The organism is Geothrix rubra, assembly GCF_030268065.1.
Taxonomy (GTDB): domain Bacteria; phylum Acidobacteriota; class Holophagae; order Holophagales; family Holophagaceae; genus Geothrix; species Geothrix rubra.
On record NZ_BSDD01000002.1, the window covers coordinates 54,991 to 166,629 of the forward strand.

Annotated in this window: 100 protein-coding genes, 1 tRNA gene and 1 riboswitch (2 of these 102 cut by a window edge); of the genes, 47 read left to right on the forward strand and 54 right to left on the reverse strand. The window is 70.4% G+C overall.

The features are described 5' to 3' along the window. The 4 genes from QSJ33_RS05035 to QSJ33_RS05050 all read left to right on the forward strand — a co-directional run. Positions 1-1,047, forward strand: partial view of an ABC transporter permease gene (locus QSJ33_RS05035; protein ID WP_285723468.1) — the 3' portion only. It extends 198 nt beyond the left edge of the window; only the last 1,047 of its 1,245 coding nucleotides appear in the window; its start codon lies off the left edge, out of view; the stop codon is at positions 1,045-1,047. 94 nt (positions 1,048-1,141) lie between these two features. Further along, positions 1,142-1,708 (forward strand): phosphatidylglycerophosphatase A family protein, encoded by a 567-nt coding sequence (locus tag QSJ33_RS05040; protein ID WP_285723469.1) that lies wholly within the window; start codon positions 1,142-1,144, stop codon positions 1,706-1,708. Between the two features lie 57 nt (positions 1,709-1,765). Continuing rightward, positions 1,766-2,218 carry a hypothetical protein gene (locus QSJ33_RS05045; RefSeq protein WP_285723470.1) on the forward strand — a complete coding sequence of 151 codons (453 nt, stop codon included), beginning with the start codon at positions 1,766-1,768 and terminating at the stop codon, positions 2,216-2,218. A 47-nt stretch (positions 2,219-2,265) separates the two neighbouring features. Then, positions 2,266-2,877: a hypothetical protein gene (locus tag QSJ33_RS05050; protein WP_285723471.1), complete on the forward strand. Its 612-nt coding sequence runs from the start codon at positions 2,266-2,268 to the stop codon at positions 2,875-2,877. Between the two features lie 67 nt (positions 2,878-2,944). Here the strand turns inward: QSJ33_RS05050 and QSJ33_RS05055 are convergent, their stop codons facing one another. Further along, complete coding sequence (locus QSJ33_RS05055; protein ID WP_285723472.1) at positions 2,945-4,690, reverse strand: DNA repair helicase XPB; 1,746 nt, start codon at positions 4,688-4,690, stop codon at positions 2,945-2,947. A gap of 193 nt (positions 4,691-4,883) precedes the next feature. On the opposite strand from QSJ33_RS05055, the gene QSJ33_RS05060 reads away from it, so the two are divergent. From QSJ33_RS05060 to QSJ33_RS05075, 4 genes are all read left to right on the forward strand, one after another. Then, on the forward strand, positions 4,884-8,042 hold the full coding sequence (locus QSJ33_RS05060; protein WP_285723473.1) for a dockerin type I domain-containing protein: 3,159 nt from the start codon (positions 4,884-4,886) through the stop codon (positions 8,040-8,042). A gap of 11 nt (positions 8,043-8,053) precedes the next feature. Then, on the forward strand, positions 8,054-8,653 hold the full coding sequence (locus QSJ33_RS05065; RefSeq protein ID WP_285723474.1) for a hypothetical protein: 600 nt from the start codon (positions 8,054-8,056) through the stop codon (positions 8,651-8,653). Positions 8,654-8,774: 121 nt separating this feature from the next. Continuing rightward, a complete protein-coding gene (locus QSJ33_RS05070; RefSeq protein WP_285723475.1) occupies positions 8,775-11,993 on the forward strand; it encodes an IPT/TIG domain-containing protein in 3,219 nt (1,072 codons plus the stop codon). Positions 11,994-12,097: 104 nt separating this feature from the next. Further along, complete coding sequence (locus tag QSJ33_RS05075) at positions 12,098-14,008, forward strand: helicase-associated domain-containing protein (protein WP_285723476.1); 1,911 nt, start codon at positions 12,098-12,100, stop codon at positions 14,006-14,008. Between the two features lie 190 nt (positions 14,009-14,198). Here the strand turns inward: QSJ33_RS05075 and QSJ33_RS05080 are convergent, their stop codons facing one another. Genes QSJ33_RS05080 through QSJ33_RS05090 form a run of 3 tightly spaced genes read right to left on the reverse strand, consistent with a single transcriptional unit; the run spans position 14,199 to position 15,550 of the window. Beyond that, positions 14,199-14,486, reverse strand: coding sequence for a hypothetical protein (locus QSJ33_RS05080; RefSeq protein ID WP_285723477.1), 288 nt, complete (start codon positions 14,484-14,486; stop codon positions 14,199-14,201). 40 nt (positions 14,487-14,526) lie between these two features. Further along, positions 14,527-15,048, reverse strand: a complete 522-nt coding sequence (locus QSJ33_RS05085) for a hypothetical protein (RefSeq protein WP_285723478.1) — start codon at positions 15,046-15,048, stop codon at positions 14,527-14,529. Further along, positions 15,035-15,550: an RNA polymerase sigma factor gene (locus QSJ33_RS05090; RefSeq protein WP_285723479.1), complete on the reverse strand. Its 516-nt coding sequence runs from the start codon at positions 15,548-15,550 to the stop codon at positions 15,035-15,037. The genes QSJ33_RS05085 and QSJ33_RS05090 overlap by 14 nt, the downstream gene beginning before the upstream one ends. A 63-nt stretch (positions 15,551-15,613) precedes the next feature. Here QSJ33_RS05090 and QSJ33_RS05095 point away from each other — a divergent pair, with 63 nt between their 5' ends. Both QSJ33_RS05095 and QSJ33_RS05100 read left to right on the forward strand, forming a co-directional pair. After that, a complete protein-coding gene (locus tag QSJ33_RS05095; RefSeq protein WP_285723480.1) occupies positions 15,614-16,426 on the forward strand; it encodes a uracil-DNA glycosylase in 813 nt (270 codons plus the stop codon). A gap of 63 nt (positions 16,427-16,489) precedes the next feature. Then, positions 16,490-17,857, forward strand: coding sequence for a tetratricopeptide repeat protein (locus QSJ33_RS05100; RefSeq protein WP_285723481.1), 1,368 nt, complete (start codon positions 16,490-16,492; stop codon positions 17,855-17,857). Positions 17,858-18,015: 158 nt separating this feature from the next. Here the strand turns inward: QSJ33_RS05100 and QSJ33_RS05105 are convergent, their stop codons facing one another. The 6 genes from QSJ33_RS05105 to QSJ33_RS05130 all read right to left on the reverse strand — a co-directional run bounded on the left by QSJ33_RS05105 (position 18,016) and on the right by QSJ33_RS05130 (position 22,806). Next, positions 18,016-18,501, reverse strand: a complete 486-nt coding sequence (locus QSJ33_RS05105; RefSeq protein ID WP_285723482.1) for a hypothetical protein — start codon at positions 18,499-18,501, stop codon at positions 18,016-18,018. A 178-nt stretch (positions 18,502-18,679) separates the two neighbouring features. Next, on the reverse strand, positions 18,680-19,663 hold the full coding sequence (locus QSJ33_RS05110) for a 3'-5' exoribonuclease YhaM family protein (protein ID WP_285723483.1): 984 nt from the start codon (positions 19,661-19,663) through the stop codon (positions 18,680-18,682). An 80-nt stretch (positions 19,664-19,743) separates the two neighbouring features. Further along, positions 19,744-20,073 carry an RNA-binding S4 domain-containing protein gene (locus QSJ33_RS05115; RefSeq protein WP_285723484.1) on the reverse strand — a complete coding sequence of 110 codons (330 nt, stop codon included), beginning with the start codon at positions 20,071-20,073 and terminating at the stop codon, positions 19,744-19,746. Then, complete coding sequence (locus tag QSJ33_RS05120; protein ID WP_285723485.1) at positions 20,070-21,056, reverse strand: peptidylprolyl isomerase; 987 nt, start codon at positions 21,054-21,056, stop codon at positions 20,070-20,072. Before QSJ33_RS05120 ends, QSJ33_RS05115 begins: the two co-directional genes overlap by 4 nt. Beyond that, on the reverse strand, positions 21,053-22,096 hold the full coding sequence (locus QSJ33_RS05125; RefSeq protein WP_285723486.1) for a peptidylprolyl isomerase: 1,044 nt from the start codon (positions 22,094-22,096) through the stop codon (positions 21,053-21,055). Before QSJ33_RS05125 ends, QSJ33_RS05120 begins: the two co-directional genes overlap by 4 nt. 26 nt (positions 22,097-22,122) lie before the next feature. Beyond that, positions 22,123-22,806, reverse strand: coding sequence for a Bax inhibitor-1/YccA family protein (locus QSJ33_RS05130; protein ID WP_285723487.1), 684 nt, complete (start codon positions 22,804-22,806; stop codon positions 22,123-22,125). Positions 22,807-22,919: 113 nt separating this feature from the next. Here QSJ33_RS05130 and QSJ33_RS05135 point away from each other — a divergent pair, with 113 nt between their 5' ends. Further along, the gene (locus QSJ33_RS05135; RefSeq protein ID WP_285723488.1) at positions 22,920-24,074 is read left to right on the forward strand and encodes an aminotransferase class I/II-fold pyridoxal phosphate-dependent enzyme; all 1,155 of its coding nucleotides are present in this window, start codon (positions 22,920-22,922) and stop codon (positions 24,072-24,074) included. Here the strand turns inward: QSJ33_RS05135 and QSJ33_RS05140 are convergent. Together QSJ33_RS05140 and QSJ33_RS05145 are read right to left on the reverse strand one after the other, a co-directional pair. Next, complete coding sequence (locus QSJ33_RS05140; RefSeq protein WP_285723489.1) at positions 24,066-26,672, reverse strand: CHASE domain-containing protein; 2,607 nt, start codon at positions 26,670-26,672, stop codon at positions 24,066-24,068. The two genes, QSJ33_RS05135 and QSJ33_RS05140, sit on opposite strands and share 9 nt — an antisense overlap. Before the next feature lie 119 nt (positions 26,673-26,791). After that, positions 26,792-27,973: an ATP-grasp domain-containing protein gene (locus QSJ33_RS05145; RefSeq protein ID WP_285723490.1), complete on the reverse strand. Its 1,182-nt coding sequence runs from the start codon at positions 27,971-27,973 to the stop codon at positions 26,792-26,794. Between the two features lie 142 nt (positions 27,974-28,115). Here QSJ33_RS05145 and QSJ33_RS05150 point away from each other — a divergent pair, with 142 nt between their 5' ends. Then, on the forward strand, positions 28,116-28,748 hold the full coding sequence (locus QSJ33_RS05150) for a tetratricopeptide repeat protein (RefSeq protein ID WP_285723491.1): 633 nt from the start codon (positions 28,116-28,118) through the stop codon (positions 28,746-28,748). Between the two features lie 28 nt (positions 28,749-28,776). Next, positions 28,777-29,469: a dethiobiotin synthase gene (gene bioD / locus QSJ33_RS05155; protein ID WP_285723492.1), complete on the forward strand. Its 693-nt coding sequence runs from the start codon at positions 28,777-28,779 to the stop codon at positions 29,467-29,469. 45 nt (positions 29,470-29,514) lie between these two features. Here bioD and QSJ33_RS05160 read toward each other — a convergent pair whose 3' ends face one another. Continuing rightward, positions 29,515-31,200, reverse strand: coding sequence for a hypothetical protein (locus tag QSJ33_RS05160; protein WP_285723493.1), 1,686 nt, complete (start codon positions 31,198-31,200; stop codon positions 29,515-29,517). A gap of 630 nt (positions 31,201-31,830) precedes the next feature. Between QSJ33_RS05160 and QSJ33_RS05165 the strand changes: the two genes are divergently transcribed. From QSJ33_RS05165 to QSJ33_RS05190, 6 genes are all read left to right on the forward strand, one after another. Beyond that, positions 31,831-33,693, forward strand: coding sequence for a hypothetical protein (locus QSJ33_RS05165; RefSeq protein WP_285723494.1), 1,863 nt, complete (start codon positions 31,831-31,833; stop codon positions 33,691-33,693). A 24-nt stretch (positions 33,694-33,717) separates the two neighbouring features. Beyond that, complete coding sequence (locus QSJ33_RS05170) at positions 33,718-35,139, forward strand: aspartate aminotransferase family protein (protein ID WP_285723495.1); 1,422 nt, start codon at positions 33,718-33,720, stop codon at positions 35,137-35,139. Beyond that, positions 35,139-37,043, forward strand: coding sequence for a TonB-dependent receptor (locus tag QSJ33_RS05175; protein ID WP_285723496.1), 1,905 nt, complete (start codon positions 35,139-35,141; stop codon positions 37,041-37,043). Before QSJ33_RS05170 ends, QSJ33_RS05175 begins: the two co-directional genes overlap by 1 nt. Before the next feature lie 35 nt (positions 37,044-37,078). Then, positions 37,079-38,098 carry a fumarylacetoacetate hydrolase family protein gene (locus tag QSJ33_RS05180; protein WP_285723497.1) on the forward strand — a complete coding sequence of 340 codons (1,020 nt, stop codon included), beginning with the start codon at positions 37,079-37,081 and terminating at the stop codon, positions 38,096-38,098. A gap of 111 nt (positions 38,099-38,209) precedes the next feature. After that, positions 38,210-39,070, forward strand: a complete 861-nt coding sequence (locus tag QSJ33_RS05185; RefSeq protein ID WP_285723498.1) for a flavin reductase family protein — start codon at positions 38,210-38,212, stop codon at positions 39,068-39,070. A 77-nt stretch (positions 39,071-39,147) separates the two neighbouring features. Then, the gene (locus tag QSJ33_RS05190) at positions 39,148-42,465 is read left to right on the forward strand and encodes a PAS domain S-box protein (protein ID WP_285723499.1); all 3,318 of its coding nucleotides are present in this window, start codon (positions 39,148-39,150) and stop codon (positions 42,463-42,465) included. A gap of 51 nt (positions 42,466-42,516) precedes the next feature. Here the strand turns inward: QSJ33_RS05190 and QSJ33_RS05195 are convergent, their stop codons facing one another. Next, positions 42,517-43,410: a mechanosensitive ion channel family protein gene (locus tag QSJ33_RS05195; protein WP_285723500.1), complete on the reverse strand. Its 894-nt coding sequence runs from the start codon at positions 43,408-43,410 to the stop codon at positions 42,517-42,519. A 12-nt stretch (positions 43,411-43,422) separates the two neighbouring features. Then, positions 43,423-44,565, reverse strand: coding sequence for a homogentisate 1,2-dioxygenase (locus QSJ33_RS05200; protein WP_285723501.1), 1,143 nt, complete (start codon positions 44,563-44,565; stop codon positions 43,423-43,425). A gap of 151 nt (positions 44,566-44,716) precedes the next feature. Here QSJ33_RS05200 and QSJ33_RS05205 point away from each other — a divergent pair, with 151 nt between their 5' ends. Next, entirely contained in the window at positions 44,717-46,210 is a 1,494-nt protein-coding gene (locus tag QSJ33_RS05205) for a hypothetical protein (RefSeq protein ID WP_285723502.1), read from the forward strand. A gap of 1 nt (position 46,211) precedes the next feature. Here the strand turns inward: QSJ33_RS05205 and QSJ33_RS05210 are convergent, their stop codons facing one another. From QSJ33_RS05210 to QSJ33_RS05230, 5 genes are all read right to left on the reverse strand, one after another. Next, positions 46,212-47,579 (reverse strand): MFS transporter, encoded by a 1,368-nt coding sequence (locus QSJ33_RS05210; protein WP_285723503.1) that lies wholly within the window; start codon positions 47,577-47,579, stop codon positions 46,212-46,214. Positions 47,580-47,616: 37 nt separating this feature from the next. Further along, on the reverse strand, positions 47,617-48,003 hold the full coding sequence (locus QSJ33_RS05215) for a DUF488 domain-containing protein (RefSeq protein WP_285723504.1): 387 nt from the start codon (positions 48,001-48,003) through the stop codon (positions 47,617-47,619). A gap of 75 nt (positions 48,004-48,078) precedes the next feature. Beyond that, positions 48,079-49,704 (reverse strand): L-glutamate gamma-semialdehyde dehydrogenase, encoded by a 1,626-nt coding sequence (gene pruA, locus QSJ33_RS05220; RefSeq protein ID WP_285723505.1) that lies wholly within the window; start codon positions 49,702-49,704, stop codon positions 48,079-48,081. Positions 49,705-49,802: 98 nt separating this feature from the next. After that, positions 49,803-51,317 (reverse strand): L-piperidine-6-carboxylate dehydrogenase, encoded by a 1,515-nt coding sequence (amaB, locus tag QSJ33_RS05225; RefSeq protein WP_285723506.1) that lies wholly within the window; start codon positions 51,315-51,317, stop codon positions 49,803-49,805. An 81-nt stretch (positions 51,318-51,398) separates the two neighbouring features. Then, positions 51,399-53,162: a sensor histidine kinase gene (locus tag QSJ33_RS05230; protein ID WP_285723507.1), complete on the reverse strand. Its 1,764-nt coding sequence runs from the start codon at positions 53,160-53,162 to the stop codon at positions 51,399-51,401. A gap of 134 nt (positions 53,163-53,296) precedes the next feature. Here QSJ33_RS05230 and QSJ33_RS05235 point away from each other — a divergent pair, with 134 nt between their 5' ends. Beyond that, positions 53,297-54,208: a LysR family transcriptional regulator gene (locus tag QSJ33_RS05235; protein WP_285723508.1), complete on the forward strand. Its 912-nt coding sequence runs from the start codon at positions 53,297-53,299 to the stop codon at positions 54,206-54,208. Here QSJ33_RS05235 and QSJ33_RS05240 read toward each other — a convergent pair whose 3' ends face one another. From QSJ33_RS05240 to rplI, 5 genes are all read right to left on the reverse strand, one after another. Then, positions 54,209-54,394: a hypothetical protein gene (locus tag QSJ33_RS05240; RefSeq protein ID WP_285723509.1), complete on the reverse strand. Its 186-nt coding sequence runs from the start codon at positions 54,392-54,394 to the stop codon at positions 54,209-54,211. It lies immediately after the preceding gene. A 10-nt stretch (positions 54,395-54,404) separates the two neighbouring features. Further along, entirely contained in the window at positions 54,405-55,865 is a 1,461-nt protein-coding gene (locus QSJ33_RS05245) for an NAD(P)/FAD-dependent oxidoreductase (protein WP_285723510.1), read from the reverse strand. A gap of 99 nt (positions 55,866-55,964) precedes the next feature. Then, positions 55,965-57,203 carry a thioredoxin domain-containing protein gene (locus QSJ33_RS05250; RefSeq protein ID WP_285723511.1) on the reverse strand — a complete coding sequence of 413 codons (1,239 nt, stop codon included), beginning with the start codon at positions 57,201-57,203 and terminating at the stop codon, positions 55,965-55,967. Positions 57,204-57,730: 527 nt separating this feature from the next. Beyond that, on the reverse strand, positions 57,731-58,030 hold the full coding sequence (locus QSJ33_RS05255; protein WP_285723512.1) for an HU family DNA-binding protein: 300 nt from the start codon (positions 58,028-58,030) through the stop codon (positions 57,731-57,733). Between the two features lie 109 nt (positions 58,031-58,139). After that, on the reverse strand, positions 58,140-58,592 hold the full coding sequence (rplI, locus tag QSJ33_RS05260) for a 50S ribosomal protein L9 (protein WP_285723513.1): 453 nt from the start codon (positions 58,590-58,592) through the stop codon (positions 58,140-58,142). 197 nt (positions 58,593-58,789) lie between these two features. Between rplI and QSJ33_RS05265 the strand changes: the two genes are divergently transcribed. Continuing rightward, complete coding sequence (locus tag QSJ33_RS05265; protein ID WP_285723514.1) at positions 58,790-59,170, forward strand: PilZ domain-containing protein; 381 nt, start codon at positions 58,790-58,792, stop codon at positions 59,168-59,170. A 3-nt stretch (positions 59,171-59,173) separates the two neighbouring features. Here the strand turns inward: QSJ33_RS05265 and QSJ33_RS05270 are convergent, their stop codons facing one another. From QSJ33_RS05270 to QSJ33_RS05280, 3 genes are all read right to left on the reverse strand, one after another. Beyond that, positions 59,174-60,301, reverse strand: coding sequence for a DegT/DnrJ/EryC1/StrS family aminotransferase (locus tag QSJ33_RS05270; protein ID WP_285723515.1), 1,128 nt, complete (start codon positions 60,299-60,301; stop codon positions 59,174-59,176). A gap of 160 nt (positions 60,302-60,461) precedes the next feature. Next, positions 60,462-61,976, reverse strand: a complete 1,515-nt coding sequence (lysS, locus tag QSJ33_RS05275; protein ID WP_285723516.1) for a lysine--tRNA ligase — start codon at positions 61,974-61,976, stop codon at positions 60,462-60,464. A 48-nt stretch (positions 61,977-62,024) separates the two neighbouring features. After that, positions 62,025-63,038, reverse strand: a complete 1,014-nt coding sequence (locus QSJ33_RS05280; protein WP_285723517.1) for a DUF3187 family protein — start codon at positions 63,036-63,038, stop codon at positions 62,025-62,027. Positions 63,039-63,221: 183 nt separating this feature from the next. Between QSJ33_RS05280 and QSJ33_RS05285 the strand changes: the two genes are divergently transcribed. Next, positions 63,222-64,532, forward strand: a complete 1,311-nt coding sequence (locus tag QSJ33_RS05285) for a citrate (Si)-synthase (RefSeq protein WP_285723518.1) — start codon at positions 63,222-63,224, stop codon at positions 64,530-64,532. 75 nt (positions 64,533-64,607) lie between these two features. On the opposite strand, the gene QSJ33_RS05290 is transcribed toward QSJ33_RS05285, so the two are convergent. The 5 genes from QSJ33_RS05290 to QSJ33_RS05310 form a co-directional block, all read right to left on the reverse strand. Continuing rightward, the gene (locus QSJ33_RS05290) at positions 64,608-65,168 is read right to left on the reverse strand and encodes a hypothetical protein (RefSeq protein ID WP_285723519.1); all 561 of its coding nucleotides are present in this window, start codon (positions 65,166-65,168) and stop codon (positions 64,608-64,610) included. 78 nt (positions 65,169-65,246) lie between these two features. Further along, positions 65,247-66,857 carry a CTP synthase gene (locus QSJ33_RS05295; RefSeq protein ID WP_285723520.1) on the reverse strand — a complete coding sequence of 537 codons (1,611 nt, stop codon included), beginning with the start codon at positions 66,855-66,857 and terminating at the stop codon, positions 65,247-65,249. A 54-nt stretch (positions 66,858-66,911) separates the two neighbouring features. Continuing rightward, positions 66,912-67,391, reverse strand: a complete 480-nt coding sequence (locus QSJ33_RS05300; RefSeq protein WP_285723521.1) for a GxxExxY protein — start codon at positions 67,389-67,391, stop codon at positions 66,912-66,914. After that, the gene (argS, locus tag QSJ33_RS05305) at positions 67,388-69,187 is read right to left on the reverse strand and encodes an arginine--tRNA ligase (RefSeq protein WP_285723522.1); all 1,800 of its coding nucleotides are present in this window, start codon (positions 69,185-69,187) and stop codon (positions 67,388-67,390) included. Before argS ends, QSJ33_RS05300 begins: the two co-directional genes overlap by 4 nt. A gap of 48 nt (positions 69,188-69,235) precedes the next feature. Next, the gene (locus tag QSJ33_RS05310) at positions 69,236-70,051 is read right to left on the reverse strand and encodes a transketolase (RefSeq protein WP_476620509.1); all 816 of its coding nucleotides are present in this window, start codon (positions 70,049-70,051) and stop codon (positions 69,236-69,238) included. Between the two features lie 192 nt (positions 70,052-70,243). Here QSJ33_RS05310 and rpsT point away from each other — a divergent pair, with 192 nt between their 5' ends. Then, a complete protein-coding gene (gene rpsT, locus QSJ33_RS05315) occupies positions 70,244-70,507 on the forward strand; it encodes a 30S ribosomal protein S20 (protein WP_285723524.1) in 264 nt (87 codons plus the stop codon). A gap of 297 nt (positions 70,508-70,804) precedes the next feature. On the opposite strand, the gene gluQRS is transcribed toward rpsT, so the two are convergent. After that, positions 70,805-71,707: a tRNA glutamyl-Q(34) synthetase GluQRS gene (gluQRS, locus tag QSJ33_RS05320; protein WP_285723525.1), complete on the reverse strand. Its 903-nt coding sequence runs from the start codon at positions 71,705-71,707 to the stop codon at positions 70,805-70,807. Between the two features lie 17 nt (positions 71,708-71,724). Here gluQRS and QSJ33_RS05325 point away from each other — a divergent pair, with 17 nt between their 5' ends. Continuing rightward, positions 71,725-72,468 (forward strand): class I SAM-dependent methyltransferase, encoded by a 744-nt coding sequence (locus tag QSJ33_RS05325; RefSeq protein ID WP_285723526.1) that lies wholly within the window; start codon positions 71,725-71,727, stop codon positions 72,466-72,468. 7 nt (positions 72,469-72,475) lie between these two features. On the opposite strand, the gene QSJ33_RS05330 is transcribed toward QSJ33_RS05325, so the two are convergent. Both QSJ33_RS05330 and QSJ33_RS05335 read right to left on the reverse strand, forming a co-directional pair. Continuing rightward, positions 72,476-72,718: a hypothetical protein gene (locus tag QSJ33_RS05330; RefSeq protein WP_285723527.1), complete on the reverse strand. Its 243-nt coding sequence runs from the start codon at positions 72,716-72,718 to the stop codon at positions 72,476-72,478. Positions 72,719-72,723: 5 nt separating this feature from the next. Beyond that, a complete protein-coding gene (locus QSJ33_RS05335; RefSeq protein WP_285723528.1) occupies positions 72,724-73,935 on the reverse strand; it encodes a homospermidine biosynthesis protein in 1,212 nt (403 codons plus the stop codon). Positions 73,936-74,058: 123 nt separating this feature from the next. Here QSJ33_RS05335 and motA point away from each other — a divergent pair, with 123 nt between their 5' ends. Together motA and QSJ33_RS05345 are read left to right on the forward strand one after the other, a co-directional pair. Then, positions 74,059-74,925 carry a flagellar motor stator protein MotA gene (motA, locus tag QSJ33_RS05340; RefSeq protein WP_285723529.1) on the forward strand — a complete coding sequence of 289 codons (867 nt, stop codon included), beginning with the start codon at positions 74,059-74,061 and terminating at the stop codon, positions 74,923-74,925. A gap of 207 nt (positions 74,926-75,132) precedes the next feature. Further along, positions 75,133-76,020: a flagellar motor protein MotB gene (locus QSJ33_RS05345; protein ID WP_285723530.1), complete on the forward strand. Its 888-nt coding sequence runs from the start codon at positions 75,133-75,135 to the stop codon at positions 76,018-76,020. Positions 76,021-76,204: 184 nt separating this feature from the next. Here the strand turns inward: QSJ33_RS05345 and QSJ33_RS05350 are convergent, their stop codons facing one another. From QSJ33_RS05350 to QSJ33_RS05360, 3 genes are all read right to left on the reverse strand, one after another. After that, the gene (locus QSJ33_RS05350; RefSeq protein ID WP_285723531.1) at positions 76,205-76,903 is read right to left on the reverse strand and encodes an outer membrane lipoprotein-sorting protein; all 699 of its coding nucleotides are present in this window, start codon (positions 76,901-76,903) and stop codon (positions 76,205-76,207) included. Next, the gene (locus tag QSJ33_RS05355) at positions 76,903-77,262 is read right to left on the reverse strand and encodes a phosphomannose isomerase type II C-terminal cupin domain (protein ID WP_285723532.1); all 360 of its coding nucleotides are present in this window, start codon (positions 77,260-77,262) and stop codon (positions 76,903-76,905) included. The genes QSJ33_RS05350 and QSJ33_RS05355 overlap by 1 nt, the downstream gene beginning before the upstream one ends. A gap of 223 nt (positions 77,263-77,485) precedes the next feature. Further along, positions 77,486-78,556 carry a mannose-1-phosphate guanylyltransferase gene (locus tag QSJ33_RS05360; protein ID WP_285723533.1) on the reverse strand — a complete coding sequence of 357 codons (1,071 nt, stop codon included), beginning with the start codon at positions 78,554-78,556 and terminating at the stop codon, positions 77,486-77,488. A gap of 420 nt (positions 78,557-78,976) precedes the next feature. Here QSJ33_RS05360 and QSJ33_RS05365 point away from each other — a divergent pair, with 420 nt between their 5' ends. Together QSJ33_RS05365 and QSJ33_RS05370 are read left to right on the forward strand one after the other, a co-directional pair. After that, on the forward strand, positions 78,977-81,325 hold the full coding sequence (locus QSJ33_RS05365; RefSeq protein ID WP_285724318.1) for a PAS domain-containing protein: 2,349 nt from the start codon (positions 78,977-78,979) through the stop codon (positions 81,323-81,325). Between the two features lie 7 nt (positions 81,326-81,332). Continuing rightward, entirely contained in the window at positions 81,333-81,722 is a 390-nt protein-coding gene (locus tag QSJ33_RS05370; RefSeq protein WP_285723534.1) for a response regulator, read from the forward strand. Between the two features lie 5 nt (positions 81,723-81,727). Here the strand turns inward: QSJ33_RS05370 and pfkA are convergent, their stop codons facing one another. Genes pfkA through QSJ33_RS05385 form a run of 3 tightly spaced genes read right to left on the reverse strand, consistent with a single transcriptional unit; the run spans position 81,728 to position 83,539 of the window. Further along, positions 81,728-82,696 (reverse strand): 6-phosphofructokinase, encoded by a 969-nt coding sequence (gene pfkA / locus QSJ33_RS05375; protein WP_285723535.1) that lies wholly within the window; start codon positions 82,694-82,696, stop codon positions 81,728-81,730. Further along, positions 82,693-82,992: a hypothetical protein gene (locus QSJ33_RS05380; protein WP_285723536.1), complete on the reverse strand. Its 300-nt coding sequence runs from the start codon at positions 82,990-82,992 to the stop codon at positions 82,693-82,695. Before QSJ33_RS05380 ends, pfkA begins: the two co-directional genes overlap by 4 nt. A gap of 25 nt (positions 82,993-83,017) precedes the next feature. After that, positions 83,018-83,539 carry a hypothetical protein gene (locus QSJ33_RS05385; protein ID WP_285723537.1) on the reverse strand — a complete coding sequence of 174 codons (522 nt, stop codon included), beginning with the start codon at positions 83,537-83,539 and terminating at the stop codon, positions 83,018-83,020. Between the two features lie 136 nt (positions 83,540-83,675). Between QSJ33_RS05385 and thiC the strand changes: the two genes are divergently transcribed. From thiC to QSJ33_RS05405, 4 genes are all read left to right on the forward strand, one after another. After that, positions 83,676-85,505, forward strand: a complete 1,830-nt coding sequence (thiC, locus tag QSJ33_RS05390; RefSeq protein WP_420801380.1) for a phosphomethylpyrimidine synthase ThiC — start codon at positions 83,676-83,678, stop codon at positions 85,503-85,505. A 329-nt stretch (positions 85,506-85,834) separates the two neighbouring features. After that, positions 85,835-86,272 (forward strand): putative metalloprotease CJM1_0395 family protein, encoded by a 438-nt coding sequence (locus QSJ33_RS05395; protein ID WP_285723539.1) that lies wholly within the window; start codon positions 85,835-85,837, stop codon positions 86,270-86,272. Positions 86,273-86,350: 78 nt separating this feature from the next. Beyond that, positions 86,351-86,932 (forward strand): DJ-1/PfpI family protein, encoded by a 582-nt coding sequence (locus tag QSJ33_RS05400; protein WP_285723540.1) that lies wholly within the window; start codon positions 86,351-86,353, stop codon positions 86,930-86,932. 407 nt (positions 86,933-87,339) lie between these two features. Beyond that, positions 87,340-87,519 (forward strand): CsbD family protein, encoded by a 180-nt coding sequence (locus QSJ33_RS05405; protein WP_285723541.1) that lies wholly within the window; start codon positions 87,340-87,342, stop codon positions 87,517-87,519. Between the two features lie 653 nt (positions 87,520-88,172). On the opposite strand, the gene QSJ33_RS05410 is transcribed toward QSJ33_RS05405, so the two are convergent. The 6 genes from QSJ33_RS05410 to QSJ33_RS05435 form a co-directional block, all read right to left on the reverse strand. Continuing rightward, a tRNA-Asn gene (locus tag QSJ33_RS05410) sits at positions 88,173-88,248 on the reverse strand. Between the two features lie 58 nt (positions 88,249-88,306). After that, on the reverse strand, positions 88,307-88,891 hold the full coding sequence (locus QSJ33_RS05415; RefSeq protein WP_285723542.1) for a GTP-binding protein: 585 nt from the start codon (positions 88,889-88,891) through the stop codon (positions 88,307-88,309). A 12-nt stretch (positions 88,892-88,903) separates the two neighbouring features. Further along, positions 88,904-89,401 carry a roadblock/LC7 domain-containing protein gene (locus QSJ33_RS05420; protein ID WP_285723543.1) on the reverse strand — a complete coding sequence of 166 codons (498 nt, stop codon included), beginning with the start codon at positions 89,399-89,401 and terminating at the stop codon, positions 88,904-88,906. 47 nt (positions 89,402-89,448) lie between these two features. Beyond that, complete coding sequence (gene deoC, locus QSJ33_RS05425; protein ID WP_420801381.1) at positions 89,449-90,282, reverse strand: deoxyribose-phosphate aldolase; 834 nt, start codon at positions 90,280-90,282, stop codon at positions 89,449-89,451. A 95-nt stretch (positions 90,283-90,377) separates the two neighbouring features. Then, complete coding sequence (locus QSJ33_RS05430; RefSeq protein WP_285723545.1) at positions 90,378-91,055, reverse strand: hypothetical protein; 678 nt, start codon at positions 91,053-91,055, stop codon at positions 90,378-90,380. A gap of 159 nt (positions 91,056-91,214) precedes the next feature. Beyond that, positions 91,215-92,588, reverse strand: coding sequence for a sigma-54-dependent transcriptional regulator (locus tag QSJ33_RS05435; protein WP_285723546.1), 1,374 nt, complete (start codon positions 92,586-92,588; stop codon positions 91,215-91,217). A 91-nt stretch (positions 92,589-92,679) separates the two neighbouring features. On the opposite strand from QSJ33_RS05435, the gene QSJ33_RS05440 reads away from it, so the two are divergent. The 5 genes from QSJ33_RS05440 to QSJ33_RS05460 all read left to right on the forward strand — a co-directional run bounded on the left by QSJ33_RS05440 (position 92,680) and on the right by QSJ33_RS05460 (position 97,504). Beyond that, the gene (locus QSJ33_RS05440) at positions 92,680-93,414 is read left to right on the forward strand and encodes a DUF4412 domain-containing protein (protein ID WP_285723547.1); all 735 of its coding nucleotides are present in this window, start codon (positions 92,680-92,682) and stop codon (positions 93,412-93,414) included. Positions 93,415-93,461: 47 nt separating this feature from the next. Then, positions 93,462-93,710, forward strand: a complete 249-nt coding sequence (xseB, locus tag QSJ33_RS05445) for an exodeoxyribonuclease VII small subunit (protein ID WP_285723548.1) — start codon at positions 93,462-93,464, stop codon at positions 93,708-93,710. Further along, positions 93,707-94,597, forward strand: a complete 891-nt coding sequence (locus QSJ33_RS05450) for a polyprenyl synthetase family protein (RefSeq protein ID WP_285723549.1) — start codon at positions 93,707-93,709, stop codon at positions 94,595-94,597. Before xseB ends, QSJ33_RS05450 begins: the two co-directional genes overlap by 4 nt. 8 nt (positions 94,598-94,605) lie before the next feature. Beyond that, positions 94,606-96,534, forward strand: a complete 1,929-nt coding sequence (gene dxs / locus QSJ33_RS05455; RefSeq protein WP_285723550.1) for a 1-deoxy-D-xylulose-5-phosphate synthase — start codon at positions 94,606-94,608, stop codon at positions 96,532-96,534. Positions 96,535-96,631: 97 nt separating this feature from the next. Further along, a complete protein-coding gene (locus QSJ33_RS05460) occupies positions 96,632-97,504 on the forward strand; it encodes a hypothetical protein (protein WP_285723551.1) in 873 nt (290 codons plus the stop codon). A gap of 6 nt (positions 97,505-97,510) precedes the next feature. Here QSJ33_RS05460 and QSJ33_RS05465 read toward each other — a convergent pair whose 3' ends face one another. Next, on the reverse strand, positions 97,511-99,118 hold the full coding sequence (locus tag QSJ33_RS05465) for a bifunctional metallophosphatase/5'-nucleotidase (RefSeq protein WP_285723552.1): 1,608 nt from the start codon (positions 99,116-99,118) through the stop codon (positions 97,511-97,513). A 99-nt stretch (positions 99,119-99,217) separates the two neighbouring features. Between QSJ33_RS05465 and QSJ33_RS05470 the strand changes: the two genes are divergently transcribed. From QSJ33_RS05470 to QSJ33_RS05480, 3 genes are all read left to right on the forward strand, one after another. Next, positions 99,218-99,682: a DUF6941 family protein gene (locus QSJ33_RS05470; RefSeq protein WP_285723553.1), complete on the forward strand. Its 465-nt coding sequence runs from the start codon at positions 99,218-99,220 to the stop codon at positions 99,680-99,682. 230 nt (positions 99,683-99,912) lie between these two features. Beyond that, positions 99,913-100,911: a ThiF family adenylyltransferase gene (locus tag QSJ33_RS05475; protein WP_285723554.1), complete on the forward strand. Its 999-nt coding sequence runs from the start codon at positions 99,913-99,915 to the stop codon at positions 100,909-100,911. Continuing rightward, entirely contained in the window at positions 100,905-101,501 is a 597-nt protein-coding gene (locus QSJ33_RS05480) for a non-canonical purine NTP pyrophosphatase (protein WP_285723555.1), read from the forward strand. The genes QSJ33_RS05475 and QSJ33_RS05480 overlap by 7 nt, the downstream gene beginning before the upstream one ends. Here the strand turns inward: QSJ33_RS05480 and QSJ33_RS05485 are convergent. Both QSJ33_RS05485 and QSJ33_RS05490 read right to left on the reverse strand, forming a co-directional pair. Continuing rightward, complete coding sequence (locus tag QSJ33_RS05485) at positions 101,498-102,481, reverse strand: DUF2268 domain-containing putative Zn-dependent protease (RefSeq protein ID WP_285723556.1); 984 nt, start codon at positions 102,479-102,481, stop codon at positions 101,498-101,500. The two genes, QSJ33_RS05480 and QSJ33_RS05485, sit on opposite strands and share 4 nt — an antisense overlap. Continuing rightward, the gene (locus QSJ33_RS05490) at positions 102,478-103,314 is read right to left on the reverse strand and encodes a peptidoglycan DD-metalloendopeptidase family protein (RefSeq protein WP_285723557.1); all 837 of its coding nucleotides are present in this window, start codon (positions 103,312-103,314) and stop codon (positions 102,478-102,480) included. The genes QSJ33_RS05485 and QSJ33_RS05490 overlap by 4 nt, the downstream gene beginning before the upstream one ends. 116 nt (positions 103,315-103,430) lie before the next feature. Between QSJ33_RS05490 and QSJ33_RS05495 the strand changes: the two genes are divergently transcribed. Continuing rightward, positions 103,431-103,862 carry a MarR family winged helix-turn-helix transcriptional regulator gene (locus tag QSJ33_RS05495; protein WP_285723558.1) on the forward strand — a complete coding sequence of 144 codons (432 nt, stop codon included), beginning with the start codon at positions 103,431-103,433 and terminating at the stop codon, positions 103,860-103,862. A gap of 48 nt (positions 103,863-103,910) precedes the next feature. Further along, on the forward strand, positions 103,911-104,414 hold the full coding sequence (locus tag QSJ33_RS05500; protein WP_285723559.1) for a hypothetical protein: 504 nt from the start codon (positions 103,911-103,913) through the stop codon (positions 104,412-104,414). A 12-nt stretch (positions 104,415-104,426) separates the two neighbouring features. Here QSJ33_RS05500 and QSJ33_RS05505 read toward each other — a convergent pair whose 3' ends face one another. Both QSJ33_RS05505 and mtnP read right to left on the reverse strand, forming a co-directional pair. Further along, a complete protein-coding gene (locus tag QSJ33_RS05505; protein WP_285723560.1) occupies positions 104,427-104,882 on the reverse strand; it encodes a hypothetical protein in 456 nt (151 codons plus the stop codon). Next, a complete protein-coding gene (gene mtnP / locus QSJ33_RS05510; protein ID WP_285723561.1) occupies positions 104,882-105,754 on the reverse strand; it encodes an S-methyl-5'-thioadenosine phosphorylase in 873 nt (290 codons plus the stop codon). Before mtnP ends, QSJ33_RS05505 begins: the two co-directional genes overlap by 1 nt. 47 nt (positions 105,755-105,801) lie before the next feature. Beyond that, positions 105,802-105,995, forward strand: a riboswitch (cobalamin riboswitch). 87 nt (positions 105,996-106,082) lie between these two features. Between mtnP and QSJ33_RS05515 the strand changes: the two genes are divergently transcribed. From QSJ33_RS05515 to QSJ33_RS05530, 4 genes are read left to right on the forward strand one after another with little or no spacing between them, the layout of a single operon-like run. Continuing rightward, a complete protein-coding gene (locus QSJ33_RS05515; protein WP_285723562.1) occupies positions 106,083-108,128 on the forward strand; it encodes a TonB-dependent receptor plug domain-containing protein in 2,046 nt (681 codons plus the stop codon). Beyond that, positions 108,128-108,955, forward strand: coding sequence for an ABC transporter substrate-binding protein (locus tag QSJ33_RS05520; protein ID WP_285723563.1), 828 nt, complete (start codon positions 108,128-108,130; stop codon positions 108,953-108,955). Before QSJ33_RS05515 ends, QSJ33_RS05520 begins: the two co-directional genes overlap by 1 nt. Beyond that, positions 108,952-109,938 carry a FecCD family ABC transporter permease gene (locus QSJ33_RS05525; RefSeq protein WP_285723564.1) on the forward strand — a complete coding sequence of 329 codons (987 nt, stop codon included), beginning with the start codon at positions 108,952-108,954 and terminating at the stop codon, positions 109,936-109,938. The genes QSJ33_RS05520 and QSJ33_RS05525 overlap by 4 nt, the downstream gene beginning before the upstream one ends. After that, positions 109,935-110,663: an ABC transporter ATP-binding protein gene (locus QSJ33_RS05530; RefSeq protein WP_285723565.1), complete on the forward strand. Its 729-nt coding sequence runs from the start codon at positions 109,935-109,937 to the stop codon at positions 110,661-110,663. Before QSJ33_RS05525 ends, QSJ33_RS05530 begins: the two co-directional genes overlap by 4 nt. 52 nt (positions 110,664-110,715) lie before the next feature. Here QSJ33_RS05530 and QSJ33_RS05535 read toward each other — a convergent pair whose 3' ends face one another. Continuing rightward, positions 110,716-111,639 carry the 3' portion of a cation:proton antiporter gene (locus QSJ33_RS05535; protein ID WP_285723566.1) on the reverse strand. It continues 339 nt past the right edge of the window, so 924 of the gene's 1,263 nt are visible here — the last part of the coding sequence; its start codon lies beyond the right edge, outside the window; the stop codon is at positions 110,716-110,718.

Sequence of the window (111,639 nt, forward strand, 5' to 3'; positions counted from 1 at the left end):
GACGGGGACGAAGCCCAGAGCCTGGAGCACGCCCTCCCCGACGGCGAGGCCCTGGCGGCGAAGTTGCGGCAGGATCCCGCCGTGGCCGAGGTGCTGCCCCGCATCCAGTTCATGGGCCTGCTCTCCAGCGGCCCCCGCAGCGTGGCGTTCCTGGGGACGGCGGTGGACCCGGTCCGCGAGCCCCGCTTCATGGCCTGCCTGGATGCCCTGAAGGACGGCGCGAAGGCCCCCGGGGGCGCCGGCTCCCGCTGGCTCTCCGCGGATCCCGCCGCGCGGGAGGCCATCCTCGGGACGGGCCTCGCCCGCAGCCTGGGCGCTTCCGTGGGGAGTTCGCTCACCCTCATGTCCACCACCCGGGACGGGGCCCTCAACGCCGTGGACGTGGAGGTGGTCGGCCTCCAGGACCTGGGGCTGAAGGAGCTGAACGACCGGGTGCTCACGGTAAGCCTGGCCACGGCCTCCCAACTGCTCGACGCCGGCCCCGCCCGTTCCCGTCTGTCCATCGTGCTCCGCCATCCCGGGGACACGGCCCGGGAGCTGGCCCGGCTCCAGGGGCGGCTCCCGGACACGTCGGTGAAGCCCTGGTTCGAGCTGGCCTCCTTCTACCGGCAGGTGAAGCTGCTGTACGTGGCCATCTTCGGCTTCATGGGCCTCGTGCTCTTCCTGGTGGTGCTGCTGGCCACCGCCAACACCCTGCTCATGTCCGTCATGGAACGGATCCGGGAGTTCGGCGTCCTCCGGGCCATGGGCCTCCAGCCCGGGCAGCTGCTGTCGCTCCTCCAGTGGGAAGGCGCCTTCCTCGGCCTGCTGGGCAGCGCCCTGGGCCTGGCGGCGACGCTGCTGCTGCGGGCGGGCCTCAACGCCCTGCACCTGCAGATGCCCGCGCCCCCCGGCACCAGCCACGGCTACGAGCTGGACATCCACTTCGTGCCCCTGGTCTATGTCGCCGTGGCCGCGGGCCTGCAGGTCACGCTCCAGATCAGCGCGCTCTTCCCCGGCCTGAAGGCCGCCCGGCTGCGCATTGTGGAAGCCCTGAGGCACGTCTGAGCCCCCCGGGTGATGGAGCAGGCTGCGGGGCAGCCTGCGGAATCGGGACCTGGGGAGGCTCAGCGTCACGACAGGGTGGGTGGGAGCCGGCGGAGTGCCCTACCATCAGCCCATGGAACCCGACCGCGCCCCTGCACCCGCCCCCCGCCCCGCCTGGTGGATCGCCACCGGCCTCGGCAGCGGTCGCCTGCGGCCGGCGCCCGGCACCTGGGGCAGCCTCGCGGGGCTGCTGGCCTGGCTGGTCCTGGTCCGGCTCTTGCGGCCCTGTCCCCCGCAGATCGCGATCCCCGCAGCCCTGGCGGCCCCCGTGGGGCTGACGGCCCTCGCCATCTGGGCCTCGGGACGGGTGGTGGCGGAGACCGGCGAGAAGGATCCCGGCTACATCGTGGCGGACGAATGGGCCGGCCAGTGGTTCGCCCTCACGCCCCTGCTCTTCGCCGGTGCCCTCCGGCCCCAGCCCTGGGGCCCGTGGCTCCTCCGGCTGGCGGTCCCCTTTCTCCTGTTCCGCCTCTTCGACATCTGGAAGCCCGGGCCGGTGGACGCGGCCCAGCGGCTGCCGGGCGGCTGGGGCGTGGTGCTGGACGACGTGGTGGCGGGCCTCCTGGCCGCACTCCTGGCCTGGCCCCTGGACCTGGGGCTGCGGTCCCTCCTGCTCCGCTGACCCCGCTGGTCCGGGCCGCTGAATGGGCCCATGCTTCACGGACATCCCGGAGTTCCCATGCGTTCCCTCCTGTTCCTCTTCCTGGCGGCCGGCCTCGGCGCTGCGACCCCGCAGGTGCGGATCCTGTCCGCCGAGCTGCTGGTCGGCCCCGGCCGTGAGCCCAGGCCCGGCGACGCGCCCTTCCGGCCCCGCCTGGAGCTGGAGGTCGCGGTGGAGGGGCTGGCGGCGGGCACGGCCCCTGAATTCCGGGTCTGGCGCGGTCCCGCCGGGGATGCATCGCGTCGGCTCCCTCTGGGGGTCCGGGGCCTGAGGCGGATCCAGGCCGAATCCGTGGCCCCGGAGGGGGCCGGCCGCTACCGGATCCTGGCGTCGACGGAGCCCGCGGCCGGGGACCTCGGCCGGGTCATCGTGGATCTCCAGGTCCGGGGCCGCCGGGCGGCGCGGGCCATCGCCCCCCTCCGGCTCCGGGCCCTCCCGGCCCCGCGGCCCCGGGCCGATCCGCGATCCTGAACTTGCCGCGCCGCCTTCCGCGGCGCACCCTTGGCGCAGGGGGTCCCATGCGCGCGCTGCCCGCCGTCCTCGTCCCGCTGCTCGGTTGGGGGATGGCTGCGCCGCCCCTCCACGCCCAGCACTGGGAGGCCTCGGCGCTGGGGATCTGGCAGACCCAGACCAGTTCCACCTACTGGAACCAGGGCACCGCCTCCGCCTGGGGCGTGCGCGGCGCCTGGCTGGCGCCCCGGGACGGCGCGAACCGCCTGCGGGTGGAGGTGGCCTGGACCGCCCCGGCCCGCTGGGAGGCGCGGGGGACGGACGGCTCCCAGGCCGAGCTCCGGGCGCAGAGCGCCGCCCTCGGCGTGGCGCGGGAGACCTGGTTCATGGAGGACCGGTTCTGCTTCTCCGTGGCCCTGGATCTCCGGAACACCTGGCTGGAATCCACCCAGGGCGCAGCCCCGCGGATGACGAACCACCTGCCCCAGGTCTGGATGCGGCTCGGCGTGGGCGTCCGGGCGTGGGCCTTCAACCGGCCCGACCGGCTGACCTCGGACGAACCCGCCCGCTACGCCCTCCTCCGCCTCGAGCTGGGCGAGGCCGCCCCCCGGGGTCCCAGCACCACCGACGAGCTGCTGCCCCAGCGGGAGGTCACCCTGGTCTGCGGCGTTCGGTTCTGATTCGAGGGCTGCCCGGGGAGGGACCCCGCGAACCGGCGGCGAGCAGGCGGCCCCTCCCTCGTTGAGGTCAGCCGGCGGTCTCCGCCAGCAGCTGGCGCCACACCAGGGGCTCGCTGAGCTGGCCGGCCTCGTTGAAGTGCCGGCTCTCGATGAGGTAGCGGTAGCCCTGCTCCGTGAGGAAGAGCTGCCGGTTCCGGGCGAACTCCTGCTCGGTGGTGTCCCGGCTGATGAGGGAATAGAAGTAGCTCACGTTCCGGTCGTCCTTGGGCCGGAGGATGCGGCCCAAACGCTGGGCCTCCTCCTGCCGCGACCCGAAGGTCCCGCTCACCTGGATGGCCACGGAGGCGTCCGGCAGGTCGATGGCGAAGTTGGCCACCTTGCTCACGATGAGCACCCGGAGCTGGCCCTCGCGGAACTGCCGGTACAGCACCTCGCGTTCCCGCTCCGGCGTCTGGCCTGTCAGCACCGGGGCGTTCAGCCGCTCGCCCAGGATGCGCAGCTGTTCCAGGTACTGGCCGATGATGAGCACGTTGTCGCCGGGATGCCCCGCCAGCAGCTCGTCCACCACGGCCAGCTTGAGGCTGTTCTCGGAGGCGATGCGGAAGCGCTGCCGCTGGTCCGCCACGGCGTACTCCATGCGTTCCACCGTGGGCAGGGGCACGCGGATCTCCAGGCAGTGGGCCGTGGCGATGAAACCGTCCTTCTCGAGCATCTTCCAGGGCACGTCCACCCGCTTGGGGCCGATCAGGCTGAAGACGTCCTCCTCCTTGCCGTCCTCACGCACGAGGGTCGCGGTCAGGCCCAGGCGCCGCTTGGCCTGCAGCTCTGCCACCGCCCGGAACACCGGCGCGGGCAGCATGTGCACCTCGTCGTAGATCACCAGGCCCCAGTTGGCGGCCTCGAAGAGCTTGAAGTGCTCGAAGGGGCCCGTCTTGCTCTTGCGGTAGGTGAGGATCTGGTAGGTGGCGATGGTGACCGGCTTGATCTCCTTGGTGTCGCCCGTGTAGAGGCCCACCTGGTCGTCCGTCAGGGTGGTCTTGTCCAGCAGCTCCTGCTTCCACTGCTTCACCGCGGTGCCGTTCGTCGTCAGCACCAGGGTGTGGGTCTTGAGCCGCTCCATGCAGCCGATGCCGATGACGGTCTTGCCGGCGCCGCAGGGCAGCACCAGCACGCCCGCGCCGCCATCCGGCCCGCCGCCGGCATGGAAGACGTCCACGGCGGCCTTCTGGTAGTGGCGCAGGCCGAAGGGCTTGCCGCTCTGCTTCAGGGCCGGGGCCAGCTCGAAGGGCAGCGGGTCGCCGGGCTTGTAGCCGGCCATGTCCTGGACGGGATGCCCCAGCCGGATGAGCTGGAGCTTCACCTCGCCGCGCATGCCGCTGTTCAGGAAGATGCCCTTCTCGTCGGGATAGGGTTCGGCCAGGAGGCCCTGCAGGGACTTCTGGTTCTCCAGCTCCCAGAAGAGGCCGCGGTCGTCCATCTCCAGGGCCAGCCGGTCGCCCTTGGCCACGAGGCGGAGCTTGCCGTAGCGGGTGCCGTGGTCCTCGATCTCCTGGAGCAGGTTCTGGGGCACGGGGTACTTGGACCAGCGCTCCAGGGTGTCCAGCATGTCCTGGCAGGCCACGCCCGAGGCCGAGGCGTTCCAGAGGCTCAGGGGGGTGATGCGGTAGGTGTGGATGTGCTCGGGGCTCTTCACCAGCTCCGCGAAACGCGCCAGCTCGTCGCGCACCTGCTCGAAGGCCGGGTGGGCCACCTCCAGCAGAAGCGTCCGGTCGCTCTGCACGATCAGGGGGTTGTCGGGGCGGAGGGCGATCACGGCGGAGGCGAGTCCAAATCTTTGAGCCTAGAAGCCATGGCCGGAACGGTCAATGAACGCCCTCGATCCCCCCGAGGGACGGGTTAAGGAATTGTCAGGAGATCCCGAAAAGGCCCAGACGTATAGTTTGGGATCGTCCCCGTCCGGTTGGTGCCTCTGGCCATGACCGGGCGCCTTTTTTCTGGAGCCACCGATGGGCTTCTCGCCAAGCCGATCCTTCACCACCCTGACGCTTCTCCTGGCGCTCCCGCTGGGGGCCCAGGACCGTGACCTCGTCCGGCTCCGCCGGGACCTGCCCGCCCGGGGGGACAACTCGGCCCTCAAGGGAGAGGAGGCCGACCGCCCCGATCTCCGCCGGGACTGGAACCTCTGGTGGTTCGGCGGGAAGCTCAGCCCCGACTACCTCGACTACAAGAACCGCCTCGCGGCCCGCGAGATGAAGCATTGGGGCGCCCTGATGCCCCAGGCCACGGGGGCGAAGCTCCTCCCGGCCGTCCTCGGGGCCGCCGCGGCCCCCGCGGGGACGGGCGGCACCTGGGTGAACCTCGGGCCCACGGCCAACCTCACCAACAGCACCTGGCCCGATCATGACAGCGGCCGTCCCAGCGCCATCGCGGTGGACCCCACCAGCAACACCCTCTACCTGGCCACCAGCGGCGGCGGCGTGTGGAAGTGCGCCAACGCCGATCCCGCGGCCGCCACAGCCTGGACCTGGACCCCCATCACGGACGGCCTGCCCAACAGCGGCTCCAGCGGCAACGTCTCGGTGGGTGCCCTGGCCCTGAGCCCGGCCAGTGCGCAGACCGTCTACCTGGGCCTGGGCGATGCCTTCGATGCCGAGGGCCGGGGCTTCTACAAGTCCACGGACGGCGGCACGACCTGGACCGCCTCCACCGGCATCGGGGCCCAGACCCGGTCTTACGAGATCCTGGCCCTGGACGCGAACGTGGTGCTCTGGGGAACCAACGATGGCCTGAAGCGCAGCTCCAACGGCGGCACGTCGTTCGTGCCCGTCACGGGCGGCCCCGCCACGGGAAGGGCCTGGTCCATCCAGGCCTTCAGCGCCACGGAGCTGGTCTGCTCTGCCCAGGACAGCAACGGGGCCGGCAGCCTCTACTACTCGACCGACGCTGGAGCCAGCTGGACCCAGGCCACGGTCTCCGGCCTCGGGACCATGACACCGGGCCGCATGACCCTGGCCACCGTGCCCAACGGCACCGTGGGCTATGCCGAAGTGGAGGACACCACGGGCGGAAAGGTGGGCCGCGGCGTCCTCGTGACCGCGGACAAGGGCCACACCTGGACCTGGCAGGCCGCGGCCACGGAGACCGGCGGGCTCTTCCAGGGCACCGGCGGCAGCATGAGCACCGACGGCGGGCAGGAGTGGTACAACCAGGCCATCGCCGTGGATCCCTCGAACCCGAGCCGGCTCATCATGGGCGCCAACCTGGCCATGTACCGCTCCACCAACGGCGGCGCCAACTGGCAGCAGCTCACCCACTGGTACGGCAGCGGCCACGTCTATTCCCACGCGGACTTCCACACCATCACCGCCAAGGGCGGGGTCTTCTACGTCGGGAACGATGGCGGCCTCTCCATCTTCAAGGATCCCTGGCGCACCACCATCCCCACCACCAACCCCGACCTGACCTTCGTGGACAGCACGCGGAACCTGGGCCTCGCCACGCACCTGGTCTACAACGTGGGCTCCACCACCGCCACGAACGTCACGGACGGCAAGTACCGCATCAGCCTGGGCCTCCAGGACAACGGCACCCGCATCCGCCAGGACACCGGCAGCGGCCTCGCGGCCAGCAGCACCTTCGAGGACCAGATCGGTGGCGACGGGTTCGGCACGGTGGTCAATCCCGCCGACGGCAACCAGATGCTGGGCTCCATCTACTACACCCAGATCTACAAGAGCACCAACGGCGGGACGTCCCAGTTCACCTCGTCCTCCAGCGGCATCACCGAGACCAACAACAGCAGCAAGGCCCCGTTCCAGCCCCGCCTGGTCCTGGGCGACACGGCCCACCCCAACACCGTCTACACTGCCACCAACGGCACGGTCTACCAGAGCACGAATTTCGGCACCAGCTGGACGGGCCTGGGCCGGACGGGGCTGCCGGCCGCGGGCACGAGCTCGACCTCCGATCCCGCCAACGCCCTGTACATCCGCAACCTCGGCGCGGCCGCCGGCGATCCCAACGCCCTCGGCATCGCCGCCAACCAGGGCCGCATCTTCCTGAGCTACAACGGCGGCTCCTCCTGGACCCAGGCCGGCACCCTCACGAACAACGGGTCCTACACCAGCTCCCTCTGGTTCGACCGGACGAACGCCCAGACGGTCTACGCGGCCTCCGTGGCTCCCGATGCCACCAAGAACCACCTCTGGAAGAGCACCAACGGCGGCACCAGCTGGTCCACCCTCGACGGCAGCGCCAGCACCAGCAACGGCTTCCCCTTCGGCATCCCCGTGCACGTGGTGGTGACCGATCCCGTGAACGCCAACACGGTGTACGCGGGCACGGACTTCGGCGTCTACTACTCCATCGACGGCGGCAGCAACTGGGCCCGCTTCGGCTCCGGCCTCCCCATGGTGGCCGTGCGCGACCTCTACATCGCCCCTGACGGCAGCTTCCTCCGCGCCGCCACCTTCGGCCGCGGCGTGTGGGAACTGCAGGCCGCCGCCGCCGGGATCACGGTGGCCCTCGACAAGGCCACGGCCACGGTGGCTCCCTCGGGGACGACGACCTTCACGGCCGCCGTGACCAACTTCAAGACCGACAACACGGTGAACTGGACCGTCTCCACGAGCGGGGGAAGCCTCAGCCCCGCGAGCACCGCCTCGGGCACCGCCACCACCTACACCGCCCCGGCCACGGTGGGCCTCTACACCGTGACCGCCGCCAGCAACGAATCCCCCTCGGCCACCGCCTCGGCCACCGTGGCGGTCTACACCCCCGCCAGCGTCACGGTGACGGTCTCGCCCGCCACCAAGACCCTGCTCGCGGGAGCGTCCTTCACCTTCACCGCTGCCGTGGCGAATGCGCCCGACGCCACCGTCACCTGGTCCGCCACCGGCGGCACCATCTCCTCGACGGGAGCCTACAAGGCGCCCACCACCCCGGGCACCTACACCGTGACGGCCACCAGCACCTGGGCGGGCACCACGCCCGGCATCGCCACCGTCACCGTCAAGACCCTGGACCTGAACGGGGACGGCACCGTGGACCAGCGGGACCTGCTCTACTTCGCCAAGTACTACGGCACCGCCAACGCCACCTGCGACCTGAACGGGGATGGCGTCGTGGATGACAGCGACCTCGCCCTCCTCCTCGGCGGCCTGTGATGGAGACGACCATGACCTCGACGACGAAGCGCCTCCTCTGGATTCCCGGTTCCCTCCTGCTGGCGGGCCTCCTGGCCTGCGGCGGCGGGGGGGGCGGCAGCACCCCGGCCCCCACGCCCACGGCCACGGGCCTGGCCTACACCGACCCCGCCACCGGCACCTACCTGCTGAAGCAGGACACCGCCCTCTCCAGCGGCAGCCACCTGGTGCTGGATCTGGTGGGCCCCGCCACCGGCACGGCCACGGGTGTGACCCTCACCCTGAATGCCGACACCGCCAAGGTCACCTGGGTGGACGTCCCCGCCGGTGGCGGCACCACGACCCTGGTGCAGAACGGCACCCAGTTCACCCTGGGCACCGGCACGCCGATCCTGAAGGGCCGGGCCTCGGGCACCGTCCTCCAGGCCACCGTGGCCCAGAAGGCGCCTACCGCCCCCGCCTCCCAGAACGGCGTGCTGCTCCGCGTGGCGCTGGATCTCAAGTCCGGCCTGGGGCTGCCCCAGGGCACGGCCATCACGCTGACGGCCGACGGCACCAAGAGCCAGGTCCTGGACGGCTCCGGCGCCATCTCCGCCATCACCGTGTCCGTGGGCACCCTGACGGCCCGCTAGGCGCCCTCGGTCCGGCATTAAGGATTTGTAAGTATTTTTTCTACCCACACCCAGGTAGAACCTAGAGATGCCCCCTGGTCACCCTGAATTGGGCGCCAGGGGGTTTTCGATGGGAGTCCCCATGGGCCGTGCCCCCCAGTCCCGCATCCTCGTCCTGATGGCGCTGGCGGCCCTGGCCGCCTGCGGAGGCGGCGGTTCCTCGGCACCCCCACCCCCCTCCACCCCGGCCCTGAGCGGCCTTTCGCCCAGCCATGGCAGCCCGGGGACCACCATCCAGCTCACCGGCAGCAACCTGGGCGGCGCCGGGGCCGTGGCCTTCAACGGGCATGCGGCCTTCTCCTTCACGGTCGCCAGCGCCAGCCAGATCCAGGCGGTGGTGCCCGGGGATGCCACCACGGGCCCCATCCAGGTCACCACCCCCACCGGCACCGCCACCTCCGCCACCTTCACGGTGGACCCGGCCCAGGCGCCCGTGGTCAGCGGGTTCGGCCCCATCGTGCTCTCCCCGGGGACCGTGGTGAACCTGCTGGGGTCCCACTTCGTGGGGGCCACCCGGGTCCGCTTCAACGGCCTCGACGCGGCCACCTTCACGGTGGTCAGCGACACGGAGATCCACGCCACGGCCCCCGCGGGCTTGACCCCCGGCGCCCTCAGCGTCACGGGGCCGGGCGGCACAGGCGAGTTCCCCTTCCCCTACTCGACCGCCAACGCCGCCCAGGTGCTGCTGAACACGGGCTTCGAACAGGCTGTCCCGCTGGCCTGGCAGGGCGATACCGGCGTCATCCAGCCGGCGCCGGGAGCCAGCGCCGCGGACATCGTCCCCCACACCGGCACCCGTTTCGCCTGGCTCGGCGGGTACGGCCAGGTGGCCTCGGACCAGGTCGCCCAGGATCTCTACGTGCCGGCCTCGGCGCAGTCCGCCACGGCGACCTTCTACCTGAAGATCCTGACCGCGGAGACGGGCCCTGCGGCGGCGGACACGTGCACCGTGGCCGCCCTCGATACCTCCGGGGCCACGCTGGGTGTCCTCAAGACCCTCTCCAACCTCGACGCCTCGGACTACCGGGCCTACAGCGTGGATCTCCTGCCCTACAAGGGACAGACGGTCCGCCTCTCCTTCCGGAGCCAGGAGGACGGGGCCCGGGCCACCAGCTTCCTGCTGGACGACGTGTCGGTGGACCTACAGGTCCCCTCCGGACCCGACCTGAATCCCGTGATCACCCAGTTCACCCCTTCCTCCGGCGTGCCGGGTGAAGCCATCGTCCAGGTCACGGGCGGCAACTTCTTTGACGTCTGGTCCGTCACCCTTGGAGGGGCGAACGCCTCCTTCACCGTGATCGACGGAACCCGTCTTGCGGCCACCGTCCCCGCCGGGGCCCCCTTCGGCAGCGCGCCCATCACCATCGTCAACAGCCGGGGCACCGGAGCCTCCGACACCCCCTTCACCATCGCCTACGGCCAGGCCACGGTCACAGGCGTGAACCCGGGCCAGGGGCCCGTCGGCACCCCCGTGGTGATCTCGGGCACCTACCTCGGCTATGCCGGGACCACGCTCCGGCTCAACGGCCTGCCGATCCAGCCCAGCGCCCTCACCCCCACCCAGATCCTCTTCACCGTGCCCCCGGGAGCCAACTCGGGGGATCTGGTCATCACCACGCCCAGCGGCGCGATCACCCGGACCTTCACGGTGAATACGGCCAGCACGACCCTGGATCTCCGGGTGGCGAAGGTGGAGCTGACCCAGAGCACCCAGACCCTGGACAACACCGTGCCCATCGTGGCCGGCAAGGCCGGCCTGGTGCGCGTCTTCGTGCTGGCCAACCAGGCCAACACCGCCACGCCCGCCGTGCGGATCACCCTCCTGAACGGCGGTTCGCCGGTACCGGGCTACCCGAAGACCGTCCCGGCCCCCGGCACCAGCGTCCCCGGCGCGGTGGACGAGTCCACCTTCTCCGGCAGCTGGAACCTGGCGATCCCGGACACGGACCTGACCACCTCCAGCGGGGGCTACAGCGTGGAAGCCACCGTGGATCCCGGCGGTCTCCTCGCGGAGGCGGACAAGTCGAACAACACGACCACCGTCGCCCTGGCTGCGGCCACCGTGCCGGTCTTCAGGACCACCCTCTTCCCCGTCATCCTCGCCTCGGGCACCGGCAACATCACCGAGGCCAACAAGGCGGCCTGGGTGGCCCGCCTCGCCCGGATGTACCCCATCGCCGCCGTGGACGTCTCGGTGGGGGCGCCCTTCACGCCCTCGGTCTCCACGCTCGGCAACGACGGGACGGGCTGGGACATCCTCCTGAACGACCTGACCACCAAGCACGTCGCCGATGGTGCCAGCGACCGCTACTACTACGGGGCCCTGGACGTCAGCTACGCCTCCGGCGTGGCGGGGCTCGGCTGGGTTCCACAGGCCTCCACCGCCGATTTCCGCTACCGCACGGCCATCGGATGGGACAAGACCGGCTACGCAGATGGCGGCAACTTCCCCGAGGTGTTCGCCCACGAGACCGGGCACAACATGGGCCGGCAGCACAGCCCCTGCGGCGGCGCCGCGAACCCGGACCCGGCATACCCCTATGCCAACGCCCTGATCGGCGTCTGGGGCTACGACAGCGTCCTCAACCAGCTGAAAGCCCCGTCCACCACCAAGGACATCATGGGCTACTGCTCTCCGGTCTGGATCAGCGACTACGTGTACCGGAAGGTGCTCGATTTCCGGGGTGGGACCGGCGGCTTCCTCAAGGTGGGTGCCGAGGACTCGGGCCTTCCCGCGGCCCAGGCCAGGCCCCGGGAATGCCTGATCGTGCGCGGCATCGTGGATGCGAAGGGCGGGGTGCGGCTCCTGCCGGCCTTCCGCACCCAGGCGCTGCCGAGCGCCCTTCCGGCCTCGGGGGCCTACACCCTCGCCTGCGCGGATGCCCAGGGACGGCCGGTGGCCTCGACCCCCATCGAGCTGATGGACCTCGGCTGCTGGCCCGGGGACCCGGAGCGCCAGTTCGTGATGGCCCTCGCCCTCGACGGGGCACAGTTGGACGCCATCGCCCAGGTGAACGTCCTCCGGGACGGACGCATCCTGGCCAGCCAGCGCTCGGCAGGCACCCCGGCCCGGAGCCTCTCGGCCCCGCCCGAGTTCCTGCGCCCCGCGCCGGGCCTCCTCCAGCTCACCTGGGACGCCACCCTCCATCCCGCCGCCCTGGTGCGTGACCTGGAGACCGGGGACGTGGTGGCCATCCTCTCGGGAGGCCGCCAGACCCTTCCGTCGCGGGGGCGACGCTTTGAGGTGGTGCTCAGCGACGGCCTCGCCTCGGAACGCCACCGCCTCGAGGCTCCCGAATAGGCACCCCCCGTTCCCCCGGCGCCCGGCCCTGCCGGGCGTTTTTTTTCGCGTGAGCGGAGCTGGGTTCCGTGGGACACTGGAGGATCATCTGTACCCGGGTGCTCATGCCACTGCCGCATTACCAGCTCCTCTCGAACTGTTCCGACGAGCAGCTCCGGGTCATCTGTGAGCGGCGGCGCCTCCCGATCCCCATCCGCTGGGAGGAGGGCCCCGAGGGCCGCAAGCGGCTACTGAAGACCATGGTCTTCCACCTGGAGGACCACAAGCGGCTCTCCGATGCCCTGGCGGACCTGGCGACCGAGGCGCTCCTGGCCCTCAAGCACCTGGTGGGCGAGGGCACGCTGCCTTCGGCGGAGCTGCTGGCCGTCCTGACGGACCTGGGCCTCGTCCTGCCGGACGGAGCGGGCTGGGCCGTCCCCGAGCGGGTGGCCGACGCCCTCGAGGATTTCGACGACGGCGCCCTGAGCTTCCAGGCTCCGGAAGGCGCCAAGCTCCGGGCCGCCGAGCCCTTCCGGTTCTCCCTGGCCCTCACCAGCGTCCTGCTGCGCTGCGTGGCGGGCATCCGCGTCCTCAAGGGCGGGCTGCCGGCCAAGAAGGAGCTCTCCCAGCTCCTCCACCGGAACGCCATGCTCCAGGAGGAGCAGGACGCCACCCTGCTCTTCACGCTCCTGCACCGCCTGGGGCTCCTCTGGAACCGCGATGGCCGGGTGGAGACCCTCCTGCCCGCCGTGACGAGCCATCCGCCCCGCTGGGTGGCGGAACGGGCCTTCGCCAGCCTCCTCGAGCACGATCTGAAGGCCTGGGGCATGCCCCCGGCGGAGGACCGCCACTTCCTCGTCCAGCACCTGCTGGAGCGCCGCGGCCAGACCCTGGCCACCCAGCCCTTCCTCGCCTTCCTGAAGACCCTGCATCCCCTCGACGAGGACCGCACCCGCGCGGTGTTCCTCCCCTTCCTGAACCGGATGGGCATCATCCGCTGCGACGACGGCCTGGCCCACCTGGCCCTGACCGACCACGGGGAGGCCCTGGCCCACGAGTATCTGCTGCGGGACCTGAAGGGCACGGCCGCCCACTGGCAGCCCCTGGACCAGGACCAGCCCCTGATCCTCCAGCCCACCCTGGAGCTGCTCACGCCCCTCCTCCAGAACCCCCACCGGCTGCTGCAGCTGGCCCAGCTGGCGGACGTGGAGTCCCTGGACGCCATGGGCACCTTCCGCATCAGCCATGCCACCCTGGTGCGGGCCCTGGAATCGGGCGTGCCCCTGGAGGAGCTGTCCCAGCGCCTGGGCGCCCCGGCCCTGGCCCTGCCCCAGCCCCTGCTGCAGCTGCTGGACGACCTCTCCCGGCGGGTGGGCGAAGTGGAGGTCCACCAGGGCGTCCGCCTCGTGCGGGCCCGCACCCCCCACCTGGCCGACGAGCTGAAGCTGCGGCCGGAGCTGTCCCCCCTGAAGCTGGCCCCGCTCTCGGACACCGTGCTGGAGGTCCGCGGGGACGGCAACGCCCACGCCCTCCTCAAGCAGGCGGGCTTCCTGCCCAAGCCGGGGCGCTTCCTGGCCATGAGCCTGGATTCGGACGAGAAGCTCTACCTGTGGGCCCTGGCCGCCCTGGCCTTCGTGGACGAGAAGGGCATGAACCACCACCTGGAGCCCGTCCAGCAGATGGTGCGCTCGGCCCTGCAGCGCCTCCACGACGAGGACCCCGCCCTCTACCAGGAGGTCCAGCGCCGCATTCCCATGCTGCACCTGGGCGGCGAGGACCAGCTGGCGGAGGAGGTGCAGCGCATCCTCGAATACGCCGCCGGCCACACCCTCATGGTGGAGCTGACCTACCTGCCCCCCGCCGCGCACCGGACCCAGCTCCGGCGCGTCTCCCCGCGGGCCATCCAGGAGGACCACCTGCTGGCCTTCTGCCACCTCCACCAGGAGGAGATGGCCTTCCGCCTCACCCGCATCCAGGGTGTGAAGCTGCTCAACGAGCGCGGCTGGGCCCCGGCCAACCACAGCCAGGCCGGGTGAGGGATCTGGGTCGGGCCTGGGTCCTGAGTCCTGAGTTTTCAGTTTTCAGTCTTCAGCCTTCAGGAAAAAAGGGGCCCGGCCCCAGGAGCGGCCGTTCCGGGAACCACGGCCCAAAGCAATAAACGGTGCGGCCCACAGGCCGCCACCGTTGGTACCTGCAGACTGCGGACTGAAGACTGAGGACTGGGTCCTACCCCACCAGCTCCTTGAGCCGCTTGTCCAGGGCGTCGGCCAGCTTCTCGATGACCTCCCGGGTCTCGTTCCGGCCGATCTGGACCTCCTTCTCCAGCTTCCGCTCGGTCTGGAGCACGGCCTTCTGGAGCTGGGAGAGCATGTTCTTGATGTCCTCCAGGTCCGTGGCCATCTGGTTCAGGCGCGGATCGGGCGGACGGCTGTTGCTGAAGACCCCCATGCCCGCGAGGATCGTGGACAGGGCCGCCAGCAGGAGGATGAGGAGGAGCAGGGAGTTGCTTTCCATGGGCACACCTTGCCCTTGACTATGCCAGGAACGTGCCGCCCTACTGGCCCGGCTTCTCCTTCACCCGCTGGTAGTCCTCACCCTGGATGCGCAGGGGCTTCTCGACCGGAATGACCAGGTAGGGCAGGGACTTCTTGGGCAGGGCCTGGGCCACCAGCTGGAGCTGCTGCTGGGCCTCCTCCTTGGCCTTCCGTTCCCGGGCCAGTTCCGCGGCGTTGGCGGCGGCCAGGCGGTTCAGTTCCGCCTCCTGCCGCTGGGCGTGGGCCGCGAGGCCGTCCGCCCGCTGCTTCTGCTGGACCCCCCAGGTCCCCAGGCCCGCCAGGACGGCCAGCAGCGGCAGCGCCGCGGCGGCGATCAGGCCCCAGGAGGGCCGGCGGCGCTCCGTGCGTCGGCGGCGCAGGGCCTCCTTCCGCAGGTCCTCGGCGAGGCTGGCCAGCTCCTGGGTCACCGGGGCGGGGGACCGCTGGGGCGGGGGCTGGAGGCCGAGCAGCTCGCGGAGTTCGGCGCGCAGTTGGACATCCTCGGCGGGTTCGAAGCGCCGGGCAGGATCAGACCAGGACATGCACGCCTCCGGATGGATTGAGCTGATCTTTGAGCTGGGCCTTGGCCCGGTGGATGCGGGTCTTCACGGTGGCCTCGGGGATGCCGAGGATGTCGGCGATCTCGCGGATGGAGAGCCCCTCCACCACGAAGAGCCACAGGGCCTCGCGGAAGGTCGGCGAGAGCATCCGCATGCGCTCCCGAACCTCCTGGTTGAGCACCTGGTCGTCCGCCCCGCCGGCGAGTCCCGGCTCGGTGACGGCCTCCAGGCTGAGGTTCTGGTTCTTCATGGGGCGGCGCTCGGTCAGGGAGAGGGTCCGCACGGTGCCGTAGAGGAAGGCGGTGGGATGCTCCACCCGCTCCTCCCGCTGCATGAGGATGACGAAGGCCTCCTGCGCGATGTCCTCGGCGAAGGTGGCCCCGTACCGCCGGGCATAACTCACCAGGCGGGGATAGAGCTCCGCGAAGGCGCCGTGGAAGGCCTCCATGTCTCCGAAGGGGGTCTCGGGCTGTCGTTCCTCCATTCGCGGCTCCAGGGACTAGGATGCCCGAAGCGCCCCGGAGGTTCCGCGCTAGGCTTGAAGGGTATGGAACCCTCCCCCCTTGAAGCCTGGCGGGACACCCTGCAGGAGCTGGGGGTGATGGGCCTGGTCCGCGAGCCCCGGCCGGCGGCGGAGCCCGCTGCCGAGCCGCCCCCCCGGCGATCGGAGGCCCCGCGTCCCCAGCCGGCGCCCCCGACCCGCCCCGCGCCCCCGGCCGCGGCGCGGTACGAGCCCCCCACGGATGCCGCGGGCTGCCCCCCGCCCCAGGCCGTCGCCGGGGCCGGCACCCTGGAAGCCCTGGAGGCGGCCATCCAGGGCTGCCTGAAGTGCCCCCTCGGGCCGGGCCGGATCCGCTTCGTCTTCGGCGAGGGGAACCCCGCCGCCCGGCTCATGTTCGTGGGCGAGGGGCCCGGCCGGGACGAGGACCTCCAGGGCCGCCCCTTCGTGGGCAAGGCCGGCGAGCTGCTGGACAAGATGATCGGCGCCATCGGCCTGACGCGCGCCGAGACCTACATCGCCAACGTGGTCAAGTGCCGCCCCCCGGACAACCGCACCCCCCTGCCCGAGGAGGCCCGGGCCTGCCTGGGCTACCTGCACCGGCAGATCGAGCTGGTCCGGCCCGCCGTCCTCGTGACCCTCGGGGCGACGCCCCTCCGGGAGCTGCTCGGCCTGACCGAGGGCATCACCCGCGCCCGCGGCCAATGGCGCCAGCTGGAGCTCGGCGGGCGCGCCATCCCCGTGATGCCCACCTTCCATCCTGCTTACGTGTTGCGCCAGTACACCCAGGATGTGCGCCGCGCCGTGTGGGAGGACCTCCGAGCGGCGAAGGCGTGGATCGACAAGGCCGAAGGCGCCTGAAGACAGGAGCCGCAGGACGGGAGCCTCCCATGTCATGCTAGGCCCAGCTTTCGAGGTCGGCCCATGCGTCTCGTGAACGTGTTCTTCTTCGTGCTCCTCGCCTTCGTGCTGTTCGTGCTGGGCAATGTCTACTTGGCCAACCACGAGCTGCTGGTGCGCGAGGTGGTGATCTTCCGCGAGAGCATCAAGCTCCAGAGCCTCATCCTCCTGGCCTTCCTCCTGGGATTCCTCCTCAACATCCTCTACACGGGGATCATGGAGGTCGTGCGCCTGGTGAAGGGGCTCAACGCCTCGGCGGACACCCGCCTGGTGAAGCGCATCTCCGAGCGCCTCCAGGAAGCCCGCGACCTCATGGCCCACGGCCTCTCCCGCGAGGCCCGCGGGATCCTGGAGGCGGTCCTCGACCAGCGCAAGCAGCACGTCCCGGCCCGCCTGCTGCTGGGCGAGATCCTCCTCAAGACCGGCGAGGCCGAGCAGGCCGTCAAGCTCTTCGAGACCTTGAGCCTGGATGAGCCGGAGATCGTGGAGGCCCGCTACCAGCTGGCCGAGGCCCTGGTGGCCGTCCGCAACCGGGAGGCCGCCGTCGGCGTCCTGAAGAAGGTGGCCTCCGACGATCCCAAGAAGGCCCTGCGCGCCTGGCGTCGCCTCCGGGCCCTCCACATGGATGCCCAGGCCTGGGACGAGGCCCTGGAGGTGCAGAAGAAGCTCCAGGCCTATTTCGCCGCGGACCTGACCCAGGGCGAGCGCGCCCAGGGCGCCGCCCTGGCCTACCAGGTGGGCATGGCCAAGGTGGAGGCCGACCAGTTCAAAGAGGCCGCCCTGGTCTTCCAGCAGGTGGTCAAGGACGAGCCCGAGTTCGTGCCCGCCTACCTCAGCCTCGGCCGCTGCATGATCCTGCAGGACCAGGAGGCCCAGGGCCTCGAGATCTGGCTGGAGGGCTTCCGCAAGACCGGGGAGGGCACCTTCCTCCAGGAGATCGAGGACTACTTCATCCAGCTGGGACGCCCCGAGGACGGCCTCGCCCTCATGCGCAAGGTGGCCGCCACCTCCAAGCACGCCACCACCGCCAAGTTCTTCCTGGGCAAGATGCTCTACCGCCTGGAGATCCTCGACGAGGCCCTGGACCTCTTCCAGGAGGTGCGCAGCCAGGTGGTGTACAGCCCCATCCTGTTCTTCTTCATGGCCAAGATCCACAGCCGGCGCGGACGCCTCGACGCCGCCCTCAACGAGTACCGCCAGCTGCTCCGCAACCTCGGCGTGCTGAAGCTGCGGTTCGAGTGTGCCGTCTGCGGCCACAAGACCCAGGACTACGCGGACCGCTGCGACAACTGCGGCAGCTGGAACAGCAGCCACTTCCTCTTCAAGGAGAGCGACCTTCCCGAAGGTCCCGTCCGGGGCGGCGAGACGGGGTCGTGGATGGCGATGCTCTGACGGGTGGCATGCGACGCTGCGGGGCAGCGTTGCATGCCGGGACCCGTCGAGCAGAGCATCTTGACCAGATCAGCCGGCGCCTTCGGCGCAGCGATATCAAAAAGGGCGCCTGGGCGCCCTTTTTGCAGTCACAGCAGGAATTACAGACAAGACCAAAGCTACGCGATGGCCTGTCGAATATCGGACAGGAGGCGCTGGAGGTCCCGCTCGGAGATCTGGAGGGGCACCTGCTGCTTCACCTCCTCCTTGCGGTAGAAGGCGATGCGCTTCACCACGATCTTGTTCTTCCCGATGCTGATCTCGTTGAACTGGATCTGGGTGTCGTCCTTGTAGGGCGGGAGGCTCCGCAGCTGGATGTACATCCCCCGCCGGTCGTGGTCCACGATCTCGAGGCGCTCCTTGAGGTAGCTGACCTGCTCCATGAGCTTCTCGGCCTTGGTCTTCAGCTTCGCGAAGCTCAGCTTCTTGGGGGCGTGCCGCTCGAGCACGACCTCGCCCAGCTGCACACAGCCCTCACAGCGCCGGAGGAAGCCTTCCAGGGTCCCGTCCAGCTCCACGTCCGCCTCGCGGAAGCTCTCGAAGCCCTGGAACTCGCCGGGAAGGACGGAGTCGTCGTAGCGCTTGGCCTTGCGGGAGAGCTTCATCGGGCACCTCGATGGGTCAGGAGTCCCAACAGAGCCAGAGCCATGCCAGGAATTTTCTACCGACTCATGTCCGGCCTAGGCCGTGATCCCCCAGCACTTGCATTGGCATTTTGCCGGGCTCCTCCTGCCCAGGTCCATGGATCCATGTCCACAAATGACCGGTTTGCCCATCCCATGTTCACTTCTGGACAGATTCCGCCCGGGGCCACCGCGTGCGGTAGATCATCCGGTCGAGGGCCCGGTTGTAGGGGCTCCAGGCCCCGGCCCCCTCCTCGCGGAGGGCCCGGAACATCACCTCCAGCTTGCCGTCCAGGTCGTCCAGGTAGTGGACGAGCAGGGCCTCGGGCGTCTTGGGCAGGACGGGGGAGCCGAACTCCAGGCGCCCGTGGTGGCTCAGGACGATGTGCAGGATCTGCAGGCGCAGTTCCTCTGGGAAGCCGGGGATCTTGCCCACCTCGCGGTTGATCCATTCGGCCTCGATGGAGATGTGGCCCAGGAGGTTGCCGGCATCGGTGTAGCCGAAGCCCCGCTGGTAGCTGAGCTCGGCGGTCTTGCCCACGTCGTGCAGGAGCACCCCGGCGGTCACGAGGTCCCGGTTCAGCTCGGGGTAGTGGTCGCAGGCCCGGGCGGCCATGCCCAGGATGGAGAGGGTGTGCTCGAGCAGGCCCCCCAGGTAGACGTGGTGCATGGACTTGGCCGCCGGCGCCGTGGCGAAGGCCCGCCGCAGGTCCTCGTCCTCCCGGAAGAGGGCCGTGAGGAGCCGCCGGATCCAGGGATCCGCCACCCCGGCGAGGCGGTCGTCCAGTTCGGCGAGCATCTCGGGGACGGGTCGGGCACTCACGGGAAAGAACCGGGCGACGTCGGCCACGTCCCCGTCGGGCACGAAGCGGACCTTGTCCAGCCGGAGCTGGAGGCGCCCGTTGTAGCTGGAGGCGGCGCCCTTCACCCACAGGAAGGCATCGGCCTGGATGGGCTCCAGCGGCCCCTCCACGGCCCGCAGGTCCCAGAGGAAGCCCTTGAGGTCGCCGGAGGCGTCCGAGAGCTTCAGCTCCAGGTACTCGCTGCCCTTGGCGCTGGTCTTGAAGGCGGCCTCCTGGGCCAGGAGGATGCCGGCGAAGGGGTCGCCCTCCTTGAGGCTTCGGATCGGGGGCTGGTCGGGCATGGCGGCTCCGGGTCAGCTCCCAGGATAGGGCCGGGCCGCGGAATCAGCCTCGGCGATCGCGGCGGGTCCCCCCGGCCCGGTCAGTGGTTGCGGGGCGGCTTGGGCGGCGGGCTGAAGGGGTCCTCGTCGCCGTAGCCCAGGTCCAGGGGCAGCCGCTTGTCCTCCAGCACCTCGAAGAGCGCCCACTGGTCCGCCTTCTTGACGTTCCCCTCGGGCAGGGCGAGCACCCGCACCTTGAGCACCCGGTTGTAGAGGGGGAACTCCAGCTCGTCCTGGACCTTCACCTCGTGGCTCGCCCGCCTCGGCGCCCCGTTCACCCGCACCATCCCCTCGTCGCAGAGCTGGTTGGCCAGCTCCCGCCGCTTGATGAGCAGGCTCTTCTTGAGGTAGGCGTCCAGCCTCATGGTCATCCCTTCAGGATCTGTTCCTTCGGCACCAGGTAGCGGATGTTGGCGCGCATGCGGAGATCCGCAAGGTACTGCTCGATGGCGTTCTGGGCCTTGGGCTCCTGGAGCTTCTTGAGGATGGCGTCCTTCACCTCGGCGAAGGCCTTGACGGGCGCGTCCTCCAGGGCGATGAGCTGGACGAGGTAGATGTCCTTGTCCGTCTCGATGGGCGCGGAGACCTGCTCGGGCTTGAGCTTCACCGCCGCGTCCTCGATGCTGGGCCGGAGCAGGCCCTTGGCCAGCCAGCCCAGGTCGCCGCCGGTGTCCTTGCTGGGGCTGGTGGAGTAGGCCTTCACCAGCTCCTCGAAGGGCTTGCCGGCCTTCAGGGCCGCCTGGATCTCGGCCACCTTCGCCTTGGCGGCGGCCTGGTCGGCCTCCGTGGCGCCCTTGGCCAGCACCAGCTCGCGGATGCGGAACCGGGTGGGGAGCCGGTACTCATCCTTGTGGTCCTCGTAGTAGGCCCGCAGCTCGTTGTCCTCGACCGCCACCTTGGAGAAGACCTCCCGCTGCAGCACGAACTGCTGGGTGGCCTGCTCCTTCTGGCGCTTGGTGAACTCCTCCAGGCTGATGCCGAGGCTGGTCCGGAGGGCCCGCTCGAGGTCGGCGTCGGAGGCGAACTTGTTCTCCTTCTTGATGGCGTCGATGTTGGCCTGCACGTAGGCGTCCGTGATGGGCGAGCCCAGCTCCGCGGCCTTGTCGTCGAGCAGGAAGGCATCGATGAGGCCCTGCAGCGTCTTCTCCCGGGCGTCCTTCAGCTTCGCGTCCAGTTCCTTGCCGGAGAACTCGCGGTAGAGGGCCGCGTTCTGCTGCTCCACGGACTGCTCGAACTGGTGCCGGGTGATGATGTGGCTGTTGACGATGACGAGGATCTCATCACGCACGTCCGGCGCCGCCGCCGACAGCAGGGCGGGGACGAGGACGAGGGCGGCGAGGGTGGAACGCCTCAATGGGCACCTCCCTTGGCCGGGGCGGGCTTCGGGGCCTCCGCGCCCTTGGCGGGAGCGGGCGCGGCCTTGGGCGCATCCGAGGGCGCGGGCTTGGCCAGCTCGAAGGGGATCTCCTTCTTCAGGCCGTCCATGAGCTGTTCCCACACCTCGCCCTGGCGGTCCCGCTCGGCCATCTGCTGGGCCTCGGCCTTGGCCTCCTCGAAGGGCACCTGCCGGGCGGGCTTCCGGCCCTCCACCTTGATCAGGTGGTAGCCGAACTGGGTCTTCACGGGGGCCCCCACCTTCCCGACGGGCTGCGTCATGGCCGCCTTGGCGAAGACGGGATCCCAGCTGGAGGGATCCACGTCCTTGTAGAGGCCGCCGTTGTCCTTGCTGCCGGGGTCGTCGCTGAACTTCTTCGCGAGGTCCTCGAACTTCATGCCCTTCTTGAGGTCCGCCTGGAGGGTGGCGATGTGCTGCTTCGCCTCGGCGTCCGTGAGGCCCTCCTTCTCCTTGGGGTCGCGCTTCACCGCCACGAGGATGTGGCGGACGCTCACCAGCTCGGGCTGCTTGAACTTGTCGGGGTGGGCCTCGTAGTAGGCCTTCACGTCCGCGTCCGAGAGCTTGAGCTTGGCCTGGAGGGCCTCGCCCTCCTGGGTCAGGAACTCCCGGGCGAGCAGGTCATCCTTGGTGCGGTCGAGGGTGCGCTGGAAGTCCGGCGTCTTGTCCAGGCCCATCTTCCTGGCCTTCACGGCCAGGAGCTTGCTCTCGGCCATGCGCTTGATGAACTCCTCCTTGCCGCCCTGGAGCATGAGCAGCTGCATCTGCTCCTGCCGCGGGAGGATGCGGAAGGCGGCGCGGAAGTCGGCCTCGGTGATGGGCTCGCCGCCCACCGTGGCCACGACCACGTCCTCGGGCTTGGGCTGGGCGGGAGCCGGCTGGGCCGCCGGAGCGGGCGTGGCCTGGGCCGCGGGGGCCGGCGCCGCGGCGGGCGCGGGCTTGGCGGCCTCCTGGGCGGCGAGGCCGAGGGCGATCAGGGGAATGAGCGAGGCACGGAGCATGGGGGTCCTTGGGGTCGGAGGTGGGTCTAGCGGCGGCGTCCGCCGCCCAGGAGGTTCATGAGGGCGATGAGGATGTTGTAGAGGCTCACGAAGAGGGCCAGGGCGAAGCCCGCGGGATCGCTGAAGTCCTCCGTGCGGAGCATGGTCGAGGTGTCCCAGAGCAGCTTGGCGGAACAGGCGATGACGGCCACGCCGGAGATCACCAGGCCGAAGGCTTCCAGGTGGAAGATGGCCGCGGCCAGCCCCCCGAAGAACATCACGGCGATGCCGACGATGACGAAGTTCCGCAGGAAGCTGAAGTCCTTCTTGCTCACGAAGGCCGTGGTGGTGAGCGTGAGGAAGACCCCGCCCGTCATCCCGAAGGCGGTGAGCACGGGCTGGAAGCCGGCCCCCTCGGCCACCACCAGGGCCACCAGGCCCGCGATGACCCCGGAGACGAAGGTGAAGAGGGCGAAGGCCAGCCGGTTGAGGGGCTGGCGGCGGCGCACCGCCGAGGCGAAGAGGAGGGTCCCGAACTGCACCCCGAAGAGCACCCAGCCGAAGAAGCTGCCCACCACAGGCACCAGGGCCCGGGCCACCATCGGCGCGCTGAGGGCCCCAAGGGCCGCCACGGCGAATCCGCCCATGAGCCACAGATAGACGCTTCGGATAAAAGCGGCACGATCCCGCGCTCCGGCGGAGACCTGCTGCCACGGCTGCCGATATTCCATGCCACGCTCCAGGGGGGAGATCCCACCGAGGATCCCCCATAGATCCTAGCATTCCCCCTCCCCTTACCCTGCCTCCAGCGCCCCCGAAGTTCCGCCCCGCCCGCGGAGTCCCCATGGCCGATTCCCCGATCCCCGCCCCCTGGCTCGACCGCCTCCGCCAGTCCGTCGGGCGCCGCCGGGCCCTGGGCCGGGAGCGCGCCATCCAGCCCCCCGCCGGGCTGGATGTCTGCTCCAACGACTACCTCGGCCTGCGGCGGGATCCGCGCCTGGCCGAGGCGGCCGCGGCCGCCGCCCGGGCCCACGGGGCGGGCACGGGCGCCGCCCGGCTCCTGCGGGGGACCACCCCCCTCCACGAGGCCCTCGAGGCCGCCCTGGCCGCCTGGAAGGGTGCCGGGGCCTGCCTCCTCTTCAACACGGGCTACCAGGCCAACGCCACCCTCCTTCCGGCCCTCCTGGGGCCCGGCGATGCCGTCTTCTCCGACGCCCTGAACCACGCCTCCCTGGTGGACGGGTGCCGCCTGGCCAGGGCGGGGGGCGCCGCCGTGCAGGTGTTCCGGCACCTGGATCTGGCGGACCTGGCGGAACGGATGGCGGCCTGGCGCGCGGGGGCCGCCCCGGGGGCCCTGGCCCTGGTGGCCACCGACGCCGTGTTCAGCATGGACGGCGATGCCGCCGACCTGCCCGGCCTGCTGGAGCTCTGCGACTGCTTCGAAGCCCTGCTGCTCGTGGACGAAGCCCACGCCACCGGGCTCCTGGGCGCCACGGGAGCGGGCCTGGCGGAGCACCAGGGCGTGTCCGGCCGGGTGCCCCTGGTCATGGGCACCCTCGGCAAGGCGCTGGGGGCCTTCGGCGCCTTCGTCTGCGCGGCCCCGGAACTCCGGGAGCACCTGGTGAACACGGCCCGGGGCTTCATCTTCTCCACCGCCCTGCCCCCGCCGGTGGTCGGCGCCGCCCTCGAAGGGGTGCGGATCGCCCGGGCCGAGCCCTGGCGGCGGGCGCGGGCCCTGGCCCATGCCCAGCGGCTGCGGGAGGCCCTGGGCCTGCCTGGGGGCCCCTCGGCCATCGTCCCGGTGCCCGTGGGCCCGGACGCGGAAGCCGTACGGCTGGCCCTGGCCCTGCAGGCGCGCGGCTTCGACGTCCGGGCCGTCCGTCCCCCCACGGTGCCCGAAGGCTCCGCCCGCCTGCGGATCACCACCGGCGCCCACCTGGAGGAGCGCGAGGTGGCGTCCCTGGCCGCGGCCCTCGCCGAGGTCCTGGGCCTAGGCTGAAGCGCCGCCCTCCACCGCCTTCCGCAGGGCCCGCATCAGGTCGTCGCGCTGGAAGGGCTTCTGGACGAACCCCGCGAGGCCCTTCCCCAGGAAGTCGTGGATGGCCTCCTGCTCGTTGTAGCCGCTGGTCAGCACCACGCGGCAGTCCGGGTCCAGGCGCCTCAGCTCGCGGAAGGTCTCCACGCCGTCCATGTGGGGCATGGTGAGGTCCATGAGGACGGCCGAGATCGTCCCGCCCGCCTTCCGGTAGAACTCGAGGGCCTCCTGCCCGTCGGCGGCCAGGATCACCCCAAAGCCCAGGGACCGCAGGAGCGCCTCGGCGATGATGCGGACCTCCTCCTCGTCGTCCACCACCAGGAGGGTGCCCTGGCCCCGCCAGGCCTCGGCCTCCGCGGGCCGGACCGCGTCGGGGGCCGGGTCGGCCCCCGCGGGGAAGATCAGCTTGAAGGTGGTGCCCTTGCCGAGCTCGCTGTAGACGCGGATGCCGCCCCGGTGCCCGCGCACGATGCCCTGGATGGCGGAGAGGCCGAGGCCCCGGCCCGTGAACTTGGTGGTGAAGAAGGGCTCGAAGATGCGGGCCTGGGTCTCCGCATCCATGCCCTGCCCGTTGTCCGAGACCTCCAGGACGAGGAAGGTCCCGGGGGCGAGGGCCTGGCCGGGGAAGTCCCGGGCCAGGTCCTCGGCGGTGTAGACCTGGGAACCCGAGCGGATGGCCACCAGGCCTTCGGCCTCGCCGATGGCCTCGGAGGCGTTGGTCACCAGGTTCATGATCACCTGCTGGATCTGGGAGGCCTCGGCCATCATGGCGGGCAGCCCCGGCTGGAGCTGGAACCGGAGGGCCACCTTCTTGGAGATGGACACGCCCAGCAGGTGGCCCATCTCCTCCACGGCCTGGTTCAGGTCCATGGGCGCCACCACGAACCGCCCCCGGCCGGAGTAGGCGAGCATCTGCCGCGTGAGGTTCGTGGCGCGGTGGACGGACTTCTCCAGGTTCTCGAGGTAGGGCCAGGCCGGGGAGATGCGCGGGAGGCAGAGCTGGGCGAGGTTGATGTTCCCCAGGATGGCCGTCAGGAGGTTGTTGAAGTCGTGGGCGATGCCGCCGGCCAGCACACCCAGGCTCTCCAGCTTCTGGCTCTGCAGCTGGGCCTCCTCGACCCGCCGCCGCTCGGTGATGTCCGTGATCATGCCCAGGATGCTCACCACCCGGCCGGATTCATCCTTGACCGGGTTGGCCGTGACGATGGTCCACACCTCGGACCCGTCCTTCCGCCGGAACCGGAAATCGTGCTGGGCGCCGACCCCCGCCCGCCGCTGGGCCATGTTCCGCTCCGCGGTGCCGAAGTCCGCCGCGAACATGAAATCCGTGAGGGGCCGTCCCGCCATCTCCTCGGGGCTGTAGCCCAGGATCTCCCGCATGCGCCGGTTGACGAAGGTGGTGTTCCCCTCGGCATCCAGCACCCACATGCCCTCGCCCATCACCTCCACCAGGTGCCGGAACCGGGCCTCGCTGGCGAGCAAGGCCTCCGCATCCCGCCGGTGGCTCGCCACCTCCTCCGCCAGCTCCCGGGTGCGGGCGTCGACCAGGGTCCGCACCTCGGCCTCCCGGGTCAGCAGGGTCTGGACGTACCCCGCCAGGAGCCCGAAGAAGGCCAGCCCTCCCAGCAGGACGCCCCAGGCCCGTACCCCCGCGCTCACGGGGAAGTAGCCCGGGGCCGGGGTCACCGCCACGATCCAGTGCCGGCCCGCCTGGTCGAACCGCTGGACCAGGCGGAGGCTGGAGTCCCCCCCCTGCCGTGGCGGAAGGGGCGAGGGCTCGATGTGGAGGATGGATTCGGCCGCGGGGGCGCTCCCGTCGATCAGGCGGACCACCACCCCTTCAGGCGGCGCGTCGGCCAGGGACTTGTGGACCAGGTCCCCGGCCCGGAAGACGCCCTGGACCACGCCCGGCGGGCGACCGGTCCGGCCCGGGACCGGGGCCATCACCAGCAGCCCGTACTGGTCGGCGGTCTCCTGGATGAGGCGGATCCGCCCGCTGGACGTCAGGGACCCGGTCTGGAGGGCCCGGGCCAGGGCCTCCTCCCGGGTGGCGAGGTGCCGGGCGCAGAACCCCAGGGCCGGCTCGTTCCCGGAGAGGGGCGCCACGAAATCCACGGCATGGAAGGTGGCCTCCGGGGGCAGGGGCACCGGGTTCCCCGCGGCATCCAGCCCGAAGAAGCGGAACCCCGGATGGGCCCGGCGGGCCTCCGCCTCCAGCGCCGGCCGGTTCGCGGGGTCCACCTCCGGCAGCCACTGGAGGGCCTGCAGGAAGGGCCGGCGGGCCAGCACGGGACCCGCGAAGGCCTGGAATGCCGAGCGATCCACCGGCCCGGATTCCATGAAATCCCGCAGGACCAGCACGGTCTCGAAGCCGTGATGCAGCCCTTCGCTCACCAGCTCGGCCCGGTACTGGGCCACGGTCAGGAAGGCCGCACGGACCTCGCTCCGGTGGGCCCCCCGGGCCAGGAAGAATCCCCCGAGGGAGACCGGGACGCCGAAGGCCATGAGCAGCGCGCCGGCCAGACGACCGGACCGGAGGTGGCTGACATGCGGGAGGGGCACGGGGAGACCTGGTGGAGGCGGGCCAAGGGGGATGCCGCGGGAACGAGGCCCTGGCACCTGACCTGGGTATCGGCCATCGGCCGCGCCATCATGATTTTTCCAACCCCTTCCGAGCGCCCTCAGGGGGTCGGTTCGCGGGGGCAAGCATAGCGGGACAGATCCTCGCCGAGGATCCCCCGCAGGGACGGGAGCTCGTCCTCCGGCAGTTCCAGGAACAGGAAGGCGAAGACGGGGTGGCGGGTGAAGTCCACCTTCCGGAGTTCGAGGACCCCGTGGAAACGGGCCAGGAAGGCCTCGTAGTCGACGGATTCGAGGGTGGCGGGGTCCACCCGGGAGGGCAGGTCCGCCACCACCAGCGCGAAGACCTTCCCCTCCCGCTCCGGGAGGATGCGCTCCCAGTCCGGAACGCGGCCCTCCAGGAAGCAGGCGTAGGGGTTGAGCCCGTACGCGTGGTGGGCCATGTCCGCCACGCACCACCCGGCGAACCGCAGGGGGTTCACCTCGATGGGGGCGATGCGGCCGTCCGCCCCGACCCGCAGTTCCGCGTGGACCGGGAAATCCCGCAGCCCCGCCCGGCGGCCCACCTCCTCGAGGAAGGCGGCGAAGGGCTCGCGCCACCGGCGGATGAGGGCAGGCAAGGTGTAGTACACCCGGTCGCTCACGTCCTCCTCCGAGGCGAAGAGGTGGCCGAGGATGTCCAGGATCACCACCCGCCCCTCGGCGTCGTAGTAGGCATCCACGGCGAACTCCTCGCCCTCGATCACCTCCTCCACGATGAACCGGTCGAAGTCCACCACCTGGCCGGGGTACAGGCTCCCCTGGCGCCGGGCCGCCTCCGCGAGTTCCGCCGCCACGCCGGGCCAGGCCGCGGGATCCCGGACCACCCGCACCCCCAGGCTGAAGAAGCCCACGGCGGGCTTCACCACGAACGGCGCCGGAATGGACCGGGGATCGAAGCGGGCGAGCCCCTCCAGATCCACCCCCGCGAAGCGGTAGTCCGGGTAGAGGTCCGCCAGCATCTCGCGGAACCGGAGCTTGTCCTTGAAGCGGGCGATCCGCCCGGGGAGCGCCGTGGCGCCCAGGTGCCGGGCCACCCACCCGATGGCGTGCTCCGAGTTGGCGTAGATCCGGGGATGCCCTCCGCCCGTGAAGGCCTCCGCGAAGGCATCGTCCCCCCACAGCCGCAGCCCCGTGCCTGCGAGGGCCTGCCTGGCCATGGGCGTGTCCAGGACCGGGGCCCCCAGGTCCAGCGCAGCGCGCTTCAGCAGGTCCGACACGTAGGGTTCTTCCAGAATGAACACGGGCGCCCTTCCTCGATGCCACGCCGCAGGGGGCGGCCGCACTCCCCGAGGCTAACCCGGCCGGACTCCCGGAAAGGCGCAACTGTGACTGGCCCCGTTCCCCTCCTGTGGGAGAATCCCCAGTCGCATGGAAGGAGCCCCCATGAACCGGAACATCCTCCTCGCCCTCGCCGGCGGTCTCGTGGTCGGAGGCCTCATCGGCTACTTCATCGGCGCCAGCAGCGGCTCGGGTTCCTCCACCGTCGTGGCGGCCGCCGTGCCGGCGGCGACCGCGGCCCCCGCCATGCCCGGCGGGATGCCCGGGGCCGCGCCCGGCATGACGCCGCCGGGGGCCATGCCGCCCAGCGCCGTGCAGCAGCAGAACATCGCCGGCCTGGAACGCGCCACCCTCCAGGATCCGAAGAACCGGGCCGCCTGGGTGGAGCTGGGCAACGCCTACTTCGATTCGAACCAGGCCCAGAAGGCCGTCACCGCCTATGCCAAGGCCCTCGCCCTCCAGGGCGACGACCCCAACGTGCTCACCGACCAGGGTGTGATGTTCCGCGAGCTGGGCCAGTTCGACAAGGCCGTGGCCAACTTCCAGAAGGCCCAGAAGCTGGATCCCAAGCACCTCCAGAGCCTCTTCAACCTGGGCATCGTGTACGCCAACGACCTCCACAAGCTGCCGGAGGCCCAGGCGGCCTGGAACCGGATCATCACCCTCGCCCCCGACAGCCAGCAGGCGGGACAGGCCCGCCAGGCCCTGGCCCAGCTCAAGACCGGCACCCCGCGCTGATCTGAACCCGACGGACGCCACCGAACCCGTGCTGAACCTCGCCGACCTCCCCAGCCCCCTCTGGGTCCTCGGAACCGGCACCGGCGTGGGCAAGACCCACGTGTCCGGCCGCATCGCCCGGGCCTGGTCCGCCTGGGCCCCCGTGACCTACCGCAAGCCCTTCCAGACCGGCGTGGACCGGCCGGACCACCCCGAGGCCGATGCCAGCGCCATCACCGGCCCTGGCATCACCGCCGAGAGCCACGTCCTCCTGGAGGCGCCCCTTTCCCCCCTGGCGGCGGCCCGGCGGGAAGGGCGCACCCTCGATCTCGACGGCACCGCCGCATGGTGCCGCCGCCCTGCCGAGGGACGGCTCCTCCTGGAAGGCGTGGGCGGCCTCATGGTGCCCCTCGCCCCGGGCCTCCACTTCCTCGCCTGGGCCTCGAACTGGGACGCCCCGCCCGCGCTCCCCGTCCCCGGCAGCGCCTCCGGCGCCTGCCTGCGGCCCCAGGACCGGGGCCGGATCCCCTGCGTGCTCGTGGCCCTCGCGGGCCTCGGCACCCTCAACCACACCCTGCTTTCCGCCGAGGCGCTCATGCTGCGCGGCTGGCGCATCGAGGCGGTCATCCTCAACCCCGGCGCCGATGGCACCGAGGCCGCCACCGCCCAGGAGAACGCGGCCATCCTGCGGGAGTTCCTGCCGGTGCCGGTGGAGCTGCTCGACGGAGGGGGCGCCGCATGAGAAGGGCCGGCGCAGGATGCGCCGGCCCTCCGTACCGCTCCGGGATCACAGGGTGTCGGGAACCAGGGTCAGGTAGACTCCCGCCCAGCCGGCGGCCTCGGTGGCCATGCTCACGGTGATGGCAAGGCCCTTCCCCCGGAAGCCGTCGCGCTCGAGGCCCATCGCCGACACCGGGAGGGGCGTGAAGACGGTGGGATCCACGGCCGCGGGATCGATCAGGGAGCCGTCCATGCCGGTCTCCACCAGGGTCGCGATGGCCTGGTCCGTGGCCGGTCCCTTGCGGAGGTAGAGGCCATCGACCGGGTTCACGTAGGCCCCGTCCACGACGGTGCCCTTCCGGGCCTTGAAGGCCGCGTGGAAGTTCCGGTCCAGCAGGCAGCCGTCCACCAGGCCGGAGACCGCCACGAAGGAGGCGGAGCGCCAGCGGGCCGGCTCACCGGTCTCGTCGGATTCCCCGGTACCGGGAACCAGGCCGGAGAAGTTCCAGAAGACGAAGTCGTCGAACTGGGTGGGCGTCTTCGCGACCACCTTCGTGGCGCCGGTGAGGATGTCGTGGACGAAGATCCCCTGGTGCACCGGCACCGTCGTCGCGAATCCATCGGGATAGGTTGCCTGGCAGTAGGCCAGGAGGTCCTTGTTCCCGTCCGTGGGGCACTGCAGGGTCAGGGCCCTGGTCTCGGTGCCCCAGGCGCCCCAGAAGGCCACGAAGCGGCCGTCGAAGGAGACCCCCTCCCCCAGCCGATTGAACCCGGTCCCCCTGGCCTCGCCGGGCACCTGGCCGCCGATCTTCACCAGCGGGAACAGGGGCGGCTTGGCCCACACCAGCGGCGCCAGGTAGATGCCGCCCTTGGTGGGGTTGTCCTCGTTGTCGAACCCGGCGAACACGGCCCAGAAGCCGGCCGCGCTCGGCGGGGCGGTGGAGCCGAACTTGGTGCAGGTTCCGGGAATGTACGTATCCGTGTCGGCGATGGGCACCACCGTCCGGGTGCCGCCCGCGGGCTCAAGCACGGAACCATCGGCCAGCGGCAGCGCGGCGTCCTTCAGGTTGCGGAAGTAGACGCCGGTCTTGCCGAGGGTGGCGCCCGGGTTGTCCGGATCGGGCACGCTGTAGTTCCCCTTGAACACGAGGGTGGCGCCGTTGGTCACGGCGGGCGCACCGGGGAACATGTCGAACTTGAGGCCCGGATTCCCGGGCACCCCGAGGTAGCCGAAGTCCGGCGCGTTGCCGAGGTTGCTGGCGCCGGCGATGAGCGGGCCGAAGGGGTTGGTGTAGATGCCGGTGGTCCCCACCCGGGTGTCCGTGCCATCCGGCAGCTGGTACTGCCACGTCGGCTGGTGGATCCCGCGGGAGGCCACGGTGGCGGCACGCATGTCGATGCGCGGAATGGACGGCGGTTCCACGAACCTCGAATCGAGGTTGTTCGGGTTCGGCACGCGGGTGGCCCGGTCGAAGATCGTCACCAGGGGCGTCCCCTGGGCCATGTCGCGGGTGAAGACGCCGTGGGCGGGTTCGCCCGTGCCCTTGCCGCCCTTGCTCCGGCCCCGGAACACGACCAGCTGGTTCATGTTCAGGGAGGGCTGGTTGAAGCTGTTGAACACCCGGGCGGCGGGGTCCCCGGGGACGAGGTCGCCGTTGTTCACCACCACCTGCCAGTCGAAGGGCGGGGCGGCCGCGAGCAGGGTGGATGCCCCCAGGACCAGCAGGAGCGTTCGAAGCGGGTTGTTATCCATCGGAGTGTCTCCTGGCCCGTGTCACCGGGTCCGGACGGGGAGACCGGGCCTTTCCTCCCCTGTCCGGCCTTGCGCCTGGCGATGGAGGCACGGGGTCCCCTGATCGGACCCGCCGCCCCCTGGACATCGAACCGGCCGGCCGCGATCGCTCCCGCGAGGCTCCCGCCGGGCGCAGGCGCCAAGCGGCGCTGCGACTTCCCTGGAGCCTCTGGGGTTCGCGTCATGACGGGCCTACCTGGGTTCAAAAGACGTGGTGAGCGAGTCAATCACCGGGCCCTTGGATCTGTCCATCAGAAAAGTGGATCTTTGCGTCTTTTTTCAAAGGACATGGAGGTCCAACCTACACTGCGACACGATCCACCAAGGCCCATCCTGGCCCTGGATGGCCGGAACCAGGCGGGATTCCACCGAGTCTCCGAGGTCCCTGCGCCCCTGCCGGGGGAGGCCCCGGAGCCTGCGTCCAGCGATCCCATCCCGCCGATCCCCGGGATGACCCGTACTCAAACGGCGCGGCCGAATCCCCGATGAGATCCCGTGACCAGGCCTCCTGATCACCTGCGCCCGGCCCCACGATCCGGGCATGTGCGGGCGTTCCGCCCCCCGCGGCGGGGCCCGCAGGAACGAGATCCCATGCCCACCCTCTCCCCGCGCCAGCGGTTCCTGATCGCCCTCCTGCTGGGCTCCGCGGGCTTCCTGGTCAACCTGCTCCGCTTCGAGATCTTCTTCAACGTCGACTTCATCTTCGGATCGGTCTTCGTGATGCTCGCGATCCTCCTCGCCGGCCCGGTGGCCGGGGTGATCGCCGCGGTGATCGCCGGCGGCGCGACCCTCGTCCTGTGGAATCACCCCTGGGCCCTCGTGATCGCGACGGCCGAGGCCCTGTGCGTGGGAGGGTTGCACTCGCGCCGATCCTGGGACCTGCTGCTGGCCGACCTCCTCTACTGGGTGGTCCTCGGGACCCCCATCGTCTGGGTGTGCTACCACCTCGTGCTGCACATCCAGCCCGAGACGACCCTCCTGATCATCCTGAAGCAGTCCGTCAACGGCATCGTCAACACCCTGCTGGCCTGCCTCCTCCACCTGAGCTGGCGGGCCCGGTCCCGCCCACGCGGAGGCCCCCGCCCCGCCTTCCGCAACGCGGTCTTCGTCACGCTGGTCTCCCTCGTGACCTTCCCCGCCCTCCTGTTCCTGGCGGCCTTCCTCCGGCGGGAGATCCGGAACGAGGAGCAGCTGCTGGCGAACCGGAGCGTCGAGCTGGACCGGGTGACCCGCCGGGCCCTCAACGACTGGATCGGGGACCGCCACCAGGCCATCGCCACCCTGGCGGCCCTGGTGGCCCGGCCGGACCTGGACGCCGCGGCCCGGCAGCAGGCCACGGACATCATCCGGACCGCCTCGCCGGCCTTCAGGCGTGTCGGCGTGCTGGATGACCGCGCCATCGTGACCGCCTACAGTCCCCTCCTCGACGACCAGGGCCGCACCGTGCTGGGGAGGGACTTCTCGGACCGCCCCTACATCCCGATCCTGAAGGAGACCCTCCGACCCCATGTGGCGGACCTCGCCATGGGACGGATCGGGCGTCCCGCGCCCATCTTCCCGCTGGTGGTGCCCATCCTCCGGAACGGCCGGTACGACGGCTACTGCATCGGCATCACCGACACCAACCTCGTCCGGGAGCTCCTCCAGACCATCGCCGGCCAGGGGAACGGCCAATTGACGCTCCTCGACCGGAAGGGGCTGGTCGTGTCCACCACCCGGACGGACCTGCCCGTCATGGCCGCGTTCCCGCCGGTGGAGGGGGAGGCGCGGCCGCTGGGCGAGGGGATCTGGCACCGGATCCCCATGGCCCGGCTCGGCCAGAGCCGCATGCAGCGCTGGCGCCACTCGCTCGTCGTCCGCGAGGGGCTCCTTGGCCCGGAGCTCCCCTGGAAGGTGGTGGTGGAACTGCCCTTCGCCCCCCTCATCGACACCCTGACCCGGATCAGCATCCTCGGCCTCGGGGCCCTTCTCCTCCTGATCCTCGGAACGGTGAGCCTGGCCCAGGTCCTCAGCCGCGGCTTCACCACCTCCGTCGCCCAGCTGGAGGCGGCCACCCGCGCCTTTCCCGCGCTCCTCGACAGCGACCCGGAGAAGCGCCTGATCCTTCCCGACAGCGGCATCGAGGAGATGCACCACCTGGCGCTCCGGTTCGACCAGATGGCGGAGGCCCTCCGCGCCTCCTTCCGCGAGTTGCGGGCCTTCAAGGACACCCTGGAACAGCGCGTCGTGGCCCGGACCGCCGAGCTCCAGACGGCCCTCGACACCATCCGGACCCTCCACGGGATCATCCCCATCTGCTCCTCGTGCAAGAAGATCCGGGACGACCATGGCGCCTGGAACCAGCTGGAGACCTACATCTCCCAGCACACCGACGCGGCCTTCACCCATGGCATCTGCCCGGAGTGCGCCAGGCGGTTCCTCGCGGACGCCCGTCGCGAGGACGCCGAGGGCTGAGCCGGGCTGGCCTACACTGGTGCCATGCCCACGCCCCTGCCCCACGACTGGACCGACCGACTGGCCCTGGACCGGGCCCACGTCTGGCATCCCTTCACCCAGATGAAGGTCCACGAGGTGGATCCGCCCGTCCCCGTCATCGGCGGCGAGGGCTGCGACCTCCTGCTGGCCGACGGGAGCCGGGTCCTGGACGGCATCTCCAGCTGGTGGACCTGCCTGCACGGCCACTGCCATCCCCGGCTCATGGGCGCCCTGGAGCGCCAGGCGGGGAAGCTGGACCACGTCCTCTTCGCCGGCTTCACCCACGAGCCCGCCCTCGAGCTGGTGGCGCGGCTCCGCCCGAAGCTCCCCCCGAACCTCACGCGGGCCTTCTTCTCCGACAACGGCAGCACGGCCGTGGAGGTGGCCCTGAAGATGGCCTTCCAGGCCCAGCTCCAGCGGGGCGAGGCGGGCCGCACGCGCTTCGGCGCCCTGCGGGAGGGCTACCACGGCGACACCCTGGGCGCCGTGGGCGTGGGCGAGCTGGACAACTTCATGACGGGCCTCTTCCGGCCCCTGCTGCTGGCTTGCGATCGGCTCGAGCTGCCGGAGGACCCGCGGCGCGAGCTGGACGCGGATCTCGCGGGCTGGCCCGAGCGCCTGGAAGCCGCCCGGGAGGCGGTCCGCGCCTACTTCGACGAGCACGGCGACCGGCTGGCCGCCTTCATCGCCGAGCCGCTGCTCCAGGCGGCGGGCGGCATGCGCATGTGGCCGCCGGAGCTGCTGCAGGAGCTGCGGGCCCAGTGCGACGCCCACGGCGTCTACCTCATCGCCGACGAAGTCATGACCGGGTTCGGCCGCACCGGCACCTTCCTGGCGTGCGACCAAGGAGGCTCCATCTCCGAGAGGGAAGCGAGCGGGAGCGAAGCGCCGCTTCACGATAGATGGAGGGGCGTCGCGCCGGACCTGCTCTGCCTCTCCAAGGGCCTCACGGGCGGCACGTTGCCCCTCTCCATGACCTGGGCCACGGAGGAGCTCTACGGCCACTTCTGGGGCGAACCGGCCTCGGGCCGGGCCTTCCTCCACGGCCACAGCTACACGGCCAATCCGCTCGCCTGCGCCGTGGCCTGCGCCAGCCTGGCCCTCTTCGACGACGAGCCCGTGCTGGCCAACGCGGCGGAGATCGCCACGGCCATGGCCGACGCCTTCCGGGAGCTGTCGGCGCACCCTGCCGTGCGCCAGGCCCGGGTCTTCGGCACCGTGGGCGCCTGCCGGCTGGTGGATCCGGCCACGGGGAGCCCGGACACGCTGGAGGCCCGGTACGGCTGGAAGCTCCACCGCCGCGCGCTGGAGCACGGCCTCCTGGTCCGCCCCGTGGGCGACTGCCTCTACCTGATGCCGCCCCTCTGCACGCCGCCGGCCCGGATCCGCGAGGCCGGCGAGACGCTGCGCGCGCTGCTGGGCTGATGCGCCCCCGGGCCGCGGCCGGCCTGGCCCTCCTCCTGGCGCCCGCCCTGGGGGCGCAGGCCCTCGTCTCGGGCGGCCTGCGGGGTACCGCCCGGTCCACCGACGGCACGCCCCTCGCCGGGGTGCGCCTCACGCTGGTGGAGACGGCCGCGAACCGCCGGCGGAGCCTCGTCACCGGCGCGGACGGCGCCTTCCGGTTCCGCGGCGTCGAGCCCGGCGTGTGCCGCCTGGAGGTGGCCGCCGGGGATTCCGGCGGCCAGCGGATCACGGGCCTGCGCATCCGCCCCGGCGCCGACACCGTGCTGGACGTGGAGCTCATGCCCATGGAGGCCGGGATGGTCCTCGACGTCGAGGCGCCGGATCCGCCGACGGACCCCTCGGAGACGGCCCTGGCCACCGACCTCCCGGGAGCGCTCCTGCGCGCCCTGCCCCTGCGCACGCGCGACCCCGCCGCCCTGGCGGACCTGGGCCCCTGGCCCGCGCCCCCCGCCGCGAACCTGCGGGTGGACGGCCTGGAGCTGGGCGCCGCCGGCCCGGGGCCGTCCCCCGTGGGCCTCGGCGCCCTGGAGGGGATCCGGATCCTCGCGGGGGGCGGCCCCGCGGACCAGCCCGGGGGCGCCGCCCTCCAGGCCGCGACCCGCGGCGGGGGCGACGCTTTCGAAGGCACGGCCCAGGCCCTGTGGGGCCCCGCCACCGGCTCCGCGGGAGACCGGCGGGAGGCGGAACTGGCGGTCGATGGTCCCCTGCGCCGCGACCGGCTGTTCTATGCCGCGGCAGCCGATCGCCAGGCGCCCGGCGACGGCTCCCGCACCACCCACGGCGCGCTGCGCCTGGACTGGCTGCCCGGCGACACGCAGCGGTGGACCCTCCGCGCCCTGGCGGCCGACGGCGGCGCCAGCGGCCGGGACGCGGCCCTGGCCCTGGCCCACCGGTGGACGCCCGCGCCGGGATTCGTCCACGCGTTCCGCCTCCAGAGCCACGCGGTCGAAGCCCCGGGCCTCGGCCCAGCGTGGTCCTGGGAGGCCGTGGACGCCCTGGCCCTCGACCTGGGCGCCCACGGCCTCCAGGCCGGGCTGGACCTCCAGCAGCTGCGCACGGACGCCCGGCCCGACGCGGCCTGGCGCCGGGCCGGCCTCTTCCTCCAGGACGACTGGCGCCTTGCGGAGCCATTCACCCTGCGCCTGGGCCTGCGGCGGGACCGGGAGGACACCGCGGAGGGCGGCCGGCGCGAAGCCACCTCGCCCCGCCTGGCCTTCAGCTGGCAGGCCTCGGCCCGGGTGCGGCTCTATGGCGGCCACGGCCGGTTCCTCGATCCCTCCCCCCTGGCCTCCTTCCAGCGGCTCCAGCCCCCCGCGCCACCGGACCGCCGGGAGAGCCACCTGGGCCTGGCCTTCCTCCCCCTCCCCGACCTGGTCCTCACCGCCGAGGCCCGGGACGCCGAGGGCCGCCTCCTCCCCGGCGGCAGCGACCGGGACCGCCTCCAGGGCCTGGCCCTCGGCGGGCGCTGGCAGGTGCGGGAGGCCCTCAACCTCGCCGCGAGCTGGACCGTGGCCCGCACCCGCACCGTCGGGCCCCTCGGCCCGCAGGACGGCACCCTGCGGCGGCTCCGCCTCTGGGCCGCCTGGGACACCCGCGACCTGGCCGCCCCCTGGGCCCGGGACTGGACCCTGGCCCTCGTGGGCCGCCTCCAGTCGGGCCCGCCGGAGGCCCCGCCCGGCCCCGTGCGGGCGCCGGGGGGCTCGGCCGTTCTCGACCTCCGGATCGCCAGGGCCCTCCCCGCGTCCTCCGGCCGGTTCGAAGTGCTCCTGGACGCCTTCGACCTCCTGGACCGCACACGGCCCGCCACCGCCCTGCCCGCCGACGCAGGCCGCCGCATCCAGATCGGGGTCCGGGCCCGCTTCTAGATGTCGGTACACTGGAGCCTTTGGCGGAGTGTTCGATGAAGCTCGTGACGTTTCTCCACCGGGACCAGGAGCGGATCGGCGTCGTGCTGGAGGACGGCCGGATCCTCGACTTCGGCGCGGCCGACGCGCGCCTGGCCGTGGACATGCTCACCCTCATCCGCCGCCAGGACGAGCTGCTGCCCCTGGCGCGGGCCCTGGCCGCCGCACCGCCGGCCGCCGCCCTCCACGACGCCGGCGCCGTCCGCCTGCTGGCCCCCGTGCCCCGGCCCGTCTCCATGCGCGACGGCTACGCCTTCCGCCAGCACGTGGCCACGGCCCGGCGCAACCGGGGGCTGGAGATGATCCCCGAGTTCGACCTCTTCCCCGTCACCTACTTCACCAACCACCTGGCCGTCACCGGCCCCGGCGAGGTGCAGGTGCAGGACCACCACCTGACCCGCCTCGACTTCGAGCTGGAGGTCGCCGTCGTCACCGGACGGCCCCTGCGCAACGCCACCCTGGCGGAGGCCGACGCGGCCATCTTCGGCTACATGGTGATGAACGACTGGAGCGCCCGCATGCTCCAGATGGAGGAGATGAAGCTCTCCCTGGGCCCCTGCAAGGGCAAGGACTTCGCCACGAGCCTGGGCCCCTGGCTGGTCACGAAGGACGAGCTGGCGCTCAAGGCCACGCCCCGGGGCGAGGTGCTCCACGCCGCCATGACCTGCCATGTGAATGGACAGCTGCTGTCGCAGGGCAACGCCGACAGCATGAACTGGACCTTCGCCCAGATCCTCCAGCGCACCAGCTACGGCATCCAGATGCACCCGGGCGAGGTCATCGGCAGCGGCACCGTGGGGACCGGCTGCCTGCTGGAGCTGAACGGCTCCAAGGTCACGGACAACCTCTGGCTGAAGGCCGGCGACGAGGTCGTGATGACCATCGAGGGCCTGGGCACGCTCGTGAACACCGTCGTCCACGTGCCCGAGCGGCTGGACGGCGTGACGCCGAGCCTCCTCGACGGCACGCTGCCCGATCTCTACGCCGGCACGCCCGCCGGCGAGGCCGGGGACTGACATGAACGAGGGGAGACCGCCCAGTCGCTTCGCGCCCTCTGCCTCCCCCCTCGTGCACCCCCACGTGGTGACCGGGCGAAGCCCGGCCACCACGTCTGACCCGGAGGCCCCGTGAGCGTCCGCACGATCCTCCCCGAGCGCCTCAGCCCCGCCGAGACCAACGCCCTGCTCTGCGGCGGCGTGGCCCCGCGACCCATCGCCCTGGCCAGCACGATCTCCAAGGACGGCATCCGGAACCTCTCGCCCTTCAGCTTCTTCAACGCCTTCGGCAGCAACCCGCCCATGGTGGCCTTCGCCCCCAACCGCCGGGCCCGGGACGGCAGCGTGAAGCACACCTACCTGAACGCCGTGGCCACCGGGGAGTTCGTCATCGCGGCCGTGAGCCACGCCATGCTCCATCAGATGAACGTGGCCAGCGCCGAATGGCCGGACGGCGTGGACGAGTTCCCCAAGTGCGGCCTCACGCCCCTGCCCGCGACCCACGTGAAGCCCGCGCTCGTGGCCGAGAGCCCCTTCCAGATGGAGTGCCGCCTGCACCAGGTGGTGGAGCTGGGCACGGGGCCCGGCTCCGGCCTCATGCTCATCGGCGAGGTGCTGGCCTTCCACGCCCGCGAGGACGCCTTCGTGGACGGCCTGCTGCATCCGGACCGCCTCGACCTGGTGGGCCGCAACGGCGGCGCCTTCTACACCCGGGCCAGCGGCGCGGCGGTCTTCGAGGTGCCCAAGCCCGCCGGAAGGCCCCTGGGCTACGACGCCCTGCCCGAGGCCCTGAAGGCCAGCCGCATCCTCACGGGCAACGACCTGGGACAGCTGGCCAACAGTCCGGCGCTCCCTGACCTGGCCGCCGCGGAGCGCCGGCCCGGGGACCCCGCGGATCCCGAGGGCCTGGAACGGGCCCTCCAGGCCGCCCTGGCCGCGGAGGATCTGGCCGAGGCCTGGCGCCTGGCGGCGCTGCGCCTGCGGGGGGCCTGAGCCCCGGCGGGCTGTTCCGACACCGGATTACTGCCACCGGCCGGGCCGGCCGATAGGGCGGAAGATGCGCTGAAGCCATGTCCCGTCCCGTCCCATGGTCCCTCCGTTCCCAGCTCCTCGCGCTGGTGGCCGTGGCCGTGCTTCCGGCCCTCCTCCTCGTCCTGGTCTCCGGCCCGGGCCGCCAGACCCTGGGCCAGAGCCTGATCATGGCCCTGATCGCCGGGCTGATCGCGGTGGCCCTGGCGGGATGGCTCGGGCGCCGCATCCTGGCGCCCCTTCGGGCCAGCGAGGAACACCACCGCATCCTCTTCCGGGAGGCGCCCGTCGGCATCTTCCGCTTCGATCCCCAGGGGGTCATCCAGGACTGCAATCCGGCCTTCGCGGCCATCCTGGGCGCCCCGCTGGAGGCCGTCCTCGGCCTGTCCATCCCCCAGCGGGTCGAGCATCCGGGCGTGCGGAGCGCCGTGGAGGAGGCCCTCCGGGGGCACATCGGCCACGAGGAGGGCGAGTACGTCTCCGTCACCGGCCGGCGCCGCTCCGTGGCGCGGCTCATCACCTATCCCCTCACCGGGGATGACGGCCGCCCGCTGGGCGGCATCGGCATCGTGGAGGACGTCACCGAGCGCCGCCGGGTGGAGACCGCCCTGCGCGAGAGCGAGGCCCGCCTGGACCTCTTCTTCAGCCAATCCCTCGACGCCTACTACATCGCCACCCTGGACGAGCCCCTCCGCTACGACGGGGAGGCCGGCACCGCCGAGGGGGTGGCGGCCGCCCTGGACCGCCAGCGCATCACCCGCGCCAACCTGGCCCTGGCCGCCCAGCTGGGGGTCGCCAAGGCCGACCTGGACCACTGGACCTTCCGGGACCTCTTCCGCCACGATCCGGCGGCCGCGCCCGGCGACGCGGCCGAGCTGATCGGGCAGGGCCACCTGCGGCGCGAGCTCCACCAGATCCGGCCGGACGGCCGGGAGCTCTGGGTCGAGTGGGACTGCATCTGCTACTTCGATGGAGAGGGCCGGATCTCCGGCCACTTCGGCATCCGCCGCGACATCTCGGAACGCCGACGCACGGAGGACGTGCTCCGGGAGAGCGAGCAGCGCACCCGGATGCTCTTCGACGCGGTGAACGACGCCATCTTCGTCCACGACCTGGAGACCGGGGCGATCCTGGACGCGAACGCCCGGGTCCTGGAGATGTACGGGTACTCCCGGCGGGAACTGCTCTGCATGGATGTCGCGGATCTCAGCGCGGGGCTGCCGCCCTATTCCCAGGCCGAGGCCATGGCCTGGATCCGGAAAGCCCAGCGGGAGGGTCCCCAGGTCTTCGAATGGCGGGCGAAGCACCGGTCGGGGAAGGTCTTCTGGGCCGAGGTGAACATGCGCCGGGCCTTCATCGGCGCCGAGGAGCGCCTGCTGGTGGCCGTGCGCGACATTGATTCCCGGAAGGCCGCCGAGGCGGCCCTCCGGGACTCGGAAGAGCGCTACCTGGGCCTGTTCCTGAACTCGCCGGATGCCATCTTCTGGATCGGTGTCCGGGAGGACGGGGGCTTCATCCTGGAGAGCATCAACCCGGCCCAGGAGGCCTCCCTGGGCCGGACCGCCGCGGAGGTCGTGGGACGGGAACTCTCCGACTGGCTGCCCGAGGAGCTCGCGGCCCAGCTCACGGGCAACTACCGGCGCTGCGTGGCCGGGGGGCGACCCACCACCTACGAGGAGACCGCCGACCTGGGCCAGGGCCGGCGCATCTACCAGACCCTCCTCGTGCCCATCCGGAATGCCACCGGCCGCATCCACCGGATCGCCGGCATCAGCACCGACATCACGGAACGGCGGCGCTCGGAGGAGGACCGGCAGGAGAGCGAGCGGCTCTTCCGGCTGCTCTTCGAGCGCTCCGGGGACGCCAACCTCCTCATCGACGGCGACCGCTTCGTGGACTGCAACCAGGCCACGGTGGAGATCCTCGGGGCCGCGGACAAGTCCGCCGTGTTGGGGACCCACCCCTCGGACCTGTCGCCGCCCTTCCAGCCGGACGGACGGCCCTCGCGGGAGAAGGCGGACGAGATCCTCGCCCTGGCCCACCGGCAGGGGAGCCACCACTTCGAATGGACCCACCGGCGGGTCGATGGCACCGACTTCCCGGTGGAGGTACTGCTCACCGCCGTCCCGTGGAAGGGCAAGGAGATCCTCCACACCACCTGGCGCGACCGCACCGAGACCCATCGCGCGGACCGGGAGCGCCGGCAGCTGGAGGCCCAGATCCAGCAGGCCCAGAAGCTGGAGAGCCTGGGCGTGCTGGCCGGAGGCATCGCCCACGACTTCAACAACCTGCTCACGGCCGTCCTGGGGAACCTGAACCTGGCCCAGTTCAGCCTGAGTCCCGAGGCCCCCGCCACCCCCTTCCTGGAGCACGCGGAGAAGGCCGTCCAGAAGGCCTCGGACCTCACCCGCCAGATGCTCGCCTACTCGGGCCGGGGCCGGTTCGTGGTGAAGCTCCACGACGTCAACGAGGTGGTCCAGGAGATGGCCCACCTCCTCCAGGTCTCCATCTCCAAGAAGGCCGAGCTCAAGCTGGAGCTGGCGCCGGAGCTCCCCCCCATCGAGGCGGATGGGGCGCAGTTCCAGCAGGTGGTGATGAACCTCGTGACCAACGCCTCCGATGCCCTGGGCGATTGCGAAGGCACCATCGCCATCACCACCGGCGCCGCGGATCTCGACGCCGCCTTCATCGCCGCCACCCTCCCCACGCAGAACCTGGAACCCGGGCGCTACGTGACGCTGGAAGTGCGCGACACGGGCCAGGGGATGAGCCCCGAGGTGATGGCGCGCATCTTCGACCCCTTCTTCACCACCAAGGCCACGGGCCGGGGGCTGGGACTCTCCGCCATGCTGGGCATCCTCCGCGGACACCGCGCGGGCCTGGAGATCCACAGCCAGGTGGACCGTGGCTCCTCCTTCAAGGCCTACTTCCCCGCCGCCCAGGGCCATGCCGACGCCGGGAAGGCCCTGGACCGCGCCGGGGAGGCGGAGCTGAAGGGCACCGTGCTCCTGGTGGACGACGAACCCGCCGTGCTCGACACCCTGGGACCAGCCCTGGAGACCCTCGGGTTCCGCGTGCTCCTGGCCCGGGACGGGGTCGAGGCCGTGGCCCGCTTCCAGGCGGACCCCGGCGCCATCGACCTCGTGCTGATGGACCTCACCATGCCCCGCATGGATGGCCGCGAGGCCTTCCAGGCCCTCCGCCGCATCCGGCCGGATGCGCGGGTGGTCCTCAGCAGTGGCTACACCGAGCAGGAGTCCGTGCGATCCATCATGGGCCAGGGGCTGGCCGGGTTCCTGCAGAAGCCCTACACCCTGCAGGCCCTCCGGGCGGCCCTGCAGAAGGCGCTGGAAGCCTGAGAGTGCCTAACAAAACCCCCACAGGGTCGGGGTTTTGTTAGGCACCCTGAGTCACCGCTCCGGCTCGCGCACCAGGTGCACCACCTGCTGCGGGTACGGGATGTCGATGCCGGCCTCGCGGAAGGCCAGGAGGATGCGGCGGCGCAGCTCCCGGGCCACCTCCCACTGCTTGGCCGGGGCGGTCTTGGTGAGCGTACGGAGCGTCACCGCGCTGTCCCCCAGGGCCTCCACGCCAAGCACCTGGGTGGGCTCCAGCACCCGGTCGGGCCACTCGGCCGCCAGGGCCTCCCCGATGCGCCGCAGCTCGGCCATGGCCAGGTCGATGTCGGCGCCATAGCCGACGCCCACATCCACCTGGGCCCGGGCGAACTCCTTGGAGAGCACCACCACCCGCACCACCGATCCGTTGGGGATGAAGTGGGCCCTGCCCTCCGAGTCGCGGATCTGGGTCACCCGCAGCGTCATGCGCTCCACGGTGCCCGTGTGCTTCTCGTCCACGCTGATGATGTCGCCCACCCCGAACTGGTTCTCCATGAGGAGGAAGAACCCGCTGATGACGTCCTTCACGAGGCTCTGGGCGCCGAAGCCCAGGGCCACGCCCGCGATGCCGGCGCCCGCCACCAGGGGGCCGATGTTCACCCCGAACTCCTGGAGCGTCATCAGGAGGAAGAACACCACCGCCAGGATGCGGGCCGTGTTGTTGAGCACCGAGCCCAGGGTCTCCGCCCGGCGCTCCGCATCCGAGGTGGTGCTGTCGTCGCCGTCGTCCACCGCCTTGCGCACCGCGTGGGAGACCAGCTTCACGCTCCACAGGATGGCCAGGCAGGCGCCCCCCACCATGAGCAGGTGTTCCAGGCGGGACCACCCCGCGCGGTCCATCCAGGCCATGAAGTGGTCGAAGCGCCGGGTCTCGGTCTTCAGGATCGGCTGGAGAAACAGGATCATCACCCGGACAGTCTACTTCCAGGAGGCCCAGTAGTTCTTGTTCTCCATCAGCTCCGCCGCGGGCGTGGCCTTGAGGGGACGGTAGGTGTCCACCATGACGGCCACCTCGTCCGTGCGGTCCTTGGTGCGGCTGAGGGGGATGGCCTTGGGGTGCGGCCCGTGGTGGATGCCCTGGGGATGCCAGGTCATCATGCCGGCGCCGATGCCGTCCCGGCTGAAGAAGTGGCCCGCGCTGTAGAACAGCACCTCGTCGTAGTCGATGTTCGAGTGGAAGAAGGGCACGCGCATGGCGCCTTCCTCCTCCTCGAAGGGCCGGGGCAGGAAGGAGCAGATGACGAAGTTCTGCGCGATGAACGTGCTGTGGGCGCTGGGCGGCAGGTGGTAGCGGGCGCTGAGGACGGGCCGGATGTCCTTCACGTTGATGCGCCAGACCGTGAGGTCGCCCTTCCAGCCCACCACGTCCAGCGGATTGAAGGGGTAGTACACCTTCGTGATGGCGTGCTCGCGCTTGATGTGGACGGCCCATTCCCGGGGGGTGGCGTCGTAGGCCTCCAGCTCCGGGGTGTCCACCATGGCGGGGTCGAAGATGGCGTTGGGGCCCAGCTGGTTGCGGTCCGGGATGGTGACCTCGCTGAAGCTCTCGATGAGCAGGTAGCGCTGGTCGCCGGCCGCCGGCAGGAAGCGGTACGTGGTGCCGCGGGGGATCACGAGGTAGTCGCCGGTGGCGTAGTGGAGCACGCCGAAGGTGGTCTCCAGCTTCCCGGCACCCGTGTGGATGTAGTAGACGTCGTCGCCGTCGGCGTTGCGGTAGAAGAAGTCCATGGCCGAGGGTGCCACCCAGTGCAGGGCGACGTCCTGGTTGTAGAGGAGGCGGATGGGCGCGAAGGCGGCCTCGGTGGAACCGGACATCGAGGCCCGGATGGCTTCCTCCGCCGAAGGCTTCAAGCCGTTGAGGTCGTAGCTGTGGGGCCGCAGCGGCCCCTCGATGCGCGTCCAGTCCGTGACCGGATGCAGGCGGTAGAGGTGCGTCGTGCGGCCGAAGAAGCCCTGCCGCGCGTGCTCCTCCTCGAAGGTGCCCTCGGGCAGGTCCACATGCGCCTGGCGGGTGTGGCGGCCCTGGCGGAGCGGGAAGAGCGGCGTCTGCTTCTGGGACATGGGGACCTCGGGGCGCAGGTCCCCATTATCTCTGAATTGGAGCTCAATCCACAGCCTTCCGGCTGTCGGCACAGGCACCGGCGGGCGGGATGGGGGTAGACTGCCCGGGGATCGACGCCCGCGGAATCGGGCCAGGGTCGAGGGAGGGTTCATGCGCGCGATGGGCCTGGGTGCCTGGATCCTGATGGGGGCGGTCCTGGCCTGCGGCGGCGGGGGTGGAGGCTCCGCCCCGCCGCCCCCACCGCCCATCGGCGTCTCCATCCAGCCCGCGGGCGCCAGCCTCTGGACCTCGGGGACCCAGGCCTTCCGGGCCACCGTCACCGGCACCACCAATGCCGCCGTCACCTGGAGCGTGGTGGAGCCCACCGGCGGCACCATCAGCGGAGCAGGGCTCTACACCGCCCCCGCCACCGCCGGCACCTTCCACGTCCAGGCGACCAGCGTGGCCGACCCGACGAAGTCGGCCCAGGCGCCCGTCACCGTCTCGGTCCAGCCGCCGCCCGGCGCCTGCAACGGCGCGGCCCTCGGCGCGGGCGCCAGCCTCCAGGGCTTCCTCCCCTTCCCGGCCGACAACGCCTGGAACCAGGATGTCTCCGCCGCCCCGGTGGATCCCAACAGCGCGGCCATCATCGCCTTCATCGGCGCCTCGTCGGGCCTGCACGCCGATTTCGGGGCGGGCCTGTGGCAGGGGGCCCCCATCGGCATCCCCTACACCGTGGTGGCCTCCTCCGCCCAGGCGAAGGTCCCCGTGGCCTTCACGCGCTACGGCGCCGAGAGCGATCCCGGCCCCATGCCCATCCCCGCCGCGGCCCCCATCGAGGGCGGCCCGGCCGCCACCGGGGACCGCCACGTGCTGGTGATGGACCGAGACACCTGCCTGCTCTACGAGCTGTACGGGGCCTTCCCCCAGGCCGACGGCAGCTGGACCGCCGATGCCGCCGCGATCTGGGACCTGAAGAGCAACGCCCTGCGCCCCTTCGGCTGGACCAGCGCCGATGCGGCCGGGCTGCCCCTCCTGCCGGGCCTGGCCCGCTACGACGAGGTGGCGGCGGGGGCCATCCCCCATGCCCTGCGCTTCACGGTGCCGACCTCCCGGAAGGCCTACGTCCTGCCCGCCACCCACTGGGCCTCCAGCACCACCAGCGCCAGCGCGCCGCCCATGGGGACGCGGGTGCGCCTGAAGGCCGGCGTGGACATCAGCGGCTACCCGCCCCAGGCCCGCATCGTGCTGGCCGCCCTCAAGCGCTACGGCATGATCCTGGCCGACAACGGCAGCGCCTGGTACCTCTCCGGCGCGCCGGACGACCGCTGGGACAACACCCAGCTCGCCACCCTCTCCGGCATCAAGGGCTCGGACCTGGAGGTGGTGCAGATGGGCACGGTGTACACGGCGGACCCCACCGGCCCGGCCCCCGCCATCAGCGCCCTCGCCGCCACCCCGGCCAGCACCACCACCAGCGCGGGCGCCACGCTCACCTGGAGCACCACGAACGCCACCCGCTGGTTCCTCACGCCCGGGATCGGCTGGGTGACGGGCACCAGCCTCACCGTCCATCCCGCGGCGACCACCACCTACACCCTGCTGGCCGAGGGCCCCACCGGCAGCGCCACCCGCACCGTGCAGGTCACCGTCACGGGGCCCTAGGCTAGGCGGGCTGCTTCTGCAGCCACCGGTTGTAGAACCAGAGGCTCAGGGCGCTCCCGAGACCGAAAGCCGTGAGGATGAGCCAGCCGGTGGCGGCCGCGCGGGGATCCAGCTTCAGCAGGCCGCTGGGCAGCTTCTCCGCCCCGGCGCACATGATGCGGTTGAAGATCCAGGCGCCCGCCGGACCGCCCACCAGGCTGCCGATGGCCATGGGGAGGTTCGAGTAGCCCAGGAAGAGCCCCTCCTGCCCCTTGGGGGCCAGGGAGCCGATGTACTCGTAGAGGCGGCTGGCGGCGAAGAGCTCGCCGAAGGCGATGAGGGCCACCGTCATGATGACGAAGAGGCTCCCCAGGGGCAGCCACACCCGCATCGTCACGCCGCCCGCCATGTAGAGGGGCGCCACATTGATGAGCATGGCCAGGCCGATGATGACCGTGCCCACCACGATGGACTTGATGGGGGGCAGCTTCCCGAAGAGGTTCGTGATGACCAGCTGGAACAGCACGATGGTGACGGGATTGGCCAGGGTGTAGAGGTCCATGGCCGGGCTCAGCTCCACGGTCTTCTTCACGTAGAGCGGCAGCACGTTGTAGACCTGGTTGTAGATGAAGTAGAAGCCGCTGCTCACCACCAGGAAGAGGGCGAAGCGCCCGTTGCCCAGCACCCTGAACATGCCCAGGAGGATCTCCGGCACGGTGCGCCGCGGCTTGGCGGGGTCCACCGCCGATTCCGGATCGCGGTAGAGGAAGAACACCACCAGGAAGGCCGCCACCGAGGCCGCCATGGACACGGCGAAGATGGGATCCAGCCGGCCCAGCCGCGTGCGGACGCCGAAGGCCGTGAGCCGCCCCACCACGCTGCCGATGTTCACCACCATGTAGAAGATGCCGAAGGCCAGGGTCGCCTTGCCCAGGTGCGTGCGCTGCACGGTGCCGGCGATGCAGGGCTTCACGAAGGAGGCGCCGACGCCCACCAGGAGGATGGCCAGGGCCACGGGCACCATGACACCCGGTCCCGCCGTGACCGTGTCGCCGGCCTGGAGGGACAGGGTCTGGCCCCCGAACCAGACGGGATAGCCCATGAGGAAGTAGCCCCCCACCAGCAGCACGCAGGCCAGGAACAGGCTCCGGCGGAAGCCGATGTGGTCGGCGATGGTGCCGCTGAGGATGGGGAGGAAGTAGACCAGGAACCACAGCACCCCGTTCAGGGTGCTCGGCCACCAGTCGCCGAGCCCCAGCCGCCCGAGGTAGATGACCACGAAGCTGGCCATGGAGTAGTAGGCCGCCCGCTCGAAGAGCTCGGTGAGGTTGGCGTTCCAGAAGCTGGCGGGGAAGCGGTACTTCTCGCGGAGGGAGGGTGCGTCGGTCATCAATCACCTTGAGGTCGCCAACCAGTGTGGCATGAGCTCAGATGATCTCGGCCCCCCGCTCCGCCAGCAGGGCCCGCAGCGCCGAGCGGTGGCACCGCGACTCGTCCTCGCAGTAGCAGCCCACGGCGAAATCCGTCTCCTTCGAGAGGACGGCCAGGAAGTCCAGCAGCCGCGCCCGCTCCGGCTGGGCCATCTCGGCCCGGTAGCGCTTCAGGAAGGCCCGCCAGTCCGCCTCCGTCTTGGCGCCGTGGGCGGCCTTCACCAGCGCCTCGCTGGGGGCCAGCTCGGGCATCCACACGTCGTAGAAGTCCCGGGAAGTGAACTCGGCCTTCGGCACCCCCCGCGGCGGGCGTCGCACCGTGCCGAGCCGCAGGCCCTCGCCCTTCGTCCTCGGACTGCCCAGCCGCACCACCCGGATCGCCATGGGGGCCTCCCGGCGCCAGCCTGCCACAAAAAGGCGGCCCCGTCCGGGGCCGCCTTTTTGTGGAGAGGCTACCACCTAGCCCATGTACGGGTACCGGTAGTCCGTGGGGGGCACGAAGGTCTCCTTGATGGTGCGGGCGCTGATCCAGCGCAGGAGGTTCAGCATGGAGCCGGCCTTGTCGTTGGTGCCGCTGGCCCGGGCGCCGCCGAAGGGCTGCTGGCCCACCACCGCGCCGGTGGGCTTGTCGTTGACGTAGAAGTTCCCCGCGCAGTTCCGCAGGTGGGTGATGGCCTGCTGCACGGCGTAGCGGTCCTGGGCGAAGACGGCGCCGGTGAGGGCGTAGGGGCTGGTGCTGTCCACCAGGTCCAGGGTCTCCTCCCACTTCGTCTCGTCGTAGACGTGCAGCGTCATCACGGGCCCGAAGAGCTCGTCGCACATGGTGCGGTAGCCGGGGGTCTTCGCCTGGATGACCGTGGGCCGCACGAAGTAGCCCTTGCTGTCGTCGTACTGGCCGCCCACCAGGATGCTGGCGTCGTTGGAGGCCTTGGCCTCGTCGATCGCGTTCTTCTGGTCGCGGAAGGAGTTGGCGTCGATGACGGCGCCCATGAAGTTGGAGAAGTCCTGGATGTCGCCCATCTTGATGCCCTCGACCATGGGCACGAGCATCTCCTTCACCTTCGGCCAGAGGTTGCTGGGCACGTAGGCGCGGCTGGCGGCGGAGCACTTCTGGCCCTGGTACTCGAAGGCGCCGCGGACGATGGCCACCGTGAGCGCCACGGGATCGGCGCTGGGATGGGCCACGATGAAGTCCTTGCCGCCGGTCTCCCCGACGAGGCGCGGATAGCCCTTGTAGCTCTCCAGGTTCTGGCCCACGGTGCGCCACATGCCGTTGAAGACGCTGGTGGAGCCCGTGAAGTGGATGCCGGCGAGCTGGGGGCTGGCCAGGACGGGGTTGCCGATGGAGGCGCCGCTGCCGGGCACCATGTTGATGACGCCGTCGGGCAGGCCGGCCTCCTTCCAGAGCTTCATGAGGAAGTGGGCGCTGTAGAGGGCCGTGCTGGCGGGCTTCCACACCACCGTGTTGCCCACGAGGGCGGGGGCGGTGGGCAGGTTGCCGGCGATGGAGGTGAAGTTGAAGGGCGTCACCGCGAAGACGAAGCCCTCCAGGGGCCGGTGCTCGAGGCGGTTCCACATGCCCGGCATGCTCTCCGGCTGCTCGCGGAGGATCTGCTCGTAGTAGAAGCTGTTGAACCGGTAGAAGTCCACCAGCTCGCAGGCGCTGTCGATCTCGGCCTGGTGGCAGGTCTTGCTCTGGCCCAGCATGGTGGCGGCGTTCAGCACGTCGCGGTAGGGACCGGCCAGCAGGTCGGCGGCCTTGAGGAAGATCGAAACCCGCGCCTCCCAGGGCATGGCAGCCCACTCGGCCTTGGCCTTGGCGGCGGCCTCGACGGCCAGCTTCACCTCGGCCTCCCCGCCCAGGTGCACGTCGGCCAGGACGTGGCCGTGGTCGTGGGGCATGACGGCCTTGGCCAGCTTGCCCGTGCGGATCTCCTTCCCGCCGATGACCAGCGGGATCTCGATCTTCTGGGCGGCCATCTCCTTGACCTTGGCCGCGAGGCTGGCCCGCTCCGGGGAGCCGGGGGCGTAGCCCTTCACGGGCTCGTTGACGGGATGGGGGACCTTAAAGATGCCTAGGGACATGGCAAAACCTCTCGATGATGACGACCAAGGAATCAATTCTACCCGCGGCACCGAAGGTCCGCGGCCACGGGAGCGCGGACCTCCGGTGCCGGGAGGTCTCAGAAATCCAGCGTGATGCCCTGGGCCAGCTCGACCTTGCCGCTGAAGTTGATGGCGCTGGTCTGGCGGCGCATGTAGGCCTTCCAGGCGTCGGAGCCGCTCTCGCGGCCGCCGCCGGTCTCCTTCTCGCCGCCGAAGGCGCCGCCGATCTCGGCGCCGCTGGTGCCCGTGTTCACGTTGGCGATGCCGCAGTCGCTGCCCGCCGCCGACAGGAACAGCTCGCTCTCCCGCTGGTCGTTGGTGATGATGGCGCTGGAGAGGCCCTGGGTGACCCCGTTCTGGAGGGCGATGGCCTCCTCGATGGTCCGGTAGGTCATGACGTAGAGCACCGGGGCGAAGGTCTCCTCCTTCACGATGGGCAGGTTGCCGGGGACCTCCACGAGGCAGGGCGTGATGAAGCAGCCGCCCGGGTGGGGCAGCTTCTCGCCGCCGTAGAGCACCTTCCCGCCCTGGGCCTTCACGGTCTCGATGGCCGCCAGCATGGTCTCGATGGCGCCCTGGTCCACCAGGGGGCCCATGAAGTACTTGTGCTCCCGGGGATCGCCGATGGGGGTCTTCCGGTAGAGGTCCAGCAGCCGCGCCTTGAAGGTCTCGGCCACGCGTTCCTGGACGATGACGCGGCGGGTGGTGGTGCAGCGCTGGCCGGAGGTGCCGATGGCGCCGAAGTAGATGGAGCGCAGGGCGATGTCCAGGTCGGCCTTGTCGCTCACGATGACGGCGCCGTTGCCGCCCAGCTCGAGGATGTGGCGGCCGAAGCGCTCCTGGACCAGCTTGCCGACGTGGCGTCCGCCGGGGACGGAGCCGGTGTAGGACACCAGGGCCACGCGGGGGTCGGTGTTGATGAGGTCGCCGATCTCGCTGCCCTTGCCGATGACGAGGCTGCAGATGGCCGGATCGTAGCCGAAGTCGCGCAGGACCTTCTCGGCGATCTTGATGCACGCAATGGCGGTGAGCGGGGTCTTGCTGGAAGGCTTCCACAGCACCGTGTCGCCGCAGACGAGGGCGAGGGCGGTGTTCCAGCTCCACACGGCCACGGGGAAATTGAAGGCGGTGATCACGCCCACCACGCCGAGGGGCTGCCACTGCTCCTGGATGCGGTGCTGGCGGCGCTCGCTGGGCATGGTGAGGCCGTAGAGCTGGCGGGACAGGCCCACCGCGAAGTCGCAGATGTCGATCATCTCCTGCACCTCGCCCAGGCCCTCCCGCAGGGTCTTGCCCATCTCGAGGGTCACGAGCATGGCCAGGGACTCCTTGTTGCGCCGCAGCTCGTCGCCCAGCGCCCGGACCACCTCGCCGCGCTTGGGCGCGGGCACCAGCTTCCAGGACTCCCAGGCCTTGTGGCACTTGGCCACCACGGCCTCGAACTCGGCCGGGGTGACGTTCGTGACCGTGGCCAGCTTCTCGCCGTGGATGGGGGACACCACGGCCTGCGCCTTCCCGCTGCCCTCCCAGGTCCCGGCGAATCCACCGGGGTTCACATCCGACATGCCAAGCGACTTCAGGATCTCGTTCATGGCCTCTCCTCCTGAGACCGTTGTACCGCCCTTCCCTTCTCGAATCGAATTCATTCGATTCACTTCTGTCATGAATTCAATTCATGACACCCGGGGCAGGAGGATGCGGAAGCGGGAGCCCCGCCCCGGCTGGCTCTCCACCTCGATCCGGCCCTCCGCCTCCTCCACCATGGCCTTGAGCGACGGAAGCCCCAGGCCCGTGCCCCGCCCGGGGGGCTTGGTGGTGAAGAAGGGATCGAAGATGCGCTCCAGGACTTCCGGCGCCATGCCCGTGCCCGTGTCGGAGACCTCGAGGAGGGCCAGGCCGGTGTCCGGCCCGGCAGGTCCCGCGTGGATGGCGAGGGTCCCGCCTTCCGGCATGGCGTCCGCGGCGTTCGCGGCCAGGTTCACCAGCATCTGCTCCAGCCGCAGGCGGGAGCTCCGCACGACCAGGGCCTCCTCCGGCGCCACCCGGATTTTCAGTTCCACCGGCCCGGGGAGCAGCAGCCGGAGGGTCGCCTCCATGTTCCGCACCTCGCCGGCGAGGTCCGTGGGTTCCATCTCCTCGGCCTCCCGGCGCACGAAGCCCATGAGCCGGCGGGTGAGGGTGGCCGCGCGGTCGGCCGTGCTGACGATCCGCAGGAGGTCCCTGGGTTCCGGGCGAGTGCCCTCCTCCAGGTTCATGGCCGCCAATTCGGCGGAGCTCTTCATGGCGCTCAGCAGGTTGTTGAGGTCGTGGGCCAGGCCCGCGCCCATCAACGCCAGGGTGTTCATGCGCTCGGTCCGCAGCAGCGTGTCCTGCGCCTGCTCCAGGGCCCGGGTGCGCTGCAGGACCCGCTCCTCGAGGGTGCGCCGGGCCACCTGGAGATCCTGGATGGCCTGGAACTGGCGGAGCAGCAGGAGCGCCACCAGCACGAGGAAGATCCCGAAAGCCCCCCGCATCACGTCCAGGGGAGCGCCGGGGAGGATCACCGCCAGGACGCCCAGGGCCACCACCACCGGCACGTAGGGCAGCATCCGCGCGAGGCGGGATCCCGTCCCGGCCGCGGCCCCGGCGGGCGCCACCGGCCTCGGCGACCAGGCCGCAAGTCCCTGGAAGAGCGGAATGCCGCCCACCACCGCCAGCCAGCCCCCCTGCCCCTGGGTGGGGGCCAGGCCGTTCAGGGTCCACCAGGAGAGGCCCGCCAGCCAGGCCAGCACCGAGACCGCCAGCCAACCGAGCGGACCCTGGACCCGTGCCGGATGGTACGAGATGGCGAAGACGAGCCCGCCCCCCAGCAGGGCCGCGTTCAAGTAGGCGGCGAACACCCGCAGTTCCAGACCCCCGGCCGCCTCCCGCAGGGAGCTGTGGACCCCCATCACCCAGAGGAGGAAGAGCACCGAGGCGGCGAAGATGAGGGCGTCCAGCACCCGCCGCCGGAACAGGGCCTCCGTCTCCGGTCCCTTGGGGAAGCTCAGCACCCCCACCAGGACGAAGATCCCCGTGCCCATGCTGAGCAGGCTGGCGGCCTCCTGGGCCCAGGCACCGAGGTGCCCGTGGATCCCCAGGTAGAGCAGCAGCAGGTTCGGCACCTCGAGGCCGGTGGAGAGGGCCAGGAAGGCCCAGGCCCGGCAGGATTCGGACCGGCAGAGCCAGGCGCGGTAGCCCAGGCTGGCCGTGGCCAGGGCCTCCATCAGCAGGTAGCCCAGGGGCCAGTCCAGTTCCCGGCGTTCCCGGGAGAGGGCCAGGTGCGCCAGGGCCACCAGGGCCCAGGCCCCGACGAGGACACTCCGCGCGACCCGGCCCCTGGCCCCGCCCAGGGCCGTCATCGCCGGCCCCAGGGCATCGGCCTGAGCCTGGGGCGGCTGGGAGGAGGACAGGGCCAAGGGGTGCCTCGGGGGATCGGGACCTTGAGCTTAGCAACGTCCTCCGGACCTTCCGGCATGAGTCTTGGCCAGGCGTCCCGGCGGATGGCATGATCCCGGCTTAGGACTTCATGGCCATTTCATGAATATCATTCATGGGCATGGACACCTTCCTCGACCTCCCCCAGCTGCGGACCTTCTTCACCCTGGCCCAGACCGGGAGCTTCACCGCCTGCGCCCGGCGCCTGAACCGCACCCAGTCGGCCATCAGCCATGCCATGGCCAAGCTGGAGGACCTCGCCGGAGCGCCCCTGCTGGACCGGCGGGGCCGCACCCTGGCCCTGACGGAGGAGGGCCGGCGCCTCTACCAGGCCTGCGAGCAGGTGTTCGCCACCCTGGAAGCCGCGGAGGACGACCTGCGCCGGGGTCAGGCGCAGGCCCGGGGGCTCCTCCGCCTGGGCGCCACGGTGGAGTTCGGCAGCAGCATCCTCATGAAGCACATGCCGCCCTTCCTGGCCGCGCACCCCGGCCTGGACGTGGACTTCACCTTCCGCCCCGACCTGCTGGAACCGCTGATGCGGGACGAGGTGGACCTCATCATCGACTGCGTGGAGCACCCCCTGCCCGCCCTCAAGAAGGTGACGCTCTTCCGGGAGACCTACGTGGTGGCCTGCGCCCCGTCCTTCCGCAGGGCCCACCGCCTCCGCGGCCCCGCGGACCTCGCCCGGACGCCCGTGCTCTCCATCGACAAGGCCGGGGCCTGGTGGAACCGCTTCCTCGTGGCCATCCCGGACCGCGAGCAGCCGCAGCTGGACCGCATCATCGCCATGGATCACATCCGCGCCATGATCCACGCCGCGGTGGCGGGCATGGGCGCCCTCCTCGTGCCCCGGTACAGCGTCCTGGAGGAGCTGCGCCGGGGCGACCTCATCCCCCTCTTCCCCGCCATCCGGCTCGCGGAAGACCGGTTCTCCATCTACGTGAAGAAGGTGAAGGCCGGGCAGGAGAAGGTCCAGCTCCTCACCCGCTACCTGCAGTCGCTGAGCCCCGAGGAGTTCGGCTCCTGATCAGCTCCGGCCCCGGTGGCTGAGGCCGATGATCCGGATCATCCGCAGGTTGATGACCGCAAAGCGGACCAGCTGCCAGGGCAGGCTGGTGCGCAGGTACCGGGTCCAGGCCGTGGGTTTCGTGGCGTAGAAGGCGTCCCGGAGCTGCACGCGGGGGGCGGGGGCGTAGACCTTCCGTTCGCTCATGGCGCCTCCTTCACTCGGGGATCAGGGACCAGAGGGGCCGCATGCGGGCCTTGTGGAGGAACAGATGGTGGAGCACGATCTTGATCCAGTGCCCCGCCAGGCCGATCTCGCCGAAGGTGCGGCGGACGTCCCGGCCGTAGTCGGGATAGCGCTCGAAGTCCGGCACGATGGGGAACACGGTGATGGAGGCCGCCGTGCCCGTGAAGGGGTTGGCCCCGGCGGAAGCCACGCAGGCGGCGCCCATCTCCGCCATGGAGGCGGTGTGGGTGGGGCCGGGCCGGCCCCCGATCATGTCCACGATGCTGTGGGCCACGGCCTTCCCGATCATGGCGGAGGGCATCCCGGTGCGGGGCGGCGCCGGGGTGATGGAGGTGCCCTTGGGGCTCTGCCTGGGCTTCGAGACGGGATGGGGCGGCGCGAAGGCGATGCCCGCGGCGAAGAGGTTCGGATAGGCGGGGCTCTGGTAGGTGCGGGGCCAGTCCGCGGCGCGCCAGGCCTCGTAGGGCTTCGCCCCGTAGTCCGCATCCACCTTCATGAAGCCGCTGGGCGCGAAGAGGCGGTCCGTGATGTCGACCCCGGCCCGGTCGAGGGCCTTCAGGCCCACGCCGCGGAAGGGCGGCAGCAGCATGGCCATGTCGAAGGCGATCTCCCCCTCGGTGCCGTCCAGGAACTCGTAGGTGGCCCGCCCCGGCTCCAGGCCCTGCACGTGGGCCCGGGTGATCCACTCGATGCCGCGCTCCGCGAAGAGGGATTCCGTGAAGATCTTGCTGGGGGTGACGTAGCCGCCCCGGCGGATGTGGATGCCGTCCATCCCGAAATCGCCCAGCTCGTACTCATTGGTGAGGTAGACGATCTCCGCCTTGTCCCGCACCCCGCGGGCCCGCAGCTCGAACTCCAGGTTCACCAGGTACTCGAAGGCCGCACCCTGGCAGGTGCAGAGCCCGTGGCCCACGCCGACCAGGAACCGCTTGTGCTCGCCCCGCTTCATGCGCTGGACCTGCTCCTCGAAGGCCCCGGCGGCCTGGTGCGCGTGCTCCGCCGTGCAAACCGAGAAGCTGTGGCCCTCGGGACCCAGTCCCGGCGTGGCCTCGAAGGCCAGCTTCGGCCCTGTGGCGTTGATGAGGAAGTCGTAGGGGACCCGGCTCCGCAGCCCGCCCTCGCCGGGCAGGGTGGACTCCACCTCCACGAAAGGCTGCGTGGCGTCCCCCTCGCCTTCGGGATGCAGGGCCACCGCCCGCGCCTGGCGGAAGGCGATGCCGTGCCGGGCGTACACGGGCGCCAGGGGGAAGAGCACCTGCCGCGGCTGCAGCAGGCCCACGCCCACCCAGATGTTCGAGGGGATCCAGTTGTAGTCTGGCTTGGGCGAGACCACCGTCACCTCGGCCTCCGACCCCAGCCACTTCCTCAGGAAGCTGGCGGCCGTGTGTCCTGCCACCCCCGCCCCGAGCACCACCACCCGCGTCGCTGCCATGGGGCCTCCCGCCGCTGGTCAAGCGGCCCCAGTCAAGCACCATCGGGGGTGGGAGTCCAACGACCTGGAGATCCGGAGAAACAGAAGGCCGTGGCCGGCCTATTCAAGGGAATCCAGGGGCACTGGGTGCCCGGATCGCTGCAGGTGCGCCTCCAGCAGCCTTCGGGTCCCGGCGGAGGGATCGATGGTCAGCGCCTTCTTCATCAGGGGCTTCGCCTCCTCCGGCCTTCCGACGGCAACGAGGGCCTCCAGTCCAGAGGCCGCGAGTTCAAGCCAACGAGCCTGGAAGATTTTTCGGACGGTCGGATCCTTCGGGAGCATGGATTCCTGGCGGGCGATCTCGCCAAGAAGATCCCCGGGGGATCGGACCTGCAGGGCATCGGCGTACCGCTTCTGGGCCATCAGCAGGTCCCAGACAGAAGGGCCCAGCATCTTCCGTCCAGGAGAGTCCGGGGGCAGCTGGTCGAAGATCCCGAGGGTGGCCTGATCTTCCTTCAGGGCATGGTTGAGCGAGGTGAGATCCAGCGCGAGCGACGCATCTTCCGGCGAGACCAGGAACTGGCGCTGGGCGGCATTGCGATGCTGCCGAAGGGCTTCCAGGGCGGGCGGATAGTCCCGGCCCAGCCGTGCCCAGTCTGAAAGCAGGAAGGAGTTGCGCACGCCACGGGAGCTTGGATTCCTCTTCATTCCATCGTCATAGAGCCAGAGGAACTCCTTGAGAGCGTCTTCGTCGCGGCCTTGCTGCATCAGCACCCGGGCCAGGTTCTGGCGGGCGTTCACCTGGCCCTTCAGATCATCCTGTCCCGCATCCGCAACCGCTTTCCGGGCCCGATCCAACGCGGTGAGTCCCTTGAGTGCGCTCTGGAAGGACCCGAGGAATAGTTCCGGTTTCTGGTATCCGACCATGCGGTCAAGGACCGAGCCATCCGGCCTCAGGAGCAGGATGGTGGGGTAGGCATTGATCGCATACTTCCGGCTGAGGGCTGCTTCCTTCTCCGCATTGATCTTCAGGGGGATCGATTCCTGTTTCAGGAGCGCGATGACCTTCTCGTCTCTCCATGTGGTGCTATCCAGCAGCTTGCAGGGGCCGCACCAGGTTGTGTAGAAGTCGATGAGGACCACACGGCGCTGCTCGGCGGCCTTGACCAGGGCCCGGTCGACAGGCAGGTCTAGGAACAGGCCTTCAGGAGGATTCGCCCTGGGAGCGTCCACCGAGACCAGCGGAAAATCGGCGGTCGCAAGTGGGGCCAGGAAGGCAACTCCAGCACCCTGAAGGGGAAGCGTCGCTGAACCCATACCCAGAAGGCCAACAAGAAGAAGCGGTGCCCGCATGCGCATCGATGCTCCCTTCATGTGACCTGGTTTGGTGGCTGTGGCTGATCAGTTGATTGGGAGTCTGAAGGGCCTGTGTCGATTTCGGGTCACCAGATTGTCAGACCCTCGATCGGATCCTGTCCCGTGGCGGAAGCCTCCCCTCGAGGGCCAGAACTCGACCCGCTGCGCCTCGCCCATCGAACGGCCTCCAGCGCCGGTGACTGATGGTCGATCCGCCATGGACCCGACTCCGGACCTCCCCGCGCAGCGGCTCGGACAAACGACGAAGGCCGCCCTGCGGCGGCCTTCTGTTTCGGTGGCTGATGCTTGAACCGCGGGGTTCCCGGTTCGGAGCGCTGCCTCGCAGCGCCCCTCGCCACCCCGCTGGTTCTCGCCCACGCCGGGTCCCGACTCCGGACCTCCCCGCGCAGCGGCTCGGACAAACGACGAAGGCCGCCTTGCGGCGGCCTTCTGCATCGGTGGCATAACCTCCTCGCCGGGTCCCGACTCCGAACGCGCCACTGGCGCGTTCTCCGTCACCCGGCGGTCGGTTACATCTGGTCCTTCAGGCCCTTCGCGGTCTTGAAGACGACCTTGCGGCCGGCGGGGATCTGGATCTTCTCGCCAGTCTTGGGGTTGCGGCCCATCTTCTCCTTGGTGGCGCGGACCTCGAAGGTGCCGAGGCCGAAGAGGTTCACGCGGCTGCCGGCCAGGAGGGTTTCCACGATGTGGTCGCGGACGCCGTCGAGGATGGACTTGGCGCGGGCCTTGGAGAGGTCCTGGGCCTCCGCGAGGGCGGCGGCGAGCTCGGCGATGCCGAGGGTTTCGGGCTTGGCAGGGGTCTTCGCCATGGGGTGGCTCCTTGGGGATGGGGTGGGGGGACTGCCGATACCGCGGCAGGCTCCCGATAGGGCCGGATCCCGCCGGGGATCCGGCTGTGGTGGGTTCGGGACGGGAGGACTACTCCGCCGAGGCGGCGGCGCTGACTTCGAGGCTCACCTTGGCATGCACGCCGCTGTAGAGGCGGACATCCACGGTGTAGGTACCGGCGTCCTTGATGTGCGGGACGGTGATGTCGCGCCGGTCGAGGGTGAAGCCCTTGGCCTTGAACAGCTCGGCCACATCGGCGTTGGTGACGGAACCGAAGAGGTGGCCATGCTCGCCGGCCTTCTTGGCCACGGCGAGGCTCACGGCCTCGAGCTTCTCGGCGAGGCTCTTGGCATCGGCCAGTTCCTTGGCGCGCAGCTTCTCGGCGCGGGCCTTCTCCAGCTCGATCTGGCGCTTGTTGCCGGCGGTGACGGGCAGGGCCATCTTCCGGGGCATGAGGAAGTTGCGGGCGTAGCCATCCTTGACGTTCACCACGTCGCCACGGGCGCCGAGGTGGGGTACGTTCTCGATGAGCAGGATCTCCATGGGGGCTCCCTTGGGTGTGGTGGGTTGCCAGCCAGCGCCCGGTGAGGCGTTGTCCCCGCTTGGTGAGATGGCGTCTGGCGCCATCAAGGCCTGCCGATGTGGCCGCCCTGTCCCTCGGTGGGTTCAGGCTGGTTCAGAAAATCCAGTGTAGCCTGGGTCCTTCCGATACCCAACCCAGGAATTCACGCGAGGCCCCCATGCAAAGTCCCGCCGATCGCCGCGACCTGCGCCGGGTCATCGTGGGCCAGGACCACGGCATCAGCTTCACGCTGAGGGGGCATCCCTACCGGGAGGTGCGGATCAGCAACCTGAGCTCCGGCGGCTGTTTCGCCCTGGTGGCCCACCGGGACGCCCGCCTCTTCGAGCGGGGGGCCATCCTGGAGCGCCTCGTCCTGCTGCACCCGGAGCTGCCCAAGGAACCCATGATCGCCACGGTGGCCTACGTGCTGGGAACCCGTCCGGGCGCCCCGGTCATGGAGTTCGTCGGCGTGGGCATCCAATTCCTCAACATCGAGCCCGGCCCCCGGGCCGCCCTGGAGGCCTGGATCGATGCCGCCATCGCCTCCGAGCAGGCGTGATCCCTACTTCTTCCCGAAGAAGCCCAGGATGGCCGCGGCCACTTCCTCCCGCATGGCCTCGGTCATCTCGGGGTAGACGGGCAGGCTGAGTACCTCCTTGGCCGCCAGCTCGGACTCGGGCAGCTGCCCGGCCTTGTAGCCCAGGGAGGCGAAGCAGGGCTGCTCGTGGAGGCAGATGGGGTAGTAGATGGCGCTGCCGATCCCCCGCTCCTTGAGGTGGGCCTGCAGCGCGTCGCGCTTCCCGCCCTTCACGCGGATGGTGAACTGGTTGTAGATGTGCCGGCCATCGGGCACCACCTCGCGGGGCAGCACCGCCTCGTCCGCGGCCAGGCCCTTCATGCGCTCGTGGTACCACGCGGCGTGGCGGCGGCGCCCCTCGTGCCAGCCGTCGAGCATGGGCAGCTTGGCGCGGAGCACCAGGGCCTGGAACTCATCCATGCGCCCGTTCATGCCCACCTCGTGGTGGACGTAGACCGGCTCCATGCCGTGCACCCGCAGGCGGCGCACCTGCTGGCCCAGGGCCGCGTCGTCGCGGACGGCCGTCATGCCCGCGTCGCCGAAGGCGCCGAGGTTCTTGGTGGGGTAGAAGCTGTAGGCCGTCATCTGGCCGAACTGGCCCGCGGACTTGCCCCAGCCCTTGGCGCCCAGGCTCTGGCAGGCGTCCTCGATGACGGGGATGCCATACCTGTCCGCCACCGCCATGATGCCGGGCATGTCCGCCAGCTGGCCGAAGAGGTGCACGGGGATGATGGCCTTGGTGCGGGGGGTGAGGGCGGCCTCCACCAGGGCGCCGGTGGCGTTGAAGGTGGCGGGGTCCAGGTCGATGAAGACGGGCTTCGCGCCCAGGCGCGAGACCACGCCGGCGGTGGCGAAGAAGGTGAAGCTCGGGACGATCACCTCGTCGCCGTGGCCCACGCCCAGCGCCATGAGGGCCACCAGCAGGGCGTCCGTGCCGCTGGACATGGCCACCGCGTGCCCGGTGCCCGCATAGGCGGAGATCTCCGCCTCCAGCCCCTTCACGTTCTCGCCCAGGATGAAGGAGGATCGGTCGATGAGGCCCGAGAGCCCCTCCAGCACCTTCGCCTTCACGGCGGCGTTCTGCGGCGCGAGCTCAAGCATCGGGACGGGCATGGAAGCCTCCATTCGCGGTTTTCAAGTATGCCAGCGGGTCAAGCGAGATTCCGTCACATCAACTCGGTGGGCATCAGAACAATAGACCATCCACCACGAAGACGGAAAGACCGCGAAGAGATCCTGAAGATCGGTTTTCGTGGTCTTCCTGTCTTCGTGGTCAGCCTTCCTTTTCTTCGGATTCAGCCGGCTTCATGGGCCGCATCAGGGGGAAGAGGATGACGTCGCGGATGCTGGCGCTGTTGGTGAGGAGCATCACCAGGCGGTCGATGCCGATGCCCTCGCCGCCGGTGGGCGGGAAGCCGTGCTCCAGGGCGTTCACGAAATCCAGGTCCAGCAGCATGGCCTCGTCGTTGCCGGCCTCCCGCTCCGCCATCTGGGCCTGGAAGCGGCCCATCTGGTCCACGGGGTCGTTCAGCTCGGAGTAGGCGTTGGCCAGCTCCATGCCCCCGATGAAGAGCTCGAAGCGGTCCACGAAGCGATCGTCCCCCTCGAGGGTCTTGGTGAGCGGGGACAGCTCGATGGGGTAGTCGGTGATGAAGGTGGGCTGGATGAGCTGCTTCTCGGCGTGGTGCTCGAAGAGGTCCCCCAGGAGCACGCCCGCGGTCTTGGTGTCCGCGTCCTCGATGTGGACCGCCTTGGCCAGGGTCCGGATGGCGGCGTCGTCCTCCAGCAGCCGGCGCTCGATGCCGCCGTACTCGGCGATGGCGTCCTTGAGGGTGAGCCGGCGGAAGGGCGCGGCGTACGAGATGGCCTGCTCGCCCCAGGGGATGATCTCGGCCCCCATGATGTCGCGGGCGAGGCCCGAGATCAGGCCTTCCGTGAGGGCCATCATGTCCCGCAGGTCCTGGCCCGCGGCGTAGAACTCCATCATGGTGAACTCGGGATTGTGGCGGACGCTCAGCCCCTCGTTGCGGAAGTTGCGGTTGATCTCGAAGACCTTCTCGAAGCCGCCCACGATGAGGCGCTTAAGGTACAACTCCGGCGCGATGCGGAGGTAGAGCGCCATGTCCAGGGCATTGTGGTGCGTGATGAAGGGCCGGGCCGTGGCACCGCCGGGGATGGGCTGCATCATGGGCGTCTCGACCTCGAGGTAGCCCTCGTCCTCCATGAAGCGGCGGATGGCGCTCACGATGCGCGAGCGGGCCTGGAAGGTCTTCAGCACCTCGGGGTTCGACACCAGGTCCAGGTACCGCTGGCGGTAGCGCTGCTCCTTGTCCTGCAGGCCGTGCCACTTCTCGGGCAGGGGGAGCAGGGCCTTGGAGAGGAACTGGACCGCCTTGACCCGCACGCTCAGCTCGCCGGTGCGGGTGCGCATGAGGGAGCCGGTCACGCTCACGAAATCGCCCATGTCGAGGAGGTTCAGGACCTCCCAACCGGGCTCGGCCACGTCATCCTTGCGGAAGAAGGCCTGGAGCTTCTCGCCGTTCTCGGAGAGGTGGGCGAAGACGCTCTTGCCCATCTCCCGGATGGTCAGCACGCGGCCCATGACGGAGACCGTGAGGCCCAGGCCCTCCAGCTTCTCGTTGGGCCAGGCCGCCGCGTCGCCGTAGGTGGCCACCAGTTCGGCCAGGCCATGGGTCCGCTTCGCCTTCCGCGGCCAGACGTCCAGGCCCAGGGCCTTCAGCTTCCCGAGCTTCTCGAGGCGCACGTCGCGGTACTGGTTCGGCTGCATGGGGACTCCGACGCGGCCGGGACCGCGATCCTCCAGTCTAGCGGGGCCTCAGCTCCCGCCGAAGCGGTAGGCGGTGAAGGCCGTGATGTCCGGCGCGGTGTAGGTGCCCGCCTCCTCGCTGAACCCGAAGCGCCACCGGGGCAGGCGCGTGTGCCGGAAGGTCCAGTGCTGCTGCCAGCCGGCCCGGTCGATGCGGCCGATGCCTGTGCGGTAGGGGCTGCCCGCATAGGCCAGGGCCACCTCGATGCCCAGCCCCGACACGGGGCCGTGCCCCTCTCCCCGCCAGCCCAGGCTGGCCCAGGCCCGGCTGAAGGAGGTCTTGTCCATGACAAGCCGCAGGGGGCTGTCCGAGGGCAGGCCCAGGAACACCCGCTCGGCCTGGCCGAAGACCCGCCAGCGGCCGTAGCGGCGCCAGAGGGCGGCCCCCACCAGGCCGTCCGTGCCACCGTCCCCCGAGAAATCCGACTGCTTCCCGGTGGGGAGCTGCACGGAGGCCCCCACGCGCCCCCCGGCATCCGGGGTCCCGAAGGGCCGCACCCAGGCGAGGTCCACGTCCATGAGCCGCAGGTTCGGCCGCGAGAGGTCCCCGATCACCACCCCGTCGCGCTCCAGGTGGTAGGCCAGGCGGTTCTTGGGGACGTACTGGCGCCCCCCCTGGTCCATGCCGAAGAGCCGGTGCCAGTTCCAGATGGCCTGGTCGGTGACCCCGCCGGACCGCTCCTCCAGGCGCACGCGCAGGTTCAGGCGCGAGGCCCCCAGGGGGTGGGCAAGGTCCGTCGTGAGCTGCCAGGCGTCGCCGTCCAGACGCGCGAAGGTGCGGCCATCGGCGCTGCGCTCCATGTCCGGCCGCAGGAACTGGCTCGTGACCTCCAGCGCCACCTCGGTCACGCCCTCCGGCAGCGGCTCGGGAAACCCCTCGAACCAGGCCACGCGGTTGGGGCGCGGGGTCTCCTGGGCCCCCAGGGCCAGGGCCGCCAGGGCCAGTGCGGCAGCCCGCAGGGGCTGACCCGCGGTAGGCAGAAGGCGTGGGATGGACCGGCTGGAGAGATTGACGAAGGTCACGGTTGGGTTCTCCTCGAACAGGACTACTCTGCCCTAGCGGAACAGGTGTACCCCGATAGATTCCGCATTGGTCATTTAAGAATACGGCTCCCTCGATAGACGATGCCCGCATAATGATCGTGGGGCACCGCTCCTATCCCGCGCCACGCTTCCCCCCACTCCCACCTTCCGAGGAGACCCGCCATGACTCGCCTGAAGACCCGACTTCTGGAGAAGATCCAGGAGCATCGCCCCCGGACGCAGAAGCTCACCAAGGAGTTCGCGGACGTCGTCATCGACCAGGTGAACATCGGCCAGGTCATCGGCGGCGCGCGCGACATCCATGCCCTCGTGACCGACATCTCCTACCTGGACCCCCAGGAGGGCATCCGGTTCCGCGGGAAGAACATCCCCGAGACCTTCGCGGCCCTGCCCAAGGCGGCCGGCGGCGAATATCCGACGGTGGAGTCCTTCTGGTACTTCCTGCTGACGGGCGAAGTGCCGACCCAGGCCGAGGTGGACGAGGTGCTGGCCGACTTCAAGTCCCGCGCCAAGGTGCCCGGCTACGTCTTCGACATGCTGAAGGCCATGCCCAAGGACAGCCACCCGATGGTGATGCTGTCCGCGGCCATCCTCTCGATGCAGAAGGAGAGCCAGTTCGCGGCGAAGTACCACGACACGAAGAAGACCGACTACTGGGACACGATGTACGAGGACGCCACCACCCTGGTGGCCCGCCTGCCCGAGATCGCGGCCTTCATCTACCGCTACAAGTACAAGAACGGCGACATCATCGCCCCCAAGGCCGACCTGGACATGGGCGCCAACTTCGCGCACATGATGGGCATCGCCAAGCCCTATGACGACGTGGCCCGGATGTACTTCATCCTCCACAGCGACCACGAGAGCGGCAACGTCAGCGCCCACACCACGCACCTGGTGGCCTCCGCCCTCTCCGACGCCTACTACAGCCTCTCCGCCGGCATCAACGGCCTGGCGGGCCCGCTCCACGGCCTGGCCAACCAGGAAGTGCTGGACTGGATCATGGCCTTCCAGAAGCAGATGGGCGGCGCCGAACCCACCGAGGAGAACGTCAAGAAGGCCCTCTGGGACACGCTGAACTCGGGCCACGTCATCCCCGGCTACGGCCACGCCGTGCTGCGCAAGACCGATCCGCGCTACACCGCGCAGATGGAGTTCTGCCTCAAGCACCTGCCCAACGACCCGCTCTTCAAGCTGGTCAACATGATCTACAAGGTGGCCCCCGGCGTGCTCACCGAGCAGGGCAAGACCAAGAACCCCTGGCCCAACGTCGATGCGCAGAGCGGCGTGATCCAGTGGTACTACGGCCTCAAGGAGTACGACTTCTACACCGTCCTCTTCGGCGTGGGCCGCGCCCTGGGCGTGCTGGCCAACATCACCTGGGACCGCGCCCTGGGCTACCCCATCGAGCGCCCCAAGTCCGTCACCACCGCCATGCTCGAGGAGTGGGCGGCCAAGGGCGGGCGGAAGTAGTCCGCAGTCTCCAGTCTTCAGTGTCCAGGAGGAGAGGCGGGCCGGTTGGCCCGCCTCTTCCCGTTCGGACCGCGATCAGCGGGGCCAGAGCCAGCCGAAGGTGCCGGCCATGAGCAGGGCGTAGATCAGGCCATCGAGCATGTCCTTGAAGGTGACCCCCCAGGGCTTGCCCATCCAGATGGAGGCCGGCACCGAGCCCGCGGCATAGGCCAGGAAGCCCACGGACCCCACCACCCGGAACACTTGGAGGTAGTGGACCCCCTGCGCCAGGGTGTGCCCGGCCACGTAGGCTACGAAGAAGGACACCACCAGGTTGAAGGCGAACCAGCCTCCCAAGGCCGCGCCCATGCCCGGGGCCCCGGGGGCCTTGAGGACGAGCATCGCCACGGGCCCATCGGCGTACTTCTTCTGCATCTCCGGCGTCCCCATGGCCTTCATGTCGCCGCAGTAGGGGATGACGTACTGCCCGGGCGCCGCGGGGGCCTTGTGGAGGGCCGCTCGAAGGGCCTCCTCATCGGGCAGCTGGCGGTAGTCCGTGTGGTGCCACTTCAGGACCATGTGGATCACGCTGCTGGCCAGGAACACGATCACCGCCGAGAGGATGATCGGAAGCCACAGATGGGCGAGGGATGCCATGGATGCCTCCGGCTGACAGTTGGGTGGAAAGTCTGAGACTCAGACTAGACCCAACCGACCGGCCGTCAAGGCGTCCGGCTAGCCCCGGTGCCCGGCGCTGGCCTTCACGAAGGCCGTGAAGAGCGGATGGGGGTTCAGGGGCCGGCTCTTGAACTCCGGGTGGAACTGGCAGGCCAGGAAGTAGGGGTGCGACGGCACCTCCACGATCTCCACGAAGACGCCGTCGGGGCTCATGCCCGTGAAGGCGAAGCCGCGGTCCTCCAGGGCCTTCTTGTACTCGTGGTTGAACTCGTAGCGGTGGCGGTGCCGCTCGCTGATCTCGGGGCTGCCGTAGGCCTTCTCGGCCTGGCTGCCGGGGGCGAGGCGGCAGGGGTAGGCGCCCAGGCGCATGGTGCCGCCCAGCTCCTCCACGTCCACCAGCTCGCGCAGCTTGAAGATGACGCGATGCTTCGGCGCGTCGTCGAACTCGGTGGAATCGGCGCCCTCGAGGCTGGCGACGTTCCGCGCGAACTCGATGGAGGCCATCTGCATGCCGAGGCAGATGCCGAAGAAGGGGACCTTCTGCTCGCGGGCGTACTGGATGGACTTGATCATGCCGCGGGTGCCCCGCACGCCGAATCCGCCGGGCACCAGGATGCCGTCGCAGTCCTGCAGGAAGGCCGCCGGATCCTGGTTCTCCAGGTCCTCCGCCTCGATCCACTTGAGGTCCACCTGGGTCTCCAGGCCGTAGCCTGCGTGATGCAGGGCCTCGATGAGGCTCTTGTAGCTCTCCTTGAACTCCACGTACTTGCCCACCACGGCGATGCGCACGCTGCCCTTGGGGTTGCGGATCCGGTGCAGCAGGTTCTGCCAGGCGCTGAGATCCGGCGCCTTCTCCCCCAGGCCCAGCAGGGCCGCCACCTTGGTATCCAGGCCCTCCTGGTGCAGGTTCAGGGGCACCTCGTAGATGGAGTGGGCGTCCCGGCCGCTGAACACCGCGTCGGGCGTCACCGAGCAGAAGAGCGCGATCTTGTCCTTCAGCTCGCGGGGGATGTCCACGTCCGCCCGGCAGAGCAGCACGTCGGGCTGGATGCCCAGGGCGCGCAGCTCCTTCACGCTGTGCTGCGTCGGCTTCGACTTCAGCTCGCCCGCCACCTTGATGTAGGGCACGTAGGTGAGGTGCATGTTGATGGCGTTGGCCTTCATCTGGGAATCCAGGCCCGCCTCGAGCTTGAACTGCCGGATGGCCTCCAGGAACGGCTGGCTCTCGATGTCGCCCACCGTGCCGCCGATCTCGACGATCACCACGTCCATGTCCTTGGCCACCTTCTTCATCACGCCCTTGATCTCGTCCGTGATGTGCGGGATCACCTGCACGGTCTTGCCCAGGTAGTCGCCGCGGCGCTCCTTCTGGATCACCGTGTTGTAGATCTTGCCGGTGGTGATGGTGTGGTTGTGGGTGGTGGGCACGGAGGTGAAGCGCTCGTAGTGGCCCAGGTCGAGGTCCGTCTCCGCGCCGTCGTCCGTGACGAACACCTCGCCGTGCTGGAAGGGCGACATGGTGCCCGGATCCACGTTGAGGTAGGGGTCCATCTTCATGAGCGTGACCTTCAGCCCGCGGGCCTCCAGCAGCGCCCCCAGGCTGGCCGCCGCGATGCCCTTGCCCAGGGAGCTCAGCACACCGCCGGTGACGAACACGTACTTAGTCATCGTCCACTCCTAACAACAACTGATCACCGCCAAGACGCCAAGACGCGAAGAAAATCAAACCAAGCCTGCAAGGGGTCGCGGGAGGCCAGGGGCACCTTTCTGGAGGATCTTCCGCACAACCCCCTCTCTCATGAGGGGGACATTGAAGTTCAGCAGGAAACCCAACCGTAGCCCCGACAGTTTCAGATACGTCAGCAATTGTGCGTGATGCACCGGAAGCAGGCACGCCACCGATTTCAGTTCGAGGACAGCCAAGTCATCCACCACCAAATCCATGCGAAGGCCAGCATCCAGCGTGAGCGTGTCGTAATGGATGGGCAGCGTCACCTGCTTCTTCACGCGATGTCCACGCTGCTCCAGCTCATGCGCCAGGCAGGTCTCGTATACGTTCTCCAGCAGACCCGGGCCAAGCGTGGCATGTACTTTGACGGCAGCATCCACGATCGAGCTGGCGAGGCGCTCTTCGACCTCATCCAAGTCCTTTCTTGGCGTCTTGGCGTCTTGGCGGTGATCTTTATTGTTTTCCAGGTTCACATCTCCTCCGGGGCCTGGATGCCCATGAGGAAGAGGCCCTGGCGGAGGACGCGGGCGGTGGCGACGCAGAGGGCGAGGCGGGCCTCGCGCACCTCGGGCGGGTTCTCCGGGGCCAGGATGGGGCAGTTCGTGTAGAAGCCGCTGAAGGAGCGGGCGAGGCCCACCAGCTGGCGCGCGAGGGGCGTGGCCATGCAGCCGTCCACCACGGCGCCGACGGAGCCGGGGAAGCCCGCCAGCTCGAAGAGCAGGCCCTGGGCCTCGGGGGCCTCCAGACCAGCCAGATCTGCGGGGACCTTGGAGCCGGCGAAAGGCAGGAAGGGGCCATCGGCCCTGCCGGCCTGGGCCTTGGCGGCCCAGTCGCCGCCCGCCTTCCGCAGCACGCTCATGATGCGGGCGTGGGCGTACTGCACGTAGGGGCCCGTGTCGCCGTCCAGGGCGATGACACGGTCCCAGGTGAAGGTGATGGGCTTCACGCGGTCGTTCATGGCGTCGAAGAACACCACGGCGCCCATGCCCAGCATCTCGGCCACCCCGGCCCTGTCCTTCAGCTCGGGGTTCTTCTCCTCGATGATGGCGGCCACGCGTTCCCGGGCCTCGTCCAGCACATCCTCCAGGAAGATGACGTTCCCCTTGCGGGTGCTCATCTTCCCCTCGGGCAGCTTCACCATGCCGAAGGGGGTGTGGACCATCCGCCCCTTGAACCAGGGATCCAGCTTGTCTAGCACGGCGAAGATCTGCTGGAAGTGGAGCACCTGGTCCGTGCCCACCACGTAGAGGCAGCGGTCGAAGGCGTAGGCCTCCTGGCGGTAGAGGGCCGCGGCCAGGTCGCGGGTCGCGTAGATGCTGGTGCCGTCGGCCTTCTGCACGAGGCAGGGCGTGGCGATGCCCACGTCCTCCAGGTTCACGATGCGGGCCCCCTTGTCGCCCTCCACCAGGAGGCCCGCGTCCTCGAGGCGCTTCAGGGTGGCGGCCAGGCGGTCCTCGTAGAAGGCCTCGCCCTGCTCCAGGGTGTCGAAGCCGACGCCCAGGCGGTCGTAGATGCGCTGGAACTCCGCCAGCGAGAGGTCGCGGAACCGCTTCCAGAGGGCCCGCGCCTTCGGATCGTTGTCCTCCAGGCGCTTGAACCAGGCCCGGGCCTCGTCGCGCATGGCGGGGTCCTGCTCCTCCTCGGCGTGGAAGCGCACGTAGAGCTGGAAGAGGCGGAAGAGGGGCGTGCGGCGCTTCTCCGGGGCGGGCTCCGCCCAGTCGAAGTCGCGCTGCAGCTCCGGGTTCTCCGCCTCCGCCCAGCGGGTGTAGGCCGCCAGCAGCGTGCCGAACTGGGTGCCCCAGTCACCCAGGTGGTTGAGGCGGACCACGTCGTAGCCCAGGAACCGGTGGGTCTGGGCCAGGGCGTGGCCGATCATCGTCGAGCGCAGGTGGCCGATGGTGAAGAGCTTGGCGATGTTCGGCGAGCTGTACTCGACGATCACCTTCTTCCCCTGGGCCGGACGGGCGCCGTAGGGCCGGCCTGAGGGGGCCGCGAGGATGGCCCCCAGCACGGCCTGGGCGCGGGTCTCCGGGGCGAGCTTCAGGTTCAGGTAGGGCCCTGCGGCCACCAGGGTGGCCCCTTCCACACGGATCGCGGCGGCCAGCTCCTGGGAGAGCTGCACGGGGTTCTTCCCCAGCTGCTTGGCGGCGCGGAAGCAGGGGAAGGCAAGGTCCCCCAGCTCGCCGGACTTGGGGCGCTCCAGCGTGATCTCCACGCCGGGGAGGGCCTCCTTCAGCTGCCGTTCGAAGGTGAGTCGCAACGCATCCATTCCGTGGTTCCTCATCGGGGCGGCGCCTGCGCCACCCGCCATCCAGCGTCAATCGGCCAGTTCGGCCAGGGCCTTCTCGTAGTCCTCGGTCTTGGGAGCCACGCCGTGCCAGCCGGCCTGGTTCTCCATGAAGCTCACGCCCTTGCCCTTCACGGTGCGGGCGCAGATCATCGCAGGCTGACCCTTCACGGTGCGGGCCCAGTCCAGGGCCTCCAGGATCTGGGGGAAGTCGTGGCCGTCGATCTCCTTCACGGCCCAGCCGAAGGCCTTCCACTTCTCCACGACCGGATTGATGTTCATGACCTTCTTCACCTCGCCGTCGATCTGCAGGCCGTTCAGGTCGTGGAAGACGCAGAGGTTGTCGAGCTTGTGGTGGGGCGCGGCCATGGCGGCCTCCCAGATGACGCCCTCCTGGCTCTCCCCGTCGCCCACCACGCAGTAGACGCGCTGGGGCTTCTGCTGCACCTTCAGGCCGAGGGCGATGCCCACGGCCTGGGGCAGGCCCTGGCCCAGGCTGCCGGTGGTGACTTCCACCCCGGGTGTGTAGTGGTTCTCGGCGTGGCCCTGGAGCCGCGTGGGGTACTGCCGGAAGGTGGTCAGCCAGTCCTTGGGGAAGAAGCCCTGGTCCGCCAGCAGGGCGTACTGGGCCGGGCAGGCGTGGCCCTTGGAGAGCACGAAGCGGTCCCGCTCGGGATCGGTAGGATCCTCGGGGAACACGGTCATCTCGTGGCAGTAGAGCGCCACGCCGATGTCGATCCAGCTCAGGCTGCCTCCCGGGTGGCCGCTCTGCGCCGAATAGACCTGCAGCAGGATGTCCCTGCGCAGGGCCTTCGCCTTGGCCGCCAGTTCCTGCACGGTCTCCAGTCGTCGTTGCGGCATCGCCCCCATCCTTCTCCGGAGGCCATTCGCCTCCGACTAGGATCGCCCAGGGAGGCCCCCGCGGGAAGGGGCCGAATCGCCCCTGGACCCCGCCTTTTCCCCTTGACCCAAGGCCATTTCGCGATAGGATGGTCCTTCGCGCTTCTCCCGCCGTCCGGGGAAGCAGGAGACGCCCTCATGGCCAACCACAAGTCCGCTGCCAAGAAAGCCCGTCGCGATGCCGAGGCCCGCCTCCGCAACCGCAGCAACCGCTCGACCCTGAAGACCGCCGTGAAGAAGTTCCTGGCGGTGGTGGCCGAGGGGAACAAGGCCGAGGCCGCGAAGCTCCTCCCCGAGACCCAGGGCCTGGTCGACAAGGCCTGCCGGAAGGGCGTCATGCACAAGAACGCCGCCGACCGCACCAAGTCCCGCCTGGCTGCCAAAGTGAACCACCTGGCCTAACGGACCCTCAAACCATCGCAAAGGACCCGGAGAGCCGGGTCCTTTGTTTTGCCGGTCTCGCGTATCCCCGCAGGGGATACCGAGAGGGTGAACCACCTGGCCTAACGGACGTTCAAGCCATCACGTAGGACCCGGGGCGCCGGGTCCTTTTTTGTGAAATGAGTTGGAACACAGAGGACGCGGAATTCCACGGAGGGCACAGAGGAAAGCAGGAACCCAGACAAGTCGGGTAAACCGGTGTTTCTCTGTGTCCTCTGCGGTTCTCTGCGTCCTCTGTGTTCCGCTCTTCCCGAGAGGTCAGGCCCAGTCCCCGGGCACCCGCACCTCGCCGGGAGGCACGCGGTCCCAGGAGAAGCGGGCCACCAGCTCCGCGGCGGTACAGGGTTCCGGACGGTCGAGGCAGCCCAGGCTCCAGCCCAGCCAGCCCAGGACCTCGGGGACGGCCACGCCACGTTCCGCCAGGGCGGCTAGGCCGAGGGCCCCGGTCCGCTTGCCGAGGCGGCCGCCATCGGGTGCCGCCACGAGGCCCAGGTGGGCGTAGGCGGGACGGGGCAGGCCCAGGGCCTCCTGGAGCCGGATCTGGGTGGCGGTCACGTCCCGCAGGTCCCCGCCCCGCACCACCTCGGTGACGCCCTGGGCGCCGTCGTCCACGACCACGGCGAGGTGGTAGGCGAAGCAGCCATCCCGGCGGAAGAGCAGCGGGTCGCCGGTGAGCGCCGCGGGATCGTCGGCCTGCGGGCCCAGGAGCCGGTCGGTCCACGCGACCGCCCCGGCCGGAAGCTGCAGGCGCAGGGCCCGGTCGAAGCCCTCCCAGGCCCGGCCGCGGCAGCGGCCCGGATAGGGGCGCAGGCCGTCGCCGGCGTGGGGGGCGCTGGCCAGCTGCTGGAGGTCCCTCCGGCTGCAGGCGCAGGGATAGAGCCGGCCCGCGGCATGGAGGGCCGCCAGGGCGGCGCGGTAGGCGGGTCCCCGGTCCGACTGCCAGAGCACCGGGACGTCGCTCTCGAGCCCCAGGGCCGCCAGGTCCCGGAGCTGGGCCTCGCCCAGGTCCCGGCGGCAGCGGGGGCCGTCCACGTCCTCCATCCGCACGAGCCAGCGCCCCCCCGAGGCCCGCACGGACAGCCACGAGGCCAGGGCGGTGCGCAGGTTCCCCAGGTGCAAGACACCCGTGGGCGAGGGGGCGAAGCGGCCGGTGAGGTTCACCCGATTAGCATAGGGGGATGTCGCCCCGCCGCTGGCCTCCTCTGCTGCGCGCCCTCCTGGCGCAGGGGCTGGGTTTCCTCGGCCTGGTCACCCTGGCACGCCTGGGGCTGCGGTTCCCGCCCCTGGTGTGGGTGCTGCTGCAGGCGGTCCTGGCCGTCTACCTCTCGCGGGCCCTGGCCCTGCATCCGCGCTGGCTCCTCCTCCAGGCCGCCCTGCCCTTCCTGGTGCGGGCCCTGTGGGGCGTGCCGGTGCCGCCCTGGGTGTACCTGGCCCTCTTCCTCCTCCTGGCCCTGGTCTTCGGCGGCGGCTTCTTCACCCGGGTGCCCCTGTACCTCGCCAGCCGCGACGCCTGGTCACAGCTGGAATCCCTGCTCCCGGAGGGGCCGGTGCGCTTCGTGGACCTGGGCTGCGGCCTGGGCGGCCCCGTGGCACATCTCGCGAAGGCCCGTCCCGATGGCCGCTTCCTCGGGGTGGAGGCGTCGCCGCTCTCCTGGCTCGTGGCCTGGCTCCGCTGCCTGCCCCTCCGCAATGCGCAGATCCGCCTCGGCAGCCTGTGGCGGGTGGATCTCTCGGGCATCGACGTGGCCTACGCCTTCCTCTCCCCCGTGCCCATGCCCGCCCTCTGGGCCAAGGCCGTGCGCGAGATGAAGCCCGGCAGCCGCCTCATCAGCCACAGCTTCGAGATCCCCGGCCAGCCGCCCGCCCGGGTGATCCCCGTGGAGGGCCGCGCGGGGGCCCGGCTCCTGGTGTGGGAGATGTAACCCCCGATCACCCGCCCAGCACGTCCCGGAGGCCCGACAGGAGCGCGTCCCGGCGTTCCCGCACGGGCGCGGCCAGGGGCTCGGGCAGCTCCAGGGCCGCCTCCCGCAGGGCCAAGGCCAGCTCGGGCGCAGAGCAGCCCGCGGTGAGGGCGGCCAGCAGGGCCGAAGCCCCGGCCCCGTCCCCCGCGGCCCGCAGGGTGCGGACCAGGTCCAGGGCCAGGCCCAGGGTGTCGTCCCAGGAGGTGGTCACGTCCGTCAGCGCTTGGGGGTGCCGCAGGGCCAGGTGTCCTTGCCCCGCTCCGGCATCCCCACGGTGACGGCGCGCTTGGCGGCGTCCCGGGCGGTGGTGGGGGCGCCGCTCAGGCGGCCGCGGGAGGCGTACTGGTCCATGAGCTGCTGCATCAGGGCCTCGCGGCGGTCCAGCAGGCGCTTGAGGGGCCGGCTGCCCACGCGGTCCAGCACGTAGGCGGTGAGGAGCGGCAGGGCGATGGTGCTGTCCACGTAGGCCACCACCGCATCGGGCAGCTGGTCGGGGTCGATCTTGCCCCAGGACACGGCCTCGGCCGGCGTGGCGCCGCTGAGGCCGCCGGTGTCGGGCCGGGCGTCCGTGATCTGCAGGAAGTAGTCGTGGCCGCGCTCGTCGATGCCGAGCACCTCCTGGATCTGGGGCTCGGTCTGCAGGATGAAGTTCTTGGGGCTGCCGCCGCCCAGGATCCACACGGCGCTGGCGCCGCCCTTGAGCTTGGCGTCCAGGACGATGCTGGCGGTCTCGTTCACGTCCGCATTCACGTCGAACTGCAGCTTGTTCCCCTCCAGGGCCACGGCCGCCACGTTCATGCCGATGCTGCTGTCGCCGGGGCTGGAGGTGTAGATGGGCACGCCCGCCTGGTAGGCCGCGGAGAGCAGGGACACGGTGCCGATGCCCAGGGCCCGCTCCCGCTCGTGGAGGGCCCGGCCCACCATCTGGTGGAACTCGGCGGTGCTCATGCTGCGCTGGAAGGCCGGGGCCTTGATGAGCTCCCGGTAGAAGGCGTCCGTGTCGAGCAGCACGGTGTAGTCGAAGAGGATGTCGTAGATGCGGACCACGCCCTCGTCCCGCAGGACGGTGTCGGGCACGGTGGCGCTGCCCCGGTGGAGGCTCAGGTCCAGGGCGAAGTGGGTGTCGTGGTAGAGGTTGGCGCCGGTGCTGATGATCCAGTCCACCAGGCCGTTCTGGACCAGGGGGATGAGGCAGGAGCGGCCCAGGCCGGCGGGGGTCAGGGCCCCGGTCAGGGTCATGCCCACGGTCACCTCGGGGCGGAGGATCTTCTGGGCCAGGAGCCGGGCGCCGTCGCCCAGGCGGCCGGCGTTGTAGGCCAGGAAGGCCTGGTCCACCAGGTCCGCGACGGAGACGCCCTTCGCGATCCCCGCGGGGGCGATCCGGGCGCCGCTCAGGAAGCTGGACGGGGCTTCGCGATCTTCGTGCATGGGATCCTCCTGACCCTTCATCATGCCAGGGGGCCCCGGACTCATCCTCCCCGGATTTCCGGCCCGGTCCCAGATTCAGGTCCACCCCCCCCTTGGCCGAAACCGTGCTCAGGAGATGCGTTCATGTTCTTCATCATCGGCCTGGTGGTGGTGTTCGGCGCCGTCGTCGGCGGCTACCTCATGGAGGGCGGCAAGATCCCGACCCTCCTGCATCCGCTGCCCGCGGAGGGCCTCATCATCTTCGGCGCGGCCGTGGGCTCCTTCCTGGCCGCCAACCCCATGGCCCTCATCAAGCGCGTGGCCGCGGACATCGCCAAGCCGCTGAAGGGCAGCCCGTACACCAAGCCTGTGTACATGGAAATGCTGATGATGCAGTACGAGGTGTTCGTGAACATCAAGAAGGGCGGCCTTCTGGCCCTGGAGCAGGATGTCAACGATCCCCACAACTCCGCCATCTTCAAGAAGTACCCCACCTTCACCCACAACCACCACGCCCTCGACTTCTTCTGCGACTCCATGAAGCTGCTCATCAACGGCAGCGCCAAGATGGACGAGATCGACCTGGTGATGGACACCGACCTGGACGTCCACCACGCGGAGAACGCCGCCCCGGGCGCCTCCGTGAGCGTGATGGCCGACGCCTTCCCCGCCTTCGGCATCGTGGCCGCCGTCATGGGCGTGGTGATCACCATGGGCTTCCTGGACCAGCCGCCCAACGTGATCGGCGGCAAGGTGGGCGCCGCCCTCGTGGGCACCTTCCTCGGCATCCTGCTGTCCTACGGGGTCTTCCAGCCCCTGGCCAAGCACATCGACGCGGTGAACGGGGCGGAGGCCTTCTACTTCAACTGCCTGCGCTCCGGCCTGACCAGCTTCGGCAACGGCGCGGCCCCGGTGACGGCCGTGGAGTTCGCCCGCCGCAACATCCCCTCCACCGAGCGCCCGGGGTCGGGCGAGTTGGAGGAGGTGGTGCGGCAGATCAAGCCGAGGTGATGAGATGTTCCCAGTGGTCCGGCCCTTCCACCCTGCACGGCGCCTCAAGCGGGGCGAAGCCACGCGCAGAGTGGAGGTGGTGCGGCAGATCAAGCCGAGGTGACGAAGGTGACCCCAACCCCTGCGAGCGTGATGCTCAGCCTGACGGGCGCCCCGCTCGGAAGGCTGCGCCGCAGCCTCCGCTCGCGGCCCGTCTAGGTTTCGCCCGTGGCCGACCAGCAACCGGAAGTCAAAATCCGGATCGTCAAGAAGAAGGGGGGCCACGGCGGCGCCCACGGCGGGGCCTGGAAGGTGGCCTATGCCGACTTCGTGACGGCCATGATGGCCTTCTTCCTGTTGATGTGGCTGCTCAACAGCGCGGACAAGAACACCAAGGCCGGCATCGCCGGGATGTTCCAGGATCCCAACTTCTTCAATACCGAGCGGGGCAAGGAGATCCTCTCCAACTACGGAAAGGGCATCCTGCCGGGCGGCCGGGGCATGGCCCCGGGCCCCGACGGGGGCGGCACGCCGGACACCGAGGCCGCCCAGGAGCGGGAGCGGAAGGCCCTCCAGTCCGCCGCGGACGCCATCGAGGGCGCCTTCCAGAACGACGCCCTGCTGCAGGCCTTCAAGGACCAGGTCACCCTGGACTTCACGGACGAGGGCCTGCGCATCCAGATCCAGGACAAGGCCGCCCGGGTGCTCTTCGATTCCGGCAGCGCCACGCTCAAGCCCTACACGCTGTCCATCCTCCAGGAGATCGCCCGGGAGCTGGGCAAGCTGCCCAACAAGGTGGTCATCGGTGGCCACACGGACAGCCAGCAGTACCCCGGCCAGACCTACACCAACTGGGAGCTGAGCACCGAACGGGCCAACGCCGCCCGGCGCGTCATGGAGAGCGCCGCCCAGGGCCTGCGTGCCGACCAGATCCGCCGCGTCACCGGCTACGCCGACACCATGCCCGTGGAAGGCCTGGAGCCGAAGGATCCCCAGAACCGGCGCATTTCCATCGTGGTGCTGTCCTCCGCCAGCGAGGCCGCCGAGGAGAAGCGCCAGAAGGCCCAGGGCCCCGCGGAAGCCGCACCGGGAAAGGTCCCCGCCCCGAAGCACTGAAAAAGAAGCGCCCGGAGGTACGGGCGCTTCGTGAGGGTTGAGTTGGTGGGGAAGCTTTGGTGGGGAAGTTGCAGCGGGAGTCCCCAGGTGGGGACCGGTGTCGATTGGTGGGATTGAAAGTGGCGGGAAGCCCTTGCGGGCACCTCGGGACCAGTATGCACCCCTGCCGCGATCCGGGCCAGGATCAGCGTTCCGCCGGCAGGTCGAACCAGGCCGGGTCCACCCCGCCGGGATGCCAGCGGGCGAAGGTGAGGGTGGCCTTCGACCCGTCGGGTTCCGTCAATTCCAGGCCCCGGAGGACCGCGCGACCCTGGGTTGTCACCGGGGGGTCGAAGTCGGCCGTCCGCGCCAGCTTCCCGGAAACCAGGTGGAATTCCGCCCGCAGGGGCGCCCCGTCGTTCCGGGCCACCCACAGGCGCACCGTGCGGGCACTGAGGACAGGCCGCCTCGCCACGAGGTCCAGCCGCCAGCAGGGGCGCCCCTCGAAGGCCTCCTCCGCCAGCCCCTCCACCCGATAGTCCTCGCGGAACCGCGTCCGGGCCACGTCCCCGCCCGCCGCGGGCCCCAGGAGGCGCTGCTGGGGCGTCACCTTCAGGGGGTGCTTCGCACCCGGAAGGATCAGCCACATGTCATCGCCCCTCAGGAGCACGGCCCGACCCTTCTCCCGCTCGGACAGCCCGTCCAGGCGGGCATCGCCATCCTCCCGGGCCGCCACGCGCCAGCGCTGGGTCGCCTTCCCTGCAGCCACCGTCAGCTCCACCGTGAAGGCGGGCCAGGGATGACGGTACCGGTCCACCCGGGCCAGGATCTCCTCCGCGCGGGCCGCCTCCGGGCCCTGGGCCGCCAGGGATGCGGCGCACAGGAGGAGGGCCGGAAGGCGCATCAGCGGCGCCCGTAGTCGTCCTGGAGCCGCTCGATGTCGCCTTCGTCGAAGGTGCCCAGGCTCACCTCCAGCACGCGGACCGGATGGGCGGTGGCCGCGTCGCAGCGGAGGCGGTGGGTGCTACCCACGGGCAGCCAGACCTGCTCGCCCACGACCGGCCGGAGCGTCTCCCCGTCGCGGTCCACCACCACGCCGGGATCCAGCGCCACCCAGAGCTCCCCGCGGTGGGTGTGCCGCTGGAGGCTGAGCTGCTGGCCCGGGTTGCAGGTGAGGATCTTCACCGTGCAGGGCGTGTTCAGGACGAACTGGTCGAAGGAGCCCCAGGGCTTGTCCACGTGGAGGGTGTCGGGTCGCTGCATCGTCATCGCTCGCAGGAAAGGTTCGTTCACATCGCCGCTCGGCTTCGCCTTGCGGGGGCTCCAGGACTACCCCCGGATCGCACGCCACGTCGGTGGCGTGCTCCCGCTCGCCTTGCAGGCTCGCGGACGGGGCCCCGTCCACCAGGGCTTCTCGACGTGCAGGGTCTCGGGTCGGTTCATGGGAGGGGCCTCGGTCTTCAGTCTTCAGTCTTCAGTCTTCAGTCTAGAGGAGATCCTCTCGCCCTTCCGCCTTCAGGCGTTCGACGATCTGCTTGACGCTCTGGGCGCGGTCGCGATGGCAGATGAGGAGGGCGTCCGGCTCGTCCACCACGATGAGGTCCTCCACGCCGCTGGCGGCAATGAGGCGGCGCCCGCCGAAGAAGGCGCTGTTGCGGGTATCCAGCAGCAGCGTGTCGCCCTGGCTGACGTTGCCCTGGGCGTCGGCGTCCTGGAACTCGATGGCCGCAGGCCAGGAGCCCACGTCCGACCAACTGAACCGGGCAGGCACCACGGCCACGGACTTCGCCTTCTCCATGAGGGCCACATCGATGGCCACCTGAGGCAGCTGCCGGTAGGCGGCGGCGAGGGTCCGCGGATCGGCGCCGTCCCGCGACCAGGCGTCCAGTGGCGCCAGCACCTCGGGAGCGTGGGCCTCCAGCCCGGCGCGGAGGTCCGCCAGGGTCCACACGAACATGCCGGCGTTCCAGTAGTGGCGGCCGGACTCGAGGTACTGGAGGGCCACTTCCACGGGGGGCTTCTCGCGGAAGGCCTTCACCTGGAGGACGGCGCCTTCGCCCTCGGATTCGATATAGCCGTAGCCGGTCTCCGGGTAGGTGGGCCGGATGCCGAAGGTGACCAGCTCCCGTGCCGTGGCGGCGTGCCGGGCGGCGGTATCGAGGTCCTCCAGGAAGCGCTGCCGGTCCCCGATCCAGTGGTCCGCGGACAACACCGCCATCACGCTCCCCGGGAACCGGCGCTCGATCTGGACCAGCGCCAGGGCGAGGCAGGGCGCGGTGTTGCGGCCCTCGGGCTCCACCAGCACGTTCTCCGGCGGCAGCTCGGGCAGCATGCGCCGCGTCTCCTCGGCCAGGTCCTCCGTGGTGACGACGAAGACCCGCTCCGGGGCCACGTGGCCCTCCAGCCGCCGCACCGTCTGGTGCAGGAGGGTCTCCGTCCCCACGATGGCCAGGAACTGCTTGGGCCGGGCATTGCGGCTGCGGGGCCAGAATCGGGTCCCCCGCCCCCCGGCCATGACGACCGCCACCATGGGAACCGGGTTCAGCGTGTTCGACATCATCCCTCCCTCCCCACCGCCCAGGCGCGGGAGGTCTCGCGTATCGGCGCAGCCGATGCCGAGAAGACGACCGCCAGCATGGGAACCGGGTTCAGCGTGTTCGACATCATCCCTCCCTCCCCACCGCCCAGGCGCGGGAGGTCTCGCGTATCGGCGCAGCCGATGCCGAGAAGACGATCGCCACGAGGTTCTCCTTGGAATCCACCGCCATCGCATCCTCCTCGTGCCGGGCCTTTCAGCAAACCACGCGGGTGACCCCCATCACAAGCGGGGCCGGTCGCCCGGTCGTGATCCACGGGTGGCCATCCCCATCCTATTCTCAACTGATTCACGAGTCCGCTAAGGACCCGGCGCAGTGAGGCACCCATCACTCCCATCCCGTCGACCGACCCCGCCGCCTCGGGCTACGACTACCGGACCCTGCTCAAGGAGCTGCCCCTCCTGGTCTGGAAGGGCGACGCCTCGGGCGGCTGCGAGTACGTGAACCAGACCTGGCTGGATTTCACGGGGCTGCCGGTGGAGGCGATGCTGGGCCAGGGCTGGGCGGAGGCGGTCCATCCCGAGGACCGTGGGCACCTGCAGCGCACCTATGCCGAGGCGTTCCAGACCCGGCTGCCCATGGGCCTGGAGTTCCGCATGCGGCACCACAGCGGCGAGTACCGCTGGGTGCTCGGCAACGGCAAGCCCTTCTACGATCCCGAGGGCCGCTTCGCCGGCTTCCTGGCCGCCTGCGACGACATCCACGCCATGCGCACGGCCGACCTCCGCATCCGCCGCCTCACGGATCTCTATGCCGCCCTCAGCCGCACCAACCAGGCCATCATCCACGCCCGGGACCGCGAGAGCCTCTTCCAGGAGGTCTGCCGCATCGCCGTGGAATCCGGCCGGTTCCGGCTGGCCTGGATCGCGCTGCCGGACCCGGCCACGGGCGGATTCCGCCCGGCGGCCCATGCCGGCCCCGCCGCGGCGTACCGACTGGGCCTGGAGGGCTGCACCTCCGCCGCAGACCCCGGGGGGATGGGCCTGGACGCGCTGGTGCTCCAGGAGGGTGCGCCCCGGATCGAGCGGGACCTCGTCTCGGCCGCGCCCTGCGCCGCCTGCCGGGAGAACGCCGTGCACCATGAGCTGAGGGCCCAGGCGGCCTTCCCCCTCCGGGTGGATGGCCGCATCGAGGGCAGCTTCAGCGTCTTTTCCGAAGAACCCGGCGCCTTCGACCGGGACATGATCGCCCTGCTGGAGGAGATGGCCGCGGACATCTCCTTCGCCCTGGACCACCTGGCCCGGGAGGAGCGGCGCCGCACCGCGGAGCGGGCCCTGGCCGTGGCCCTGCAGGAGCGGCAGGCCATGCTGGAGGCCGCCAGCGTGGCCAAGGTGGTGCCCTGGTCCATGGACGCAGGGGGGAACCTGCGCTGGGGCGATTCCGCCGGGCCGGTGCTGGGCCTGGGCCCGGTGGCCCTGGCCGCCCAGTCCGGCTGGCCCTGGCATCTGCTCCTCGAGGAGGACCAGCCCCGGCTCCGCCAGGCCCTGCGGGAGGCCACGACCGGCCTGGTGGCCGGCGCGGACTGCCGGATGCGGCACGGCGACGGGCGCGTCATCTGGACCCGCTGGACCCTGGCCCGGGATGGCGAAGGCTTCCGGGGGGCCCTGCAGGACATCACCGAGCAGCACACGGTCCAGGAGCAGCTGGTCCAGAGCCAGAAGCTGGAGTCCCTGGGCACCCTCGTGGGGGGGATCGCCCACGACTTCAACAACCTGCTCATGGCCATCCTGGGCTACTGCGAGATCTTCGAGGGGGACACCGCCTTCACCCCACGGCAGCGCAAGGGCCTGGAGGTGATCCACCGTGCCGCCCACCGCGGTCGGGACCTGGTGGACCGGCTCCTGGGCTTCAGCCGCCGGGTCGCCCCGCGCCGGGAGACGGCGAACCTGAATACCGTCCTCTCCGAATCCGCGGCCCTCCTGGTCCATGCCCTTTCCAACCGCATCCGGCTGGACCTGCGCCTGGCCCCCGACCTTCCCGACGCCAGCTTCGATTCCAGCCAGATGCACCAGGTGGTGATGAACCTCGCCATCAACGCCCGGGATGCCATCGAGGGCGAGGGCGTCATCACCCTGCGGAGCGGCGTGGCCCCGGTGCCCGCCGAGACGGCCCTGGCCCACCGGCGCCTCCCGGGCACGTACGTCTTCCTGGAGGTGGAGGACTCCGGGTGCGGCATCCCCCCCGACCGCCTCCGCCGCATCTTCGAGCCCTTCTACTCCACCAAGGGCGCCAAGGGCACGGGCCTGGGCCTGTCCATGGTCCACGGCATCGTCACCGAGCACGGCGGCTTCGTGGAATGCGACAGCCGCCTGGGGGCCGGTACCCGCCTCCGCGTGCTGCTGCCCCTGGGCCATACGGGCCCCGTGGCCTGCGACCCGGACGACGGGGGTCCCGCCATGCGGATCCTGCTGCTCTGCGGCGAACCGGTCCGCAGGCGGCTCGCCACCGGCCTCGTCCAGATGGGCCACCAGGCCCTGCCCGAGACCTCGGCGGCCCGGGCCGCCGCTTCCGGACCGACCGACTGGGACCTGCTCGTGATGGATCCCGCCGCCCTGGACCTGGCGCCCGCCGCGCTCCTCGACCGGCTTGCCCAGGGCGGCTGGACCGGCCCCTTCCTCCTCGTGGGCCCCGATCGCCCGGGCGCCCTGCCGCGCCCCGCCTCCGGCACCCTCTCTCGCGATTTCTCCCTCATGGAACTCATCGAGGCCCTGCACCTCGCCCGACCCTAGGCCTCCCATGCCCAGCATCCTCCTCATCGAAGACGACCACGACACCGCCGAGACCCTCCAGGCCATGCTGGAGCTCGACGGGCACGCGGTGATCCGCGCCGAGAACGGACGCCAGGGCCTGGCCCTGCTCCAGGGCGGGGCCGCCGTGGACCTGGTGCTGACGGACATCGTGATGCCGGACATGGAGGGCATCTCCACCATCCAGCACCTCAGGGGCCTGCGTCCGGAGCTGCCCGTGGTGGCCATGACCGCCCGGCGGGACACGCCCTACCTGCGGGCCGCCAAGGCCATGGGCGCCCGGGAGACCCTCTACAAGCCCTTCGGCCGGCAGGCCCTCCGCGAGATCCTCCAGCGGGCCCTCGCCGGCGGCCCGTCGTCCTCCGTCGAAGCCGGCTAGCAGCCCTACCGGGCCAGGACGGACACCAGGGCCCCCAGGTCTTTCGGCGGGACGGGGTGGGGATCCAGGATCCGGGCCATGGGCTGGACGGCGAGGACACCGCCCACCTCGCCCAGGTAGAAGGCCCGCTCCCCGGCCACCAGCCGCCGGACGGCCTCGGAGCCCCACCGGCTGCCCCAGATGCGGTCCAGCGCCGAGGGGCTGCCCCCACGCTGGACGTGGCCCAGGACCACCACCCGCAGGTCCAGGCCGTAGTCCCGCTTCAGGCGCTCCCCCACGCCCACGGCATTGCCCACGCCGTCCCCCTCGGCCACCACGACGATGGAGCTCCGCTTGCCGCGGATCCAGTTGGCGTGGAGCTGGGAGACCAGCGACTCGTAAGTGTCATTGGGCGACTCGGGATAGAGCACCGCCTCGGCCCCGCAGGCGATGGCGGTGTGCACGGCCAGCATCCCGGAGCTGCGGCCCATGACCTCCACGAGGAAGAGCCGCCCGTGGCTGGAGGCCGTGTCGCGGATCCGGTCGATGGCCTCCACCGCCGTGTTCAGGGCCGTGTCGAACCCCAGGGTCCGGTCCGTCCCCGGCAGGTCGTTGTCGATGGTGCCGGGGATTCCCGCGCAGGCGATGCCATGCTCCCGATGGAGGGCCTCCGCGGCCCGGAAACTGCCGTCGCCGCCGATGACCACCAGGGCCTCGATGCCCACCTTCCGCAGCTTCGCGGCGGCCTCCGCCCGCCGCTCGGGGTGGTGGAGCTCTGGACACCGGGCGGTCCGCAGGATGGTGCCGCCCCGCTGCAGGATGTTGGCGCAGGACCGCGTGGCCAGGGGGGCCCAGTCCGATTCCAGCAGACCCTGGTAGCCCCGGTAGATCCCGTAGACCTCGTGGCCCAGGGCATCCGCCTGCCGCACCACGGCGCGGATGGCGGCATTCATCCCGGGCGCGTCCCCGCCGGAGGTGAGGACGCCCAGCCTCACGGGGCGGCCTTCGCGTGGGGCGCCTTGCGGGGCGCCTTCCTCGGCGAATGCCCCTTCTTCCGGACGGCCTTGTGCTTGACCCGCCGGCCCCGGCGGGTGTCCTTCACATGGGTCTCGGGGGGCGGCAGGGGCGGCGGTTCCACCACCCCCTTGGGCAGCGGCGGGAGGTCTCCGTCCGGAATGCCCAGGGCGGCGGACCGCTGGGCGCGGGCCTTGATGACGGGATCCTCCTGGCCGCGGGCCGTGGCGACCAACCCGAGGGCCAGAGCACTGATGACGAACGCGCGTCGCGGCATGGTCCCCTCCCCGGGGAAGTATGGCTCATTCCAGTGGCTTGGGCGCCCGATCCTTCATGGCCTTGGCGAAGAATTCCGCCACGATCCGATCCGCGTCCTCCTTGGTGACGTCGGCGATCTGCGGCTCCCGCTGCAGGATGTCCCGGCCCGAGGGGGCCATCTTGGGCAGGTGGTCCTCGGAAGGCTGCAGGCGGCCCAGGACATACTGGGCCACCTCGATGAGGCTGCGCCCCACCCGCTCCAGCTTCTGCCGCACCACGTCCTGGTACTGGTAGAGGTCGAAGGCCCCCTGGATGTTGTAGGCCCCGTTGTCGGCGTGGAATCCGATCTGCTCCAGCCGGGAGGTGAGGTTCTGCAGCTGCGGCGAGGGGGGCACCAGGCCCCGGAGGATCTCCTGGCACTCCTTGGCCAGGGCCTGGATCTCCTCGAAGCTGTGCTGGACCACCTCGATCTGGTCGAGGACGCGTTCAGCCCCGCCCTCCTGCTCCCGGGCGATCTGCATGAGCTGGTCGGGAATGGCCTGGTTGTCCTGGGGCTTGTCCGGCATGGGCGCGCTCCGTAAGTCCCCTATCGACCGGGGGGGCGCAATCTTTGAATTCGTGGCACCCTCCCTCGCGCGATAAACTTCCTAATTCGGGGATCAATCGAGTCCCGATTTCACCAAGTCCGGAGTTTCCATGACCATGCAGTCCAGTCCCAACCCCGCGCCCGTGGATGGGACGGCCCTGGCGGGCTGCCTCCAGCCCTTCCCCGCCTCGGACAAGATCCACGTGGCCGGCACCCTCCCCGGGGTGAAGGTCCCCTTCCGGCGCGTGAAGCTCCAGCCCACCCGTGATTTCAACGGTCAGCTCACGGACAACGAACCCGTGGTGCTCTACGACACCTCGGGCCCCTACACCGATCCCTCCGCCCACATCGATGTCGCCAAGGGCCTGCCCGCCCTCCGCCAGGACTGGATCCTGGGCCGGGGCGACGTGGAGGCGCTGCCCGGCGCCACCAGCCTCTACCGCAAGCTTCGGGAGCGGGACAAGGAGCTGGACGCCATCCGCTTCCACGCCGACCGCAAGCCCCTGCGCGCCAAGGCCGGCCGCAACGTCAGCCAGATGCACTACGCGAAGCAGGGCATCGTCACCCCCGAGATGGAGTTCATCGCCATCCGCGAGAACCTGGGCCGGGAGGCCGCCGGCCTCAAGAGCCGCATCACGCCCGAGTTCGTGCGCGACGAGGTGGCCCGGGGCCGCGCCATCATCCCCGCCAACATCAACCACCCGGAGACCGAGCCGATGATCATCGGCCGGAACTTCCTGGTGAAGATCAACGCCAACATCGGCAACAGCGCCGTGGCCTCCAGCATCGAGGAGGAGGTCGAGAAGATGGCCTGGTCCATCCGCTGGGGCGCCGACACGGTGATGGACCTCAGCACCGGGAAGAACATCCACGAGACCCGCGAGTGGATCCTCCGCAACAGCCCCGTACCCATCGGCACCGTGCCCATCTACCAGGCCCTGGAGAAGGTGAACGGCAAGGCCGAGGACCTCACCTGGGAGATCTTCCGCGACACCCTCATCGAGCAGGCCGAGCAGGGCGTGGACTACTTCACCATCCACGCCGGCGTGCTCCTGCGCTACGTGCCGCTCACCGCCAAGCGCGTAACGGGGATCGTGAGCCGCGGCGGCAGCATCATGGCCAAGTGGTGCCTGGCCCACCACAAGGAGAACTTCCTCTACACGCACTTCGAGGACATCTGCGAGATCATGAAGGCCTACGACGTGGCCTTCTCGCTGGGCGACGGCCTGCGTCCCGGGAGCACCGCCGATGCCAACGACGAGGCCCAGTTCGGCGAACTGGAGACCCTGGGCGAGCTCACCAAGATCGCCTGGAAGCACGATGTGCAGGTGATGATCGAGGGCCCCGGCCACGTGCCCATGCACCTCATCCAGGAGAACATGACCAAGCAGCTGGCCGTCTGCGACGAGGCGCCCTTCTACACCCTGGGCCCCCTCACCACGGACGTGGCGCCCGGCTACGACCACATCACGAGCGCCATCGGCGCGGCCATGATCGGCTGGTTCGGCTGCGCCATGCTCTGCTACGTGACCCCCAAGGAGCACCTGGGCCTGCCCAACAAGAAGGACGTGAAGGACGGCGTCATCGCCTACAAGATCGCCGCCCACGCCGCGGATCTCGCCAAGGGCCACCCCGGCGCGCGGATCTGGGACGACGCCATGAGCAAGGCCCGCTTCGAGTTCCGCTGGGAGGACCAGTTCAACCTGGCCCTCGATCCCGACACCGCCCGGGAGTTCCACGACGAGACCCTCCCCGCCGAGGGCGCCAAGTCCGCCCACTTCTGCTCCATGTGCGGGCCCCACTTCTGCTCGATGAGAATTACGGAGGATGTGCGCAAGTACGCCGAGGATCATGGCTACAACGGCGAGGAAGCCCTTGCGAAGGGGATGGAAGAGAAAGCCGGGGAATTCGCCTCCAAGGGAAGTGAGATCTACCTTCAAGCCTGATTGCAAATCAGAGGGCGTCTCGCGTATCGCCATAGGCGATACCGAGAAAATCTCCGAGGACGTGCGGCAGTACGCCGAGAGCCACGGGTATGACGAGAAGGAGGCCCTCGAGAAGGGCATGGAGGAGATGGCGGAGACCTTCGTCAAGAAGGGCGCTGAGGTCTACCAGCAGGCCTGATTCGCTCCCTGCGGGTCCCCACTCGGGACAGCGCCCCGCGCTGTCCGCTCCTGACCCCCATGGTCGCGAGGGCGCCGAGGTCTACCAGCAGGCCTGATTCCATGGCCCCGGGGCCTTGCCCCCGGGGCCCGCGGCCCCATCCTGTCAGGTGATGCCCATCTCCCCCCTCTCCGGCCCCGCGCCGTCCTCCGCCCCCGGCGGCCAGCCGAGCGCGGCCCAGGCCCGGGAGATCGCGGACCTGAAGGCCCGGGACCAGCGCGTGCGGGCCCATGAGGCGGCCCACCTCACGGCCGCCGGCGGCCTGGCGAGGGGTGGGGCCTCCTACACCTACGAGCGGGGGCCCGACGGCGTCGCCTATGCGGTGGGAGGCGAGGTGGGCATCGACACCAGCCCCGTCCCCGGGAATCCCGCCGCCACCCTGGCCAAGGCCCGGCAGATCCAGGCCGCGGCCATGGCCCCGGCCGATCCCTCCGCCCAGGACCGGAGCGTGGCCTCCGCGGCCGCCGCCCTGGCCGCCCGGGCCCAGCGGGACCTCCAGCGGGTCCAGACCGGGAGGGCCTCCGGGCGCAGCCTGGACGTGGTGGCCTGATTTTCCCCAGCGGGGCAGGCTTGGGGCTAGCATGGGCCCCGGGTCCGGCAAGGGGCCGGCCCCACCCAGGAGGCAGTCATGGCAGGCAAGCGCATCCTCATGCTCGTCGGCGACTTCGGCGAGGACTACGAGATCATGGTTCCCTTCCAGGCCCTGCTGACGGTGGGGCACACCGTCCACGCGGCCTGCCCGGACAAGAAGGCCGGCGAGAGCGTGGCCACGGCCATCCACGACTTCGAGGGCCACCAGACCTACTCCGAGAAGCCCGGCCACCGCTTCACGCTGAACGCCACCTTCGCCGACCTGAAGCCCGAGCAGTACGACGCCCTGGTGATCCCCGGCGGCCGCGCCCCCGAGTACCTGCGCCTGAACCCGCGTGTGCTGGAGATCGTCCGCCACTTCTTCACCGCGAAGAAGCCTGTGGCCGCCATCTGCCACGGGGCCCAGCTCCTGGCCGCCGCGGGCGTGCTGGAGGGCCGCACCTGCTCCGCCTACCCGGCCTGTCGGGTCGAGGTGGAAGTGGCCAAGGGCACGTACGCCGACATCGCCATCGACGGCGCCGTCACCGACGGCAACCTCGTCACCGCCCCCGCCTGGCCCGCCCACCCCGCCTGGATGGCCCAGTTCCTCCAGGTGCTCGGGACCAAGATCAGCCTCTGAGGGGGGGCCGCCGCCACCCCAGGTTCACTGTCCCCGGATCGATCCGACCAGCTTCCCCGCCGAGACGCGCCTTCCCCTGCGAGGCGGCAGGAAACCGGCGGCCGAGGCCCCGACCCGGCCGAAGAAGCGCGTCCGGGAGACCCGAGGTTCCAGACACGAGCGCCAGCGGCCCCTTGGAGGCGAGGGGGAACGACGTCGGACCCAGGCACTGGCTGGAACCTTCCAATTTGACGGAGCGCTCCTCCATCCCGACTGGAATCCCTTTCGGAATGGAGGGGCATTGTATTTTAAACTATTAAAAATAGACAACTTGTGTGCAGGAATGGTTATTGCTCAACTGAGGTGCCGCATCGGCAGGGGCCGGACTCGGTGGATCTCGGTCAACAGCCTTTTTGAGGAGCACGAGGATGAAATCCGGCACGAAGGACAAGATGGAAGGCAAGTATCACGAGGCCAAAGGCAAGATCAAGGAAGTGGCTGGGAAAGTCACCGGCAAATCCGATCTGGAGCATGCCGGGAAGGACGAAAAAACGGCAGGAAAGGTCCAGAACAAGGTCGGCCAGATCAAGACGGTTCTCGGGAAATAGGAACCTGAGCCGTTCGATCTCGGACGGGTCCCACAGACAAAGGATGTGGTTATGAGTCTAGGATTGGTGATTCTCATCGTGGTGCTGGTCTTGATTTTCGGTGGTGGCGGTGGCTACTACTACAGTCGACGGCGGTAGACGTGGATCCCTGTCGCTCGCCGACACCTGATCCACAACTACCCGGCCTTTTTCCAGGCCCCTGACGAATCTCTCCTTTCGGATCGGCGCCAGCCCGTGCGGGGGGCTGAGGGTCCCGCAGGCCGGAGCCAGGGCACGCAGTCGCCGTGCCTGGTTCTCCGGCCTCTGAAGGGGGATTTGAACCCGTTGCCGGCGACCGCTCGCGCTTCTCCCGCTCCGGCAGCGCCTCCGCGCTGCCTCCACGGCGCGCTGGCAGGCCGGCTGCCGCTCGGGGATCCAAATCCGCCCTGCCTCGACCCACACAAGCAAAGGGTCCCGAAGGACCCCTTGCTTGTGCTGGCTCCGGAGGAGGGATTTGAACCCGTTGCCGGCGACCGCTCGCGCTCCTCCCGCTCCGGCAGCGCCTCTGCGCTGCCTCCACGGCGCGCTTGCGGGCCGGCTGCCACTCGGCGATCCAAATCCGCCATGCCTCAACCAGCACAAGCAAAGGGTCCCGAAGGACCCCTTGCTTGTGCTGGCTCCGGAGGAGGGATTTGAACCCCCGACCTAGTGATTAACAGTCACCCGCTCTGACCCCTGAGCTACTCCGGAAAGGGCGAAGGTCCATTCTACCGGAGGCGGTCGCGAATTCAAGCGGGTCGCGGGCGGATCAGGCGCGCTGGAGTTCCATGAGGATCTGCCGGGCGGCGGCCTTGAGGGTCTCGATGACCCCGGTGCCCTGGCTGGCCACGGCTTCGATCATGGGCTCGCCCCGGAAGCGAAGGAGCCGCTCCATCTCGGCCACGGGGGCGGCGGAGGGCATGTCGCGCTTGTTCAGCTGGAGGACGTACGGGATGGAACGGATGTCGAACCCGTTCTCCTTGAGGTTGGTGGCCAGGTTGGCGATGGACTCGATGTTGGCCTCCATCCGGGCCCGCTGGCTGTCGGCCACGAAGATGATGCCGTCGCAACCGCGCAGGATGAGCTTCCGGCTGGCGTCATAGAAGACCTGGCCGGGCACCGTGTAGAGGTGGAAGCGGACCTTGAACCCCTTCACCGTGCCCATGTCCAGGGGCAGGAAGTCGAAGAAGAGGGTCCGGTCGGTCTCGGTGGCGAGGCTGACCAGCTTGCCCTTCTTCTCGGGGTTGGCCTGCTCGTAGATCCACTGGATGTTCGTGGTCTTCCCGCAGAGGCCGGGCCCGTAGTACACGATCTTGCAGTTGATCTCGCGGGACGCGTAGTTGATGAAGGTCATGGACGGCCCCGACTAGTCGCCGAAGAGCCGGTCGATGTCTTCGTCGGTGATCTCGGAGAAGGGGCTTTCGAAGCGGTTGCCGGTGTCCGATTCTTTCTGGGCCCGCTGCTCCACCTGGTCGAAGATCTCCTGCAGTTCCTTGCTGGCCTTCTTCACCCGGAGGCGAACCAGGGCGAGGCTGGAGTTCTGGTCGAAGATGACCACAAGGATGCCCCGCTTGCCCACGATGGAGATGTGGAGGTTGTCCTTCTCCCCCTCGTGGAAGAGCAGGCTGAATTCCTTTTCGCCGATGAGCTTGGCCAGGCCGTCCGTGGCCGCCACGTTGCCGGCGGTGAGGGAGGCGAGGCTGGTGGCGTCGATGCTCTTCACGTCCCCGGCGGCGGCGATCTGCTGGCCGTTCTTGTCCACCAGGAACACCACCTTGGCGGAGGCGTCCTTCTGCAGGCGGCCGATGATCTCCTGGAGGAGCTTGTACTCCTCCTCGAACATGACGAGATCCAGCTTGGCCACGACAACCTCCGGGGGGACTGCTTTCTGGAGGATACCGCAGTTATCGGTCAGTAGGCGCCGGAGCCGGCCCCGCCCCGGGCCACCGCCACGGAGGCCGAGAGGCCCAGCCGGGTGGCCCCGGCGAGCACCATGGCCAGGGCCGCCTCGTAGGTGCGGATCCCGCCGGAGGCCTTGACGCCCATCGCCGTCCCGACCGCGCGACGCATGAGGGCCACGTCCGCTTCCGTCGCCCCGCCGGTGGAGAAGCCCGTGGAGGTCTTCACGAAATCCAGCCCGGCCTCCAGGGCCAGCCCGCAGGCCCGGGCCTTCTCTTCGTCCGTGAGCAGGCAGGTCTCCAGGATCACCTTCAGGGTGGCGGGGGCGGGGACGGCGATCCGGAGCTCCCGGAGGTCCTCCGCGACCCGATCCCACTGCCCGGACTTGACCGGGCCGAGGGCCAGGACCATGTCCACTTCCTGGGCCCCTTCCCGGAGGGCCGTCTCGGCCTCGAAGGCCTTGGCCCGGGCGGAGGCGGCGCCCAGGGGAAATCCGACCACCGTGCAGGTCCGCACCGGGCTGCCCTTCAGGAGGCCGGCCGCGAGGGGCACCCAGACCGGGTTCACGCAGACGGAGGCGAAGCCGTACTGGCGGGCCTCGGCGCAGAGGGCCTCCACCTGGGTCGCTGTCGCCTCGGCCTTGAGCAGGGTGTGGTCGATGAGGGGGGCCAGGTCCCAGGGCCCGGCCGGAGGGCGGCATTCGGAGAGGGGACGGTGGTGGACCCCCTGGTCATCGCGCAGGAGGCACCAGCCCTCGTCGCACCCGAGCAGCTGGGGCCGCGTCCCGGGGGGGGCCTGGAGACGGGCACGGACTTCGGCGGTGAGGTCGAGCAGCAGATCCTTCATGGGATCCATCATGGCTCCACGGGCCTTCCGCGGAAAGGCAGGTACGAGAAAAGCGGGCCGAAGCCCGCTTTTCCGATCACCCGATGAAGGGGTGGTTACTTCTTCTCGGCCTTGGGAGCCTCTTCCTTCTTCTCACCCTTCTTGGCGTGGTGCTTCTTGGCCTTCTTCTCAGCCTTGGGGGCCTCGGCCTTCTTCTCCTCGGCGGTCATGGCCTTCTTCTCGGCCTTCTTGGCCTCCTTCTTCTCGGCCTTCTTCTCGCCCTTCTTGGCTTCCTTCTTCTCGGCCTTCTTCTCCTCGCCGTTCATGGCCTTCTTCTCGGCCTTGGGAGCCTCTTCCTTCTTCTCGGCCTTCTTGGCGTGGTGCTTCTTGGCCTTCTTCTCAGCCTTGGGGGCCTCGGCCTTCTTCTCCTCGGCGGTCATGGCCTTCTTCTCGGCCTTCTTGGCCTCCTTCTTCTCGGCCTTCTTCTCGCCCTTCTTGGCTTCCTTCTTCTCGGCCTTCTTCTCCTCGCCGTTCATGGCCTTCTTCTCGGCCTTGGGGGCCTCTTCCTTCTTCTCGGCCTTCTTGGCGTGGTGCTTCTTGGCCTTCTTCTCAGCCTTGGGGGCCTCGGCCTTCTTCTCCTCGCCGGTCAGGGCCTTCTTCTCGGCCTTCTTGGCGTCCTTCTTCTCGACCTTCTCAACCTTCTCGGCCTTCTTGGGCTCAGGCTTCTTGGTCTCGCCGGCGAAAGCGGGGCTGATCAGCGCAGCGGCGATGAGCAGCAGGGCAAGCTTCTTCATGACGTTCTCCCTGGGGGTATCCGGCACGGCCGGAATCTGGGTCTCATTTAGCAGGATTCAGGCCAATACAAAAGGATTGATAATAAATGACTTGAAATGACGTCTGGGCCCGGATTCAGGTTGCATCCTGCAACCTGTGGCAGCCTGCGACCCCGCCGCCTACTCGCCACCCTCGTGGAATCCGTAGCGCTTGAGCTTCCGGTAGAGGGTGGTGCGGTCCACACCCAGGACCTCGGCGATGCGCTGCTTCTCTCGGTGGCGCCCCACCAGGATCTGGATGTAGCGGCGCTCGAGCTCGTCCAGGGTGGGCCAGTCCTCGATGAGGGCGGGCACCTCCTCGCCGGCCCCCGGCTCCCGGAGGGTCCGCTTGAGGACATCCGCCTGGATCTTCGCGGGGAGGTCATCCACCGTGATCTCCCGGCCCCGGCTGAGCTGGGTGAGGTTCTCCACGGCGTTGGCCAGCTCCCGCACATTCCCCGGCCAGGAATAGGCCTCCAGGACCCGCCGGGCCTCGGGATGCAGGTGGTAGGCCTGCTGGTCCTTCTGGGCGAACTCGGACAGGAAGTGGTCCAGGAGCGGGGAGACGTCCTCCCGGCGCTCGCGCAGGGGCGGCACGGCCAGCTCGACCACGCTCAGCCGGTAGTAGAGGTCCTCCCGGAAGGTGCCGGCCTTGACCATCTGCTGGAGGTCCCGGTTGGTGGCGGCGATGACCCGGGAATCCACCTTGATGGTGCGGGTCCCGCCCACCCGGCGGATCTCCTGCTCCTGGAGCACCCGCAGCAGGCGCACCTGGAAGTTGGGGCTGGTCTCCCCGATCTCGTCCAGGAAGATGGTGCCGCCGGAGGCCTCCTCGAAGAGGCCCGGCTTCTCGCCCACGGCGCCGGTGAAGGAGCCCTTCACATGGCCGAAGAGCTCGGATTCCAGGAGGGTCTCCGTCAGGGCCCCGCAGTTGATGGCCACGAAGGGGCGGTCGCGGCGGTCGCTGGACAGGTGGATGCTGCGGGCGACCAGCTCCTTGCCCGTGCCGCTCTCGCCGGTGATGAGCACGGTCGCTCGGCTGGCCTGGAGGCTGGCGATGGTCTTGTAGACCGCCATCATCTTCGGGCTGGAGCCGATCATCAGGCTGCGCTTCCCCTTGGGGGACGCGGCCCGCTCCGTGGCCTGGCCGCTGGACTGCCGCCGGGCCAGGGCGCGGGTCACGAGGGCCTTCAGCTCCTCGTTGTTCCAGGGCTTGCTGAGGAAGTCGAAGGCGCCTTCCCGCACGGCCTCGATGGCCGTCTCCAGGGTGCCGAATCCGGAGAGGAGGATGGTGTCCACCCCGAGGGGCTTGGCCTCCCGCAGGAGGTCCAGGCCGTCCTTCTTGGCCTCCAGGTTGATGTCCGACAGCAGCAGGTCGAAGGGTTCCTTGTGCAGGAGCTCGATGGCCCGGTCTGGCTGGGTGGCCTTGACCACCTCCAGGCCCAGGGTCTCCAGGAGCTCCTCCAGGAACTCGCAGGTCTCCTTGCTGTCGTCCACCACCAGCACCCGGGCCATGGCGCCTCCCGGGATGAAGGTATCCCAAACAGGGCTTCCGGCCGAAGCGCGGCAAGCGTATGCTTCGGAGCACCTATCCCGGAGAATTCCCATGCGAAGGCTTACGCTTGTTGCCCTTTCGGCCATCCTGGCCGGCTTCAGCCTCCTCGGAGGCGACCTCACCATCACGTCCCACGTCACCGGAAAGGGCCGATTCGCCAAGGAAGGCACCCAGGTCCAGTACGTCGACGCCACCCGGATGCGGATGAACCAGGAGGGCGCCCGGACCGACACCCTGGTGGACTACGGCCACGAGGTGTTCTACACCATCGACCACACCAAGAAGGTGGTCACCAAGGTCACCTTCAAGGACATGCAGGAGGCCATGCAGGCCATGGAGGACCAGATGGCCGCCATGCCCGAGATGGTGACCCGCATGATGTTCGGCGACACCACCGAGGTGAAGGTGGAACAACTCGGCGCCGACAGCGTCCTGGGCCGCCCCTGCCGGAAGGTCCGCGTCAGCATCGGCAAGATGGTCGAGGAGCTGAGCCTGGATCCCTCGCTCCAGTTCCCCATCCGGGACTACGCCAAGGCCATGAGCATGATGAACCGCATGCCCGGCGGCATGGGTGCCATGTTCAAGCGCCTCTACCAGGCCATCGGCCAGCTCAAGGGCGTGCCCCTGCGCACCCACGTGACGGGCCTCATGGGGATGGACATGACCACCGAGGCCACGGCCGTCTCCACGGCCCCCATCCCCGGCAGCGTCTGGGCCCTGCCCGCCGGCTACAAGGAAGTGGATGGCGGCAAGGAGATGAAGGAGAGCATGAAGGGCCGCCACTAGGTAGACTGGACGGGGCCCTTCACGGGCCCCTTCCGTTCGGACGCCCCATGAGCCCCCAGCCCGCCCAGCCCTCCTTCGACGACGGCCTCGACCGGCTGGAGGCCCTGGTGCAGCAGCTGGAAACGGGAAGCCTCAGCCTGGAGGAGGCCCTGGCCCGCTTCGAGGAGGGGGTCCAGCTCAGCCAGTCCCTGCAGCAGCAGCTGGCGGAGGCCCAGCGCAAGGTGGAGGTCCTCAAGGCCGGCCTGGGCGGCGAGTACCGGGCCGAGCCCCTGGATCCCGGCAAGGGGGCCCTGTGAGCGGAGGGGCCGCCAGCCGGGTCCAGGCGGACCTGGCGCGGCTGCTCCCCCTGCTGGACGCCCGGCTCACCGCCCCCTTCCAGGCGGGCGAGGCCCGGCGGCTGGCCGAAGCCATGCGCTACAGCCTGGAGGCCGGCGGCAAGCGGGTGCGCCCCGTGCTCTGCCTCCTGGCCGCGGAGGCGGTGGGCGGGCAGGCGGAGGAAGCCCTGTCCGGGGCCCTGGCCCTGGAGTACGTCCATACCTACTCCCTCATCCACGACGACCTCCCGGCCATGGACGACGACGATCTGCGCCGGGGCCGCCCCACGAATCACAAGGTCTTCGGCGAGGGCCACGCCATCCTGGCCGGGGACGGCCTGCTCACGGCGGCCTTCGGCGTGCTCGCCGCGGGCCCCGGCGATCCCGCCACCCGGCTGGAGGCCACCTCCCTCCTGGCCGAGGCCGCGGGCTGGCGGGGCATGGTGGGCGGGCAGGCCCTGGACCTGGAGGGCGAGACCCTCGAGCACTACGACCTGGACCACCTCCGGCTCATCCACCGCCTCAAGACCGGGGCCCTGCTGCGCGCCGCCCTGGAGATGGGCGCGGTCCTGGGCGGGGCCGGGCCCGCTGAACGCCAGGCCCTCCGGGCCTACGGCGAGGCCATCGGCCTGGCCTTCCAGATCCAGGACGACATCCTGGACGCCACCGCCACGGAGGCGGACCTGGGCAAGCGGGCCGGGAAGGACGCCGGCAGGGGTAAGATCACCTACCCGTCCCTCCTGGGCCTGGACGGCGCCCGCAGGGCCCTGGAGGAGGCGACCGAGACCGCCCTATGCCGACTAGCATCCCTTCCCAACCGGACTTCCCTGGAAGCCTGGGCCCGGTACTTGGCCCAGCGCGGGAAGTAGGGCGAACCATGACCGAACCCGCGAGCCCCTATCCCCTGCTGGACTCCCTGTCCGCCCCCCAGCAGATCCGCCACTTCACCCCCGCCCAGCTGGAGCAGCTGGCCGCGGAGGTGCGCGCCTTCCTCATCGCCTCGGTCTCCGAGACGGGCGGGCACTTCAGCTCGAACCTCGGCACCGTGGAGCTGACGGTGGCCCTCTTCCACCACTTCGACTTCCTGCAGGACCGGATCGTCTGGGACGTGGGCCACCAGGCCTATCCCCACAAGATCCTCACGGGCCGCAAGGGCCGCTTCCCCACCCTGCGCATGCACCACGGCCTGTCGGGCTTCCTCAAGCGGGACGAAAGCCCCTACGACCACTTCGGCGCCGGCCACGCCAGCACCAGCATCTCCGCGGTGCTGGGCATGGCGAAGGCCCGGGACCTGCAGAAGCAGGACCACGCCTGCATCGCCGTCATCGGGGACGGGTCCATGACCGCCGGCATGGCGTTCGAGGGCCTGAACCAGGCCGGCTACCTGGCCACGAAGAACTTCCTCGTGATCCTCAACGACAACGACATGAGCATCAACCCCAACGTGGGCTCGCTGCAGGGGTACCTGAACCAGATCATGTCGGGCCAGTACTACCACCGCTGGCGGGACCGCATCGAGCACGCCATCAAGGCCATCCCCCTGGAGGGCCTCAGCAAGGGCGTGGCCAAGGCCGCCAAGTGGAGCGAGGAGAGCTTCAAGCGGCTCATGGTGCCGGGGCTGCTCTTCGAGGACCTGGGTTTCCGCTACATGGGCCCCGTGAACGGACACGACGTGAACGCCGTCTCCAAGGCCCTGACCGAAGCCAAGGAGAAGATGAAGGACGGCCCCGTGCTGCTGCACGTGCAGACCAAGAAGGGCTACGGCTACGCCCCGGCCGTGGAGGATCCCCTCAAGTGGCACGGCGTCACCGCCTTCGACGCGGAGGCCGGCGAGATCATCAAGGTGGTCTCCGATCCCGCGAAGCCCGCGCCCCCGAGCTACACCTCGATCTTCGGCAAGGCCCTGGTGGAGCTGGCGAAGACGGACGGGAAGATCGTGGGCATCACCGCCGCCATGCTGGACGGCACGGGGATGAACCTCTTCCAGAAGGCCTTCCCGGACCGCTGCTTCGACGTGGGCATCGCCGAGCAGCACGCCGTGACCTTCGCGGCGGGGCTCGCGGCCCAGGGCATGCGGCCCGTGGCGGCCATCTACTCCACCTTCCTGCAGCGGGGCTTCGACCAGGTGGCCCACGACGTCTGCATCCAGGACCTGCCCGTGACCTTCGCCCTGGACCGCGGCGGCATCGTGGGGGCCGACGGGCCCACCCACCATGGCCTCTACGACATGGCCTACCTGCGCTGCCTGCCCAACATCGTCCTCATGGCCCCCAAGGACGAGAACGAGCTCCGGCGCATGCTCATGACCGCCCTCTACTGCGGCCACCCGGCGGCCCTGCGCTACCCCCGGGGCAGCGGCCTGGGCGTGCCCCTGGAGGAGCCCATCACCGCCCTGGCCGTGGGCAAGGGCGAGCTGCTGCGCGAGGGCTCGGACCTGCTCCTCTGCGCCGTCGGCTCCATGGTGGAGCCGGCCCTGCGCACCGCCGAGGCCCTGGCGGCGGAAGGCATCTCCTGCGCCGTGATCAACGCCCGCTTCATCAAGCCCCTCGATGCCGACCTGATCCACGCCTGGGCGCGCCCCTGCCGGGCGGTGGTGACCCTGGAGGAGGGCTGTGCGCCCGGCGGCTTCGGGGCCGCCGTGGCCGAGTCCCTGGCGGATGGCGGGCTGGCACGCCCCCTGCTGCGCTGCGCGGTACCTGACCATCTGGTCCACCATGGCGACCCCAAGCGGCTGCTGGAGGAGGAGGGCCTGGACCCTGCCAGCCTGCTGCGACGGATCCGGGAATTCCACGGCACGCTCAAGTAAAACCTTGCGCGTGGGGCGGGAAATTCCTAAGGTTTCAGCTAACCCAGATTCCGTTTCCAGGCTGAGGAGTTCCGTGAGGCTTCACCCGAGTCGTACCTTGACCTTCTGCGCCCTGGCCGTAGCCACCGTCCTGCTCCCCGCCCAGGGATGGGATGCCGCCACCCAGGCCCAGGGGTGGGCGCGCCAGGACAAGGACGATTCCTTCACCTTCTATGATCCCGGCGCGAAGGTCCTGCACACCTGGATGCGCGACGGCGGCGAGATCCGCACCGTTCCCCTGGGCCGGCTGGAGAGCGCCCCCTCCAAGTGGATCATCGATCCCCGCGGCAACGCCTGGGTGGTGGACGGCACGACCCTCACCCAGGTGGAGCCCAACGGCCGCATCGCGAAAAACATCCGGCTTCCCGCCGAGGTGGGCAGCGTCTGCTGGGACACCAAGGGCTTCATCCTCTCCTACAAGACCCAGGAGCCCTATCTGGAGAAGCGCCGGTACGCCGAGGGGGACACCCTCTGGACCTTCGGCGCCAAGCCCGGCAACAAGGAGGCGCTCTCCAATCGGAACCTCCATCCCCTGCTGATGGACGACCTCGATCACATCCTGCTGGGGAACGGGAACGACCTGAACCTCAGCCTGATCAACTCGGACTCGGGCAAGAAGGAGGGGGAGACGAGCTTCAAGCTCGGCAAGGACGCCGCGCCCGCCTTCGCCGGGGGTTCCCTGGACCGCGGACCGCTCTGCCTCTGGAGCGGGAAGAACGTCGCCTTCGCCTCGCTGAAGGCCGCGGATCTTCCGACCGCCGTGCGGGGCACGCTGCAGGGCCAGGTCCTCGCCCGCATCGACCTCACCTCCTCCACCGTGGAGTTCCTCCCCACGGGGCTCCAGGACGATCACCTGCTGGTGGGCATCCTCGACGGCCAGGCCGTGTTCGTGAACCCCAAGGGCGGGCTGCTGCTGGTGGCCGTGAAGTAGGACCTGCTACTTCGCCGGGGCCAGCAGGCGTTCCCGGTCCAGGTAGGGGATGGTGCGCCAGTTGTCCACCGCGGCCAGCGAGAGGCTGGGCCGGGAGAGGACGTACTCCAGCAGGAGGTTCCGCTGGAACGCCTTCGTCACCAGGTCCGGCTGGCCCTTGAAGCCGATGGCCGCCATGTAGCCGCCGCCCCCCCTCAGCCGGTAGGTGCTGAGGGCCAGGGTGAACACCTGGTCCGGCGCCACGGGCCGGCCCTGGTAGCGGAGGCCCACCACGCGGCTGCCCACGGGCTTGCCCAGGTCCAGGGCATAGGCCACGCCGTCCACCGTGTCCACGTTGTAGAAGGGCATCTCGCGGTTGAAGAGGTCCGGCTGCCAGCTGAAGTGGTAGGCCGTCGCCGCGTGCTCCAGGTAGAGCCGCAGCTGGGCCCCCGTGATGCGGATGCGGGCCACCCGGTTGTCGAAGGGCAGCAGGGCGTAGAACTGGCGGACGCTGGTGGGTCCCTTCGGGATGAAGATCCCCGGATCCGCGCAGGCGGCGGCGGAGAGCTGGGCCCCCGTGGCCTGGCGCTGGACCTGGTGGATCAGCTGGGCCAGGGGCGTGTCCTCCATGCGGCCCCAGCGGCCGTCCAGGTCCGTCTGCAGGGTGGTGGCCGGGGTATCCAGGTAGCGGGTCGTGGCCGCCCGCAGGTCCGCGGTGAGGCGCAGGACCTCCGCATCCAGCGGGGTGTCGCTCTCCGGGCGCAGCAGGCGGCCGCGGGCGGAGCGCACATGCCAGTGGTCCCCCTCCTTCTGCAGGTCCAGGTCCACGGCGGCCAGCGCCCGGCCGAAGCACTGGGCCTGGAGGATGGGCACCCCCTTGTGCTCCGTCTGGACGGCCTGGTGGGTGTGGCCGGTGAAGATGGCGTCCAGGCCCGGCACCTGGTCCGCCAGGCGCAGGGCCTCGTTCTCGTCACCCTCGCGACCGTCCACGGCGCCCAGCCCCGAATGGAGCAGGGCCACCACCACGTCCGCCTTCTCCTGGGCCTTGAGGCGGGGGACCAGGGCCCGGGCGGTGGCCACGATGTCCCGGAAGCGCAGGCCGGGATAGTTCTCCGGCTCCTCCATCCGCGGGATGGCCGGCGTGGTGAAGCCCAGGATCAGGATCCGGACGCCCCCCACGGTCACGAGGGTCGAGGCGGGGAACGCCCCGCGGCCGTCGGCGTCCACGGTGTTGGCCGACAGGAAGGGGAACTTCGCCTCCTTCTCCGCGCCGCGCAGCACGTCCATCCCGAAATTGAACTCGTGGTTGCCCACCGCCATGGCGGCGTAGCCCAGGGCGTTCATGACGGCGATGCTCGGCTCGGGCAGGTCGCGCCGGAGGACGTTGTGGACGTAGTTGATGGGTTCGCCCTGGATGGTGTCGCCGCAGTCCACCAGGAGCGTGTTGGGATTTTCCGCCTGCTGGCGGCGGATGAGGGTGGCGATCTTGGCCCAGCCCTGGTTCGCGGGCTGGAGGCTGTAGGTATCCTCGGCCATCACGTGGCCGTGCATGTCGGTGGTGCCAAGGATCTGAATCCGTACGTCTTGGGCCTGGAGCCCCACCGTGATCAACAGGATTCCCAGCCAGCGCCGCATGCCGCCTCCGTGTCCCCCGCCATACCGATGGTTGGAAGGGGCCTCGTTCAAGGGTAAACTGGCCCCTCAACCCAGGATGCCCCCTCTTTCGGAGCCCCCATGCAAGAAGTCCAGATCAAGGCCCCCAAGCACGAATTCACGCTGCTCTGCGACGACATCCGCCAGGAGATGGGCGGCAAGACCTCGCTGATGGGCCTGTACGACCATCACATCGTGGTGCCCCAGGTGCCCTTCACCCTGCCCAAGGTGTGCTTCTACACCCGCTTCTCCCGCATGGACGGCCAGTTCAAGTTCGGCTTCTCCATCGTCAGTCCCACCGGTGACCGCAAGGACGTGATCCGCGACAGCGACGTCCAGATCCCCGACGGCGCCAAGGAGGGCACTTTCAACGTCATCGCCAGCCCCTTCGAGGTGAGCGGCGAGGGCGTCTACGAGGTGATCATCGCCCTCACCAAGGGCGCCGATCGCTTCGAGTACGTCTACAAGTTCGCCATCAGCGACGCCAGCCGCCTCCAGGCCGAGTACGAGAAGGCCATGGCCGAGGCCAACCAGGGCGGGAACTAGTCCTCAGTCTTCATCGGGCGGCGCATGCGCCGCCCGATGTCTAGGGTCAGTGCGGCGCCCCGACGGGGCGCCGTTGCTTTTAGACTGAAGCATGAAGACGGAGGCCTGAAGACCCCATGTCCACCGACCGCTACGCCAAGCAGCGCCTTTTTCTCGGTATCGCCGCCGGCGATACGCGAGACCTCTCGCGTTCAGCCGTACGGTCAGCCTCCTAAGCAGGGGACACGATCATGGATCGCTACGCCAAGCAGCGCCTTTTTCTCGGCCGGGAGGCCGACGGGGCGCTGCGCACGAAGCGAGTCGCCGTGCTGGGCCTCGGGGCCCTGGGCTCGGTCATCGCCCCCTGGCTGGCCCGGGCCGGGGTGGGGCACCTCACGCTCATCGACCGGGACCTGGTGGAAGCCAGCAACCTCCAGCGCCAGCTCCTCTACGGGGAGGCCGACCTGGGTCGGCCCAAGGCGGAGGTGGCCGCGCAGCGGCTGGCCGAGGCCAATTCGACGATCGACCTGCGCCCCGTGGTGGCCGACCTCACCAGCGGCAACGCCCGGGAACTCCTTTCGGGCTTCGACCTCATCTGCGACGGCACGGACAACTTCGAGGCCCGCTTCCTCATCAACGACGTGGCCATCCTCACGGGCACGCCCTGGATCTACGCCGGGGCCATCGGCGGCGAGGGGCTGGTGTGGCCCCTGAATCCGCCGCGGACGCCCTGCCTCCGCTGCCTCCTCGAGGAGCCCCCCGCCGGCGGCGATGTGGATACCTGTGACAGCGCCGGGGTGCTGGGCCCCGCCGTCGGCGTCATCGGCAGCTGGGCGGCCCTGGAGGCGCTCAAGATCCTCACGGGGAGGGCCCCCCACGCCGACCTCGCGCGGTTCGACTTCTGGGAGGACGAGCGGCAGTTCCTGAGCCCGCCGAGGACACGCTGCCGCTTCTGCACGGAACGGATCACGGAGTTCCTGGACGCCCGCTGGTCCCTCAAGGCCAGCCCCCTCTGCGGCCTGGAGGGCGTGCAGATCCGCGTGAACCCGCCCGCCAGGCTCGATCTGGACGCCCTGAAGACGAGGCTGGAGCTCCGCACCCGCGGCCCCTGGAAGCGGGCCGGGCTGATGCTGAAGGGCCAGGAGGGCCCCGACGAGATCACCCTCTTCGCCGACGGCCGCGCCCTCGTCCATGGCCCCATGAGCCCCGAGCGCGCCCGCAGCTGGTACACCGAGGTCGTGGGGTGCTGAAGCTCCTCCTGGCCTCCTCCAACCCCGGCAAGCTGGCGGAGTTCCACCAGCTCCTCCCCGGTGTGGACCTGCTTCCCTGGCCCGCGGATGCGCCCCCTCTGCCCGAGACCGGCGCCTTCTTCTCGGACAACGCCCTGCAGAAGGCGGAGGCGGCGCGGGCCTGGTGGCGGGCCCACGGCACCACCCCCGTGGACGGCGTCCTGGCGGACGACTCGGGCCTCTGCGTGGACGCGCTGTGGGGCGGACCCGGCGTGCTTTCCGCCCGCTTCGCGCCGGACCTTCCCTCCTACCACGAGAAGAACCTCCGCCTGCTGGCCATGCTCCCCGCCGGGGCGGACCGCAGCACCCGGTTCGTCTGCGTGCTGGCCTTTGCGCCGATGAAGGGGGATGCCTTCACCGTGGGTGGCGCCGTGGAGGGCACCCTGGCCTTCACCCCCCGCGGCGACCACGGCTTCGGCTACGACCCCATCTTCATCCCCGACGGCTACGACCGCACCTTCGGCGAGCTGCCCGCCGAGGTGAAGCACACCCTCAGCCACCGGGCCCGGGCCTGCGCGGCGCTTCGCCAACGCCTGGGCGGGAGGCCCTAGGGCACCTGCGGGCCTCCGGCGAGGAACCGCAGCGCCCCGCGGGCCTCCGCCTGCGCCTGGACCGGAGACCACGAGGCCATCTCCTGGAGGGGGTGGATCTGCCCCAGATGACGGACCACCTGGAGCCCCAGCCAGTAGCCGGCCCGGTCCGGCAGCCCGTCCCGGGATCCCTTGGGCGAGGCGTTGAACCAGCGTCGGAAGGCCTCGCGGTGGGCAGGATCGATCGCCGGCCGGTCCGCGTCCGCCAGGAACCGCCGGGCGATCTCCGGCAGGCGGGCCGCCGGCAGCGCGCCCAAGTCGTCCTGGAGCAGCAGCTGCCCCTCAGTTCGGCCGGGCGCGAGGGCCGCGCTGACCTGGGTGGCGAGGCCCTCCGCGAAGAGGGGCAGCAGCAGCGTAGCGCCCGGCATCACCCCGTCGTTCAGGACCCCCGCATGGGTGGCGTGGAAGAGGTGGAACAGCTCGTGGGGCAGGAGGATGTCCAGATCCGCATGCTCGAGGACGAGGGAGTCCACCGCGAGCAGCAGCACGGGCGTGCCGTCCGCGAGGAGGCCGCTCTTGGCATCGAAGTCCGGGGCCAGCACCACCCGGATCGCGGGGTGCGCTGTCGCTTCCGGGAACAGGGCGCGGAGCCGTCCGGCCTGCCCGGGCAGCGCCGAAGCCAGGGCCTCCGCGGCCGCAGGGATCTGCCCGGCGATGCGATCGTAGGCCGCGAATCGCGCCCGGAGCAGGCGCATCTTCCGCGAGCGCCAGTCGGGATGGTCCCGAGCCTCCCAGACAGCCGCCTCGTAGAGTGCCTGCCGGGGCTGTTCCACCAGCTGGTCCCAGAGCCGGAGCTGGATCTCGAAAGGTTGCCCCTGGGCCCGGGACCAGAATGCCTCGAAGGCCGTCGCCGGGGCCGCGGCGGGATCGCCCGCCAGGGCCGGGCTTCCGGCAAGGAGGCCCGTGGCGAACCCGATGAGGATCGGCGTCCCTCGGATCACGGGCGGCTCCCCAGGAAGAGCCTCGGGTCCACCCGGGCGTCGTTGAGGCTCAGGGACCAGTGCAGGTGCGGCCCGGAGGCCCGGCCCGTCCGGCCCACCTCGCCCACCAGGTCGCCGGCCTTCACGACCTGCCCCTCCTTCACCTCGATCTTCGAGAGGTGGCAGAGCAGGCTGACCACGCCCTCGCCGTGGGCGATGAAGACCGCGTTCCCGCTGAAGAAGAAATCCCCGGTGAGCACCACGACGCCGGCGGCCGGCGCCCGCACGGCCTGGCCCTGGGGCGCCCGGATATCGAGGCCTGCGTGGGGGGAGCGGGGCTCGCCGTTGAAGATCCGGCGCAGGCCGAAGGAGGCCGTGAGGTCCCCCGGCGTGGGCCGCCGGAAGACGAGGGAGGGAACGAGTCCCTCGGGCCGGGCCTTCCAGGCCGGGCCGATGCGCAGACGCTCCCGGGCGATGCGGGCCTCCTCCTCCGGACCGGGAGTCACCAGGCGGGGGTCGGCCACATGCACGCGCTGGATCGGGTAGCGCTTGGGGCGGATGGTGAAGGCCACGGTGCGGCCATCCGCCTCGAGGGCGTCGGGCCCGGGCTTCGCGTCGAGGGGGATGCCCACGATGGCGACCCACCCGCGCCCGACCTGGCGCGACAGCAGGGGCTGGCCATGGTAGGTGGCCTCGCCGGGCCTTCCGCCCGGAAGGGGCACCACCGCCACGCCGCCGGGCACCGGGGAAGGCCTGAAGGGCAGCGCCTCCGGCCGCGAGGCGCGGGCCACCGGCCCTGCGGCGAGGAACAGGGCCGCAAAGGCAGGGATGACGGCACGCGGGATCCGGAGCATCCGGGTTCCTCCAGGAAGGGGATCCAGGATAGCGGGCCACCGCGCCGGGAGGTGGTTGACAGCGGAAGGCGGAGGATACATATTTATTTCGAATTCGTACTATTCGGAGTCGTATCATGTCCCTCGACCTCATCCTCCAGCTCCACCGCGCCACCCACCGGGTGGGCCTCTTCCTTGCCGCCTGGGAACCACCTCTGGGAGTGAACCAGGCCGAAGCCCACATCCTGGCCTTCCTGGCCCAGGCCGGGCCGAGCCCCATCGGCGCGGTGCACCGCGCCTTTGCCCACAAGCGGTCCACCCTCACGGGCGTGCTGGACCGGCTGGAGGGCAAGGGCTGGATCGCCCGGGAACCCCACCCCGACGACCGACGCTCCACGCTGCTCCGCCTCACTCCCAAGGGCGTGAAGCAGGCCGCCAAGGTGAAGGCGGCCATGACCGCCCTGGGCGACGCCCTGGCCGAGGAGCTGTCCCCTCACGCCCTGGCCGCCACGGCCCGCTGCCTGGAGGCCCTGGAGCACGCCGCCGAGCGCGCCGGCGGCGGCGACTGACCCCCCCTTCCCACCCTGCAGCGCCTCCCATGGAGGCCCGGAGACCCCATGCCCATCGCGACCCCGCCCGCCCACCAGGCCCCGCAACCTGCGCCTCCCTTCAAGGCTCGCACGCGATCGTTCGAGTACGCGCAGCATCTGGCGGCCCGCCCCGTCGACGTGATGCCTTTCCTCACGGCCACGGGCGAGCGGGCCTGGGCGAAGGGCTGGAACCCCTCGGTGCTCCTTCCCGAATCCGGGCCCGAAGGCGAGGGGGCCGTGTTCACCACGCCGCACACCTGGTGGGTCTGCACGGAGTTCTCCGCTCCGGAGAACGGCCGCCCCGCCCGGATCACCTACGCCCACTTCACCCCGGGCCGGGACCTCACCACGATCCACATCACCCTGGCCCCGGAGGGCGAGGGCGGCACCCTGGCCCGCGTCCGCTACGCCTGGACCGGCCTCTCCGGCGAGGGCAACGCCTTCGTCGAGGGCCAGACCGCCGCCGGCTTCGAACAGGACATGCGGGAATGGGAGGCGGATCTCAACGCGACCCTGCGCCAGCGGAAGTGAACCTCCCGCGCCTCACCCCAGGGGCGTCTCCTCCGGCGCCACGCGGGGGCCCTCCGTGAACCCCTCCTCCCGCATCTTCACGGCGTCCTGGTAGGCGGCGAGGACGGCGGTGCGTATGCGGAGGTACGAGGTCTCGGTGACCTTGGTGTTGAAGGTGAGGGTGGCCACCAGGTAGTCCCGGCCGTCGGGCATGGTCTGGGGGGCACTCACCTGGACCTGGGGGGGCATGATGGCGCAGGAGCTGCCCTCCCGCAGGCGGGCGGAGAGGGCGTCGCACCAGGCCTGGAGCTGGGGCGTGAGGGCGAGGCCCTGGGCCGGGGAGGCCACCATCACCCGGCCGTAGAGGGTGAAGAAGAGCCGCAGCTGGGGCGGGTCGAAGGAATGGTTCAGGTAGCCCGACATGCTGGCGATCTGCTGGAAGTCCTTGAGCAGGGCCTGGAGCTTGGGGCTGGGCTGCAGCTGGGCCATCAGCGCTTCCCGTAGCCGTACTTCGAGACCAGCAGGTCGAGGCGACGGCGCGCATCGATCGAGACGTGCTCCGGGGCGGTGAAGAGCGCGGCCTTCAGGGCCTCCCCGCAGGCGCAGGGGCGCGGGGCACCCACCAGGTCGGGCACGGTCGCGCGGAGCAGGGCCTGGGCCTTGTCCACGTTGGCCTGCATGACCTCCAGCACCGAGGCCGCGTCCACGGCCTCCTCGCCCTCCCGCCAGGCGTCGTAGTCGGTGACCAGGGCGATGCAGGCATAGCAGAGCTCCGCCTCCCGGGCGAGCTTGGCCTCCGTCACCTGGGTCATGCCGATGAGGTCCGCCCCCCAGCTCTGGTGCAGGCGGCTCTCGGCGCGGGTGGAGAAGGCGGGGCCTTCCATGCAGACGTAGGTGGCCCCGTCCTCGAGCGGCAGGCCCAGCCGCCGGCCCGCGGCCATCAGCGCCTCCGACAGGTGCGGGCAGGTGGGCTCGGCGAAGCCCACATGGGCCACCAGCCCCCCGCCGAAGAAGGAGTCCTGCCGCAGCTTGGTCCGGTCCACGAACTGCCGGGCCAGGCGCAGGTCCCCGGGCCGGTGGCGGGCCTGCAGGCTGCCCACGGCCGAGACGGAGACCAGCCGCTCGACGCCCAGGAACTTCAGGGCCCAGAGGTTCGCCCGGTAGGGCACCTCCGTGGGCGTGAAGCGGTGCCCTTCGCCGTGCCGGGCCAGGAAGGCCACGGGCGCGCCGTCCAGGGTGCCCAGGTGGACGGGGCCCGAGGGATCCCCGAAGGGCGTCTGCACCAGCTCCGTCCGTTCCAGGGCGAGGCCGGCCATCCGGTAGAGTCCACTGCCGCCGAGGATGCCGATGGGTGCCTTCATGAGGTCATTCTACTTGCCTCGGGGCCGTCGCCGTGGAAACCTCAGGGTTCTGACATCGCGTGCTGGATGTTCGGGAAGCAGGTGAGACTCCTGCGCTGCCCCGCAACGGTATGCACCACGCCCTTCCAGGCGTGAGACCCCAAACCCGAGCCACTGGGAATCGTCCCGGGAAGGCGAAGGGGGCGCCGCAAGGCCCCGGTCGCGTGCGAGCCCGGAGACCGGTCCACCACCTCAACCCCCTGTCGCGGGCACAGGCCGGGCCATGGTCCCCCACCACTCGAACCGGGGATCCGCCCATGCTTCCGCGGCTTCATGCGTGGAGGCATGAATGGGTCCCTCGAGGCTCACCTTCGTCCTGGCGGCCCTGTCCGCCCTTTCCCTTGCCGGCGCGGCCGACCCCGCCCCGCCGGCCCCCAAGGCGCCCCCCGAGGCCACGGTCACCGTCAGCGCCGAGGCCGCGCCCGTGGCCGTGACCCGCACGCCGGCGCCGGTCTTCATCCTCGAGGCCCAGGAGATCCAGCGCCTGGGTGTCCGCACCCTGGCGGACCTGATGGCCGCGGTCCAGCCCGGCGCTGTCATGCCCACCGGGGACGCCGGCGCCCAGACCTCCGCCTTCCTCAACGGGACGCTCAGCCGCAACGTGGTCGTGCTGCTGGATGGCGTCCGCCTCAACGATCCCACGGCCCTGAGTCCCGACCTCGGGGCCCTCAGCCTCACGGGCATCGAGCGGGTGGAGCTGATCCTGGGCCCCGCCTCCGTCCTCTACGGCAGCGATGCCATCGGCGGCGTCATCGCCCTCACCAGCTTCGGCCGCGGCGGCGAGGGCACCCACGGCCAGGCGGGCCTGAAGGGCGGCACCGACGGCCTGCGGGGCGCCTCGGCCCGGATCCAGGTGGCGGGCGGCGCGGGCTGGCTCAGCGCCGGCGGCGAGGCCCTCCGCCAGGCCAACGGCTTCCCCGGCGACACCTACCACCAGGCCGGGGGCTTCCTGCGGATGGGCGCCCGGCTGGGCGCGGCGGACCTCACGGCCTTCTACCGCAATGCGGGACAGACGGCCTCCATCCCCTTCACCACCACGGGCTGGCCCTCCATGCGCACCTACCAGCCGGACCGGGAGACCCACGCCCGCCAGGAGAGCTGGGGCGCCAGCCTGCGCTGGCCCCTGGGCCCCACCCTCCTCCTGGAGGACACGCTGCAGGCCCTCTCCGGCAGCACGGGGGACCCCGTAGATCTCGCCCCCCGCCAGCAGGTGCTCCGCGACTTCCGGCGGACGGAGGACCAGCTGTCCCTCCACTGGACCCCGGCGCCGGGCATTCGCCTCTCGGGCCGCCTGGAGGGCCGCGTGGACACCAGCCATGCCCGGAACTACTACGACCCGGACACTTTCGCGGCCACGCCCTACCGCGGCGAGGGGCACGACCTGGCGGGCGCGCTGGAGCTGCGCTGGACGCTGGCGGAGGGCCTGGACTGGGTGGCCGGCCTGCGGCGCGACGGCGCCCACCGGGACCTCACCCGCCTGGACACCGGCGCCCGGACCCGCGTCGGCAGCGCCGAGGCGGGCACCTGGCGGACGGGACTGAACTGGACCCTTGCCCCCGCCCTGCGCCTCTACGCCAGCGCCGGCCAGGGATTCCGGGTGCCCAACACCGTGGAGTTCACCCTCAACGCCCAGGCCGCGGCCCAGGACGGCACGGCCTACCCCCTGCTTCCGGAGCGCAGCCGCACCGTGCAGATCGGCGCCACGGGCCAGTTCGGCGGGCACTGGGAGTACCGCCTGGAAGCCCAGCGCACCCGCATCTCCGACCTGCTGGCCTACGTCTACGACACCAGCTTCGCCTTCCCGCCCCTCTTCACCTCCCACTACGCCAACCAGGGCGGCATCCGGGCCCAGGGCGTGGAGGGGGCCCTGGGCTGGCGCGGCGGCGGCGATCTGGCGTACGGCTGGGACCTCGTCCTCCGCAGCCAGGAGACTCGCGACCTGGACCACAACACGGACGCGGACCGCTTCGGGGCCCAGAACACGGCCATCCTGAGGCATCCCTTCTTCACCGCCGCCGCCTCGGCCTTCGTGCAGGGCGCCGCCTGGCGGGCGGACGTGCGACTGGCCCAGGTCGGCCCCCGCTACGACGTCAACGACACCACCTACGCCGTGATGTCCACCGGGAAGCCCTACCGCGAGCTCGCGCTGGGCCTCTCCTGGGATCCCCGGCCCGACCTGACCCTGGCCCTGCGGGGCGAGCACCTGCTCCAGCCGCGGCAGACCGTGGAGGACTGGCGCTCCGGCCGCTACGATGGCAACGGCGACGCGGCCCTGGTCTACGGCTTCCCGGCGCCCTTCCCCCGCTGGACCCTCTCCGCCACCTGGAGGTACTGATGCGCCGGCTGCGGCCGCTCCTCCTGCTCGCCATCCTGCTGCCCCTCGCCGCGGCTCCGCCGCGGCGGGTGGTGAGCCAAACCGTGGGCACGGACGAACTGCTGCTGGCCCTGGCGGCCCCGGGCCAGATCGCCGCCCTCAGCAACCTGGGCCGCGATGCCCGCTACAGCCCCGTCGCCGGGGAGGCCAAGGGCTATCCGACCCTGAAGGACAGCGATGCCGAGAGCGTCCTGTCCCACCATCCGGACCTGGTGCTCGCCGCCAGCTACACCCGCCCCGAGACCCTGGCCCTGCTCCGGCGGGCCGGGGTCCGGCTGCTGGTGTTCGACCACTTCGACACCCTGGAGGACGTCTACGCGGACCTGCGCCTCCTGGGGCGCGAACTGGGCCGCGAGGCGCAGGCCGAAGCCCTCATCGCCCAGTGCCGGACGCGCGTGGCGGCCCTGGCCAGGCGCCTCCAGGGCGTGCGTCCCGTGCGGGTGCTGGCCGCCAGCATCTACCCCTTCACCGCCGGCGCGGGCACCACCTTCCAGGATCTCTGCGACCACGCCGGCGCCCTCAACGTGGCCGCCGAGGCGGGCCTCCGGGGCCACCAGCCCACGCCCACGGAGCGGCTCCTCACCTGGAACCCCGAGGTGCTGGTGGCCGACGACGAGCCCGCCCTCCGGGAGCGCCTGGCCCAGATCCCCTCGTACCGCCTGCTGCCCGCCTTCCGGGCCGGGCGCCTGGTGCTGCTGCCGGGGCCGCTGATGTCCAGCGTCTCGCACCACCGCATCGACGCCTATGAGCAGCTGGCCCGGGCCCTCCACCCGGAGCGCTTCCGGTGAAGGGCCGGGGGGCCCTCCCGCTGCTGGCGCTGCTCCTCGTGGCGGCCTTCCTGGCCTCCCTGGCCTTCGGCGAGCTGCGGCTGTCCCCGATGCAGGTGCTGGATGCCCTCTTCGGCCGGGGGGACGAGCTGACCCGCACGGTGATCTGGGACTTCCGCCTGCCCCGCACCCTCGTGGGGCTGGCCGCAGGCGCGGCGCTGGCCGCCAGCGGCACGGTGATGCAGGCCTTCTTCCGCAACCCCCTGGCCGACCCGGGCCTGCTGGGCGTCAGCAGCGGCGGGGCCCTGGGTGCCGTGGCCGTGCTGGCCCTCGGCCCCTCCCTGGGCCTCGCCGCCGCCTCCCTCTGGACCCTGCCGGTGGCCTCCACCGTCGGCGCCTTCGGCGCCACCGGGGCCGTGATGATGCTGGCGGAACGCGGCGCCAGCACCGAGCGCCTGCTGCTCTCCGGCGTGGCCCTCAACGCCCTCCTGGGGGCAGGCACCAGCTTCCTCCTCACGATCACCGCCGGCCACTTCGAGGTGAACGCCCAGATCCTCTTCTGGCTCATGGGCGGACTCGAAAACCGCAGCTGGGAGCATGTCTGGATGGGGGTGCCGGTCATCGCCCTGGGCTGCGCCCTCCTGCTGCCCCTGGGCCGGGGCCTGAACCTGCTGAGCCTGGGCGAGCAGAGCGCCCAGAGCCTCGGCGTGGACGTGCATCGCCTGCGCCGGAAGCTCATCGTGCTGGCCACGGTGCTCACGGCCCTGGCCACGGCCACCGGCGGCATCATCGGCTTCGTGGGCCTGGTGGTGCCCCACGTCCTGCGCCTGGTCTGGGGCCCCGACCACCGCCGGCTGCTGCCCGCAGCCATGCTCGGGGGCGGGACCTTCCTCCTGGCCTGCGACCTGGTGACCCGCCTCTTCCCCATCGGCCTCCGCCTGGGTGTCGTCACCGCCGTGGTGGGCGGCCCCTTCTTCCTTTGGCTGCTGCGGAGGCCCCGGTGACGGCCGCCCTCCAGGCCGCCGCGCTCTCGGTCCCCGGCCGGCTGGAGGACGTGTCGCTGGACCTGGGTCCCGGGGAGCTGGTTGCCGTGGTGGGCCCCAACGGCGCCGGCAAGTCCACGCTGATCCAGGCCCTGGCGGGGCTCCTCCCGGCTGAGGGTCAGATCCGATGGAATGGACAGCTCCTGTCCGAGATCCCCTTCCAGGAGCGGGGCCGCCGGCTCGCCTGGGTGGGGCAGGAGGCCCTGTTCGACTTCGCCTTCCCCGTGCGGGACGTGGTGGCCCAGGGTCGCTACGCCTGGGACGATGATCCGGCGGGCGTGGTCGAAGCCCTGACCGCCATGGATCTCGTGCCCCTGGCGGACCGTCCCGTGACGCAGCTCTCCGGCGGCGAACGCCATCGCGTCATCCTGGCCCGGGCCCTGGCCACGGCGGCCCCCCTCCAGCTCTGGGACGAGCCCGTGGCCCAGCTCGACGTGCGCCATGCCCTGGAGGTCTACCGCCTGGCGCGGCACCTCGCCGAGGCCGGCGGCACCGTGCTGGTCAGCCTCCACGACATCCGCGCCGCCTACCGGTTCGACCGGGTGCTGGTCCTCGACCACGGCCGGCTCGTGGGCAACGGGGACCCCCACGCCATCCTCACCGCCGGGCTCATCCGCGCCGTGTTCCGCGTCGAGGCCACCTTCGTGACCTCCCTCGTGCCCGAGCTGCCCGTGGATCCGGCCTGAACCTTGGCTCAGGCTCCGGATGGTTCGATCCACCGCGGGGAATGCGGAGGCCTCAGACCACCCCTTTCAACGCGCCGCGGCCCTTCCTTCCCATTACCCAGCTGAGCCCCACGGGCCCGACCAGGGTGGTGAGCAGGAGGGCGCCGATGATGCCCGCCTGGAGCTCGGGGCCGAGCAGGGGTTGGCCCCCGAGGCTGAGCTGGGCGCCGGTGGCCACGAACACGAAGCCCACCTCGCCCCGGGGCACCATCCCCCAGCCCACCACGGCCGCCCGGAAGCCGCGCCCCGCGCCGAAGCCGGCCACCCACTTGCCCAGGATGCCCAGGGCGGCGAGCACGGCAGCGAAGAGCAGCGTCTGCGGGGCGAACAGCGCCGCGGGATCCACCCGTGCGCCCATCACCACGAAGAACACCGGGGCCAGCGTCGTCACGAGGGGATGGACCAGGGCCTCGAGGGTGTGGGACTCCCGGGCCTCCAGCACCTCCACATGGGTGGGCTCGAGGATGAGGCCCGCGGCGTAGGCGCCGACGATGGGCGCCAGTCCCGCGAGGTTCCCCAGCCAGGCCAGGAGGAAGGCGAACCCGAGCCCGAGGGGGAGGAGCAGTTGCTCGCCGCGGAAGCGGCTGGCGAGGTGGAAGAGGTAGGGGGTCGTGCGCCGGCCCAGGGTGAGGGCCAGGGCCAGGAAGGCCAGGGCCAGGCCGAGGGTCCGCGCCAGGTTCAACCAGGGCATCGCCCCGCCCGTGGAGGCCGCCGCGGCCAGGCCGCTCACGGCCACCAGCACCAAGAGGCCCAGCACGTCGTCGAGGACCGCCGCACCCACGATCACGCGGCCTTCGGGCGAGGCCGCCGCGTGCTTCTCGCGCAGCACCTGGGCGCTGATCCCGATGGAGGTGGCGCAGAGGCAGGCCCCGATGAAGAGGTCCACCACCCAGGGCACGCCGGCGGGCAGGAGCCAGTGGGCCCCGAGCAGCCCCGC

What these genes read in the sequence shown, in the direction of transcription:
- QSJ33_RS05045 (WP_285723470.1), top strand. Translation starts at nt 1,766, where the DNA reads ATGCGTTCCCTCCTGTTCCTCTTCCTGGCGGCCGGCCTCGGCGCTGCG.
- QSJ33_RS05050 (WP_285723471.1), top strand. Translation starts at nt 2,266, where the DNA reads ATGCGCGCGCTGCCCGCCGTCCTCGTCCCGCTGCTCGGTTGGGGGATG.
- QSJ33_RS05060 (WP_285723473.1), top strand. Translation starts at nt 4,884, where the DNA reads ATGGGCTTCTCGCCAAGCCGATCCTTCACCACCCTGACGCTTCTCCTG.
- QSJ33_RS05065 (WP_285723474.1), top strand. Translation starts at nt 8,054, where the DNA reads ATGACCTCGACGACGAAGCGCCTCCTCTGGATTCCCGGTTCCCTCCTG.
- QSJ33_RS05070 (WP_285723475.1), top strand. Translation starts at nt 8,775, where the DNA reads ATGGGCCGTGCCCCCCAGTCCCGCATCCTCGTCCTGATGGCGCTGGCG.
- QSJ33_RS05075 (WP_285723476.1), top strand. Translation starts at nt 12,098, where the DNA reads ATGCCACTGCCGCATTACCAGCTCCTCTCGAACTGTTCCGACGAGCAG.
- QSJ33_RS05080 (WP_285723477.1), bottom strand. Translation starts at nt 14,486, where the DNA reads ATGGAAAGCAACTCCCTGCTCCTCCTCATCCTCCTGCTGGCGGCCCTG.
- QSJ33_RS05085 (WP_285723478.1), bottom strand. Translation starts at nt 15,048, where the DNA reads ATGTCCTGGTCTGATCCTGCCCGGCGCTTCGAACCCGCCGAGGATGTC.
- QSJ33_RS05090 (WP_285723479.1), bottom strand. Translation starts at nt 15,550, where the DNA reads ATGGAGGAACGACAGCCCGAGACCCCCTTCGGAGACATGGAGGCCTTC.
- QSJ33_RS05095 (WP_285723480.1), top strand. Translation starts at nt 15,614, where the DNA reads ATGGAACCCTCCCCCCTTGAAGCCTGGCGGGACACCCTGCAGGAGCTG.
- QSJ33_RS05100 (WP_285723481.1), top strand. Translation starts at nt 16,490, where the DNA reads ATGCGTCTCGTGAACGTGTTCTTCTTCGTGCTCCTCGCCTTCGTGCTG.
- QSJ33_RS05105 (WP_285723482.1), bottom strand. Translation starts at nt 18,501, where the DNA reads ATGAAGCTCTCCCGCAAGGCCAAGCGCTACGACGACTCCGTCCTTCCC.
- QSJ33_RS05110 (WP_285723483.1), bottom strand. Translation starts at nt 19,663, where the DNA reads ATGCCCGACCAGCCCCCGATCCGAAGCCTCAAGGAGGGCGACCCCTTC.
- QSJ33_RS05115 (WP_285723484.1), bottom strand. Translation starts at nt 20,073, where the DNA reads ATGACCATGAGGCTGGACGCCTACCTCAAGAAGAGCCTGCTCATCAAG.
- QSJ33_RS05125 (WP_285723486.1), bottom strand. Translation starts at nt 22,096, where the DNA reads ATGCTCCGTGCCTCGCTCATTCCCCTGATCGCCCTCGGCCTCGCCGCC.
- QSJ33_RS05130 (WP_285723487.1), bottom strand. Translation starts at nt 22,806, where the DNA reads ATGGAATATCGGCAGCCGTGGCAGCAGGTCTCCGCCGGAGCGCGGGAT.
- QSJ33_RS05135 (WP_285723488.1), top strand. Translation starts at nt 22,920, where the DNA reads ATGGCCGATTCCCCGATCCCCGCCCCCTGGCTCGACCGCCTCCGCCAG.
- QSJ33_RS05150 (WP_285723491.1), top strand. Translation starts at nt 28,116, where the DNA reads ATGAACCGGAACATCCTCCTCGCCCTCGCCGGCGGTCTCGTGGTCGGA.
- QSJ33_RS05160 (WP_285723493.1), bottom strand. Translation starts at nt 31,200, where the DNA reads ATGGATAACAACCCGCTTCGAACGCTCCTGCTGGTCCTGGGGGCATCC.
- QSJ33_RS05165 (WP_285723494.1), top strand. Translation starts at nt 31,831, where the DNA reads ATGCCCACCCTCTCCCCGCGCCAGCGGTTCCTGATCGCCCTCCTGCTG.
- QSJ33_RS05170 (WP_285723495.1), top strand. Translation starts at nt 33,718, where the DNA reads ATGCCCACGCCCCTGCCCCACGACTGGACCGACCGACTGGCCCTGGAC.
- QSJ33_RS05175 (WP_285723496.1), top strand. Translation starts at nt 35,139, where the DNA reads ATGCGCCCCCGGGCCGCGGCCGGCCTGGCCCTCCTCCTGGCGCCCGCC.
- QSJ33_RS05180 (WP_285723497.1), top strand. Translation starts at nt 37,079, where the DNA reads ATGAAGCTCGTGACGTTTCTCCACCGGGACCAGGAGCGGATCGGCGTC.
- QSJ33_RS05190 (WP_285723499.1), top strand. Translation starts at nt 39,148, where the DNA reads ATGTCCCGTCCCGTCCCATGGTCCCTCCGTTCCCAGCTCCTCGCGCTG.
- QSJ33_RS05195 (WP_285723500.1), bottom strand. Translation starts at nt 43,410, where the DNA reads ATGATCCTGTTTCTCCAGCCGATCCTGAAGACCGAGACCCGGCGCTTC.
- QSJ33_RS05200 (WP_285723501.1), bottom strand. Translation starts at nt 44,565, where the DNA reads ATGTCCCAGAAGCAGACGCCGCTCTTCCCGCTCCGCCAGGGCCGCCAC.
- QSJ33_RS05205 (WP_285723502.1), top strand. Translation starts at nt 44,717, where the DNA reads ATGCGCGCGATGGGCCTGGGTGCCTGGATCCTGATGGGGGCGGTCCTG.
- QSJ33_RS05210 (WP_285723503.1), bottom strand. Translation starts at nt 47,579, where the DNA reads ATGACCGACGCACCCTCCCTCCGCGAGAAGTACCGCTTCCCCGCCAGC.
- QSJ33_RS05215 (WP_285723504.1), bottom strand. Translation starts at nt 48,003, where the DNA reads ATGGCGATCCGGGTGGTGCGGCTGGGCAGTCCGAGGACGAAGGGCGAG.
- pruA (WP_285723505.1), bottom strand. Translation starts at nt 49,704, where the DNA reads ATGTCCCTAGGCATCTTTAAGGTCCCCCATCCCGTCAACGAGCCCGTG.
- amaB (WP_285723506.1), bottom strand. Translation starts at nt 51,317, where the DNA reads ATGAACGAGATCCTGAAGTCGCTTGGCATGTCGGATGTGAACCCCGGT.
- QSJ33_RS05235 (WP_285723508.1), top strand. Translation starts at nt 53,297, where the DNA reads ATGGGCATGGACACCTTCCTCGACCTCCCCCAGCTGCGGACCTTCTTC.
- QSJ33_RS05240 (WP_285723509.1), bottom strand. Translation starts at nt 54,394, where the DNA reads ATGAGCGAACGGAAGGTCTACGCCCCCGCCCCCCGCGTGCAGCTCCGG.
- QSJ33_RS05245 (WP_285723510.1), bottom strand. Translation starts at nt 55,865, where the DNA reads ATGGCAGCGACGCGGGTGGTGGTGCTCGGGGCGGGGGTGGCAGGACAC.
- QSJ33_RS05250 (WP_285723511.1), bottom strand. Translation starts at nt 57,203, where the DNA reads ATGCGCATGCGGGCACCGCTTCTTCTTGTTGGCCTTCTGGGTATGGGT.
- QSJ33_RS05255 (WP_285723512.1), bottom strand. Translation starts at nt 58,030, where the DNA reads ATGGCGAAGACCCCTGCCAAGCCCGAAACCCTCGGCATCGCCGAGCTC.
- rplI (WP_285723513.1), bottom strand. Translation starts at nt 58,592, where the DNA reads ATGGAGATCCTGCTCATCGAGAACGTACCCCACCTCGGCGCCCGTGGC.
- QSJ33_RS05265 (WP_285723514.1), top strand. Translation starts at nt 58,790, where the DNA reads ATGCAAAGTCCCGCCGATCGCCGCGACCTGCGCCGGGTCATCGTGGGC.
- QSJ33_RS05270 (WP_285723515.1), bottom strand. Translation starts at nt 60,301, where the DNA reads ATGCCCGTCCCGATGCTTGAGCTCGCGCCGCAGAACGCCGCCGTGAAG.
- lysS (WP_285723516.1), bottom strand. Translation starts at nt 61,976, where the DNA reads ATGCAGCCGAACCAGTACCGCGACGTGCGCCTCGAGAAGCTCGGGAAG.
- QSJ33_RS05285 (WP_285723518.1), top strand. Translation starts at nt 63,222, where the DNA reads ATGACTCGCCTGAAGACCCGACTTCTGGAGAAGATCCAGGAGCATCGC.
- QSJ33_RS05290 (WP_285723519.1), bottom strand. Translation starts at nt 65,168, where the DNA reads ATGGCATCCCTCGCCCATCTGTGGCTTCCGATCATCCTCTCGGCGGTG.
- QSJ33_RS05295 (WP_285723520.1), bottom strand. Translation starts at nt 66,857, where the DNA reads ATGACTAAGTACGTGTTCGTCACCGGCGGTGTGCTGAGCTCCCTGGGC.
- argS (WP_285723522.1), bottom strand. Translation starts at nt 69,187, where the DNA reads ATGGATGCGTTGCGACTCACCTTCGAACGGCAGCTGAAGGAGGCCCTC.
- rpsT (WP_285723524.1), top strand. Translation starts at nt 70,244, where the DNA reads ATGGCCAACCACAAGTCCGCTGCCAAGAAAGCCCGTCGCGATGCCGAG.
- QSJ33_RS05325 (WP_285723526.1), top strand. Translation starts at nt 71,725, where the DNA reads ATGTCGCCCCGCCGCTGGCCTCCTCTGCTGCGCGCCCTCCTGGCGCAG.
- QSJ33_RS05335 (WP_285723528.1), bottom strand. Translation starts at nt 73,935, where the DNA reads ATGCACGAAGATCGCGAAGCCCCGTCCAGCTTCCTGAGCGGCGCCCGG.
- motA (WP_285723529.1), top strand. Translation starts at nt 74,059, where the DNA reads ATGTTCTTCATCATCGGCCTGGTGGTGGTGTTCGGCGCCGTCGTCGGC.
- QSJ33_RS05350 (WP_285723531.1), bottom strand. Translation starts at nt 76,903, where the DNA reads ATGCGCCTTCCGGCCCTCCTCCTGTGCGCCGCATCCCTGGCGGCCCAG.
- QSJ33_RS05355 (WP_285723532.1), bottom strand. Translation starts at nt 77,262, where the DNA reads ATGCAGCGACCCGACACCCTCCACGTGGACAAGCCCTGGGGCTCCTTC.
- QSJ33_RS05360 (WP_285723533.1), bottom strand. Translation starts at nt 78,556, where the DNA reads ATGTCGAACACGCTGAACCCGGTTCCCATGGTGGCGGTCGTCATGGCC.
- QSJ33_RS05370 (WP_285723534.1), top strand. Translation starts at nt 81,333, where the DNA reads ATGCCCAGCATCCTCCTCATCGAAGACGACCACGACACCGCCGAGACC.
- QSJ33_RS05380 (WP_285723536.1), bottom strand. Translation starts at nt 82,992, where the DNA reads ATGCCGCGACGCGCGTTCGTCATCAGTGCTCTGGCCCTCGGGTTGGTC.
- QSJ33_RS05385 (WP_285723537.1), bottom strand. Translation starts at nt 83,539, where the DNA reads ATGCCGGACAAGCCCCAGGACAACCAGGCCATTCCCGACCAGCTCATG.
- thiC (WP_420801380.1), top strand. Translation starts at nt 83,676, where the DNA reads ATGCAGTCCAGTCCCAACCCCGCGCCCGTGGATGGGACGGCCCTGGCG.
- QSJ33_RS05395 (WP_285723539.1), top strand. Translation starts at nt 85,835, where the DNA reads ATGCCCATCTCCCCCCTCTCCGGCCCCGCGCCGTCCTCCGCCCCCGGC.
- QSJ33_RS05400 (WP_285723540.1), top strand. Translation starts at nt 86,351, where the DNA reads ATGGCAGGCAAGCGCATCCTCATGCTCGTCGGCGACTTCGGCGAGGAC.
- QSJ33_RS05405 (WP_285723541.1), top strand. Translation starts at nt 87,340, where the DNA reads ATGAAATCCGGCACGAAGGACAAGATGGAAGGCAAGTATCACGAGGCC.
- QSJ33_RS05415 (WP_285723542.1), bottom strand. Translation starts at nt 88,891, where the DNA reads ATGACCTTCATCAACTACGCGTCCCGCGAGATCAACTGCAAGATCGTG.
- deoC (WP_420801381.1), bottom strand. Translation starts at nt 90,282, where the DNA reads ATGAAGGATCTGCTGCTCGACCTCACCGCCGAAGTCCGTGCCCGTCTC.
- QSJ33_RS05430 (WP_285723545.1), bottom strand. Translation starts at nt 91,055, where the DNA reads ATGAAGAAGCTTGCCCTGCTGCTCATCGCCGCTGCGCTGATCAGCCCC.
- QSJ33_RS05435 (WP_285723546.1), bottom strand. Translation starts at nt 92,588, where the DNA reads ATGGCCCGGGTGCTGGTGGTGGACGACAGCAAGGAGACCTGCGAGTTC.
- QSJ33_RS05440 (WP_285723547.1), top strand. Translation starts at nt 92,680, where the DNA reads ATGCGAAGGCTTACGCTTGTTGCCCTTTCGGCCATCCTGGCCGGCTTC.
- xseB (WP_285723548.1), top strand. Translation starts at nt 93,462, where the DNA reads ATGAGCCCCCAGCCCGCCCAGCCCTCCTTCGACGACGGCCTCGACCGG.
- dxs (WP_285723550.1), top strand. Translation starts at nt 94,606, where the DNA reads ATGACCGAACCCGCGAGCCCCTATCCCCTGCTGGACTCCCTGTCCGCC.
- QSJ33_RS05465 (WP_285723552.1), bottom strand. Translation starts at nt 99,118, where the DNA reads ATGCGGCGCTGGCTGGGAATCCTGTTGATCACGGTGGGGCTCCAGGCC.
- QSJ33_RS05470 (WP_285723553.1), top strand. Translation starts at nt 99,218, where the DNA reads ATGCAAGAAGTCCAGATCAAGGCCCCCAAGCACGAATTCACGCTGCTC.
- QSJ33_RS05475 (WP_285723554.1), top strand. Translation starts at nt 99,913, where the DNA reads ATGGATCGCTACGCCAAGCAGCGCCTTTTTCTCGGCCGGGAGGCCGAC.
- QSJ33_RS05490 (WP_285723557.1), bottom strand. Translation starts at nt 103,314, where the DNA reads ATGCTCCGGATCCCGCGTGCCGTCATCCCTGCCTTTGCGGCCCTGTTC.
- QSJ33_RS05495 (WP_285723558.1), top strand. Translation starts at nt 103,431, where the DNA reads ATGTCCCTCGACCTCATCCTCCAGCTCCACCGCGCCACCCACCGGGTG.
- QSJ33_RS05500 (WP_285723559.1), top strand. Translation starts at nt 103,911, where the DNA reads ATGCCCATCGCGACCCCGCCCGCCCACCAGGCCCCGCAACCTGCGCCT.
- QSJ33_RS05505 (WP_285723560.1), bottom strand. Translation starts at nt 104,882, where the DNA reads ATGGCCCAGCTGCAGCCCAGCCCCAAGCTCCAGGCCCTGCTCAAGGAC.
- mtnP (WP_285723561.1), bottom strand. Translation starts at nt 105,754, where the DNA reads ATGAAGGCACCCATCGGCATCCTCGGCGGCAGTGGACTCTACCGGATG.
- QSJ33_RS05515 (WP_285723562.1), top strand. Translation starts at nt 106,083, where the DNA reads ATGGGTCCCTCGAGGCTCACCTTCGTCCTGGCGGCCCTGTCCGCCCTT.
- QSJ33_RS05520 (WP_285723563.1), top strand. Translation starts at nt 108,128, where the DNA reads ATGCGCCGGCTGCGGCCGCTCCTCCTGCTCGCCATCCTGCTGCCCCTC.